This is a genomic window from Mycolicibacterium elephantis DSM 44368, from assembly GCF_004014805.1.
In the GTDB taxonomy this organism is placed as follows: domain Bacteria; phylum Actinomycetota; class Actinomycetes; order Mycobacteriales; family Mycobacteriaceae; genus Mycobacterium; species Mycobacterium elephantis.
Window position 1 is genome coordinate 1 of sequence record NZ_ATDN01000078.1, and the last position, 115343, is coordinate 115343.

Consider the following 115343-nt stretch of genomic DNA (forward strand, 5'->3'; position numbering starts at 1 on the left):
CATCGGCCCCGACAAATCCCGCACCCGCGGCAACCCCACCGCCCACCGCTCGGGTGCCTCAACCGCCATCGCCCGCGACTCCGTCCGCCGTCGTCACCGGCGAAGCCTCACGGGGCATCGCGGGTGACATCGGCCTCCACACTGTGATCAGACAGGCGGGGGTCGATGACCCCATGCCTCGAGGTGCAAGCGTCGCAGCGAATTTTGTGGCGGCACAGTGAGCGTCCCGCTTACCGGGAGCCCGGTGAGTGGGACCGCCGCTCAAGGGGCGAAGCGCGCGTGGCAGGCTGTGCACGTGACCGACCCAGCGGCTTTCCTCACCCGAGTCGAGAACGATCTGCGCGAGGCGGCGACACCCGCCGGAGTGCTGCGCTACTACGATGTCGGCGACGGTCCCGTTCTGCTGTTTCTGCACGGGTCCGGCCCTGGCGTCACCGGCTGGCGCAACTTTCGCGGCGTACTGCCCACCTTCGCCGAGCGGTTTCGCTGCTTGATCCTGGAGTTTCCCGGATTCGGGGTCAGCGACGATTACGGTGGCCATCCGATGATCGACGCGCAGGGAGCGGTGGCGCCGTTTCTGGACGCGCTGGAGATAGACCGCGTCGATATCATCGGCAACTCCATGGGCGGCGGCGTGGGGATCAACTTCGCGATCAGCGCCCCCGACCGCATCGGCAAGCTCGTCACCATCGGCGGCATCGGCACCAACATCTTCAGTCCCGGTCCCAGCGAAGGCATCCGCCTTCTGCAGGAGTTCACCGAGGATCCCACCCGTCAGCGACTGGTCGACTGGCTCAACTCGATGGTCTACGACCAGTCTCTGGTGACCGACCAACTGATCGAGGAACGCTGGGAACTAGCGACGGATCCCGAGACCCTCGCGGCTGCCCGGCGCATGTATGGCAAGAAGGCCTTCGCGCAGATGATGGCGTTCATGCGCAGCAGCGATGCGCCGCTGCCGTGGGCGCAGATGCACAAGGTCGCCGCACCCACGCTGTTGACGTGGGGACGCGACGATCGCGTGAGTCCCCTTGACATGGCGCTGATCCCGATGCGCACCATTCCCAACGCCGAGCTGCACGTGTTCCCGAACTGCGGGCACTGGGCGATGATCGAGGCCAAGGCGGCTTTCGAGAGCACCGTGCTGGCGTTCCTCGCCCGCGACGCCTAGGACGTAGCGAGCAGGCGAAAACCTTTGTAACCCGCGGCGGCCACCTCGGCGCAGATGTCGAGGTAGGTACCGAATCCTCCGATGAACAACATGAATCCGCGCGGTTTACCCGGCACGTTGGCGCCCATGTACCAGGAGTTGGCCCTCGGGAACAGCGTCGCTTCCGCGCGCCGATTGCATTCGGCGATCCAGTTGTCCACCGCTTCGCCGGTAGCTTCGATCGCGGTGTAGCCGTGCCCGTCGAGATAGGAGATCGCCTCGGCGATCCAGTTCACGTTCGCCTCGGCGTGCAGCACCATGTTGGCCAGCACCGCCGGCGCGCCGGGTCCCGAGACCAGGAACAGGTTCGGAAATCCGTCGACACCGAGCCCGAGGTAGGTGCGCGGACCGTCCGCCCAATCGTCGCGCAGCCTCTCCCCTTCGCGACCGACGATGTCGATCTTCGCCAGCGCACCGGTCATCGCGTCGAACCCGGTGGCGAGCACGATCGCGTCGACGGCGTAATGGGCGTCGGTGGTGTTGATGCCGTCGGCGTCGACGGACACGATCGGTGTCTTCCGCACGCTGACCAGGCTCACGTGCGGCTTGTTGAAGGTCTGGAAGTAGTTCGTGTCGGTGCAGATTCGCTTGGTACCGATGGGATGGTCGTTCGGGATGAGAAGCTCGGCAACCTCGGGGTCGTCGATCACCGCCCGGATCTTCTCCTCATAGAACTTGCGCGCTTCCTCGTTGGCGGCCATGTCGATCATCTGATCGCTGAACGTCTTCGAGAACAGCACGCCACCGAGTTCCCAGCGTTTCTCGAACGCCTCGCGGCGCTCCTCGGGCGTGGCCTCCATCGTCAGCTTCGGATGGGCGATGTGCGGTGAGCCGCCCCCGCTGCGCCACGACAGCCGACGGCGTTCGGCGTAGGTCGCCTTGATCCGGACCCGGTCCTCGTCAGTCAACGGCCGATTACCGGCGGGCACACTGTAATTCGGCGTCCGCTGGAACACGTAGAGACGATCGGCCTGTTCGGCGATCACCGGAATGGACTGGATGCCCGACGAACCGGTACCGATCACCGCGACCCGCTTCCCGGTGAAGTCGACGGGCTCGTGCGGCCAGTGCGCGGTGTGGTACAGCTCCCCCGCGTAACCGTCCAGGCCGGGAAAGTCCGGCGTCAGCGCCGCGGACAGCGGACCGGTCGCCATCACACAGAAGCGCGCGGTGACCACCTCATCGGTATCGGTCGTCACGGTCCAGCGCAGGTTGTCCTCGTCGAGCACCGCCGACGTGACCCGGGTGTTGAACGTGATGCCGTCGCGCAGGTCGAGCTTGTCGGCGACCCAGTTCATGTAGCGCAGGATCTCGGCCTGGGTGGCGTACTTCTCCGACCAGTCCCACTCCTGCTCGAGCTGCGGATCGAACGAGTAGCAGTAGTCGACGCTCTCGACGTCGCAGCGCGCCCCTGGATAGCGGTTGTAGTACCAGGTGCCTCCGATCTCCGGCGCCGCCTCGAACACGCGCACCGTCAAGCCCTGTGACCGCAGCTTGTGTAGCGCGTACAGACCGGCGAAGCCCGCGCCGACCACCACCGCATCCACGCTCGACCGCTGCCCGGAGATACCCACGCAGCCACGGTAGGTCGTCGTGGACCCGCCACAGCCGGAGTTTCCCGATGACCGGACAATCGAGCAGATGCCGTTCCACCCATCGGAAGGACACGTCGACCTGATCTCTGGAGACGCTTCAGGATCACCACATGCCTGGAACCGAGGCCGTCGGCGCGCGGATCGATGCCACTGTGTGCGTCGATCTGGACGGCGTTCGGCACCACCTCCGCTGGCCCCGCGACAAGACGCTGGTCGACACGATGCTCGACGCCGGGCTCGATGCTCCGCACTCGTGCCGCGAGGGCCACTGCGGCTCGTGTGTCGCGACGGTGGTGTCCGGCGAGGTCGACATGGCCGCCTGCGACATCCTCGAGCCGGCCGACCTTGCCGAGGGCCTCATCCTCGGCTGCCAGGCCCGACCGGTCACCGATGACCTTCACATCGAGTACTGACCTGGAAATGCAGCCCGCTGATTGGGAATCGGCGCCTTTCGACGGCCTTGTGCGGTAGACCATCAAGGACAAGCACAGAGTGAGGACACCAGCATGAGTGAGCGCGTACTCGACCGGGTGATGCAACTGGCCGAGCAGTTCAAGGAGCAGGCCGAGGAAGCCGAGAAAATCGGGCGGCTGACCGACACGACGGTCAAATCCATGAAGGCCGCCGGGTCCATCCGGCTGCTGCAGCCCAAGAAGCACGGTGGCTTCGAGGCCCACCCGCGCGAATTCGCCGAGACCGTGATGGCCACAGCGGCTCTGGACCCGTCGGCCGGCTGGATCAACGGCGTGGTGGGTGTGCACCCTTATCAACTCGCCTACGCCGATCCGCGAGTCGGCGAGGAAGTCTGGGGTGACGACATCGACACCTGGATGGCATCGCCCTATGCGCCGCAGGGTGTGGCGAAGCCGGTCGACGGCGGTTACATCTTCAACGGGCGTTGGCAGTTCAGCTCCGGAACCGATGCGTGTGACTGGATCATCCTGGGCGCGATGATCGGCGATGCCGACGGCAAACCGTTGATGCCCCCGCAGATGCTGCACATGATTCTTCCGCGGCCGGACTACGAGATTGTGGAGGACTCGTGGGACGTGGTCGGCTTGCGCGGCACGGGCTCCAAGGACGTCATCGTCAAGGACGCGTTCGTGCCGGAGTACCGGACGATGGACGCGATGAAGGTGATGGACGGCACCGCCCAGCGCGAGGCCGGCATGACCGAGCCGCTGTACCTGATGCCGTGGTCGACGATGTTCCCGCTCGGTATCTCCGCCGCCACGATCGGCATCGCGGAGGGTGCGCTGGCGGCACACCTGGATTACCAGCGTGAGCGTGTGAACTCCAGCGGGGTTGCGATCAAGGACGACCCGTATGTCATGTACGCCATCGGCGAGGCGGCCGCCGACATCAATGCCGCACGTCAGGAATTGCTGGCCAATGCCGAACGCATCTACGACATGGTCGCGGCGGGCAAGGACGTCAGTTTCGAGGATCGGGCCGCAGGCCGCCGCACCCAGATCCGTGCTGTGTGGCGCGCGGTGTCCGCGGTGGACGAGATCTTCGCCCGCTCGGGCGGCAACGCCGCACGCATGGACAAGCCTCTGCAGCGGTACTGGCGCGATGTGCATGTCGGTCAGTTGCACGCTATCCACGTGCCCGGCACGGTGTTTCACGCTTCGGCCCTGAGTTCGTTGGGCGTGGATCCGCAGGGTCCGCTGCGGGCGATGATCTAGAGGGGCGCGATGAGCGATCTGAAGAGTCTCGGATACGTCAAGGTTCAGGCCACCGACATCGAACGCTGGCGTCACTTCGCGTTCAAGGTGCTCGGCTTCGCCGAGGGCTCCGGTCCCGACGACGACGCGCTTTACCTGCGCATGGACGAGCGCGCGGCGCGCATCATCGTGGTTCCCGGCGATGTCGACAGGATTGTCACCGTCGGTTGGGAGGTCCGCGACCACGCGGCATTGACCCGTGTGAAGGCATCGCTCGACGCTGCGGGCGTAGCGGTCAAAGAGCTTTCGCTCGATCAGGCCGACGCCCGCCGCGTCGAAGAGGTGATCGCCTTCGACGATCCGGCGGGCACTTCCACCGAGGTGTTCCACGGTGCGGTACTCGACCACAGTCCCGTGGTGACGCCGTTCGGCGCCCGGTTCGTCACCGGGGATCAAGGACTCGGGCATGTCGTGCTGCCGGCCCTCGATGTGCCCGGGCTCTTCCGGTTTTACACCGAGGTACTCGGATTCAAGTCGCGCGGGGCGTTCCGCGTTCCGACGCCGCCGGAGTTCGGCCCGCTGCGCGTGCGGTTCCTCGGGATCAACGCACGCCACCACAGCCTGGCGATCTGTCCCGCTATGACGTTGCGTGACCCGGGCCTGGTCCACCTGATGGTGGAGGTCGACAGCCTCGACGCGGTCGGACAGGCGCTCGACCGGGTGAACAAGGACGGTTTCCAGTTGTCCTCGACGCTGGGCAGGCACACCAACGACAAGATGGTGTCGTTCTACGTCCGCGCGCCCGGGGACTGGGACATCGAGTTCGGCACGGATGGCATGCGGGTCGACGAAACCTATTACACCGCAGAGGAAATAACCGCCGACAGCTACTGGGGCCACGAGTGGGTGTCCGACCTCCCGGCGGCGATGCGTCCGTGAGCAGCGACGTCACTCCCCTGCCGGCGGCGGATGTCGCGCGATGGGACGAGGAGGCGGACGTCGTCATCGCCGGCTTCGGCATCGCCGGAGCGGCCGCGGCCGTGGAGGCCGTACGCGCCGGCGCCGACGTGCTGGTGCTCGAGCGCACCGGATCATGGGGCGGCGCCGCGTCGATGGCGGGTGGCTTCATCTACCTCGGTGGGGGCACGCCGATCCAAAAGGCCTGCGGTTTCGAGGATTCGGTGGCCAATATGGCTGCGTACCTCAATGTCGCGATGGGACCCGGCGCCGACGAGAAGCGGATCGCCGACTACTGCGAGGGCAGCCTCGAACACTTCGACTGGCTCGTCGGCTGCGGCGTGCACTTCAAGCCGGAGTTCTTCGGCGAGCCCGGCTGGGAGCCGATGGGCGATCAGGGGTTGATGTACAGCGGCGGCGAGAACTCCTATCCGTTCAACACCATCGCCGAACCGGCGCCCCGCGGACACGTCCCGCAGATGTCGGACAAGAAGCAGGGCGAGTCGAGCGCCGGCTACATGCTGATGAAACCGCTTGTGGAGACGGCTACCGCGGCGGGTGCGCGAGCGATATACGACGTTCGCGTGCAGCGGTTGATCGTCGAATCCGACGGCCGGGTGGTCGGGGTCTTTGCACGCCGGTACGGCGAGGAGATCGCGGTGCGCGCGCGCCGCGGTGTGGTGCTCGCGATGGGCAGCTTCGCCTACAACGAGGCCATGGTCGCCCAGTACGCGCCGCGCATCGCAGGCCGGCCCGCCGCCGCGATCGAGCAGCACGACGGTCAGGCGATCCGGATGGCGCAGGCACTGGGCGCCGACCTCGCCCATATGGACGCCACCGAGGTGGCCATTTTCATCGACCCGCAACAGCTGGTGCGAGGCATCCTCGTCAACGGCCGCGGCCAGCGCTACGTCCCCGAGGACACCTATCCCGGCCGGGTCGGGCAGTTGACCCTGTATCACCAGGACAACACGGCGTTCTTGATCATCGACGAGAAGGCCCAGGAGGAGGCGATGGCGTCGCTGTCGCCGCAGTTGATGATGCGACCGCCGACGTGGGTGTGCGGGACGGTGGCCGAACTCGAATCCGAGATGGGCCTGCCGACAGGGTCACTTCAAGCGACCGTGTCCGCCTACAACGCCGGCGCCGCCACGGGCGAGGATCCGCTGCTGCACAAGAAGCCGCAGTGGCTGCGACCGATCGGCTCGCCGGTGGGCGCGATCGACCTGCGCGAGAGCACCGGCGGATTCACCCTCGGGGGGCTTCTGACGTCGCTGGACGCGGAGGTTCTGCACGTCAGCGGCGAGCCCATCCCCGGTCTGTTCGCCGCGGGCCGCTGCACCGCGGGCCTGGCCGCCTGGGGCTACGCGAGCGGGATCTCGTTGGGCGACGGCAGCTTCTACGGCCGTCGGGCGGGACGCCGCGCCGCCGGCGCCTAGTTCTACTTCTCGGGTCCCGGCAGCTGCCCTAACCGGGTTGATCGCACGCACAGGGTGCATGCGATCAACCCGTCAGAGACACGCCGATGCCGCTTGGTGCGAAGCTCTGCAGCTGCCCGACCGGGCGTTCGCCGCGCCGGCGGCGTTACGCCGACGGCTAACTACAGGTCAGCAACGTGGCCGGGAGCAAATTCGCGCATTCGTGTGACACCCCACACAGCCGTATGCTACAAATAGGCATATTCCTATTAGAAATATCGCCTGCTGTCGCAGCAGCCTGCCCCCGGAGGCCTCATGACAACGACCGTCGAAACTCCCAGCGCCGTCCTCGACCGCGTATCGCTGGTTCTTGACGCCTTCGATGGGCCGGGTCGGTTGACGCTGGCGCAGATCGTGCGGCGCACCGGGCTCCCCCGTTCCTCGGCGCATCGGATGCTCGAGCGCCTCGTTCAACTGCGGTGGCTGCGACGCAGCGGACGCGACTACGAGCTGGGCATGCGGCTGATCGAACTGGGCTCGCTCGCTGTGCACCAGGACCGCCTGCACCGGGCGGCGGTGCCCCTGCTGCACGATCTGCACCGCGCGACCGGCCTCGTCGTCCATCTCGCGGTCCTCGATGGTTCCGATGTCCTGTACCTCGAGAAGATCGGGGACGGGCTCGCCGCAGCCATTCCCAGCCGGGTGGGAGCACGTCACCCCGCGCACTGTTCGGCGTTGGGTAAGGCGATGCTGGCGGCGGTGCCCGACCTGAACTACGAGACGATCGACCTGTCGCGCCGTCGCACCAAATACTCCATCGGGGCGCCGACGCAGTTGCGCGCCGAACTCGCCAAGGTGCGCTCGCACGGCATCGCGTTCGACCGCGAGGAAGCCCTGGCCGGATTCGGCTGCGTCGCAGCGCCGATCGGCGGGCAGGGTGAGGCGGTGGCCGCCGTATCAGTGTGCGGACCGATGAACCGTGTGAAGTTCGACCAGCGCCTCGTCGCGCCCGTGCGGATGACCGCGATGGCGATATGGCGCAACGCCGAGGAGGGCCGCCAGCGGGTCGCCCCGACGTTGCAGCAGGCCCGGCCGCTGCGGAACCTATCCGCGCCCCGGCCCGCGGCGGTCCGCGAGCAGGTGCTGCAGTACGCGTGAACCTCGATCCGCAGCTCGCCCCGTTGATCGAGGCGCTGGACTCCGGCTTTCCGCCCGTGCACGAAATGACCGGCGCGCAGGCGCGAGCCACGATCCGATCGCGCTTCGTGCCACCGCCAAAGCCCGAATCATTAGCGTCCGTCGACGATGTCGTCATCGCTGGGGACGACGGGCCCATCACCGCACGGGTTTACCGGCCCGCGGCCGAAGTTCCGCTGCCCCTAGTGGTGTACGCGCACGGCGGTGGGTTCGTGTTCTGCGACCTCGACAGCCACGATGCGCTCTGCCGTAACCTGGCGAATCTCACTCCTGCCGTGCTGATCTCGGTGGATTACCGGCTCGCTCCGGAGAATCGGTGGCCCGCCGCGGCGGAGGATGTCTACGCCGTGACGCGCTGGGCGGCAGAGCACGCCGCGGAGTTCGGCGGTGACCCAGGCCGCCTGGCGGTGGCGGGCGACAGCGCCGGCGGCAACCTCGCGGCGGTGACCGCGTTGATGGCGCGAGACCGCGGCGGGCCTGACCTGTCGGCACAGTTGCTGATCTATCCGATGATCGCCGCGGACTTCGAGACTGAGTCATACCGGTTGTACGGCAAGGGTTTCTACAATCCGCGCCCGGCACTGCAGTGGTATTGGGATCAGTACGTGCCCTCGTCATCGGACCGCACGCACCCGTACGCGTCACCGCTGCAGGCCCGCCTGGACGGGCTCCCGCCGGCCGTGGTGGTGGTCGCCGGCCACGATCCGCTGCGAGACGAGGCCATCGCGTACGCCGATGCGCTGGAATCCGCGGGAGTTCCCGTGGTGCGGTGCACCTTCGACGGTGGAATCCACGGGTTCATGACGATGCCGATGCTCGACATCGCCCACGAGGCACGGCGCCAGGCGACACAGGAACTCGCGAAGCTGCTGTGAGGTCGGCCCCCTAGACCGTCGGCACCGGTCCGTAGCGCTGATGCGGATCAAGGACGCAGTGGGTCCGGCCGAACACCGTGACCATGCACTTGTTGTTGTGGTTGCACCGACTGCGCGTGCCGTGATCGGCGATCATCGCGTTGACCAGATCGGGCTCGCGCAGCAACGCCCTGCCCATCGCCATGAAGTCGAAGCCCTCGCGCAGACCCGCCTGGAGGTGCTCGTAGTTCGTGACACCGCCCAGCAGAATCAGTTTCGTGTTGCGGACCACGGGCACGAACTGCCGCGCCGCGTCGAGCATGTAGAGATCGCGGTACGGGTAACTGCCCATCACCCGCTTGCCGGCGAGGCGGACTCCCGGCCGCAGAGCCGGCGGCATCACCTCGGCGAACTCCTTGACCGGGACATCACCCCCAAACAGGTACATCGGCTTGTAAACCGATGAGCCCTGGGTGAGTTCGATGGCGTCCAAGGTGTTGTCGGCGTCGAGCAATTGTGCGGTCCGCAGGGCCTCGTCGACCCAGATGCTGCCCGGCAGACCGTCGTCCATGTCGAGTTTGGCGATGACCGCGATCTGGTCCTTCACCACTTCCCGGACACGCGCCGCGATCTCGCGGACCAGCCGGGACCGATTGTCGATGCAACCGCCGTACTCGTCTTTGCGCCGATTGATGCGTGCGCTGAGGAACGAGCTCGGCAGGTAGAGATGACCGAAGTGCAGCTCGACGGCATCGAAGCCGGCGTCAACGGCCACCTGTGCCGCCGCGGCGAAGTGTTCGATGACCGTGCGGATCTCGCCACGGGTGATCTCGCGACAGTATGCGAAGGAGGTGGGATTGATGAACCGGCTGGGCGCGACAGCGGTGACGCCCGTCAGCTTCTTCGGCGCGACGACGCCGGAGTGGCCGAGTTGAGCCGAGATCGCGGCGCCCGCCGCGTGCACGGCGTCGGTGAGCCTGCGCAGTCCTGGCAGCGCCGCATCACTCATCACGATCTGGCCGGGCGCGCTGGCGCCCTCTTTCGAGACGCAGCAGTACGCGACCGTCGTCATCCCCACGCCGCCCTCGGCGAACGCGACGTGAAAATCGATGAGGTCGTCGGTGACCATGCCGTCGGGCGAGCGGCCCTCGGACGTCGCGGCCTTGATGACACGGTTGCGCAACGTGGCTGGACCGAGCCGGGTCGGCGTGAACGGGTCCAGGGTCTCGACGGTCATCGGACCACGGTGCTCCCGCCACACGGCGTGGTCAACGGTGTCGTCCCGATGGTTGGGAGCGTCGCCGTATCCGGTGCCGCCGCGACCCTACTGTCGGGTGATGGTCGACGGTGAGGTGTTCGTCATCGACCGGGTCATCACCCGGCCGGGATGCGCAAAGCGTTTCGTCGACACGTATCTGGCCGAATACGCGCCGGGTGCGCGGAATCGTGGGATGACGCTTCGCGATGTGCTCGTCAGCCCGCCGATCTGGTTCGACGACCAACCCAACGTCATCACGGTGACGTGGACGCTGCCGAGTCCTCAGGCCTGGTGGGAGATGACGTGGAAGGGCAGGCCCGACGCCACGCTCGGGGCGTGGTGGGAAGGGGTCGCCGAACTCGTCGTCGAGCGCACGCGCAGCGTTGCCGCCGCGGCGGCGGATGTGGACGGCCTGTGCGATGTATAGCGTCATCCGCCTGATCGACACGGTCGGCGCATCCGAACGCGACCGGTTGCTCGGCGAACTGCGGGAGGCGTCGGCGGCCAGCGGTGCGGCCCACGTTCTGGTGCAGCCGACACTGCCCGGGGTGCGCAACGGCGGCGACATCCTCATGCACCTGCGGTTCAACGATGCGGACGAATGGTCCTCGGTGGCAATGAGTTTCGATTCAATGCTCGATCGCCCCGAGATCGGCCGCGTCAACGGCGCCACCTACACCGGCGATCCGGTTACCGCCAGAGACCTCTCCGCCACCGTCTACCGGACACTGCTGCTTCGAGTGCAACCGGATACCGATGACGCCACGATGTCGCGCTTCGAGAACGATCTGCGGCTCCTGCCCCGCTATGTCACGTCGATCGCCACCTGGCAGCTCAGTCGCGTCGACTCCGCGGTCGGTGCTTCACCGTGGACCCACGTCTTCGAGCAGGAGTTTCGCGACCTCGACGGCCTGACCGGCCCGTACCTCATGCACCCCATTCACTGGGCGTACGTGGACCGGTGGTTCGACCCCGAGTGTCCCGAGGTCATCGTCCGCGATCGCGTCTGCCACAGCTTCTGCAGCATGGGGTGATTTCGGTGCGCAAACGATCGCCGAGCGCAGGTTTGCGCACCGAAATCACTAGAGGCCGGCGGGCAGGATGTTCGGGTTGGCCGTCGGCGGCGGTGCCAGCGGCGGCAGCTCCTCGGCACCGTCGAGCGTGCGCACGGTCAGCCCCTGTGACCAGGGATAGTGCAGGCTGAACGCGACCAGCCCGGTGCGCTCGGCGGCCGGCAGGTGACACATCGCCAGCACGGTTTCGGCCAGGTACTCCACCGGCTCGGTCGGGAAGGTATCCGGAATGAGTTGGGCCGCACCGGGGGTGCGGATGGCAGTCGACGGACCGACGCAGTTCACCGCGATGTTCGAATCGAGCAGTTCGGCGGCCACGCCCTGGGTGAAGCGGTGCAGGGCGGCCTTGCAGGAGGCGTAGACGACGTCGCCCGACGTCTTGTTGTACTCGCGGTACGGCCGCACCGGCGCGACGCCGGTCACCGACCCGATGTTCACAATCCAGCCGGCGCCCCGTTGCCGCATGTGTGGCACCGCGGCTTTCGTCAGCACGAAAGGCGTGCGCAGATAATGCTCGACGGTGCGGTCGAATGTCTCGAGGCCCATCTCTTCGACCAGGGCGTAATCCGCGAAGCCCGCGTTGTTGACCAGGATGTCCAGCCCGCCGGCGCGTTCGACGACCTCGTCGACCAGCCGACCACGCTGGTCAGCGTCCTCGAGGTCCGCGGCGATGCCAAATGCCGTGCCGCCGGCCCGCTCGATCAGCTCGATGGTCTCGCCGATCGTCCCCGGCAGGGCGGTGGCGGCGCCGCCGCGAATCGATGCCGACGGCTCGAATGACCGCGCCGTCACTACCACCGTGGCGCCCTCTGCGGAAAGACGCTGCGCCACAGCGCGTCCGATGCCCCTGCTGCTGCCGGTGACCAGTGCCGTCTTGCCGGTGAGAAGTCCGCTCATCGGATTGTGAAGTGCTCTTCGACGGGCGCACGATGCTGATGCCACATGTCGACCAAACGGTACGGAGTCGACACGACCACACGACCGGAGCCAGAACGGTAGTAGGTGTGCGCGTTCGGGGTGTGGCACCACACGGTCCGCGACATCGCGTCGTCGATCTGCGCGACATACTCGTCGTAGGCCTCCCGCGTCACTTCGATGGTGGTGGCATCGCGCAGCGCGAGCAGTTGCAGGCACTCGATGATGTAGTGGGCAAGCACCTCCATGGAGAAGTTGGCGCCCGCGCCGTGACCCGGGCTGTAGTTCGGCGCCGAGGTGATGAACAGGTTCGGGAACCCCGGCACCGTGCCGCCGCGGTAGGCGCGGGGGCTGTCACCCCATTCCTCGCGCAGTGTCCTGCCGTCGCGGCCTCGGATGTCAACCGTGGACAGGAAATCGAGGTGGTACCCGGTGGCGTAGACGATCACGTCGAGATCGATCTGCCTTCCGTCCTGAGTGACAATGCCGTTGGGGTTGACGGCGGCCGGTTCGCTGGCTTCGACGTCGACGTGATCCCGGGTCAGCGCCGCGTAATAGCCGCCCGGATCGCGGACGATTCGCTTGCCGTACGGTGCGAAATCCGGCGTGACCTTCTTCGCCAGCTCTGAGCCTTCGCCGAAGGTCTCGTGGATGTACTCCAGACACATCTGCAGCAGCACGTCGTTGGCCGGAGAGATCGACAGGTGGTCCTTCGCCCACTCCGGATCCTGCAGGATCACGGGATAGTTGTTGTCCGCTGTCGCCCAGTAGGACTTCAGCCTGTGCCAGTTCGCGTAGTACGGCAGATGCCGTCCGAGATATCGCCGGTACTCGGGAACGTCGTCGGAGAGCCGCTTGCGCGGGGCCACCCAGTGGGGCTGACGTTGAAAGACGGTGAGATGCTCCACTTCGTCCACGCACGCGTCGACGATCTGCACCGCAGTGCAGCCCGCGCCGATGACGGCGACCCGCTTGCCCGCGAGGTCCAGCGACGGATCCCACAGCGCCGAGTGAACGCTGATGCCCTCGAACGATTCTCGGCCGGGCACATCGGGCCACCGGGGCCGGTTGAGATAACCGGCCGCGGTGACGACCACCCGGGCATAGCTGACGTCACGGTTGCCGTCGCGGTCGATCGCGTGGATCTGCCACTGCTTGCGATCGTCGTCCCACCACAGGGCCTCCACCTCGGTGCTGAACCGGGTGTGCTCGCGCAGCCCATACTTATCGGCCAGGGACACCAGGTAGTTCTGGTACTCCGCGCCCTGCGGGTAGTAGCTCGACCAGTCGGGGTTGACCTCCCGCGACAGCGAGTAGTACGCCGACGGTGTGTCGACACCGATTCCGGGATACCTCGTCGTCAGCCAGGTCCCGCCGACCTCCTCGTTGCGGTCGAAGATCTGGTAGTTCACTCCCGCGTCGGCGGCGGCCAACGCGGTGATGATGCCGGCGATGCCCGCGCCGATGATCGCGACCGTCGTCGTCGACGGGATCGGCACCGTGCGCGGCAACGACGGTTGCGAGAGATGAAAGCCCCCCTGTTCGAGCAGGAGTGGGACGAACTCGTCGTCGACGTCGGAACCCAGCGCCACCGGTAGCACGCGGGTGAACAGCTCGCGATCGTCTGGGGCCAGCGCATTGTCGGCACGGGGCGCCCCCAGTGCGGCGATGAGTGCGTCGACCAGCGCTCGCATGGTGTCGTCGTCGGTAACACCTGCGCGCTCTGGCGGATCGGGCACGTGAGAGATTTTCGGTCCGAACCGGTCGACCACTGACGGATCACCTGTCAGCTGAGCCAGCACCGCGACCAGCACACCGGGGTCCGCCTGCACGAGATTCGCTTCCAGTTCATCGCGGTCGGCGGCCTGCGCAAGCGGCGCTGGTACGGCTCGGGTGTCAGCAGTCACGAGCTTGAGTATCGACGCGGTACGGCAGACCGGGCACTGCTCGGCCTACTGAGCGGGACATCCGTCGCCCACGCCATGCCGTGCTGCCTACGCTGCCGCCATGGATCTGGACGCTGTGGTCGCCCAGGCGCGCAGCCACACTCTCGGTGACATCCCTCGACGGTCGGCCCGCAGGCAACCCGACAAGACCGCGATCATCGACGGCGACGTGGTGCTGACGTTCGCCGAGTTCGATCACCTCGTGGATCGCGCCGCGGCGGCGTTGCAGGACAACGGCTTCCGGCCGGGTGATCGGGTGGCGCTGCTGGCCCGCAATTGCTGGCAGTACGCGGTGCTCGCCTTCGCCACAGCCCGCGCCGCGGTGGTGCTGGTGCCGGTCAACTTCATGCTGACGGCCGAGGAGGTCGCCTACATCCTCGGCCACAGCAAGGCCGACGGCTTCATCGTCGAAGCCGAGCTGGCGGCCGTCGCCGAGGACGCGATGCGCATCGACGGAGCGGTGCGCACCCGGGCCGCGATCGTGCGGCCCGGACAGAGCGTTCCGCCAGGCTGGGAGGACTTCGCGCAATGGCTTTCCACCACCACCCCCGCGCCGAATCCGCGCATCGAGGACGACCAGCTGCTGCGGTTGATGTACACCAGCGGCACCGAGTCGCGGCCCAAAGGCGCGATGCACACGAGCCGCAGCCTGATGTGGCAGTACGTCAGCACGATCGTCGCCGGCTCGATGGCCGGTGACGACGTCGAAATCCACTCGCTGCCGCTGTATCACTGCGCGCAGCTGGACAACTTCCTGGCCACCGACATCTATCTCGGTGCGACCAGCATCATCCTGCCCGGGCCCGACCCCGAGACGGTGCTGCGCACGATCGCCCGCTACGGGGTGACCAACTACTTCGCGCCTCCGACGGTCTGGATCAGCCTGTTGCGTTGCCCGGTGTTCGACGAGGTCGATCTGTCGAGCCTGCGCAAGGGCTACTACGGCGCTTCGGCGATGCCGATCGAGATCCTCGCCGAGATCCGCGACCGGCTGCCGAACCTGAGGTTGTGGAACTTCTACGGCCAGACCGAGTTGGCACCGCTGGCGTCCGCGCTCGGGCCCGACGAGCAGGACACCCACGCCGGTTCTGCGGGACGGCCGGTGGTCAACGTCGAGACGACGATCCTCGGCGAAGACGACGCTCCGGTCGCACCCGGTGTGGTGGGTGAGATCGCCCACCGCAGTCCACATCTGATGCTCGGCTATCTCGACGACCCGGGCAAGACGGCGGAGGCGTTCCGCGGCGGTTGGTTCCACTCCGGCGACCTCGGTTACTACGACGAACACGGGCTGCTGCACGTGGTCGACCGCAAGAAGGACATGATCAAGACCGGTGGCGAGAACGTCGCCAGCCGCGAGGTCGAGGAGGTTCTCTACCGGCACAACGGGGTTCAGGAGGTCGCGGTCTTCGGACTTCCGCATCCGACGTGGGTCGAGACCGTGGTCGCCGCGGTGGTTTCTCGCGAAGGTGCCAACCTGACCGAGGACGGCCTGATCGCGTACTGCCGGCAGCATCTGGCCGGGTTCAAGACCCCCAAGCACGTCTTCTTTGTCGACACACTGCCGAAGAATCCGAGCGGCAAACTGCTGAAACGTCAACTGCGCGAACGCTTCGCGGCCGAACCGCTGAGCCGCTGAGCCAGAAGGGAACTGACAGTTGTTCACAGGACGTATCGCGCGCTTCGACGCGCCCGGAAAGCTGTTCGAGATCGAGACCGTGAACTTGTCCGAGGTCGGCCCCGGCGAGATCCTGATCAAGGTCACCAGGACCAACATCTGTGGATCGGACCTGCACGCGTGGCACGGCACCTTCGCCACCCGCGGCCTGGGAGGACAACTTCCGACGGTGCTCGGTCACGAGATGGTGGGCGCGGTCGAGGAGCTCGGTGACGGCGTCACGGCGGACTCCAACGGCGCACCTCTACAGAAGGGCAGCCGGGTGGTGTTCCCCTACTTCTTTCCCTGCCACCACTGCCGAAACTGCCTGGCGGGCAGGCGCAACGCGTGCCTGAACCTCGCGATGGCCATGCTCGGACGCGCCGATGCGCCTCCCTATTTCGTCGGCGGCTACGCCGACTACTTTCTGCTGCCCGCCGGAGCGGTCGTGTACACCGTGCCCGACCGGGTCAGCGACGACATCGCCTCGGGCGCCAACTGTGCGCTGTCTCAGGTGATGTACGGCCTCGAGCGTGTGGACCAGCAACTCGGCGAGACCGTCGTCGTGCAGGGCGCCGGTGCGCTGGGGCTTTACACGGTCGCGGTGGCCAAGGCCCGGGGCGCGAGCCGGGTCATCGCCATCGACGGTGTGCCCGAACGGCTCGAGTTGGCAACCGCGTTCGGCGCCGACGCGGTGATCGACATCAACACGGCCGCCACGGTGAAGGACCGCGCGAAGACCGTTCGCGACCTGACCGACGGCCACGGCGCCGACGTCGTGGTGGAGGTCGTCGGCCACCCGTCCGCCATCGACGAGGGCCTCAAGATGCTGGGCCAGTTCGGCCGCTACGTCGAGATCGGCAACATCAACATCGGCAAGACCTTCGAATTCGACCCGTCACGGTTCGTCTTCGCCAACAAGACGATGATCGGGGTCTCGTTGTACGAACCGCCGGTGCTGTCGCGGGCCCTGACCTTCCTCGAACAGCACCAGGAGACCCTCCCCCTGCACCGGCTGGCTGCAGCGCAGTATCCGCTCGACGACATCAACGAGGCCTTCGCCGCCGCCGAGCACAAGCGCGACGTCCGCGCCAGCATCGTTCCCTGATCCTCCGAGGAGATCCATGCACGACTACACCCGCAAGACGTTGTTCATCGACGGGCGTTGGGTGACGCCGTCGGCGGGCGACGTGATCGACGTCGTCGACCCCGCCACCGAGAAGGTGATCGGTTGCGTGCCCAACGGGACCGTCGCCGACGTGGACGCGGCTGTGGACGCCGCCCGCAGGGCATTCGACCCGCTGATCACCCGCGCCGAACGGCGTGACCGGCTGGCCCGGGTGATCGCCGCGATGGAGAAGCGGCTGCCCGACATTGCCGAGACCATCAGCCGGGAGATGGGCGCGCCGTTGCGCATCGCACAAGGTGTCCAGACCAAGGTGCCGCTGGCCGTGGCCCGCGGTTTCGCCGACGTCCTCGAGTCCTTCGAATTCGAAGAGCGCGTGGGCAACTCGTTGGTGCTGCGCGAGCCGTACGGCGTCGTCGGCGCCATCACCCCGTGGAACTACCCGCTCTATCAGGTGGTCGCCAAGGTGCTGCCCGCCATCGCCGCGGGCTGCACCGTCGTCCTCAAGCCGAGCAACGAGGCACCGCTTTCGGTGTTCGAGTTCATCGAAGCGGTCGAGGAGGCCGGACTTCCCGACGGGGTGGTGAACCTGGTGTCGGGACGCGGATCCGTGGTGGGCGAGCGCATCGCGTCGCATCCCGACGTCGACGTGGTGTCGTTCACCGGGTCGACCGCCGTGGGCCGCCGGGTCGCCGAGCTGGCCGCCGGCTCGGTGAAGAAGGTGGCCCTCGAACTCGGCGGGAAGTCCGCCAACGTCATCCTCGACGGCGGCGACCTGACCACCGCGGTGAAGGTCGGCGTGGGCAACGCGTTTCTCAACGGCGGGCAGACCTGCATGGCGTGGACCCGGATGCTGGTGCCGCGCTCGCGCTACGACGAGGCCCTCGAACTGATCGACGCCGCCGCGGCCAAGTACACGGTCGGCGAGCCGTCCGATCCCGGCACCCGGATCGGTCCCCTGGCCTCGGCCGCGCAGTTCGAGTCCGTGCGCGGGTTCATCGACCGCGCGCGCCGCGACGGCGCCCGCCTGCTCACCGGCGGATCCGAACCGGTTCGCGACAGCGGCTACTACGTCGCCCCGACCGTGTTCGCCGACGTCGACCCCGACTCCGAGCTGGGCCAGGAGGAAGTGTTCGGGCCGGTGCTCGCGGTGATTCCGTTCCAGGACGCCGACGACGCCCTACGCATCGCCAACGGCACGCCCTACGGGCTCTCAGGCGCGGTGTGGGGACCCGACCTCGACACCGCCATTGCGTTCGCGCGGCGGGTGCAGACCGGACAGCTCGACGTCAACGGCGGCATGTACAACCCCGTCGCGCCGTTCGGCGGCTACAAGAAGTCCGGCGTCGGCCGGGAACTCGGCCGCGCGGGGTTCGAGGAATTCCTGCAGACCAAGTCCTTACAGTTGCCTTCATGAGCTCACCGCAGACGCTCCCCCGACTGGTGCCGCCCGCGGCCGTCGATCCCGCCGGGACGGCGAGCCTACGGGCCGAGGTTCGCGAATTCCTCGCCGAACAGCTCTCCGCGGGCGCGTTCACACCGTCGGTCGACGCCTGGCTCACCGGATGGGATGAGAACTTCACCAAAGCGCTTGCCGCACACGGCTATCTCGGGATGACGGTGCCCGTCGAATACGGCGGGCACGGACGCTCGTTCATCGAACGGTTCGTGGTGACCGAAGAGCTTCTGGCCGCGGGTGCGCCCGTCGCGGCCCACTGGATCGCCGATCGGCAGATTGTGCCCTCGGTACTCAAGTACGGCACGGAACACCAGAAGAAGGAGTTTCTCCCGCGCATCGTGCGTGGCGACTGCTTCTTCGGCATCGGCATGAGCGAACCCGATTCCGGATCGGATCTCGCGAGCGTCCGCACCAAAGCGGTGCCGGTTGACGGCGGCTGGCTGCTGTCCGGCACCAAAGTGTGGACCTCGGGCGCACACCGCGCGCATGCCTTCATCGCCCTGGCCCGCACCGCGCCGGTCGATCGGGACAACCGGCACGCCGGGCTGAGCCAGTTCATCGTCGACCTACGTGGGCCCGGGGTTCACATCCGGCCCGTCGTCTCGATGAACGGCGCCCACCACTTCAACGAGGTGATCCTCGACGAAGCATTCGTGCCCGACGACATGGTGTTCGGTGAGATCGGCGCGGGCTGGCGGCAGGTCACCTCGGAATTGGCCTTCGAACGCAGCGGACCCGAGCGGTTTCTGTCGACGTTCGTCCTGCTGAGGGCGTGCGGCGAAAGGATGGCCGCACAGCGCGGTGCGGCGGATCCCGACGTCGGCCGACTGGTTGCCCGCATCGCCGCCTTGCACCAGATGTCCGGCGCGGTGGCCGGTGCGCTCGAACGCCGGGATCCGGCAGACATCCCCGCCGCCGTCGTCAAGATTCTCGGCACCACCACGGAGGGCGACATCGCCGATTTCGCCGACACGCTCACGAACGACACAGCGGATCCTGAGTTCGCTCAACTGGTTTCACTCGCCGTCGACCAGCGTCCGGGCTTCACGCTGCGCGGCGGGACCAACGAAGTGCTGCGCGGTGTGGTGGCGAGAGGGCTGGGGCTGCGATGAGCACTGCCGCCACGACACCGATGGACGTCGATCCCGCGCTGGTCGAGATGATGGGCGCGGTGTTCGCCGAGTACCGCGACGCCCATCCGCCGCCGAAGACCGTCGAACGAAATGCCGAGTTGTGGCGCCGCCTCGACGAACTGGGGCTGGTTCGCCTGACCGGCGCCGAGGAGTCCGGCGGCAGCGGAGCGGGGTGGTTCGAGGCGTCCGAGTTGCTCGCCGCGGCGGCCCGCAACGCCGTGCGCATTCCGTTGGCCGAACACGACCTGCTGGCATGCTGGCTGCTCGACGAGATCACGATGCCGGTTGACGCCGCGGCGCGGACGGTGTGTGTGCTGGACGACGACGGCACAGCGCGCGGTGTCCCCTGGGCGGCGGGCAGCGACCGGGTCGTCGTGGTGTGGCGCGACGGCGACACCCACCGCGTCGCCGATGTCGACACCGGGGAACTGGAGATCACGCCGGGCGCCAACCTGATCGGCGAACCGCGCGACACCGTGGTGGCCGATGTCACCGCGCTCGGTGGGGTGCCCGTCGCCGCGGATCTGCTCGAGCAGTTGCGCCTGAAAGCGGCGCTGACGCGGGCGATCCAGGTATGCGCGGTCCTCGACGAGATCGTGCTGTCCTCGATCGACCATGCGAGTTCGCGCATCCAGTTCGGCCGTCCGCTGTCACGTTTCCAGGCGGTACAGCATTTGATCGCCGACGCTGCGGCCGAGGCGGCGCTGGCCCGCGCGGCGACCGAGGCGGCGTTGATGACGGCGGTCGGCAGCGACTGGGCGTCGACGAACCTTCGCTTCCGCGTCGCGACGGCCCGGTCGTGTGTCGGCCACGCCTGCTCCGTCGTGGTGCGAAACGCCCATCAGATCCACGGCGCCATCGGCACCACCTACGAGCACCGGCTGCACGAGTTCACCCGCGCCGCGTTGGCGTGGCGATCCGAGTTCGGGTCGGTGCGCTATTGGGACGAGCAGGTCAGCGCCGCGACGATGGCGGCGGACGCGGACATGTGGGCATTGATCACCGACTGACCGGTCCGCGGGCGCGCGATGTTCCACTGACCGGGCACCTTGACGCCATGCCGTGCGAACCGAAGGTTGACTCGATGCCATGAGCAACGAGATCACGCTGTCTGAGGTCCAGGAGTTCATCGCCGGCTTTTGGTATCACTACGACCAGGGCCATTTCACCGAATTGGGCGCCCGGCTCGGCGACGAGATGGAATACCTGAGCCGATCCGACTCCGGCGACTGCCCGTTCGAGGATCTGCTGGCCGCCGAGTTGCACGGCAAGGACGAGACGCTGGCGTGGCTGACCCAGCACCGCAACGAGAATCCCTACCCGTTGCGACACCATGCCACCAATATCTTCCGCACCGGGGTCGACGGCGACGTCACCACCGCCCGCTTCTACCTGTACGTCAACCAGGTGACCAACAACGTCCCGTTCGACGTCTCCAGCGGCGTGGTCGACGTCGGCATCCGCCGCTCTGACAACGGACTGGTCTTCACCTCGATGACCGTGATCCTCGACGCCGAGGACTCGATTCCGTTCGCCGAGCACGCCGCCAAGACCGCCGCCACGGCATCGGCCGGCTCGTAACGGGGTGGACGCACACACGGCTTTCGGCGGTGGTGTCGCCGTCATCACCGGCGCAGGCAACGGGATAGGTGCGGGTCTGGCGCGCCACGCCGCCGCGCTGGGCATGACCGTCGTGCTCGTCGACATCGACGGCGCCGCCATCGCGGCGCTGCGCGAGGAACTGCCCGGCGCCGTGGACCTGGTGTGCGACGTGCGCAACCCGGAAGCGCTCGAAGACGTTGCCGCACAGGTTTACTCCGACACCGGACCGGTACGGCTGCTGGTCAACAACGCAGGTGTCGAGCAGTTCGGCTATCTGTGGGACACCCCGGTCGCCAACTGGGACCGGCTGGTGGACATCAACGTCAGCAGCGTGTTCTACGGGATCCGCGCGTTCCTACCCCGCATGATCGCCACCGACGCCCCGGCGTGGGTATGGAACCTGTCGTCCATCGGCGGCGTCGCCGCCGTACCGCTGCAGACGCCCTACATCATGAGCAAGCACGCGGTGCTGGCACTCACCGAATGTCTGCGTCTGGAAGTGGAACTGGCCGGCCACGCCGACCGGATCCACGTGCAAGCGGTGCTGCCCGGCGCGGTGAAGTCCAACATCTTCGAAGCGGCCGGTGGGGTCGACGACGGCGACGTCGGGGCCGCCGAATCGCAGCGGGCGGCGATGCTCGACATCAAGGCCGAGGCCATGGATCCGCTCGAAGCGGCACAGGTGGTGTTCGAGCAGGCCGCCGCGGGCGAGTTCTACCTGCTCACCCAGCCCGAGTATGTGGGCAACGCGATGTCCGAGCGGGCCGCGATCCTGGCTGACCGCCGCGCACCGGTCCTGCGCACCAAGCAGCGATTCGACCCCGCACGGCACTGACCGGATCCGGCTGAAAGAAGGTCGACGTGCAGATCGCCGACAGGGTGTTCGTGGTGACCGGCGCAGGCAACGGAATGGGCCGGCAAGTCGCGCTTGGTCTTTCCCGCCGAGGCGCCCGCGTCGCGGCGGTGGACCTCGATGTTGTCGGGCTGGCCGCCACGGCTGAGCTTGCGGGCCGGACCGGCTACCCGGTGTCGACCCACGTTCTCGACGTCACCGACGACGAGGCCGTCGCGGCACTGCCGCATGTGGTGACAGAGACACACGGGCAGGTCGACGGGCTGGTCAACATCGCAGGCGTCATACACCGGTTCGCACCGTTCGCCGAACTCTCCCCGGCGGAGACCAACCACATCATGGCCATCAACTTCGAAGGCACGGTGCGCATGTGCCGCACGTTCCTGCCGACCTTGCTGGCACGTCCGGAGGCGAACATCACGAACATGTCGAGTCTTTCCGCGCTGTTGCCGTTCGCCAGCCAAACGCTGTACAGCGCGAGCAAGGGTGCGGTCAAGCAGTTCAGCGAAGGTCTCTACGCCGAACTGTGCGACACCAACGTCCATGTGGTGACGGTGTTTCCGGGCAACGTCGACACCAACCTGACCGGCAACTCCGGGGTGCAGATGCTCGATGCCGGCGGCAGGAAAGTCCGTTCCACCAGCGCCGAGGCCGCGGGCGACAAGATCGTCGACGGCATTGCCGATGACCGGTTCCGCGTCCTGATCGGCACGGATGCGCGGGCTCTCGACATCCTGACCCGGCTGTCGGCGAAGCGCGCCACCCGGTTGGTCGCCAAACAGATCAAGTCGGTCCTGTGATAGTGAACATGCCAACAACAACTGGGTACGACGTCATCGTCGTCGGGTTCGGGGCTGCCGGCGCCGCCGCGGCGATCGAGGCCGCTGACCGCGGAGCACGCGTGCTGGTGCTGGACCGCGGATACGGTGGCGGGGCCACCGCGCTGTCGGGCGGAATCATCTACGCGGGCGCGGGAACCGCCGAACAGCGGGCCGGTGGTTACGACGACAGCGTCGAGGACATGCGGGCCTACCTCGAGCAGGAGGTCGGCGACGCGGTCAGCGACGAAACGTTGCAGAGGTTCTGCGAGCAGAGCCCAGAGCTGATCGACTGGCTAAAGCGGCAAGGGGTGCAGTTCCGCGGCGGCCCGGTGCCGTCGTACAAGACGTCGTATCCGACCGACGACTTCTACCTGTACTACTCCGGAAACGAAAAGGCCTATCCCTACGCGCGTCACGCGCGACCCGTGCCGCGCGGCCACCGAGTGCTGGCGCCGGGCATGAGTTCGGGCAAGGTGCTGTTCGAGCACCTGCGCCGCTCGGCGAAAGCCAAAGGCGTCGAGTTCGTTCCGTTGTGCCGGGTACACGAACTCCTATCGGACGGCGACGGGCGGCTCTGCGGAGTCCGCTACCGCGCGATGCCCGCGAACCATCCCCACGCACGCAGGCACCGGGTTCTGACCAAACTCACCGGAAAGGCCGGCACCTGGCTACCGGGCTTGGTCAAGGGCGCTGTCGAGCACGCCGAGGCGCTGTGGGCCGCTGCCGCCGTGGACGGTGAGGCACACGCGCGCGCCGTCATCCTGGCGGCCGGCGGCTTCATCCACAACCGCGAGTGGATGGCCGAACACGCGCCGGAATTTCTGAAGATCTCCCCGCTCGGAACCCCCGGTGACGACGGCTCCGGCATCGCCCTGGGCGTCGCGGCCGGCGGTATGACCGACAAGATGGGCAACGTCACCGCGTGGCGCTTCCTGTCGCCTCCGAGCGCGTTTCTCGAGGGCCTCACGGTCGGTCGGGACGGTCGACGCATCGCCAACGAGGACCTGTACGGGGCCACGCACGGCAACGTGATGATGCGCGAATTCGGCGGCGCCGGTTGGGCGATCTATGACGCCCCGACCTGGCGAAAGGTGAAGGATCAAATCCGCGAGCAGACGCAACTCTTCCAGCGCCTGCAGCTGATCTACCTCTTCACCCTTGGGCACAAGAAGGCGTCGACGATCGAGGACATCGCGGTCAAGAACGGGATCGATCCGTCGGGGCTGCGCCGCACCGTCGACGAATACAATCACGGCATCCGCAGCGGTGCAGGCGATCCCGCTCACAAGGAGCCGGATCTGTGCCCACCGTTGGTGACCGCGCCGTTCTACTCGATCAATATCTCGGCAGACTCGTCGATGTTCTATCCGATCCCCGGGTTGACACTCGGCGGCCTCCTCGTCGACGAACGCACGGGCGAAGTCGCCCATCGGGACGGCGGGACGGTGGCCGGCCTGTATGCCGCGGGCCGAAACGCGATCGGCATCTGCTCCAACAGCTATGTCAGCGGGCTGTCCATCGCGGACTGCATCTTCAGCGGACGCCGCGCGGGTGCGCACGCGGCCGCCACCCTGCAGTCGGCATCAGGCGACCGAGATCAGCCGTGACGCAATACCCTCTGGATCCCGACGCCGCCGAGCGCGTCGCGGCCTTCGGGCCGATTCCCCCGATGCGTCAGCGCGGTCTTACTGAGGTGCGGCGGACGATCGAATCGGCGCCGCACCCCGACGACATGCCGGAGATGGCGGACATCGAGGACCGCGACGTCCCCGGCCCGGCAGGGTCTGTTCCGATCCGGATCTATCGCCCCACCCCCGCCGACGACTCCCCCGTCCTGGTCTATTTCCACGGCGGCGGAATGGTATTGGGATCCAATCACTCGTTCGAACCACTCGCCCGGACACTGGCCGCCGAAAGCGGCGCCGCGGTGATATCCGTCGACTATCGATTGGCACCCGAGGCACCCGCGCCGGCGCAGTTCGAGGATGCTTATGCAGCCACCTCGTATGTCGCGTCGAACGCCGACGCGCTCCGCGTCGACGCCAAGCGGATGGCGGTCATCGGCGACAGCGCCGGCGGCTCGTTGGCAGCGGCTGTCGCTCTTGCCGCGCGCGACCGCGGCGGCCCGTCCATCTACTGCCAGGTGCTGCTGTATCCGGGGCTGGACCGCAACATGACGTGCGAGTCGATCCGGAGCATGCCTGACGCGCCGATGCTGTGCCGCGACGACATCGACTTCATGCACGAACTCGCGGACCGGGGGGTGAGCACACCGCGGGACGAATATCGGTTCCCCGCAATGGCAACCGACCTGACCGGGCTTCCGCAGGCCATCGTCGTCACCGCCGCGTGTGATCCGATCCGCGACTGGGGCGAGCGGTATGCGCTTCGACTGCGCGACGCCGGGGTCCAGACCACGCTGACCCGCTATCCCGGCATCTACCACGGGTTCCTGATGCGCTCGGACGCGACGGCGCGGGGGCGCTTGGCGGTGGCCGAAATCGGTGCGCTGTTGCGCGCAAAGTTCGCACACCCGCTCCCGCGGTAGCGCCTTCTCGGCGGTGAGCCGGGCCCCCGCGCGAGCCGGGCCCCCGCGCGAGCCGGGCCCCCGCGCGAGCAGACGCTGCGACCCCCTGAAAGCCCCCGAAAAGGGGGTGCTCACGTCTGCTCGGCGCAAAAGCGGCGTCCCGATCACCGGACAGGTGACGATCCGGCGGGCCATCGCCGCGCCACAATCGGGGCATGCTTACCGAACAGCAGCGGATGGAGCTCTCCGACATTCTGCGGCCGGCCTCGCCGCCGCGTGAGATCGACGACGTTTATACCGACGACCAACGCGAGCGTCTCCTCGATGTGGTGCGCACACAGGGGCCGTGGCGGCTGATCATCGCCCAGCACTTCGCGTCGGCCGAGGAGCTCATGGCGACCATGAGCGGAATGTTTCCTGAGGGTTTCACCCCGTCGCTGGACTTGTTCTTGACCGCGACGTTCCGTGGCTACCTGGCGAATTACGGCACGGTGCTGTACCCGGAACTGCACGACTGCTTCTACAACCAGCGGTTCGTCGAACTCGCCAAGAGTTACTGGGGCGCCGAGTACGCCAAACCCCAGATGATGCTGTTCAACATCAACGGGCCGTGCGCCAACCGCGATCCCGGCCATCTGGATTCCCCGAGCTTTCGCGGTGTCCGCCACGAGAATGCGCCGACCTGGCTGTGCAGCGTGATGGGCAAGTCCGGGCTGTTCCAGGACTACCTGATCAAGATGGCGCAGGTGATCACCTGGTTCTCGCTCGACGAGGGCAGCGGTTTCACCTACTGGCCCGACGGTCCGCTCAAGCAGCCGCGGCGTGTCCTGCCGCCGATCTACAACCGCGGTGTGCTCGTGCAGAACGAGATGATGGTGCATCGCGGCGAGGCGAACGGGCCGCTGGAACTGCAGACGCCGCCGGGCCTTGCCTTCGACACAGTGTTCAACGGCGATCCGGCGGATCGCGACCATTGGCTGCTCAAGAACGGCGAGGATGTGATCGCCCGCCACCACACCGACGAGTTGCGGTTCCTGGTGCACTGGTCGGCCGAGGTGTTCACGGACTTCGACGAACTGAAGAAGAACATGGACGGCAGCGACGATCTCACCGTCGAGAAAGCCATCGACATGCTCGTCGACGACGTGCACAAGAAGGGCATCAAGCTCGACGTGCCCAGCGAACCGCTGCACGACCCCGAGTTCATCGCCGCGCTCAACGCGGTCTACGACCTGGGCGGTCCGACGACCTACCCCGAGGAAGCGCCGCTCAGCGCGTTCCAGCTGACCTGAGTCGTCACCGCACGATCACATCGCTGGGCGTGCGCGGTGAGCCCAGCATGTCACGGTGCGACGGCGGCTTCCTACCGCCCTCGTCGGTGATGCCGTAGCGCTCGGCGAGTTCGGCAGCGATCAGGGTATGTCCGCTGACCTCATCCAGCTTCGGATCGCGGTACAGCGCGTCGATCACATGCCCGACGAACTCGGGTGTCTCGGCGTGCTGCGCCATCGCCGCCAGACCCTCTGGGTTGCCGTCGAAAGCACTCCGCAGCTTCGCCGTCAGCAGGATTCCCATCCAGATCGATGCGGTGTGCACGGTGGTCCCGCGGAAGTCGACCGCCATATCGGCCGCCATCTTGTCGATACCGGCCTTCTGCGCCCCGTAGGCGGGCCCGTGCATGTAGCACACCGAGCCCGGCGAGGACGTGAACGCGATCAGCCCGCGCTCGCCGCCAAGCATCAGCGGAGCGGCGTAATACGATGCGACGTACGCCGATCGCAGTCCCACGTCAAGAATCTCGGCCAAGCCGATGGGCTTGTCCCAGAACGGCTTCGGGCCCGTCAGAGCGTCGTGCACCGCGGCGGCATTGTTGACCAGCAGGTCCAGCCGACCGCTTTCCTGCGCCACCCGGCTGAAAAGCGCGGCCACCGCCGCGTCGTCGCGATGGTCCAGTGCCACAGCGACGGCGCCGGCACCGGTGTCCGTCACCGTCCTGCCCGTCACGTACACGCGCCACCCGTGTGCCACCAGCGCCCCGGCGATGCCCTCACCGGCACCGCGGCTGCCGCCGGTCACCACCGCGACGCGCACCTCGCCGTCCTCAGTCACAGGTCGAGGTTACGGCGCTACGTCAACCGTTTCGTCGACGACGCGCAGCGCGCCACTCTCGACTGCCTCGTCGATCGTGTCGCGCAGGTCCGAACATGCGAGAAACACTCCGCCGGTGTGCTTGGCGAGCATCTCTGCTTCACGTCGTTGCGGACATCTGGCGGTGGCATCCGCATTCCACTGAATACTGGTCTGCTGCCAGCTGCTCTTGCGGACAAGCACTTCGGCGGCGCAGCGCCGGCAACTCACCGGCACGGGCGGTAATTCCTGCAGGCGGTTGTCGGTCCGGACAGCCATTCAGGCCTGCGCGCTGCGTGCGGAGAGGTTTTCCTCGACCTGCTGCTGCCAGGCCTCCCGGGGACGGGTGACGTCGATCTCGTACTCGAAGCGGTCCACCATGTCCGGCGTGATGTCGGCGACGTCGACGTAGAACTGCTCGTACCACCGCCGCAGCTGATACACCGGCCCGTCCTCTTCGCACAACAACGGGTTGTCGATGCGGGCCTTGTTCTTCCAGATCGCCACGTCCTGCTCGAAGCCCACCTTGACCCAGTCCCCGAGTGCGATGGCGGTCTGCATCGCCGCCTCCTCAGGCAGGTTCTCGGATTTCTTGACGATGATTCCGTACTGCAGCACAAAGGAATTGGCGTCTATCGGGTAGTGACAGTTGAGCAGTATCGTCTTCTGGTCTTCGTGCTCGAAGTGATAGGTCAGATCGTCGATCATGAACGACGGTCCGTAATACGACGCGGCTGATGTGGTACCCAGCATCCGCGGCTGGCCCTCCGGATGCGGGATGTCGTCGCGGGCACCGCTGTTCATGTACTGCGTCGCGATGTGCCCTTCGAAGATGTTCTTGAAGTAGGTCGGCATCGACCCGTGAATGTAGAAGAAGTGCGCCATGTCGACGACGTTGTCGATGATCTCGCGGCAGTTGGTGTTGACCACGGTCGTATACCAGTGCCAGTCGGTCCACTCGTCGCTCTCCGCGCCTTCGATACGGGGAATCGTCACGTCCTCCGGCGGCGGGTTGCGCTCGGGATCGTTCCACACGAACAGCATCCCGTCCTGCTCGAGCGTTATCCAGGTCGCTGTCCGGGCCAGCCGCGGCACCCGCTTGCTGTAGGGCACCTTCTTACACCGGCCGTCACCACCCCACCGCCAGTCATGGAAGGGGCACGCGATCTCGTTGCCCTTGACCTCGCCTTGCGACAGATCGCCGCCCATGTGCCGGCAGTAGGCGTCGAGCACGTTGATCCTGCCGTCACCGCTGCGGAACACCACCAGTTTCTGGCCGAAGGCATGCACAGTGTGCGGCTTACCGTCCCCGAGATCGCGGGCCAGGCCGAGGCAGTGCCAGCCGCGAGCGAACCGAGTCGGCGCCTGCTCCGTTTCAATCTGGCGGACCTCGACATCACTCTGCAACGTCATGACTTCGTTCTACCGCGGGAAACCACCAGAAATCGGCGATCGTCCCGCTGGTAGGGAGGACGAATTCGGGCCGCGGCGACCGCTATCTACTGTCGTCAGACGTGACGACTCGCGACTCGAGCACGATCCCTGCCGGATTACCCGTCCAGGACACCGCCGTCGACCTTCTGGTCGTCGGATCAGGCACTGGACTGGCCGCTGCGCTGGCGGCCAAGGAGCTCGGCATGTCCGTTCTGGTCGTCGAGAAGTCGTCCCACGTTGGGGGGTCGACCGCTCGGTCCGGCGGTGCGCTGTGGTTCCCGGCGAGCCCGATCCTCGAGGAGAACCGGGCCGGCGACACGACGGCGCGCGCGCAGGAATACCTGGACTCGGTCGTCGCCGGCACGGCCTCTCGGGAACGCTCCACAGCGTTTCTCGCCAACGTTGGTGCCACGGTGGAGATGTTGCGGCGGGCCACGCCGATGCGGCTGTTCTGGGCGAAGGACTATTCCGACTATCACCCTGAGAAGCCCGGCGGCACAGCGGCCGGACGCACCTGCGAGTGCCGGCCCCTGAACACGGCGATCCTCGGCGACTATCGGAGCCGGCTGCGTGGCGGCGTGATGGAAGTCAAGATCCCGATGCCCACGACCGGAGCCGATTACCGGTGGCTGAACCTGATGTCGCGGGTGCCGCGCAAAGGCCTGCCGACGGTCGCCAAGCGCCTCGGACAGGGGGTCGGGGGGCTGCTGCTCGGCCGCCGCTACGCCGCGGGCGGTCAAGCCTTGGCCGCCGGGTTGTTCGCCGGTGTGCTGCGGGCGGATATCCCGATCTGGACCGGCAGCGGGCTGCGCCGCCTCACCACCGAGAACGGCCGGGTCACCGGCGCCGTGGTCGGGCACGACGGACGCGAGGTGACCGTGACCGCGCGGCGCGGTGTGGTGCTGGCGGCCGGTGGTTTCGACCACAGCATGGAAATGAGGTGGAAGTTCCAGTCCGAAGCGCTCGGCGAGCATATGAGCCTGGGCGCCGACACCAACACCGGTGACGCGATTCGCTGCGCTCAAGAACTCGGCGGCGCAATCGATTTGATGGATCAGGCGTGGTGGTTCCCCGCGGTGGCGCCGCTGCCCGGCGCGGCTCCGCTGGTGATGCTGGCCGAACGGTCGCTGCCGGGTTCGCTGATCGTCGACCACACCGGCACCAGGTTCGTCAACGAGGCAACGGATTACATGTCGTTCGGACAGCGTGTGCTCGAACGAGAACGCATAGGCCATCCGGTCGAGGCGATGTGGATCGTCTTCGACCAGCAGTACCGCAACAGCTATGTCTTCGGCGCTGAACTGTTCCCGCGCATGGCGATTCCGGGTGCCTGGTATGAGGCCGGCATCGCGCATCGCTCCTCGGACCTCGCCGACCTGGCAGCCAGGATGGGAGTTCCGGCGTCGCAGTTCATCGCCACGATGACGCGGTTCAACGAAATGTCGCGCGCCGGTGTCGACACCGACTTTCACCGCGGAAATAGCGCATACGACCGCTACTACGGCGATCCGACCATCACACCCAACCCGAACCTGCGCGCCCTCGACAAGGCACCGTACTACGCGGTCAAGATGGTGCTCAGCGACCTCGGCACCTGCGGCGGTCTTCGCGCCGATGGCCGCGCCCGGGTGCTGCGCGAAGACGGCAGCGTCATCGACGGCTTGTACGCGACCGGCAACACCGCAGCCAACGCGTTCGGGGCGTCGTATCCCGGCGCGGGCGCAACCATCGCCCAGGGCCTGGTGTTCGGCTATATCGCGGCGCGGCACGCCGGCGCGGCTGGTCCGGCGTAACTAATCCGCCTCTTCCGCGTCGGCTTTCTTCTCGATCTCATACCAGTATTCCGGCTTGGGCCAAGGGATTCCGGCCTCTGTTCCACTGGCGGCCTGGGCGAAGACAGCCTGCGCCTCGTCGAGGTCCTTGATCATCTGCAACGTCAATTCGCGCTCTGCGGCGTAATGTCGCTCAGCCCACTGCAACCCGACACGGGCAAACGCCCAAGCCGGCTCCACATCGGCCCAGCGCGCATCTTTCGCCGCTTCGAGGTGCATTCTTTCCACCCATGCCAAGTGCTCTTGCAGGAGCTCTTTGAGCCTGGCCGGGTTGGTCAGATGCCCCAGCGTGACCCGCAAAATGGCACTGTGCTTGAGCACCGGCGGGTCCAGCGGGGCCTCGTTGGCCCATCGAGTGACAGCGGTCATGCCGGATTCGGTGATCTTGTACAGCCGGCGGTTGCGCCCACCCGCGCTGCTCTCCACCCGTGACGTGACAAAACCCTGCTCTTCGAGCTTCTTCAGCTCCGAGTAGATCTGACTGTAAGCCGGGCTGCCGTAGAAGAACCGCATGCTCCAGTTGATCCATTTGCGGATGTCGTAACCGGACAGCTCGGTGTCGTACGACAGCATGCCCAGCAACGCCCACGCGGTCGCTGTCAGGTTCGGCATCGCTGGAGTCGGTTCCACCGATCAAGGCTATCAATGGCCCTGACGTCCGTAATGTCAGCTGCCGCTGACCGGGATGCACGATCTTCTGCCCGGACGGCGATGTAACACTGTGTTCATCATCGAGACGCAGGGAGGCAAAGTGGCCGCGGACGACTCGGCGGCGGACGCCGCCCATCGGACCTGTCCAGCCGATGTCCACGTTTGCTCCGGAGGTCCTGTTGAGTGACTTCGATCAGGTCGTGGATGTGCTGGTGGCCGGCTCGGGCGGCGGCATCACCGGCGCCTATACCGCGGCGCGGGAAGGTCTTTCGGTGGCGCTGGTCGAAGCAACCGACAAGTTCGGCGGGACGACCGCCTATTCGGGTGGCGGCGGGATGTGGTTCCCCTGCAACCCAGTGCTCAAACGCGCTGGCAGCGACGACACGATCGAGGACGCCCTGGCCTACTTTCACGCCGTCGTCGGCGACCGCACCCCACGGCAGCTACAGGACACCTACGTCCGCGGCGGCGCCGCGCTGATCGAATACCTGGAAGCCGACCCACTTTTCGAGTTCACCGTGCTGCCGTGGCCCGACTATTTCGGTGCGGTTCCCGGCGCTCGAACCGACGGGCTACGCCACATCGTGCCCAAGCCGCTGCCGCCGAAACACCTCGGCCAGTATGAGAAGTCGGTGCGCGGACCGCTCGACAGCGAGCGGCTGGGCACGCCACAACCCGAGCTGCTGACCGGCGGACGCGCGCTGATCGGGCGGTTCATCGCTGCCCTGCGGGAAATGCCGAACGTCACATTGCACCTCAATTCACCGTTGGTGGAGCTCATTACGCACGATGGGGCCGTTGTCGGCGCAGTCGTGGAGCGCGGCGTCGAACGAACCACGATCGGCGCCCGCCGTGGGGTACTGCTGGCGGCCGGCGGATTCGAGCACAACCCCCACATGCGAAGGCGCCACGGAGTTCCCGGCCGCGCCGAAGACACCATGGGGGCTCCCGGCAACACCGGCGCCGCGCACCAGGCGGCCGTCGCCGTCGGGGCGTCCGTCGATCTGATGGACCAGGCGTGGTGGTCACCGGGGCTGACCCATCCCGGTGGACGTTCGGCGTTCGCGCTGTGGTTCACCGGCGGCATCTTCGTCAACCAAGACGGCGCCCGATTCGTCAACGAATCCGCACCTTACGACCGGCTCGGCCGGGAGATGATCCGCCAGATCGACAGTGGTGCACTTCGGTTGCCGTGCTGGATGGTCTACGACGACCGTGAGGGTGAGGTGCCGCCGGTCAAGGCGACCAACGTGTCGATGGTCGAAACCGCCCGCTACCGGGCCGAAGGTCTGTGGCAGACGGCGGACACGCTGGAAGGTCTGGCGCGGCTGATCGGCGTGCCCGCGCCGAACCTGATTCGCACCGTGCAGCGTTTCAACGACATGGTGGCCGCCGGTGAAGACCGGGATTTCGGGCGCGGCAACGAAGCCTACGACCGAGCGTTTTCCAACGGCGAGCTGCCGCTGGTCCCGATCGACAAGCCCCCGTTTCACGCCGCGGCGTTCGGTCTGTCCGACCTCGGCACCAAGGGCGGCCTGCGCACCGATGACCGGGCCCGCGTGCTCGATGCGTCGGACAACCCCATCGCGGGCCTGTACGCCGCCGGCAACACCATGGCCGCCGTCAGCGGCACCGCCTACCCCGGGGGCGGCAACCCGATCGGTGCGTCGATGCTGTTCAGCCATCTCGCAGCGCTCGACATGGTGGCCGGAAGGCGCCCCGCATGACCGGCGAGTTCGAACCTCTCACGCAATCGGTTCGGCGCCTCATCGACGTCACCATCCGCAGCGAGGTGGGCAACGCCGTCGCCGCAGAGGCCAAGGCGCACATCGACCGAGCCGTCGAACTGCTGTCCGCCGACCTGATGCCCGGCTCGTACGGAATGCGCACTGCCGACGATGGACGCCCGACCGTCTTGGGCAACGTACTGATCGGCGCCCGCAACCCCGTCGCTCCCCCGCTGGTGATCCACCACGAACCGCAGGGATCGGTGTACACGGAGTTCGAACTCGGCGCCGCCTACGAGGGTCCCGCCGGACACGTGCACGGCGGGGTCTGCGCGATGATCCTCGACCACGTCCTCGCCGCACCCGCCCACCAGCCGGGCCAGCCCGCCGTCACCGGCACGCTCACCGTCCGCTACCTACGGCCCACGCGGTTGGGGCAATTGCGCGCCGAGGCGCGGGTCGATCGCGTCGACGGGGCGAAGACCTACGTCGTCGGCCACATCGCCGACAGCGACGGCGCCACCGTGGAAGCGTCCGGCGTCTTCATCCGGCCGAGGCGCCGCTGAAATCCCAAGGATCGAGACATCCGGCTGACACGTCGTGTCCGACCGTGTTGTATTCGGCCCATGGCATCTCTTCAGCGATACGCCGACCGCCGGGTTCTGGTCACCGGCGCTGGTTCGGGCATCGGGCAGGCAACGGTCCTTCGCATCCTCGACGAGGGCGGGCGCGTGGTGGCCGCCGACATCAGCGAGGCGGGTCTGAAGGACACCGTCGCCAAGGCCGAACCGCACGGTGAGCGGCTCAGCACCGTGGCCATGGACATCAGTAGCGAACCGTCGGTGCAAGCCGGGGTCGCCGAGGCGGTGCGGACGCTGGGCGCGCTGGACACCCTCGTCAACGCGGCAGGAGTGCTGCGCTCGGCGCACTTCCTCGACACCACGCTCGCCGACTTCGAGCAGGTGCTGCGAATCAACCTCGTCGGCACCTTCCTGGTGACCCGTGCAGCCCTCCCGGCGTTGCGCAACGGCACCAAGCCGGCGGTGGTCAACTTCAGCTCGACGTCGGCGGCGTTCGCCCACCCCTACATGTCGGCCTACGCGGCCTCCAAGGGCGGTGTCCAGGCGATGACGCACGCGTTGGCCCTCGAGTTCGCCAAGGAGGGCATCCGGTTCAATTCCGTGCAGCCCGGCTCGATCTCGTCGGGCATGACCGACGGCACCGGCGAGTCCAAGCAGAGTGTCGGACCGGGCTTGCCCGCCGACGCCGACTACTCGCTGTTCGGCAAGATCCAGCCGGTGCTGGCGCTCGAAGACGGGGCGATGTTCGCCAAACCCGAGGCGGTCGCCGCCGTCGTCGCCATGCTCGGCAGCACCGACGCGTTCTTCGTGACCGGCACCGAGGTGCGCGTCGACGGCGGCACCCACATGTAACCTCCTGCAGATGAGCGCCACCCGACCACTTCGCGTCATCCAATGGACCACCGGCAACGTCGGCCGCCGGTCACTGCACGCCATCCTCGGGCGCGACGACATGGAGCTGGTCGGGGTGTACGCGCACGGCGCGGACAAGGTCGGCGTCGACGCCGCGGCGCTGGCCGGCCGGTCCGAGCCCACCGGTGTGACGGCCACCGACGACGTCGACGCGCTGCTGGCGCTCGAACCCGACGCCTGCTGTTACAACCCGCTGTGGCCGAACATCGACGAGCTGGTGCGGCTGCTGGAAGCCGGCGTCAACGTCTGCTCCAGCGCGGCCTGGATCACCGGCGGCAAGCAGACACCCGAAGACCTCGACCGCATCCGAAAGGCTTGTGAGAAGGGTAAATCCACGATCTTCGGCAGCGGGGCGCACCCCGGGATCTCCAACATGGTCGGCATGGTGCTCTCCGGCGCGTGTGAGCGGGTGGACGAGATTCGCATCACCGAGTCGGTGGACTGCTCGACCTACGAGTCCGCCGGAACCCAGACCGCGATGGGGTTTTCGCAGGATCCCGACACACCGGGTCTGGCCGAGAGCGTGCGCCGGGAAAGCGAGGTCTTCGCCGAATCGGCGGCGATGATGGCCGACGCCATCGGTGCGACGCTCGACCGGATCACGTTCGACGTGACGTTCACCTCCGCCACCGGCGACACCGATCTGGGCTTCATGCAGATCCCCAAGGGCACGGTCGCGGGAGTGCACGGATATCACCGCGGCTGGGTCGGCGACCGCAACGTCGTCAACGTGGGCTTCAACTGGATCATGGGCAGCCATGTCACCCCGCCGAAGCCGCTCGAACACGGACACGTCATCCAGGTCTTCGGCGTGCCCAACATGCGTACCGTGCTGCACTGCCTGCCGCCCAGGGACTGGACCGAACCCTTCATGAGCCTGGGCATGATCTACACGGCGATGCCGGTGACCAACGCGGTGCCCGCCGTGGTCGCCGCGAAGCCGGGCATCGTCACGCTCAAGGATCTGCCGCCGATCACCGGGCGTGCCGCGGTGTGACGTCGCGCCGCCGCTATTGCGCTCCGCCGTTGACCAGGCCGGCGTAGCGGCGCAGGTACAGCGGCCAACCGCTTTCTGCCCCAACACCTTCGGCAACCGCTTGCCAACCGTCGCCGTGCCGTTCGATGTGCCGGTGCTCGAGGTCGACGCGGGTGCGGTCGGCGGATTCGGCGGTGAACCGGACTTCGACCTCACTGCATCGGGCGCTGTCGGTCTCCAACTGCCAAGTGGGGCCGATGTTCCAGGTGAAGACGACCCGGTTCGGCGGCTCATAGGCGACGATGGTCGCCCACTTGCACAGGCTGCCGTCCTCGCCACGGTCGTAGATGTGCCCGCCGACGCGGGGCTCGAAGACGGTCTCGGCGATCGGAACACCCAACAGGTTGTGCTCGCGCGGCTTGAAATCGCCGAACTGGTCGGTGAATACGCGAAACGCCCGCTCGAGCGGCGCCGCAACGACGACATGGTGGCGGATGGTTTCGGTTCGGGCTCGCGTCATGGTTCGTCACCTACCATAGATTCGACGGTCTCCTTGAAGCCGGCCAGCGTCTGCGCCCAGAACCGGTCGAGATAGTTCCGCAACGCGATCAACCCGTCCTGATTGACACGGTAGATCCGCCGCGTGCCGGCGACCGATTCGACGACCAGATCGGCGTCTTTGAGCACGCGCAGATGCTGAGATACCGCAGGGCGGGAAATCGGCAACTGATCGGCCAACACCCCGACTGCGGCCGGCCCCTCGGCCAGCTTCTCCAAGATCGACCGCCGGGTCTTGTCACCCAGCGCGTCGAGGACAGCCGAGGCAGAAGCGGACACATCCGTAAGTCTGTGCTAACGGTAAGTCTATGTCAACCGTTCGTCATCACTTACGGATCGAGCTGCACGACGACGCCCACCGCCCCGGCGCCGACGTGGATCGACAGCACCGGTCCCATGTCGGACACGGTGAGCGACGCGATCTGCGGCAGCCGCGTGGTGAGCTCCGCGCCGACCGCGTCGGCGCCGTCATGGTTGTCGACATGCTGCACCGCGACCGCGGCCCGCTGATCGCCGACCAGTTCCACGACCCGGTCCACCATCGTCGCGTGAGCCCTGCTGACCGTGCGGATGCGCTGATCCAGCACCAGGCGTCCGTCCTCGTCCAGGCACAGCAGCGGTTTGACCGACAGCGCAGTGCCCAGCCACGACGCCGCGGCCCGGATACGCCCGCTGCGCCGCAGGTTGTCCAGGCGATGCACGACGACGAACACCCGGCCGCGGTCCACGGCCGAGCGGGCGGCGGCTTCCACCGCGTCCAGATCCGCCCCCGATGCCGCGGCGCGTGCGGCGCTCAGCGCGACGAAGCCCACGCCCATCGCGACGGATCGCGAGTTGATCACCCGCACAGCTGGACCGAACTCGCGGGCGGCCTGCACCGCAGAGCTGTATGTGCTCGACAGCGCCGCCGAAAGATGTACGGCCACAACGCCGTCGCCGCCGCTGTCCTGCAGCGCGTGCCGATACGTCTCGGTCAGCTCGGCAGGCGTCGCACCGGCGGTACTGGCGCGCGGCAACTCATGGATGTCGTAGGGCACGTCGTCGACGCCGTCGCGCAGGTCGACCGCGTCGACGAGCACGTGCAACGGAACCTGCCGGATCTGCCAGTGCTTGAGCTCGTCGGGGTGCAGCCGCGACGACGAGTCCGTCACCACGACTACGGGCATGAGACCCCCGCCTCCACCAGTGCCTTGATCATCAGTTCGGCAACGGCCTGATGTCCTTCGAAGTTCCAGTGGATGCCGTCGGGGTTGCCCTGGCCGGTCATGACGTATTCGCCGACAGCCGCCTTGAGGTCGACCAGCGGAACATCGTGCTGCTCGGCCCATTCGGTGATCGCACGGGCGGTGGCTGCGCGGCCGTGATGCGCACGTCCGTAGGTCTCGGCGATGTGCACCGACGGCAGACACGCCACCACCGGTATTCCGGGCCGGTTGAAATCGATGGCGCCGCGGGTCATTTCCAGGTACTCCGCGGACAGGTGCGCCGGCAGCGCGGAGCGGGAGACCGGCGAGAGCCGGGGCTGCAGCCACCCGTAGCCGTCGCGCACCCAGCGCCGAAGCCACGACGGACGCACATAGCGGATCAACTCCCGCAGCGCGGTCGGCAGCGGCGACGGCAGCGAATCCATCCCGCCCGTCGCGAAGATCACCGCCCCCGCCCGCGGCAGGGCCGCCCACGCCCGCGGATCCTGGGTGGCCGCCCACCAGACGTCGCGGCAGGTCCAGCCGATCCGCCCGATCAGCTCGACGTCCCAATCCAGGTGCCGGGCAACGATATTGGGCCAGATTCTGGGGTCGTCGGACGGCAGCCCTCCGGACGGCCCGTAGTAGGACAGCGAGTCGCAGAAGATGAGCAGGGTCGGGCGCTCAGAGGACATCGTTGGCAACCTGCGCCGAGGCGTTCCACACGTCGAGTCGCCAGCGGATCTCCTCGGCAGGCGCGTGCGCCTCGCTGTGCCCGGACAGCTGCACCCAGCTGGCGTTGCCCATTCCACCCAGGATCGGCCAGTTGTCGACCGGCAGCCGCAGCAGTGCCGCCGTCAACGCCGCGATCAGCCCGCCGTGCGCGACCAGCACCACCGGCCGCTCCGGCGAGTCCAGCCCCCACTCGGTCTGCTCGGCGACCAGGCCCTCGACCACCGGCATACCGCGGGCGGCGACGTCGACGCGGCTCTCTCCGCCGTGCGGCGCCCATCGGGCATCCTCCCGCCATGCCAGCCGGGCCCCGGGGGCGGCGGCGTCGACCTCAAGGTGCGTCATGCCCTGCCAGTCACCGAGGTGCGTCTCGCGCAGCCGGGTGTCGACCAGCACGGGCAGCCCGGCCCGGTCTCCCAGCGACACCGCGGTGTCCAACGCGCGGCGCAGGTCGGAGGACACGATGACCAGTGGCTGGCGCTTGGCCAGCACCTCGGCCGCCGCGACCGCCTGCTCGCGGCCCAACTCCGACAGGTCGGTGTTGAGCTGGCCCTGCATCCGGCTGCCCGCGTTGTACTCGGTCTGGCCGTGCCGCAACATGACCAGGCGACGAACCCTCACGTCTGACCGTCCAGCTCGACCGGCACCACCGGGCAGTCGCGCCAAAGCCGGTCCAGCGCATAGAAGTTGCGTTCGTCTTGGTGCTGGACGTGTACCACGACGTCGACGTAGTCGAGCAGCGTCCAGCGTCCCTCGCGGGCGCCTTCGCGGCGCGCGGGCTTGTATCCGGCCAGCCGCATCTTCTCCTCGACCTCGTCGACGATCGCGTTGACCTGACGCTCGTTGGACGCCGAGGCGATGACGAAACAGTCGGTGATCACCAGCTGCCCCGACACATCGATCACGACGACGTCGTCGGCCAGTTTGGACGCGGCGGCCCGTGCGGCCACCGTGGCCATCTTGACCGCTTCCTCGGAGGCGCTCATTGTTGCTTCCCCTGGGTTGTCAACGGTTGGGCGGCGTAGAGCTTTCGCTTGGCCACGTACTGGACCACGCCGTCAGGCACCAGATACCAGATGGGCCGGTTCTGCGCGGCGCGCAGGCGGCAGTCGGTCGAGGAGATCGCCAGCGCGGGCACCTCGACGAGGGTCAACGCGTCCTTGGGCAGTTGTCTGCCCGCGGCCGTGACGTGCTTGCCGTCCAGCACGTAGCCGGGCCTGCTGACGCCGACGAACTTCGCGATGGCGAACATCTCCTCCCAGTTCTGCCACGTCAGGATCGACGCCAGCGCGTCGGCGCCCGTGATGAAGAACAGCTCGCTGTCCGGGTTGAGGGCGTGCAGGTCGTTCAGCGTGTCCTTGGTGTAGGTCGGACCGCCGCGGTCGATGTCGACGCGGCTGACCGTGAACCGGGGGTTGGACGCGGTGGCGATCACCGTCATCAGGTAGCGGTCCTCGGCCGCGGTGACGTGGCGATCCTTCTGCCACGGCTGCCCGGTCGGCACGAACACCACCTCGTCGAGCCCGAACAGGTCGGCGACCTCGCTGGCGGCGACCAGGTGTCCGTTGTGGATGGGGTCGAACGTCCCACCCATCACCCCGAGCCTGCGTCCAGAAGCCACAAAGAGCCAGCTTACTTCTCGCGCCGAGTGTGGGCCCGTGTCACGGTTCGGGCCGCCGAGGCGTGCGGGTAACCCACGTTCGCGCCGTACTCAGACGGGGAGCAGCGCATCGATCACCGACGCCAGCTGCTTGGCCGAACGGCATTCGTGCATGGTGATGACTTCCTCGTAGCGCGGCACCGCCGAGTCACCGCTGCCCCACAGATGCTTGGGCTCCGGGTTGAGCCAGTGCGCGTGCCGGCTGGAGTTGACCATGTGGGCCAGCAGCTCGGTTTCCGGGTTGCGGTAGTTGTTGCGGCCGTCGCCGAGCACCAACAGCGAACTGCGCGGCGACAGCACGTTGGGCCACCGCTCCAGAAACGACACGAACGCGTGCCCGTAGTCGGAGTGGCCGTCGCGGGTGTACACCCCGGCCTCGCGGGTGATGCGCTGCACGGCGACCGCCAGGTCGGCGTCCGGGCCGAACAACTCCGTCACCTCGTCGGTGGTGTCTATAAAGGCAAAGACGCGAACGCGGCTGAACTGCTGGCGCAGCGCGTGCACCAGCAGCAGCGTGAAGTGGCTGAACCCGGCCACCGAACCCGACACGTCACACAGCACCACCAGCTCGGGCCGGGCCGGATGCGGTTTCTTGAGCACCACGTCGATCGGCACGCCGCCGGTGGACATGGACTTGCGCAGGGTCTTGCGCAGGTCGATCTCGCCCGCGCGCGAACGGCGCCGACGCGCGGCCAGCCGGGTGGCCAACGTGCGGGCCAGCGGCTGCACCACCCGGCGCATCTGGCGCAGCTGCTCACCGGAAGCGCGGAGGAACTCGACGTTCTCGGCCAGCTGCGGCACGCCGTACATCTGCACGTGGTCGCGGCCGAGCTGCTCGGCGGTACGACGCTTGGTCTCGGCCTCCACCATCTTGCGCAGCTGCGTGATGCGTTGGGCGGCCATCGCTTTGGCGATCTGCTCCTGCGTCGGCGTCGGCTCGTCCCCGTAGGGCGCCAAGAGCCCGGCGAGCAGCCGGCCCTCGAGGTCGTCGAGGTTCATCGCCTTGAGCGCCTGATACGACGAGTACGACGGGCCGCGGCTGGAGTTGTAGCGGCCGTAGGCCTCCACGATGCGGGCGATCATCGCCGCCATCCGCTCGTCGAGGTTGGCCAGCTCCTCGTTGTCGGCCAGCAGGTCCAGCAGCGCCGCGCGCATCGCCTCGACGTCCTCGGGCGGCAACCCTTCGATGTCCTCGAGCGGCTCGCCGTCGTCGTCGAGCAGCACGGTCTTGGCGCCCAGCGCCGCGGGGAACCACAGATCGAACATCGCGTCGTAGGTGTCGCGGTGCTCGGGGCGCCGCAGCACCGCGCACGCGATCCCTTCGCGCAGCACCTCCCGGTCGCCGAGGCCGAGCACCGAGATCACCCGCCCGGCGTCCACGGTTTCCGACGGCCCCACCGAAATCCCTTGTTTGCGCAGCGCTTCGACGAATCCGACCAGGTGACCGGGAATACCGTGCGGCGCCAGCGGCTGCGGCGGACGGGTGCGGCGAACGGCCATCGATGGGCTCCTAGTTCAGGCGGAGTTCGCCGGATGCCTTGATCTGGTCGGACTGGTGTTTGAGCACCACGCCCAGCGTGGCCGCGATCGTGGCGTCGTCGATGGTGTCCATCCCCAGAGCCAGCACCGTGCGGCCCCAGTCGATGGTCTCGGCCACCGACGGCAGCTTCTTGAGCTGCATTCCGCGCAGCACCCCGATGATGCGGACCAGTTCGGCGGCCAGATGTTCGGGCAGCTCGGGCACCCGCGACAGCAGGATGCGCCGTTCCAGCTCGGCGTCGGGGAAGTCGATGTGCAGAAACAGGCAACGCCGCTTGAGCGCCTCGGAGAGCTCCCTGGTGGCGTTGGACGTCAGCACGACGAACGGGGCGCGTTCGGCGGTGATCGTGCCCAGCTCGGGCACCGTCACCGCGAAGTCCGAAAGCACCTCCAGCAGCAGGCCCTCGATCTCGATGTCGGCCTTGTCGGTCTCGTCGATCAGCAGCACGGTCGGCTCGGTGCGCCGGATCGCGGTCAGCAGCGGACGCGAGAGCAAGAACTCCTCGCTGAACACGTCGTCGCGGGTGGCATCCCAGTCGCCGTGCCCGGCCTGGATGCGCAGGATCTGCTTTGCGTGGTTCCACTCGTAGAGGGCGCGGGCCTCGTCGACCCCCTCGTAGCACTGCAACCGCACCAGGCCCGAACCGGTGGCCTGCGCGACGGCACGGGCCAGCTCGGTCTTGCCGACCCCGGCGGGGCCTTCGACCAGCAGCGGCTTGCCCAGCTGGTCGGCGAGGAAAACCGCGGTGGCCGTTGCGGTGTCGGGCAGATAACCGGTCTCGGCCAGCCGCCGCGCGACATCGTCGATGTCGGCGAACAGCGGCGCCGGGCGTGCGGGGACAGTCAATGTAGTAACTCCTGATTCAGGCCGGGCGGGTGTGGCCGTCTCCCCACACAATCCACTTGGTTGACGTCAGTTCGGGCAACCCCATCGGGCCGCGGGCGTGCAGCTTCTGGGTCGAGATGCCGATTTCGGCGCCGAAGCCGAACTGCTCGCCGTCGGTGAACGCCGTCGACGCGTTCACCATCACCGCCGCGGCGTCGACCCGATCGGTGAAGCGTTGGGCCGCAGCAAGATCGGTCGCCACGATGGCCTCGGTGTGTCCGGTGCCGAACTCGTTGATGTGGGCGATCGCGCCGTCGACGCCGTCGACCACCGCCAGCGCGATGTCCATCGACAGGAATTCGGCGCGCAGTTCGTCTTCGGAGGGGTTCTCGTGCACGACCACGCCGGCGTCGCGAAGGGCCTTGGTGAGCCGGGGCAGCGCCTGCTCGGCGATCGCGGCGTCGATCAGCACCGACTCGGCGGCATTGCACACGCTGGGCCGCCGCGTCTTGGCGTTCAACAGGATTCGCTCGGCGACGTCGAGATCGGCCGACTTGTCAACGTAGACATGACAATTGCCGACCCCGGTCTCGATGGTCGGCACCGTCGCGTCGCGCACGACCGCGTCGATGAGGCCGGCGCCGCCGCGCGGGATGACGACGTCGACCAGGCCGCGCGCCTGGATGAGGTGGGTGACGCTGGCCCGGTCCTCACTGGGCAGCAGCTGCACGGCGTCGGCATCGAGCAGTTCGGTGGCCAACGCCGCGCGCAACGCGTCCACCAGGGCGGCGTTGGAGCGCGCCGCTGACGAACTGCCGCGCAGCAGCACCGCGTTGCCCGACTTCAGCGTCAGCCCGAACGCGTCGACGGTGACGTTGGGCCTGCCCTCGTAGACGATGCCGACCACGCCCAGCGGTACCCGCACCTGGCGCAACCGCAGCCCGTTGGGCAGGGTGCGTCCGCGAAGCACCTCGCCGAGCGGGTCGGGCAGCCCGGCGACCTGGCGCAATCCGTCGGCGATCCCTTCCACGCGGCTCGGGTTCAGCGCGAGCCTGTCGAGCATGGCTTCCGGTGTGCCTGCGGCGCGGGCGGCCTCCAGGTCCTGTTCGTTGGCCGCGAGGACATCGCCCGTGTGCATCAGCAGGTGGTCGGCGGCCGTGTTGAGCGCACGGTTCTTGGTCTCGGTGCTCAGGGTGGCCAGGGCGCGGGCCGCGACGCGGGCACGGCGGGCGGCGTCGTGGACCTGTTCGCGCAAACCGGGAAGTGAGGGGGCCTGCACACTCATTACCCCAGCGTATCGAACGGGCGTCCGGGCCGTTCGACACGTGTCGGGTAGGTGGGCTGGTCTAGCGTTGTCAGTCATGGTGGCGCGGGTCTGTGTGGTCGGCAGTGTCAACCTCGACCACACCTTCGTGGTGAATGCGCTGCCCCGGCCTGGCCAGACGGTTCTCGCGTCGGCGACGGCGACCGCACCGGGCGGTAAGGGCGGAAACCAGGCGGTGGCCGCCGCCCGCGCGGGCGCGGAGGTGCAGCTCGTCGCGGCGCTCGGCACCGATGCGGCGGCCGCGCAGTTACGGGCCCACCTGGAGGCCAACGAGGTCGGGCTGGCCGGGGTGGTGACGCTGCCCGGCCCGAGCGGGTCGGCGGTCATCGTGGTCGACAACACGGCGGAGAACACGATCGTGGTGGCGCCGGGCGCGAACGCGCATCTGAGCGTGCACGACGCCGACGTGCGTGCGGTGATCGCCGACAGCGATGTGGTGCTCATGCAGTTGGAGATCCCCGTCGGCGCCGCCGTCGACGCCGCCGAGGTGGCACGCGCGGCAGGCGCGGTCGTCATCGTCAACGCATCGCCGGCGGGCGCGCCACCGCATGCTCTCCTGGCCCTTTCCCAGTTGGCGGACGTCGTCGTCGTCAACGAATCCGAGGCCGGCCACTGGCACTGGCCGGTCCCTCATCTGGTGATCACCCGAGGCTCGCGCGGTGCCAGCTACCTGGGTGACGACGAGCGGTTCGACGTGCGCGCACCGGCCGTCGACGCGGTCGACACCACCGGCGCCGGTGACGTCTTCGCGGGTGTGCTGGCCGCGGGCTGGCAGACGGGACACGAGGACGCCATGCGCCGCGCGTGCGCGGCCGCCGCGCTGTCCACGCTGGTGCCCGGCGCCGGCGACTGCGCCCCCTACGCCGAGGCCATCGACGACGCAGTGACCAACCGGAAAGCAGGAGAACGACGCCTATGACATCTGAGACCTCAGTGCCACCCGCCGCCGGCACGCCGCGGCCCCCCGACGGCGACTGGCTGGGCACGCCGTATCTGCGCTTCAGCCGCGAGGGCGGGTTCGGGGTGTGCACGTTGGACCGGCCCGAGGCGCGCAACGCGATGACGCCCGCGATGTACTTCGGCATCCGCTACGCCGTGCGTCACGTCGACGCCGATCCGGACCTGGCGGGCCTGCTCATCACTGGCACCGGCGACGTGTTCGCCCCCGGCGGCGACATGGGCGGTGGCGACGGCAGCGACGACTGGTTGACGTTCGGGTCGGCGCTGGGCATGGATGTGACGCCGTTCGAGACGCTGCGCCAGTCGGTCAAGCCGGTGGTGTCGGCGGTCAACGGGCTGTGTCAGGGCGGCGGCCTGCAGATCGCGATGTGCAGCGACATGGCGGTGGTCAGCGACCGGGCCACCTTCCGGGTGCCCGAGTTGTTCCGCGGGATCGCCGACACCTACTACGCCCAGATGCTGACCCGGCTGATCGGGCCGGTGCGCACCCGCGACCTGATGTTCACCGGGCGCACGCTGGACGCGCAGGAGGCGCTGGACTGGGGCCTGGTGGCGCGGGTGGTGCCGCACGACGAGCTGCTCGAGCAGGCCCGCGAGGTGCTGGCCCAGTGCTGCCGCACCGCCCCGGGGGCCCGCGGGCTGGTCAAGTCGAGCATCGACAACTACCTGGGACTGTTCGATCGCATCGGGATGCAGTCCAGCCTGGCCGGGCCCGAGATCATCGAGGGGTTCCGGGCGTTCAAGGAGCGGCGTTCGCCAAACTGGGTGCACCCCGACCTACGCGTCGACGGCCGCCTCTGAGCAGCGATTTCGGCGCAGTTTGTCACGCCCACCGTGACGAACCACGCCGAAATCGCTCTTGAATAGTACAGAAATTGATGTACTGTCTGCGGCATGCAGACGGTCACCCACCGCGACGCGTTGTCGCGGTTCGGCTATGCGCTCTCCGACCCGACGCGCTGCGAGATCCTGCTGCTCCTGCGCGACGGCCCCGGCTACCCGTCTGAGCTCGCCGACAAGATCGGGGTGTCGCGCCAGATCCTGTCCAACCACCTGGCGTGCCTGCGCGGCTGCGGCCTGGTCGTCGCGCAGCCCGAAGGTCGGCGCAACCGCTACGAACTCGCCGACGCCCGGATCGCCCACGCGCTCGCCGACTTGATCGGGTTGGTGCTGACGGTCGACCCGGCGTGCTGCCCAGCCGCCGAAACCGAGGGCTGCTGCTGATGGTCGCGACGACGGCGGCCCGGCGCGACGTCCTCATCCGCCGCGTCCGACTCTTCGTGGCCGCGACCATCAGCTACAACGTGGTCGAGGCCGTCGTCGCGCTGGCCGAAGGCACTCGCGTGTCGTCGACGGCACTGATCGGCTTCGGGCTCGACTCGGCCGTCGAAGTCGCCTCCGCCGCGGCGGTCGCCTGGCAGTTCGCGGCCCGGGATCCCGAGACCCGGGAGAAGACCGCGCTGCGGTTCATCGCGTTCTCGTTCTTCGCGCTCGCGGCCTACGTCACCGCCGACGCGCTGCTGACGTTGTTCGGGGTCGGCGAGGCGCGGCCGTCGCGCATCGGCATCGCGCTCGCCGCGCTCAGCCTGGTGATCATGCCGGTGTTGTCGTGGGCGCAGCGTCACGCCGGACGCGAACTGGGCTCGCGCTCAGCTGTCGCCGACTCCAAACAGACGCTGTTGTGCACGTATCTTTCCGCGGTCTTGCTGATCGGGCTGGTCTTCAACGCCGCGCTCGGCTGGACGTGGACCGATCCGGTCGCCGCCCTGGGCATCGCCGCCATCGCCGTCCGCGAAGGCATCAACGCCTGGCGCGGAGACGCCTGCTGTTCATGAGAGGAGGCACCGTGCCTGTCGTCGCGCTGGTGCTGTTCGGCGTGTTCGCGCTGCTCGGATTCGGTTGGCGCAGTTGGGTTCAGCGGCGTCGAACCGGCTCGACCGGGTTCCGCGGGATCAGCGGCCGCATCGGCTCGGTCGAATGGCTGGCCGGTGTCGGCTTCGTGGTGGCGATGGCCGCGGCGGTGTTCGCGCCGATCCTGCAACTGTGCGGTGTGGTGGCGCCGCTGCCGGTTCTGGATCACACGTGGTTGAACGTCGTCGGGGTGGTGCTCGCGGTCCTCGGCATCGCGGGCACGGTGTACGCGCAGTTGGACATGGGTGACTCGTGGCGGATCGGCGTCGACGCCAGTGAACGGACCACGCTGGTGCGCACCGGGGTGTTCGCTCTGGTGCGTAACCCCACCTTCACCGCGATGCTGGTGTTCGGGCTCGGAATCGCGTTGGTGACACCGAATCTGGTGGCGTTGGTCGGCTTTGCGATTCTGGTCGTCACCATCGAGCTTCAGGTCCGCGTGGTCGAGGAGCCCTACCTGTTGTCGGTTCACGGCGACGAGTACCGCGGGTACACGGCGCGGGTCGGCCGCTTCGTCCCGGGGTTGGGGCGATTTCGGTGCGCCGCGTAGCGCTCACCGCCACTTAGCGCACCGAAATCGCTGATTAGACTGCCGGGCATGCCGATAGTTGGAAAGCTGCTCAGGCGGTTCCGCGCTGGCGCACACCGCAGCCCGCTCGCCGCACCCGAGTACACAGGCGCCGACACCATCGACATCACCAGCAGTGCGTTCGACGACGGCGGCCCGATCCCGCAGAGGCACGCCGGTGCCGCCGTCGGCGACAACGTCTCGCCGCCGCTGCGCTGGAGCGGGGTGCCGGCGCCGACCAAGCAACTCGCCCTGGTCATCGACGACATCGACGTGCCGGGCCCCAAACCGCTGATGCACACGATCGCGCTGATCGAGGCGGACCGCCGCAGCCTCGACGAAGGTGAACTCAAGCCCGGCGCCGCCGGCGTGCGCTTCGTCAAGGCGTTCGGCGACTCCTACGTCGGGCCCGCACCGATCCGGGGACACGGTCCCCACCACTACCGGTTTCAGCTGTTCGCGCTGGACCAGCCGGTACCCGACGACGTGACCGACCACAAGGGATTTCTCGCCGCGATCGCCGGTCACGTACTGGCGCGCGGCGTGTTGACGGGCACCTACGAACGCTGACCAGCGCAGTCGACCACCCGCGCTAGCGTGGGAGTGATGGCACGCAGACAGCTGAACACCAAGCAGGAAGCGACCTGGCTCTGGATGCCGCTGATCATCGGTCTGGTCCTCGGCGTGACCCTGGCGGCCATGACCGATCACTGGTGGTGGTCGACTGTCGGGGTGCTGGCCGGCGCGGCGGTCGGCGCGGTCAGCGCCGGCAAGCTGCGCCGAAAGCGCTAGCCGGATTCGGGGATTTCGCGCTCGATCTCGTCGAGCCACACCCGCGCCGTCATGTCCGACGGCGCCCGCCAGTCACCGCGCGGCGAGAGCGACCCGCCGTGAGACACCTTGGGGCCGTTGGGCACTGCCGAACGCTTGAACTGCGCGAACGAGTAGAAGCGCTGCGCGAACACCTGCAGCCAGTGCCGGATCTCCTTGAGCGAGTATGACGGCCGCTTGTGCTCGGGATATCCGGCCGGCCAGTCGCCGCGCTGCGCGTCGCTCCACGCATGCCACGCCAGAAACGCGACCTTCGAGGGCCGAAACCCGTATCGCAGCACCTGGAACAGCGAGAAGTCCTGCAGGACATACGGTCCGATTTTCGACTCGGTGCTCTGGATCTCCTCGTCCTCGCCGGCGGGCACCAGCTCCGGAGAGATCTCGGTGTCCAGCACCGACTGCAGCACCTCGTTGACCGCGTCGTCGAACTGCCCCGAGGCGATCACCCAGCGAATCAGGTGCTGGATCAACGTCTTCGGCACACCGCCGTTGACGTTGTAGTGCGACATCTGGTCGCCCACACCGTAGGTCGACCAGCCCAGTGCGAGCTCGGACAGGTCACCGGTGCCGAGCACGATGCCGCCGCGCTGGTTGGCCAGCCGGAACAGGTAATCGGTGCGCAGGCCGGCCTGCACGTTCTCGAATGTGACGTCATACACCGGTTCACCGCGCCCGAACGGGTGGTCGATGTTCTTGAGCATCAGTTCGGCGGTGGAGCTGATGTCAAGCTCGGCGAAGGTCACGCCCAGGGCTTCGGCGAGCCGCACCGCGTTGCCCTTGGTGCGCTCCCCTGTCGCGAAACCCGGCATGGTGAACGCGAGAATGTCGCTGCGCGGCCGTTCTTCTCGGTCCATGGCGCGGGCGGCGACGATCAGCGCATGGGTGGAGTCCAGCCCGCCGGACAGCCCGAGCACCACCTTCGGGTAGTGCAGCGCGCGCAGGCGCTGTTCCAGCCCGGACACCTGGATGCTGTAGGCCTCGTAGCAATCCTGTTCCAGCCGTTCGGGATCCGACGGCACGAATGGGAACCGTTCGACTTCCCGGCGCAGCCCGATGTCGCCCGACGGCGGGTCGAGCCGGAACTCCACCCGCCGGAACGTGTCCGCATCGATGCCGTGGTGGAGGCGGTTGTCGTCGAACGTGCCCATCCGCAGCCGCTCGTTGCGCAGCAGCTCGAGGTCGACGTCGGCGACCGAGCGTCGTTCGCCCTTCGGGAAGCGTTCGGACTGCGCCAGGCACTCCCCGTTCTCCCAGATCATCGTCTGACCGTCCCAGGCCAGGTCGGTGGTCGACTCGCCTTCTCCCGCTGCGGCGTAGACGTAGGCGGCCAGGCACCGCGCCGACGCGGAACGCGCCAGCAGGCAACGGTCCTCGGCGCGCCCGACGGTGATCGGGCTGCCGGAGAGGTTGACCAGCACCGTCGCGCCGGCCAGCGCGGCCTGTGCGCTCGGCGGGATCGGCACGAACATGTCCTCGCAGATCTCCACGTGCAGCACGAAGCCGGGCATGTCGGTGGCGATGAACAACAAGTCGGGCCCGAACGGTACGTCGGCATCCCCCATCCGGATCGCCCCGCGCACGTCGTCGCCGGGTGCCATCTGACGGCGTTCGTAGAACTCTCGGTAGGTCGGCAGATACGACTTGGGCGCGACCCCGAGCACGTGGCCGCGGTGGATCACCACCGCGGTGTTGTAGATCCGGTGCGCGTACCGCAACGGGGCGCCGACGACGAGCACCGGCATCAGGTCGGCGGATGCGGCGACGACGTCGAGCAGCGCGTCTTCGACCGCGTCCAGCAGGGCGTCCTGCATCACGATGTCCTCGATCGAGTACCCCGACAGCGTCAACTCCGGAAACACTGCGAGCGCGACGCTGTCATCGTGGCAGCCCTGCGCCAACCGCAGCACCGATTGCGCGTTGGCCTGCGGATCCGCCAGCGCCGTGTGGTGTGTGCAGGCGGCGACGCGCACGAACCCGTGCCGGTAGGCCGAGTAGAAATCCATGCCTCATTGTTGCCCGAAAGCAGAACGGGGTATGCAGAAGCCCATGAGTGACACCGCTGTGCTGGTCATCGACATGATGAACACCTACCGGCATCCCGATGCCGAGAAGCTGGCCCCCCACGTCGCCGAGATCATCGATCCGCTGGCGCAGCTGGTCGCCGAGGCGCGCGAGCGCGACGACGTCGAGCTGATCTATGTCAACGACAACTACGGCGATTTCAGCGCACAATTCGACGACATCGTGAATGCCGCGCTCGATGGTGAACGACCGGAGTTGGTGAAACCGATCGTGCCCCCCAAGGGTTGCCGGTTGATGACCAAGGTGCGCCACAGCGCCTTCTACGCCACATCGCTGGCCTACCTGCTGGGGCAGCTGGAGCCCAAACGGGTGATCCTCACCGGTCAGGTCACCGAGCAATGCATCCTCTACACCGCGCTGGATGCCTATGTCCGGCACTTCCCGGTCGTCGTCCCGCCGGATGCGGTCGCCCACATCGACCCGGAACTCAGCGACGCGGCGCTGACCATGATGCGCAGCAACATGAGCGCCGACATCATTTCCGCGGCCGATTGCCTGGGCTGACGGGAAAAGGCGAGAAGCTACGGCTGACGTCGGGCAGCAGTACACTTCAAACGTGCCGGAAACGGCGTACGCATCCTGCGGCGACCTCAACCTGGCGTATCAGGTCTTCGGCGACGGACCTATCGAGCTGGTCTTCGCCGGATCGTTCGCCAGCCACGTCGAGTTGTATTGGACCGTGCCCGAATTCGTGGCCTTCTTCGAGCGCCTCGCCACGTTCTGTCGCGTCCTTCTCTTCGATAAGGCCGGGGCGGGCCTGTCGGACCCGGTGCCCAAAGTCCGCACGCTGGAGGAGCGGGTGTCCGAGATCGAGGCCGTCATGGACGCCGTCGGCTTCCAAAGGGCCGTGCTTTTCGGGACGAGCGAGGGCGGCCCGGCCTCCATCCTCTTCGCGGCGACACGACCGCAGCGAACGCGGGCGCTGATTCTCACCGGCACCTTCGCGTACGCCTACGTCGACGGCTGGGCTGACTTGGAACGCGATCCGGCCGAGCTGCGGGACCGCTTGCTGGGCGAGCTCGATGAGCGCTACACACCCTCGGTGCAGCAGACCGCCGGCTTGCAGGCTTTTTGGCGCGCCGTCCTCACAGCATGGGGCAGCGGCGCGGCGGCCAAGGCTCTACTGCCGTCGGTGCGCTCCGTCCGCCTGCTCGCGATGGTGGAACGGATGAGCGCCAGCCCGGGGATGGCGCGCGCGGTCCTCGAAGCCGGGTTCCGGATCGACGCGCGGCCGGTCCTGCCGGCCATCACCGCACCCACCCTGGTCATCCATGCCCGAGAAGAAGTCGTTCCGGTGCAGTGCGGCCGCTACATCGCCGACCACATCCCCGGTGCGCGAATGCTCGAAGTCGACGGCAACGACCACGCGCCCTGGCTCGCCGATCCCGACACGATCCTGACCGAGGTCGAGGAGTTCCTCACCGGCAGCCATGCCGCGCCCTCTCCGGCGCGTCGTGCGCTGCGCAGCGTGCTGTTCACCGACATCGTCGCATCGACACGACACGCCGCGGCGATGGGCGACGAGCGGTGGCGTGCGGTGCTGCACCGATTCGACGAGATCACCGCTGACGTCGCACACCGGTTCGGGGGCACGGTGGTGGAAAGTACGGGCGACGGCCACTTGATCACCTTCGAGGGCCCGACGCTTGCGATCCGGTGCGCCGAGACCTTACGCGCCGAGGCGGAAACCTTGGGTATCGAGATTCGCGCCGGAATCCACACCGGCGAGTGCGAACTGCTGGAAACCGGCATCGGCGGTATCGCTGTGCACATCGCGGCGCGGATCGTCGACAAGGCGGGCAGCGGGGAGATCCTCGTCTCGCGCACCGTATGTGATCTCGTCGTCGGCTCGGGCACCGAGTTCGACGATCGCGGCTCCGTCGAGTTGCGGGGCGTGCCCGGCGCATGGCAACTGTTGGCGGTGGATCGCCGCGGCGCGCGGACCGAATCGATGGAGGCACAGCTGATATCCGCACCTACTCCAGGTCCACGGACCGGCATGCGCCGCTCGGACCGCGCCGTGGCCACGATGGCCAGGCACACACCGTGGATCCTGCGCGGAGTGGCCCGCCTCGCCCATGGGCGCTCGCAGATTCACTGAGACGGTTCAGCTGGCAGGACCGAGAGGTTTCTGTCATCTGACAGAAACCTTCGTCGCACACTGTTAACCGAACGAACGGCATCGGTTACCTCACCGCAACCATCTCCGCGCGGCGGCCGCGAAAACTGTCGATCGACAGAAAGTCCCCTACCCGCCGGAGAGTCGATGGTTCGCACCGACAGCTCACCAGCCCAGCCGTCCGACACCGCCACCACGTCCGGTGCCCGAGCGCACGCCCGGGCACAACACGGCCGAACCGCCGAGTTCATGCGCCACATTCCGGCGTCCACGTCGCCCACGACGCCACCCGACGTGGCAGCGGAGTGCCTGACGTGGTCGGAAACCGTTGCGCCGGGCGGATATACCACCGCCGTTCTGTCCCGTGGCACCCGGATCCGGCTGACCGACAAGGACGGCGACGCCTGCGCCCACCTGCTGTTGCACCGCGCGGATGCCCCGCACGAACGGCTCAACGTCGCCGACACCGTCAAGGTGCCCTGGCAGGCCTACCTCGGCGTCGGCCATCCGCTGCTCAGCGGCTTCGGGCGGGTGCTGGCCACCGTCGTCGCCGATACCTCGGGCGCGCATGACGCGCTGACCGGAACCACCACGCGTGCAGGCAATCTGACGCGTTACGGTGCCGCATCACCGGAGTCGCCGTCGCCCGCCGGACGCGAACTGTTCACCTTGGCCGCCCTCAAGCACGGACTGGACCGCCGTGACCTGCCGCCGTCGGTGTCGTTCTTCAAGGGCGTACGCGTGCAGCCCGACGGCACCTTCCGCTGGCTGGGTTCGGCGGGCGCCGGGACGGCGGTGGACCTGCTGCTACACGTCGACGCGATCGTGTTGCTGGCCAACACCGCCCACCCGCTCGATCCCCGGCCGACGTTCACCTGCTCCCCGCTGCTGGTGCACGCGTGGCCGGCCGCCGCGGACCTGGACCGGCTCGCCGCGAATCAACTGGTGGGGCCGCTGAATCCCGAACACCGCCAGGCCCTCAGCAACACCGACGCCGATCTCATCGCGAGAGGACAGTTGTGACAACCACTTCCGCTCCGAACATCGCACCTCTGGTCCCAGGAACCGTCGTCCTGGATGAGGTCGTGCCCGCACGCTCCCCGTGGTCGGCGGTAATCGCCGCCGGCGACGTCCTGACAATCGTCGACCTGGCGGGCAATCAGGCCGTGGACTGCCTGCTGTACTCGGCCGCCGACACCGGTATCCGGTACTCCGCGCCGGAAACCGTTCGGCGCCAAGGCCAGATCACGTTGACCACCGGCTCGGTGCTGCGCGCCGACACCGGTGATGCGTTGATGACCGTCGTCGCCGACGAGGTCGGGGCGCACGACACGCTGGGCGGCGCGTGCTCGAAGGAGTCCAACACGCTGCGCTACGGACAGCACACCCGCGCCCAGCACGGCTGCATGGAGAACTTCCTGCTCGAGGGCTCCCGGTGGGGGCTGACCGCGCGTGACCTGGCCTCCAACATCAACTGGTTCATGAACGTTCCGGTCGACCCCGACGGCGCACTGGGCATCGTCGACGGACTGTCCGCGCCGGGCGAGCGGGTGGCCGTGCGGGCCGATATCGACACGCTGGTGCTGGTGTCGAACTGCCCGCAGATCAACAACCCGTGCAACGCCTTTGACCCCACTCCCGTCCGCATGATCGTCACCCGCCCGGAGGGCAGCGGGTGACCGCCACGGTGCTGATCGCGAACCGGGGCGAGATCGCCGTGCGGCTGATCCGCGCCGCCCGCTCGCTCGGGCTGCGCACCGTCGCGGTGTTCTCCGACGCCGACCGCGGCGCACCGCATGTCGCGTTGGCCGACGACGCGGTGCGGATCGGCCCGCCACCACCGCGCGAGAGCTACCTGCGCGCCGGTGCGATCCTGGCCGCGGCCGCGTCGACCGGCGCCACGGTGATCCACCCGGGCTACGGGTTCCTTTCCGAGGACGCCGATTTCGCCGCTGCCGTGGAAACCGCGGGGCTGGCGTTTGCCGGGCCGAGCCCGGAGCAGCTGCGCCGGTTCGGCACCAAGCACACCGCGCGCGCCGCCGCCGAAGCCGCCGGGGTGCCGGTGTTCGCGGGCTCGGGTCTGCTCGACGACCTCGGCGCCGCGCTCGCAAGCGCAGAACGGATCGGCTATCCGGTGATGCTCAAGGCCACCGGCGGGGGCGGCGGCATCGGTATGCGGGTCTGCCGCCACGCCGACGACCTGCGCGCGGCCTATCAATCGGTCACCGCGCAGGCCGAGCGCAACTTCGCCGCGACGGGCGTGTTCGTCGAGCGCTACGTCGAGAACGCCCGCCACGTCGAGGTCCAGATCTTCGGCGACGGCGCCGGACGCGTGGTGTCGCTGGGCGACCGCGACTGTTCGCTGCAGCGCAGGCACCAGAAGGTCGTCGAGGAGGCGCCCGCCCCGGCGCTGCCCGACGAGGTGCGCGAGCGCCTGCACGCCTCGTCGCGGGCACTGGCGGCCGCGGTGGGCTACCGGTCGGCGGGCACCGTCGAGTTCGTCTACGACCCGCTCCGCCGGGAGGCGTCGTTTCTGGAGGTCAACGCGCGCCTGCAGGTCGAGCATCCGGTCACCGAGGCGGTCACCGGGGTGGATCTGGCCGCTTGGATGCTGCGCCTGGCGCTGGGCGACACCACGATGTTCGACGACTACCCCGACGCGGTGGTGCCGGTCACCGGCCATGCCGTGGAGGCGCGCATCTACGCCGAGGAGCCCAACCACGACCACCGCCCGAGCGTGGGCACGCTCAGCACCGTCCGATTTCCCGCCGACGTGCGCGTGGACACCTGGGTGTCGGACGGCACCGAGGTCACCGCGGCCTACGATCCGCTGCTGGCCAAGGTCGTCACCGTCGGCGCCGACCGTGATGACGCGTGGAACCGCCTCGGCGCCGCGGTGGCAGACACCCGGATGTACGGCATCGAGACCAACCTCGGACTGCTGTGTGCGGCAACCGATCACGACGCCGTCAGGGCAGCCCGGCACAGCACCGCGACGCTCGCCACGATCACCGACCCCCGGCCGCGGATCACCCTCGAGCGGCCGGGCCTGATGACGACCGTGCAGGACGTGCCCGGCCGGATCGGGCTGTGGCAGGTCGGGGTGCCGCCGAGCGGGCCGATGGACGACCTGTCGTTCCGGCTGGGCAACCGCGCCCTGGGCAACGACGAGGACGCGGCGGGCCTGGAATGCACGGCGTCCGGGCCGGCGCTGCGGTTCACCCGCCCGACGCGGGTGTGTGTCACCGGCGCGGAGTGTCTGGTCACCGTCGACGGCGCTCCGGCGCCGATGTGGGAACCCGTCGAGGTGCCCGCCGGGGCCCTGCTCGACATCGGTGAGGCCGCGGTGGGGCTGCGCACCTACGTGCTGTTCGCGGGCGGGCTCGACGTGCCGACCTATCTGGGCAGCGCCGCCACCTTCACCCTCGGCCGCTTCGGCGGCCACGCCGGCCGCGAGCTGATCGCCGGAGATGTGTTGCGCACCAAGGCCGCCGATCCCGACGCCGCCGCGCGTCCCGGAGCGGGACCGGTGCCGCCGGAGGTGCGTCCCGCGCTCACCGGCGCGTGGGAGCTCGCCGTCACCGAGGGCCCGCACGGCGCACCGGAGTTCTTCACCCGTGCCGACATGGACACCTTGTTCGAGGCGTCCTACCGGGTGCACTTCAACTCGGCGCGCACCGGAGTCCGCCTGGAGGGCCCCAAGCCGGCATGGGCGCGGCCGGACGGTGGTGAAGCGGGCCTGCACCCGTCGAACATCCACGACAACGCCTACTCCGTGGGCGCGCTGGACTTCACCGGCGACACCCCGATCCTGCTCGGGCCGGATGGCCCCAGTCTGGGCGGTTTCGTGTGTCCGGTCACGGTAGTCACGGCCGACCGCTGGAAACTGGGTCAGCTGCGGCCCGGCGACACGGTGCGGTTCGTGCCGGTGCGCGCGTCGCATGCGCCGTCGCGGCGCGAACTCGGCATCGCCCGCGGCGCCGCCACCGCGCTGGTGTCCCGCGCCGGTGGCGACGGTGACAACGGGGTGCTGGCGCGGCGCGACGGCGTCGACGGGGCCCTGACGGTGACCTACCGCCGCAGCGGCGACGACAACGTCCTCGTCGAATACGGCGACATCGTGCTGGATCTCGCGCTGCGCGCCCGGGTGCACGCGCTGCACACCCGCCTCGACGGCAGCACCGACGGGATTCTCGACATCACCCCCGGCATTCGCTCGCTGCAGGTGCACGTCGACCCCGACGTGCTGCCGATCCCGAAGCTGCTCGCCCTGCTGGCCGAGATCGAGGACGACCTGCCCGCGGCGTCGCAACTCGTGGTGCCCAGCCGGCTGGTGCGCCTGCCGCTGTCCTGGGACGACCCCGCCACCCGCGAAGCGATCGCCCGCTACACCTCGGGGGTGCGCGACGACGCGCCATGGTGCCCGTCGAACATCGAATTCATCCGGCGCATCAACGGATTGGCGAGCCACGACGAGGTCCGCGATATCGTGTTCGACGCGCAGTACCTCACCCTCGGCCTCGGCGACGTCTACCTCGGCGCGCCGGTGGCCACGCCGCTGGACCCGCGCCACCGCCTGGTCACCACCAAGTACAACCCGGCACGCACCTGGACGGCGGAGAACTCCGTGGGCATCGGCGGGGCGTATCTGTGCATCTACGGCATGGAGGGCCCCGGCGGATACCAGTTCGTCGGCCGCACCACCCAGGTGTGGAGCAGCCACCGGCACCGCGGCGCGTTCGACTCCGAGAATCCTTGGCTGTTGAGGTTTTTCGACCGGATCTCGTGGTATCCGGTGTCGGCCGAGGAGCTGTTGGACCTGCGCGCCGACATCGCGGCGGGCCGGGGCACGCTCGACATCACCGACGGCACGTTCTCGCTGGCCGAACACGAGCGGTTCTTGTCCGACCACGCCGATTCCATCGCGGCGTTCCGGGCCAGGCAGGCCGACGCGTTCGCCGCCGAGCGCGCGGCGTGGGCGGCCGCAGGCGAATTCGACCGCGCCGAGCGCGCCGCCTCCCACTTGGCCGCGCTACCCGTCGAGGAGCTGGTGCTCGACGACGGTGAGCAGCGCGTCGACGCGCCGTTCTCGTCGAGCGTGTGGAAGATCGACGTCGCCGTCGGCCAGCGCGTGGTGGCGGGGCAGCCGCTGCTGGCGCTGGAGGCGATGAAGATGGAGACGGTGCTGCGCGCCCCGTCCGACGGGGTGGTGACCAAGATCCTGGTCTCCGCAGGCCATCTCGTCGACGGCGGCGCGCCGCTCGTCGTCGTCGGCCCCGAGGATCGTCGATGAGCGCCGTCGAGCGGGTGCGTGCCGCCTACGCCGCGATCGACGACGCCGACCGCCCGGAGATCTGGATCGCGTTGCGCCCCTTGACCGACGCGCTGGCCGATGCGGCGGCGATCGACGCGCCCGCGCGCGCCGGGGCGGCGCTGCCGCTGGCCGGGCTGGTGGCGGCGGTGAAGAACAACATCGATGTCGCCGGCATCCCGACCACGGCGGGCTGCCCAACGTTCGCCGCAGGCCCCGCGGTCGCCGACGCCCCGGCGGTGGCGCGGCTGCGTGAGGCCGGGGCGGTGGTGATCGGCGCGACCAACCTCGACCAGTTCGCTACCGGGCTGGTCGGCACCCGAAGCCCCTACGGCGCGGTCCGCGACGCCCGCCGCCCCGAATACATCTCCGGCGGTTCGAGTTCGGGCTCCGCCGTCGCGGTGGCGCTGGGCCTGGTGGACGTCGCGCTGGGCACCGACACCGCGGGCTCCGGGCGGGTTCCCGCCGCGCTGCAGGGCATCGTCGGCATCAAACCCACGATCGGGGTGGTGTCGACCGAGGGTGTGGTGCCGGCCTGCCGGTCCTACGACTGCGTCACCGTGTTCGCCCGCGACCTCGCCACCGCCGACACCGCGATGGGTGTGCTGGCAGGCGGCGGCCGCGAGTTTCCGCCCGACGCACCGCTGGCCGCACCCCCGGACATCAGGGTGGCGGTGCCACGCGAGCTGCCCGAGCTGGCGCCGCAGTGGCGAGCGCCCTTCCGCCAAGCCTGTGAACGCTTGGCGCACAACGGTGTGCGGCTCGTCGAGATCGACCTCACTCCGTTTCTGCGCGCGGCGCGCCTGCTCTATGACGGCGCGCTGGTCGCCGAACGCCACGAAGCCGTCGGGGCGTTCGTCGGCGAGCACCTGCGGATCGGCGACCAGGCCGTGGACCCGACGGTGGGAGGGATCATCACCGCCGCGGGCGCCCTGCCCGCGACCGCGCTGCTGCGCGACCGGGTCACGCTGGCCGACCTGACCGCGGCCGCGCTGGCCGAGCTCGGGGACTGCCACGCCCTGTTGGTTCCCACCACCACCGACCACCCCACCATCGCCGAGGTGAACGCCGACCCCGTCGGGGTGAACTCCCGGCTCGGGACCTACACCAACTTCTGCAACCTGATGGACCTGTGCGGGGTCTCCGTCCCGTGCGGAACCGCCCCTGACGGAGCGCAGTTCGGCGTGACGGTGCTGGCCCGCGCTTGCGCCGACGCGCTCGCTGTCGACGTGGCGCGGCTGGTCTGCACACCGCGTGTCGCGGCGCCGACGGTTCCGTGGCCCGCACGCGCGGGCGTAGCGACCACCCGCCTCTTCGTCGTCGGTGCCCATCTGCGCGGACATCCGCTGGCGCACCAGCTCGAGCAGCGCGGCGCACGGTGGTGCGGCCCCACCGCGACCGCCCCCGCCTACCGGCTGGCGCGTTTGAACACCGACCCACCCAAACCGGGGCTTGTCCGGATGGACGACGGCGGCATGCAGATACACGGCGAGCTGTGGCTGATCGGCACCGCGATGCTTGGTGACTTCCTGGCCGCACTGCCCGCGCCCATGTCGCTGGGGCCGGTAAGCCTGTCCGACGGCACCGCGGCCGTCGGGTTTGGCTGCACCCTGCAGGCCTGGCAGGACGGCGAGGACATCAGCCATCACGGCGACTGGCCGGGCTACCTGCGCCGGGTCACCGCGGGCGTCGCGGCGACCCGTTCGGACGTGGTGCGCCGCTGCTGGCGTCGCACGGCGCTCGCGGTGCCCGGACATGCCCTCGACACCGCCACCGACGGCGAGTGGCTGCAGGGCGACGACCTCTACGTCGACCTTCGCATCCCGGCCGACATGGCGCGGATCGCGGCCCGGTCGCTGAGCGGGCTCACCCGCGCCGACCTGCATATGCTGTGCGCCGTCGAAGCGTTCGCCGGGCACCTGGTCGATGACGGCGGCGAGTGGACCTGGACGCGCGCGGTCGATCTGCATCCGGCCGAACCGCTGCCCGATCGGGGTCGGCTGCACCTCGCCGATGGCGTCCTCGTCGAAACCGGCGTCGGGCGCGACTATCACGAGGACTGGGTTTCGGCCCCACCCGCACCCGATGTGACGCATGTGGAGTTGTCGCTGCATGACCCCGGCGGGCGACGCGGCATGTTGCTGCGTGTCGGTCACCGATTCGGCTATGTGCGCGGCCGCGCACCCGACGTGGTGATCCCATCCGGGACCGCGCTGCGCGACGCCGTCGCCGCCGCGGGCCTGCCCCGCGCCCGGGCACTGCTGGACCTGGAGATCTCGCTGGGCACCGTAGACGGCGGCCGCTGGCGAATCACCCGTTCCACCTTGCCGTTCCGGGTCGGTGACGACCTGAGACCCGGGCTGACCGACGACGCGGTCAGCGTCGGCGCCCGCGACCCCGACGGCCGGCCGGTGCGGCAACGGTGGGCCGTGGCACGACATCACTCCGACCAGTTGCTGGCCCGTTAGGACTCGCTGTGACAACGACATTCACCGACGTGCCGGTGCTCGACATCGCCGCACTCTTCGACGAGACCGGATCCGGCTATCGCGACACGGTGCACGCCCTTGGTGATGCCGCCCGGCGGGTCGGTTTCGCGCAGATCGTCGGCCACGGCGTGGATCCGGCGTTGTTCGCCGCCCTGCTCGACCGCACCCGCGCGTTCTTTGCCCTGTCGGACGAGGAGAAACGCCGGGTGTACATCGGCCGGTCGGGCAACCACCGAGGCTACGTGCCGCCGGGTGAGGAGATCTTCGCCGAGGGCAGCTACGACACCAAGGAGGCGTTCGACGTGTCGTTCGAGCTGCCCGCCGACGACCCCCGCTATCTGGCCGGCCATCCCCTGCTCGGGCCCAACCAGTGGCCCCGGCTGACGGGCTTCCGCGCGGCCGTCACCGCCTGGTACGACGCGGTTTTCGCGCTCTCTCGGGCGCTGCTGCGGGCGTTCGCCGTCGCGCTCGGCGAGCCCGCGGACCGCTTCGAGCGGCACGTGACCGCACCGCCGTCGCAGCTGCGCCTGCTGCATTACCCCTACGATCCCGACGCCGCCGACCGACCCGGCATCGGCGCCCACACCGACTACGAGTGCTTCACGTTGCTGCGGCCGACCGCGCCGGGCCTGGAGGTCCTCAACGCGGCCGGCGAGTGGATCGACGTGCCGCTCATCGACGACGCATTCGTCGTCAACATCGGTGACCTGCTGGAGATCTGGACCAACGGCGAGTATGTCGCCACCACCCACCGGGTCCGCAAGGTCGCCGAAGAGCGGTACTCGTTCCCGCTGTTCGCCAATGTCGACTACGACACCGTGGTCGCGCCCCTGCCCGCGTTCGTGCGCGACGACCAACCGGCGATGTCGCCCGTGATCGCCGGAGAGCACCTGTTCGCCCAGACCGCGCAGAGCTTCCGCTATCTGCAAGAGCGCCTGGCTCGAGGGGAGGTGAACCTGCCCGACGACGCCCGCCCGCTCGCCAGCTTCGGACGAAAACCACTCAGCAGCAACTTATCCCACTGACAAACCCACCCCTCCGGCAACGGCGCCGGAACTCCCCACCCATCCCACCGTAGTTTGGAGTTCCGCCATGATCATCACCGGCGTTGCCCTCTTCCTGCTCGTCCTCACCGTCAGCGGAGTGGTCTCCGCGCGGCGGGTGCGCGGTGACACCGCCAATTATCTGGTCGCCGGGCGCACGCTACCCGCGGTCCTGGTCGCCGCGGTGCTCATCGCCCAACCCGTCGATTCCAACGCCACCATCGGCAACGCCGACCTGTCCGCGACCTTCGGCTTCTGGGCCGGCGCGGCGCTGCCGATCGGGTTGGCGCTGTGCCTGTTTCTGATGGGCTTGTTCTTCGCGAAACGGTTGCGCGCCACCAACGTGGTGACGCTGCCGGAGTACTTCCGCAACCGCTTCGGCCGCGGCATCGAAACGGTGTCGTCGTGTCTGACCGTTGGCAGCTTCGCGATCCTGTTGGCCGGCAACCTGGTCGCGCTGGGCTTTCTGCTGGAACGCTTCCTCGGCGTCTCCTACACCCTCGGCATCATGATCACCGTCCCACTGGCGCTGCTCTACACCATCACCGGCGGCATGTTCGCCAGCGTCTACACCGGTGTCGCCCAGGTGATCGTCAACGTCGTCGCGGTGTTCTCACTGGTGATCTGGGTGGCGACCACACACGGGTTCAGCGCGCCGGAGGGTCTGGGCGCCGGCGATTTCGCCCAACTCACCTCCGCAGAGTCCGGCGCGGTGATCAACTGGGCCACCATCATCGCGTTGGCGCTGGGCAACCTGGTCGCGATCGACCTGATGCAACGCGTTTTCTCGGCGCGCAGCCCCGGCGCTGCGCAGCAGGCCTGCTTCACCGCTGCCGCAGGCATTCTGGTGCTGTGCATTCCGTTGTCGTTCGTCGCGCTCGCGGCGGTCGGCATCGTCGGCGACGCCGCCGGCGACGGCCCGATCCTCTACACGCTGCTGGGCCAGTTCGCGCCGACGTGGCTGGCGATCATCGTCATCTCCGGCCTGTTGGCGGCGACTCTGACGACTGTCAGCGGGATCCTGCTGTCGACGGCATCGGTGATGGTGCGCAACGTGTTCCGCATCGATGAGCAAGCCATCGTGATGACCCGGCGGATCCTGCGGGCCACCCGCTGGTGGACCCTGCCGATGGCGGCGCTGGCAGCCGTTGTGGCGCTGCGGGTTCCGCAGACCGGGATCCTGCTCACCTTGTCGTTCGACCTGCTGCTGGCCAGCCTGGTCGTGCCGTTCATCCTCGGGCTGTACTGGTCGCGGGGCGGAGCCGCGGCGGCGACGGCGGCGATCGTGGTGGGCGGCACGGTGCGGTTGACGTATTTCGTGCTCACCCCGACCATCTACGGCGTCGACAACACGCTGCTGTACTTCCCCAACGAGTGGGTGTCGACGGCGGTCGACGGCTGGTCCACCCTGCTGGCCGGGGCCACGTCCCTGGTGGCCTACGTGGTGGTGGCGCTGATGACCACGCCCCCGGCCGCCCCGGACGAGCCGGAGACCGCGGTCGAGGCGGAACCGGCCACCCTCACGGCGGCCCGGCCCTGACCCCGGCGATCACCGTGGTTGCGCACGCGTCGAGCCTGTCCGGCTGGCAGGATCGACGCGTGCACACCACCGGGGGCGGCCGTCCCCGACTCGAGGGGCGCAAGCGGCCGGGCGACACCGCCCGCGACGAGGTGCTGGACGCCGCGGCGGAGTTGTTCACCACGTTGGGGGTGGCGGCGACGTCGACGCGCCAGATCGCCGAGGCCGTCGGCATCCGGCAGGCGTCGCTGTACCACCATTTCCGCACCAAGGACGACATCCTGGCGGCGCTGCTGCACGGCACCGTCGCGTCGTCGTTGGCCGCCGCGCAGCGACTGCTGGACCGGCAGGAGCCGGCCGCGGTGCTGCTGCACGCGTTGACCTACCTCGACGGCCGACTGCTGTGGGACAGCCCGTGGAACCTCGGCATCCTCTACCTGCTGCCCGAGGTCCGTGCCCCGCGGTTCGACGAATTCCACCGGCAGCGAAGCCAGTTGCGCCAGGCGTACCGCACGCTGGTGCATCGTGTGCTCGACGGCCGGCAGCGGTGTGACGACGAGTTCGACGTCGGCGCCGACGAGGATGTGGTGTTCCGGCTCGTCGAGTCGCTGCCGAACCTGCGTGCCGACGGGTTGGGCGAACCGGATCAGCCGCAGCGCACCGCCGACATGGCGTTGCATGTGCTGGGCTGGCGCGGGGACTGGCCCGCGCTGCGCGCGGCCTCGCGAGCCGTCACCGATGAGGTCGGCTGATCGTTTTTCCGCCAAAGGGACAGACGGGCGGGAAAGTGCGAGTAAATCCCGCCGAGACGTCGATCTCGGCGCGGGGCCGGGCCGCGCATCGCCGCAGGCGTTGATGAGCTGAGCCGTACCCTCGACACCGTGGACGCCCCGGAACTGGTCGATGTGCTGCGCGGCAGGCGTGTCGCCGTGCTGACCGGCGCGGGGATATCGACCGACTCGGGTATCCCGGACTACCGCGGACCGGACTCGCCGCCGAGCAATCCGATGACGATTCGGCAGTTCACCTCCGACCCGGCGTTTCGGCAGCGGTACTGGGCGCGCAACCACCTCGGCTGGCGGCACATGGACACCACCGCGCCCAACGCCGGTCACCGCGCGCTGGCCCGGCTCGAGCGGGCCGGCGTCGTGTGCGGGCTGATCACCCAGAACGTCGACCTGTTGCACACCAAGGCGGGCAGTCGCGCGGTGGTCAACCTGCACGGCAGCTACGCCGAGGTGATCTGCCTGGGCTGCGGCCACCGCATGTCGCGCGCGGCGCTCGCCGACCTGTTGGAGGAAGCCAACCCGGGATTCGCGCGGCGCGCCGAGGCGGTCGGTGGTATCGCCGTGGCACCGGACGCCGACGCGGTGGTCGACGACACCGCGTCGTTTCGCGTCGTCGACTGCGGGCGATGCGGCGGCATGCTCAAGCCCGACATCGTCTACTTCGGCGAGAACGTGCCCAAAGAGCGTGTGACAGAGGCATATTCGGTCGTCGATGCCGCCGACGCGCTGTTGGTGGCGGGGTCGTCGCTGACGGTGTACTCCGGTTACCGGTTCGTCCGGCACGCGGCGGCCGCCGGGATGCCGGTCGCGATCATCAACCGCGGGCCGACGCGCGGCGACGCGCTTGCCACGGTCAAGGTCGACAGCGGCTGCTCGGAGATGTTGGCCCTGCTGGTGTGTGAGTTGGGCGCGCAAACGGACGCTGTAGGGGCATAGCCGCGCCGAAATCGCCTAGACGGCGACCAGATCGTCGGCGTGCACCGCGGGCCTGCGCATGTCGGCGGGCAGGTCCGATGTCGACCGGCCCAGCATGGTCTCCAGCTCGGTGTGGTCGTAGGCCACCACGCCGCGCGCCACCATCGTGGCGTCCTGCGCACGCAACTCCACGACATCGCCGCCATAGAAGCGGCCGGACAGCGCCGTGATGCCGGCCGGCAGCAGGGACCGGCGTTGCCGCACCACCGCCCGTACGGCGCCGTCGTCCAGCGTCAACGACCCAGACGCCTCCGCCGCGTAGCGCACCCAGAACTTGCGCGCCGACATCCGTTGGGGCCGCGCGGCGAAGACGGTGCCGACCGACGCGTCGGCCAGCGCGGTGGCGGCGTCGGACGCCGCGGCCAGCAGCACCGGAACGCCGGCGTCCGCGGCCAGCAGCGCCGATGACAGCTTCGACGCCATCCCGCCGGTGCCCAGGTGAGAGCCGCGGCCGGCCACCACACCGTCGAGATCCTCGGGGCCGGACACCTCGGGGATGAAGCGCGCCTTGCCCTTGCGCGGATCCGCGTCGTAGAGGCCGTCGATGTCGGACAGCAGCACCAGCGCGTCGGCGCCGACCAGGTGAGCCACCAGCGCCGAGAGCCGGTCGTTGTCGCCGAACCGGATCTCGTTGGTGGCCACGGTGTCGTTCTCGTTGACGATCGCCACGGCGTGCAGCGCCCGCAGCCGGTCCAGTGTGCGCTGGGCGTTGGTGTGCTGCACGCGCATCGAGATGTCGTGCGCGGTCAACAGCACCTGACCGACGGTGCGTTGGTAGCGGGCGAAGGCCGTGCTCCACGCGTTGACCAGCGCCACCTGCCCCACGCTGGCGGCGGCCTGCTTGGTGGCCAGATCCGTGGGGCGCTTGGACAGCTTGAGCGGCTCGATACCGGCGGCGATCGCGCCCGACGACACGATCACCACGTCCGAGCCGGCCTTCATGCGCGCCTCGATCGCCTCGGCCAGGGTCGCCAACCGGCTCGGGTCGAACACCCCGGCCGGTGTGGTCAGCGCGGTGGTGCCGATCTTGACGACGACGCTGCGGGCGGTTCGGATGGCGTCGCGGTGGGCGCTCACGGTTCACCGCTTCCGCGGCGACGCTCGCGGCGGGCCGCCTTGCGCTCGGCCGCCGAAACCCGCTCGGTCTGCTCAAGTCTCGCGTCGGTGCCACGCCCGGACAGCGGCACGTCGACGCCGGCGGGGGTCTGCGGTTCCCAGTCGAAGGTCACGTCCCCGATGGTCACCGCGCAGCCGGGCCGCGCGCCGAGCCGAAGCAGCTCCTCCTCGACGCCGAGCCGCGCCAACCGGTCAGCCAGATAGCCGACCGCCTCGTCATTGTCGAAATTCGTTTGGTTAACCCATCTTTCGGGCCGCACACCGCGCACAATGAAGCCACCGTGGCCGTCGGGTTCGACGGTGAAGCCGGTCTCGTCCACCGGCACGGGCCGGATGACGGGCCGACGCGCGACGGGTGGCGGCTGCGACTCGCGATACTGCGCCACCATCTCGGCCAGCGCGAAAATCAACGGCCGCAAGCCCTCTCGGGTGACGGTGGACACCGCGAAGGTCGGCCAACCGAACCGCTGGGCGATTTCGTCGCGGACGAACTCGGCCAGCTCCCGCGCTTCCGGGACATCGATCTTGTTGAGCACCACCGCTCTCGGGCGTTCGGTCAGATCCCCGAGCGTCGAGTCGCCCCGCAACGTCGGCTGGTAGGCGGCGAGTTCGGCCTCGAGCGCTTCGATGTCGGAGATCGGGTCGCGGCCGGGTTCCATCGTCGCGCAGTCGACCACGTGCACCAGCACCGCGCAGCGCTCGATGTGGCGCAGGAAGTCCAGGCCCAGGCCGCGGCCCTCCGACGCGCCGGGGATGAGGCCGGGCACGTCGGCGACGGTGAAGGTGTGCTCACCGGCGGACACGACGCCGAGGTTGGGCGCCAGCGTGGTGAACGGGTAGTCGGCGATCTTGGGTTTGGCCGCCGAGATCACCGACACCAGCGACGACTTGCCCGCCGACGGAAACCCGACCAACCCGACGTCGGCGACGATCTTGAGTTCCAGCGTGAGGTCGCGCGCCTCACCCTTCTCGCCGAGCAGCGCGAAACCGGGCGCCTTGCGGGCCCGCGAGGCCAGCGCGGCGTTGCCCAGCCCACCGCGGCCGCCGGCGGCGGCCACGAACCGGGTGCCTGCGCCGACCAGGTCGGCGAGCAGATTGCCGTTCTCGTCGAGCACGACGGTGCCGTCGGGCACCTTGACTTCCAGGTCGGCACCCGCGGCGCCGTCGCGGTGGCCGCCCGCCCCCGGCTTGCCCGAAGGCGCGACGACGTGCGGGTGGAAGTGGAAGTCGAGCAGCGTGTGCACCTGCGGGTCGACGACCAGCACGACGCTGCCGCCCCGCCCGCCGTTGCCGCCGTCGGGGCCGCCGAGCGGTTTGAATTTCTCGCGATGGACCGAGGCGCAGCCGTTGCCGCCGTTGCCGGCCCGCGCGTGAATCACCACGCGGTCGACAAACCGGGCCATCGGATACTCCTCTCCTTCGCCGAAAGGGACGTTTGGGGCGCGAAAGTGCGAGTGTGCCTAACGCCCAAACGTCGATTTCGACGGCGGAGTCAGGCCTCCGCGGACGGTCGCACGACGCTGACGGTCTTGCGGCCGCGCTTGGTGCCGAATTCCACGGCACCGGGAGCCGTGGCGAACAGCGTGTCGTCGCCACCACGACCGACGTTCACGCCGGGATGGAAATGGGTGCCGCGCTGGCGGACGAGGATCTCGCCGGCCTTGACGATCTGGCCGCCGAATCGCTTGACGCCAAGCCGCTGGGCTGCGGAGTCGCGACCGTTGCGTGAGCTGGAAGCGCCCTTCTTATGTGCCATGAGATTGCCCTCGCCTCTGCTGTCTGTTCTTCGCCTGACGGCTCATCACGCGATGCCGGTGACCTTCAGGACCGTCAGTTGCTGACGGTGACCCTGACGCTTGTGGTAACCGGTCTTGTTCTTGAACTTGTGGATGCGGATCTTGGGGCCCTTGCGGTGCTCGAGCACCTCGCCGGTGACGGCGACCTTCTCCAGGGCCTTGGCGTCTGTGGTGACCTTCGCTCCGTCGACGACGAGGGCCACGGGCAGCGACACCTTGGAGCCGGGTTCGCTGTCGAGCTTCTCGACCTTGACCACGTCTCCGACGGCGACTTTGTACTGCTTGCCGCCCGTCTTGACGATTGCGTACGTGGCCTTATCGGCTGCCATCTTGCTCGTGCTCCTACGTCGTTTCTTGACACAGCGCTACTCGCGACTGTGCGGGTCTGGGTTTCCGGGTCTTCCACGATCGCCGGCCACGGCCTGGCGACAACTGCTCAAGGCTACTTGAGCAGAACCTTGAGGGTCAAATCACCGCAGGTCACGGCATCGGCTCCGGGGCTGCTCAGCGGCCGTGGCTGGGCGGGCCCGCAGGTCGCGCCGCGGCGCGACGGCGGTGCCGGCCGCCCGGCCGGGTCACCGCAACCGGCGCGGCCACCGCGGAGTCGTCCTCGTCCTCTTCGTCCTCCTCGTCGGAATCGTCCAGGTCCGAATCGTCCAGGTCCGAGTCGTCCACGTCCGAATCGTCGTCCGAGTCCTCGTCCGAGTCGTCGTCGATGACCTCGATGTCGTCGTCGAGGTCGTCCTCGTCGTCGTCGTCATCCAGATCGATCTCGTCCTCGTCGGACTCGTCGTCCTCATCCTCGTCCGGCTCATACGAGTCGTCGTCGTCCAGGTCTTCGTCCGCCGACGAGGAAACCGCCTCCCGGATGCCTTCGGTGTCGGCCTCGGCGACCTCCTCGGCGGGCTTCTTCTCCTCGTCCTCGGCCTCGTCGTCCTGGCGGGACGTCGATGCCGCCATCGCCTTGAACATCGGATGCTCGGCGGCATGAGCAGGCACCTTGGCGACCGCGACGTCGTCGGACTTGCCGCCCCGCTTGCCGCGCCTGCCCCGACGGCCCCCTTCGGACTTCCGTCCGTTCCCCGACGTCGAGTCGATCGGATCGGTGTGCAGGATGATGCCCCGTCCGGCGCAGTGCGGGCACGACGTGGAGAACGCCTCGATCAGCCCCGTGCCCAGCCGTTTCCGCGTCAACTGCACCAGGCCCAGCGAGGTGACCTCGGAAACCTGGTGCCGGGTGCGGTCACGGGCCAGCGCCTCGGTCAACCGTCGCAGCACCAGGTCGCGATTGGACTCGAGCACCATGTCGATGAAGTCGATGACCACGATGCCGCCGATGTCGCGCAACCGCAATTGGCGCACGATCTCCTCGGCGGCCTCCAGGTTGTTGCGGGTGACGGTCTGTTCGAGGTTGCCGCCCGAGCCGGTGAACTTGCCGGTGTTGACGTCGATCACCGTCATCGCCTCGGTGCGGTCGATGACCAGCGTGCCGCCCGAGGGCAGCCACACCTTGCGGTCCATCGCCTTGGTCAGCTGTTCGTCGATGCGATGGACGGCGAACACGTCCGGGCCCGGCTCGCCCTCGGAAGACACCGGGGGCTCGTACTTCGTCATCCGCGGAAGTAGCTCCGGCGCAACAGCATTCACGTACTCGGTGATGGTCTTCCACGCGTCGTCGCCGGAGACGATCAGCCCGGTGAAGTCCTCGTTGAACAGGTCGCGGATGACCTTGACCAGCACGTCGGGCTCTTCGTAGAGCGCGACGGCCGCCCCGGCCTTCTTTTCGGTGATCTCGGCGGCCTTGGCCTCGATCTCGGCCCAGCGCTTCTGCAGGCGCTCGACGTCGGCGCGGATGTCGTCTTCCTTGACGCCCTCCGAGGCGGTACGGATGATCACGCCCGCGTCGGACGGCACCACCTCGCGCAGGATCTCCTTGAGCCGCTGCCGTTCGGTGTCGGGCAGCTTGCGGCTGATCCCGGTGGACGACGCGCCCGGCACGTAGACCAGGTAGCGCCCGGCCAGCGACACCTGGGTGGTCAGGCGGGCGCCCTTGTGGCCGACGGGATCCTTGCTGACCTGCACGACGACGTAGTCGCCGGGCTTGAGGGCCTGCTCGATCTTGCGGTTCTGCCCGCCCAGGCCGGCGGCCTCCCAGTTGACCTCGCCGGCGTAGAGCACGCCGTTACGGCCGCGGCCGATGTCGACGAACGCCGCCTCCATCGACGGCAGCACGTTCTGCACGATGCCGAGGTAGATGTTGCCGACCAGCGATGCCGACGCGGCCGAGGTGACGAAGTGTTCGACGACGACGCCGTCCTCGAGCACGGCGATCTGCGTGTAGCGGGAGCCCTCGTGCGGCGGTTCGGTGCGCACCTTGTCGCGCACCACCATCATGCGTTCGACGGACTCGCGGCGGGCCAGGAACTCGGCCTCGCTGAGGATCGGCGGCCTGCGCCGGCCGGCGTCGCGGCCGTCGCGGCGGCGCTGCCGCTTGGCCTCCAGCCGGGTCGATCCGTTGATGCCCTGGATTTCGCCGTCACCGCTCGACGTGGACGACTTGGTGGCCTTCCGCGGCTCACGTTCGTGCACGACGGTGTTGGGCGGGTCATCGGGCGACAGGGCCGTGTCGGTGTCGTCACCGGAGCCGGACTTGCGCCGACGGCGGCGGCGACGGCGCCGGGTGGCGCCCTCGGTGCCGGTGTTGTCGTCGTCGCTGGTGTCCTCGTCCGAGTCCTCGGAGTCGTCGTCGGAGTCGCTGCCCTGGCTGTCGGTGTCGTCGGAGTCGTCGTCACCGCTCTGCTCGCCGCGGCCCCGTCCCCGCCCGCGGCGGCCGCGGCGCCTGCGCCGACCGGACGGCCGCTCGAACTGGTCGTCGTCGGAGTCCGTCCCGTCGTCGCCGTCGTCGTCCTCGTCGTCGGAGCTGTACTCGACGGTCACCGGCTGCGGCGCGACGAACAGTGGCAGGTAGTCGGCGGGTTCGGGGGTCTGGGGCCGGGTTTCCGCCTCGGGCTGCTCGGACCGGGTCTCCGGCTCGGTCTGCACGGCCGGCTGTTCGTCGCCGTCGGGGGTTTCGGCGAGCGCGTCACGCACCCGCTGGGCTTCGTCTTCCTCGACGACGGACTGCGGGTCTCGCGGTCTGCCGTCGAGGTCGGTCAGCACCTCGAGCACCCGCTCGCTGGTGGTGCCCAGCTCCCGAGCCAACGAATCGACACTCAGCTTGTCGGGCTGAGAGTCTTCAGTGGGCGATGTCTGTTCTGAAAGGTCTTCAGTCGGGGCTTGAGAATGGTCACTGTCGGCCACGTAGTCTCCTCCAAGCCCCCGGGCGCGTCCCGTTGGACGCGGCCACACGAGGGCTTCCGCTATTGGCTCGGTACACGGTCCCGAGCTTGTTATGGTCTCGCCCCGAGCGGTTCCCTGTGGAACCATCCCGGCGCCTATTGCGAATGATGGCTGGACGGTCGGCGCCGCACCGCGCGTGGCGATGGTCGCGCACGTCTAAGTCTTCATTCGGGTGTCCAGCCCCACTTCAGGCCAGTCACCCGAGGCCAGTATCCCACATCACGCCGCCCTGCCCGACCATGCCGCACGAGCAGGCAATATCCGGAGTCAGCTGCCGGGGAACCAGAGCGCGATCTCGCGGGCGGCCGACTCCGGGGAATCCGAGCCGTGCACGATGTTGTCCTGGGTGACCAGGGCCAGGTCGCCGCGGATCGTGCCGGGCGCGGCCTTCTCCACCGGATCGGTGCCGCCGGCGATCTGGCGGAACGCCGCGATCGCCCGTGGGCCCTCGACGACGGCCGCCACCACGGGGCCCGAGGTGATGAACTCCAGCAGCGAACCGAAGAACGGCTTGTCCTCGTGTTCGGCGTAGTGCCTGCGGGCAAGGTCGTCGCTGACGTCCTTGAGCTCCAGGGCCGCGATCGTCAGGCCCTTGCGCTCGATTCTGCTGAGTACTTCTCCGATCAGGCGCCGTTTGACGCCGTCGGGCTTGATCAACACGAGGGTCCGCTCAGTCACGGCCGACAGCCTAGTCGGGCGGCTGCTGCTGCCCGGGCAAGAGCCCGCGTTTCTGCCGGCGCAGCACCTCGGCGCGCAGGTAGGCGATCACCAGCCAAACCACCAGGAAGACCACCCCGATCAGCCCGATCGCGACGTGGACGGCGAACCCGGCGATGAACACCAGCTGCACCGCCACGTTCAGCCAGATCGCCCACGACCGGCCCTGCAGCCCGCACAACAGCACCAGCAGCACCGCGAACCCGATGAGGTAGCCGCCGCTGGCCGTGGTGAGCCCGCCGCCGATGTGTGCCACCACCGGCAGCGCCAGCAGCACGACGATGGCCTCCAGGATCAGCGTGCCGGCCATGACGCCGCGAAAGCTCCTCCACGGGTCGGGTGGTTGGCTCACTCGGGGTCCTTTCCGAACAGCGTCCGCGCCGCCCCCGCCGTCACCACCGAACCGGTGATCACGATGCCCGCACCGCCGAACGACTCGCCGTCCTGGGCCGACTCCTCCACGACCGCCGTCGCCGTCTCGATCGCGTCGGGCAGGGTGGCGGCGGTGACGACCCGTTCCGGGCCGAACCGCTCCTCGGCGCGCAGCGCCAGCCCCGCGACGTCCAGCGCGCGTGGCGAACCGTTGTGCGTCACCACGATCTGGTCGAACACCGGCTCGAGCGCGGTCAGGATGCCGTCGACGTCCTTGTCCCCCATGACCGAGACGACACCGACCAGGGTGCGGAAGTCGAATTCCTCGGTGAGCGCCTGCGCCAGCGCCGACGCCCCGGCCGGGTTGTGCGCGGCGTCGATGAACACCGTTGGCGCGCTGCGCATTCGTTCCAGCCGACCCGGGTTGGTGACCGCGGCGAAACCGGCGCGGATCGCGTCCACGTCGAGTTGGCGCTCTGCGCCCGCACCGAAGAACGCCTCGACGGCGGCGAGGGCGACCACCGCGTTGTGGGCTTGATGTTCACCGTGCAGCGGCAGGTAGATGTCGGAGTACACGCCGCCGAGGCCCTGCAGTTCCAGCAGCTGGCCGCCGACGGCGACCTGCCTGCCGAGCACGGCGAACTCGGAGTCCTCACGTGCGACGGCGGCGTCGGCCTGCACGGCTTGGCGCAGCAGCGCCTCCATCGCCTCGGGGGTCTGGCGCGCGATGACGGCCACGGTCTCGGTGGGCACCAGGTCGTCGTCCTGCTTGGTGATGATTCCCGCTTTCTCCCCGGCGATTTCGGCGACGGTGCCGCCGAGGTAGTCGACGTGGTCCACCGCGATCGGGGTGACGACGGCGACGGGCGCCTTGACGATGTTGGTGGCGTCCCAGCGGCCGCCGAGGCCGACCTCCACGATCGCCACGTCGACCGGTGCGTCGGCGAACGCGGCGAACGCCATCGCCGTGACCACCTCGAACTTGCTGAGCGCGGGCCCGCCGGTCTTCGCCGACTGCTCGTCGACGAGCTGCACGAACGGCTCGATCTCACGGTAGGTCGCCACGTACTGCGCAGGGGTGATGGGCTTGCCGTCGATCGCGATGCGCTCCACGGCCGACTGCAGGTGCGGGCTGGTGGTCCGTCCGGTACGCCGATGCAGCGCCGTCAGCAGAGCATCCACCATGCGCGCCACCGATGTCTTGCCGTTGGTGCCCGCGATATGGATCGACGGGTAGTTCAGCTGCGGCGATCCGAGCAGCTCCATCAACGCCGAGATGCGGGTGGTGCTCGGCTCGAGTTTCGTTTCGGGCCAACGCTGGTCGAGCAGGTGCTCGACTTGCAGCAGTGCCGCCACCTCGTCCGGTGTCGGATCGGGGTCCGGCTGCGGCGCTTCCGCCGGATCGGTCATTTCAGCGACTCGAGCCTCGCGGTGATGCGTTCCACTTCCTCTTCGGCCAGCCGTTGGCGTCCGCGGATCTTGTCGACCACCTCGGCGGGCGCCTTGGCGAGAAATGCCTCGTTGCCGAGTTTGCTTGTGGTGTTGGCCAATTCCTTCTGCGCGGCGGCAAGGTCCTTTTCCAGACGGCGCCGTTCGGCGGCGACGTCGACGCTGCCCGAGGTGTCCACCTCGACAGTGACGGTGCCCCTCGAGAGCCGCACCTCGATCGCGGCCGTGGGGGTGAACGCGTCGGCGGCGGCGGTCAGCCACGCCAACGCGCTGATCGCCGGCACCTGCGCGGTCAGGTCGGCCTTGTCGATGTCGGTCAGCCTTGCCGGCACCTTCTGCCGGTCGTTGAGGCCCTGGTCGCTGCGGAACCGGCGCACCTCGGTGATCAGCTTCTGCATATCGGCGATGCGCTGCGCGGCGTCGGGGTCCAACGCGAAGCCGCTGGGTTCCGGCCAGTCGGCCACCACCAGCGACTCCTCGCCGGTGAGCGTCTTCCACAGCACTTCGGTGACGAACGGCATCACCGGGTGCAGCAGCTTCAGCAACGTGTCCAAGACCTTGGCCAGCACCCCTGTCGTGTGAGCGGCGTGCTCCTTTTGTCCCAGTTGCACCTTGGCGAGCTCGACATACCAGTCGCAGAACTCATCCCACGCGAAGTGGTAGAGCGCTTCGCAGGCTCGGCTGAACTCGTAGCCGTCGAACGCGGCGTCCACTTCGGCGCGCACCGCCTCCATCCGGCCCAGAATCCAGCGGTCGGCGTCGGTCAGCTCGGAGGCATCCGGGAGGGGTGCCGGTGCGGCCCCGTTCATCAGCGCGAACCGGGTGGCGTTGAACAGCTTGGTGGCGAAGTTGCGCGACGCGCGGGCGTGGTCGTCACCGATGGACAGGTCGCCGCCGGGGCTGGCGCCGCGGGCCAGCGTGAACCGCAGCGCGTCGGCGCCGAACTTCTCCACCCAGTCCAGCGGATCGATGCCGTTGCCGCGCGATTTGCTCATCTTGCGGCCGAACTCGTCGCGGATGAGGCCGTGCAGGAAGACGTTCTTGAACGGCACCTGCGGCCCGCGTTTGCCGTAGTCCGTGATCGCGTCATCGTTGGCCACGAACATGCCGAACATCATCATCCTGGCCACCCAGAAGAACAGGATGTCGTAGCCGGTGACCAGAACGGTTGTGGGATAGAACTTCTGGAGCTCCAGCGTGTGGTCGGGCCAACCCATCGTGGAGAACGGCCACAGCGCCGAGGAGAACCAGGTGTCCAGCACGTCGGGGTCTTGTTCCCAGCCGTCGGGCGGGGTCTCATCGGGACCCACACACACCATCTCGCCGTTGGGGCCGTGCCAGATCGGGATGCGGTGCCCCCACCACAATTGGCGCGAGATGCACCAGTCGTGCATGTTGTCCACCCACGCGAACCAACGTGGCTCCAGGCTCTTGGGATGAATCACGGTGTCGCCGTTGCGCACCGCGTCACCGGCGGCCTTGGCCAGATCATGGACCTTGACCCACCACTGCAGCGACAACCGGGGTTCGATCGGCTCGCCGCTGCGTTCGGAGTGGCCGACGCTGTGCGAATAGGGCCGCTTCTCCTCGACGATGCGACCCTGGGCGGCCAGCGCCTCGCGCACCTTCACCCGGGCCTCGAACCGGTCCATGCCGTCGAACTGCGTTCCGGTGTCGGTGATCCGGGCCTTGGTGTCCATGATCGTCGGCATCGGCAACCCGTGCCGCATGCCGATCTCGAAGTCGTTGGGATCGTGGGCCGGGGTGACCTTGACCGCGCCGGTGCCGAACTCCGGGTCGACGTGTTCATCGGCCACGATGACGATTTCGCGGTCGAGGAACGGATGCGGCAACTTCTTGCCGACCAGATGGCGGTAGCGCTCGTCGTCGGGGTGCACGGCGATCGCGGTGTCGCCGAGCATGGTCTCCATCCGGGTGGTGGCCACCACGATGTGCGGCTCGTCGTCGGACAGCGACCCGTAGCGGAAGGACACCAACTCGCCCTCGACGTCCTCGTATTTCACCTCGAGATCGGAGACCGCGGTCTCCAGCACCGGTGACCAGTTGACCAGCCGTTCGGCGCGGTAGATCAGGCCCGCGTCGAAGAGCCGCTTGAAGATCGTGCGGACCGCGCGCGACAACCCCTCGTCCATGGTGAACCGGTCGCGGCTCCAGTCCACCCCGTCGCCGATGCGGCGCATCTGTGCCTGGATGGTGCCGCCGGACTCCCGCTTCCAGTCCCACACCTTGTCGATGAACAGCTCGCGGCCGAAGTCCTCTTTGGTCTTGCCTTCGGCGGCCAGCTGCTTCTCGACCACGGACTGGGTGGCGATCCCGGCGTGGTCCATCCCGGGCAGCCACAGCACCTCGTACCCCTGCATCCGCTTGCGCCGGGTGAGCGCGTCCATCAGCGTGTGATCGAGCGCGTGGCCCATGTGCAGGCTGCCGGTCACGTTCGGCGGCGGCAGCACGATCGAATAGGCGGGCTTGGTGCTGTTCACATCGGCGGTGAAGTAGCCGGCCCTGACCCAACCCTCGTAGAGGTCAGACTCCACCGCGCCCGGGTCCCACGACTTGGGCAAAGCTTCAACGCCGGGATCGGCGGCGCGACGAGGGGTTGAGGTCACCCCGCAATTCTAGGAAGAGCCGGCCGATGCGAGCCCGGTGGGCCTGACCGGCGCCGAGCGGACGCGCAAGTGCCGACCTGGGGCCTCCGCAGGCCCCGTCTGCGTCTGCTCACCGGCGAAAAGTCACTTCTTGCCGCCCAAGAGCCCGCCGAGGATGTCGCCGAGTGCGCCGCCCTGGTTGCCGCCCAGCACGCTGCCGAGGATGCTGCCCAGCGGATTGTTGCCGCCGCCACCACCGCCGGCCCCGCCCAGGATGCCGCCCAGCACGTCGGCGAGCCCGCCGCCGCCGGACTGCTGAGCCTGCGGTTCGGCGGACCCCTTCGACAGTTGCTTGCCGATATAGGCAAGCACGATCGGAGCCAGGATCGGCAACAGCTTCTGGATCAGTTCACTGTTGCCTGCGCCGCCACCGGCCAGGGCCGACGCGACCTGGGTGGTGTCGTTGCCGCCGAAGATCCGCGCGACGGCCTTTGAGCCGTCGGCCTCGTCGACCTGCTCGACGCTGACCCCGCCATCCAGCAGGCCGCTGGCCGCGTGGTTGGTGGCCGCGGACTCGATGGTGGACGCGGTCCCGGCGTCTTGCGCGTTCTGCTGCAATCCTCCGACCAGGACCGGCACCAGGGTGTGGACGGCGTTGTTCACCTCGTTCTCGTCGGCGCCCAGTCTGGCGGCGATCTCCTGGGTGGGAATCTGATTGAAGAGTTCGTCGAGGCCGGCCATCGCGTATCCACCTTCGTCCCCCGAGCGTGTGTATCTGCCGACAGTAATGCAGTTGATCGGGGTGCCGGACGCCTTTGGCGCAGCCGGCTCAGGCCAGCCGGACGGTCTCCAGCGACACCCCCGCACCGGGAAAGCGGGCCAGCAACGCATCGCCGATCGCCGCGGCCGGGGTCAGCACACCACGCAGGTCCGAGAGCCGGTCCCGATCGAGGGCGAGCGCAAGGCCGCTCTCCCCGAGCAACACCGAGGTGGCCTTGTAACCCGGGTCACCCTGCTGGGACATGGTGGCCTTGTATCGCGCGCCCGTCGTCGTGGTGGTGTACGTCTCGACCGTGTAGTGGCCCCGCTCGCGGACGCGCTCGCTCGGTCCGGTGCCGGGTTTGGGCACGACGCGCTCGACGAGCCTGCCCGGCAGCCGGTGGAAGAACCGGCTGCCCAGTGCCATCGCGGCGGCGTTGCTGCCCGCCGCCACGGCCGCGGCCACCGGTGCGGCGACCGAGCGGCCCACGCTCATCTGCTCACCGTATTCGAAGCGCCTTCCGTAGCCGTAGTCGAGTAAGGCGTTGCTGCGCCGGACAATTCGGGTGTTGACCATGGCCATGACGAACGGCCCGGTCCAGTATCCCTTCAGCTCCGGGGCGATCTCCGCGCCGCGGCGCCATCTCATGTCGGGCTGCGCGCCGAGCTCCGGTTCGGCGGAGCGGTCCTCGGTCAACGTGTACGGGTCCTCCATCAACCGCCTGGCGTCCGGGTCCGAGGACGCGGTGCGCATCACCTCCAACATCGACGCGACCGTGCCGCCGGACACTCCCCCGGCGAACTTCCGCACCACCAGGTTGGTGTCGGTGAGCTGTCCCCGCTGGTCCTGCTGCGCTCTGCGGTACAGCGCGAACACAGTGAGATCCGAAGGGACGGAGTCGAATCCGCACGAGTGCACGATGCGGGCACCGGTGTCCATGGCCTGTTTGTGGTAGAGGTCGATGCTCTGCCGGATGAACATCGGCTCACCGGTCAAGTCGGCGTAGTCGGTGCCCGCGGCCGCGCACGCCGCCACCAACGGCAACCCGTATTTGATGTAGGGCCCCACGGTGGTCACCACCACCTGGGTGCGAGCCGCCATCGCGTTCAGCGACGACGGCTGCGACGCGTCAGCGGTGATCAGTGGCCATGACCGCGCCGGCTCCGGTAGCGAGTCCCGCACCGCGAGCAGCTTGGTCTCCGATCGGCCGGCCAGCGCGATGCGGGCGTCCGCGCCCGCCGCGGCCAGATACTCGGCCGTCAGCTTGCCGACGAATCCGGTTGCCCCGTACAGAACGATGTCGAATTCTCGCTGCGCTGCGCTCATGACGGCGACGCTACCCGAGGGCTTCGGGCCGCTCGACCCCCTCGCCCAGCACGTGGCGGGCCAGGAACGCGGTGACGACCTGATACCAGAGCTTGGCGTGCTGCGGGGTCAGCACCCAGTGGTTCTCGGAGGGGAAGTACAGGAACTGGTGTGCGCTGGTGCCGTCGTCGGCGGCGGGCAGAGCGGAGTCAGTGAGCAACTCGTACCACAGCCGAAGCGCTTCGCCGATCGGCACGCGATAGTCCTTGTCACCGTGGATCACCAGCATCGGGGTGCGAATCTTCTCGACGTGTCGGTGCGGCGAGTACGTGTCCGCCATCTCACGGGTCATCTCCCGCACCCAGTAGTAGGCCGAGTCCGTGGTGGCGCCGAACTGATCGAGTGCCCACAGGCTGGCGTGGGTGACGATGGCGTCGAACCGGTCGGTGTGCCCGGCGACCCAGTTGGCCATGTACCCGCCGAACGATCCGCCCATCGCCGCTGTCCGCGAAGCGTCGACGCGCGGGTGCGCGCAGGCGGCGTCGGTGGCCGCCATCAGGTCGTCGAACGGCGCATCACCCCACGCGCCCCAGCCCCGTTGGATGAAGTCCTGGCCGTAGCCGGTGGACAGCCCGGGATCCGGCAGCAGCACCGCATAACCGCGCGCGGCGAGCAGCCATGGGTTCCACCGCCACGACCAGCAGTTCCAGCTGCTGAGCGGGCCGCCGTGAATCCACAGCAGCAGCGGTGCCTGCCCGTCACCGTCCGGCAGCACCAGCCAGGACCGCACCCTGGTGCCCTCGGGCGCGGTCGCCTCGACCTCGATCAGCTGCCCCGGCAGCCGCGGCGCGGGCACACACGGCAACTCCGTGACCGCGCCGTCGGGGTCGATGCGCACCGGATGCGGGGGCGCGGCATAGGAACTGCGCAGCGCGTAGAGCACTCCGTCGGGTGCGGCCCTGACATCGGTGTAGGCGTAGTCGTCGAACGTCAACTGGGTCACCGCACCGTCGGCGAGGCCCACGGAGAACACCGGGCAGCGCCCGTCCTGGTCGGCGGTGACGATCAACGCCGACCCGTCGCGCGACCACGTCAGCGAGGCCGGCCAACGGTCCCAGTCCGACGCGACCGTTTCATGCTGCCCACCGAAACGCAAGCAGCCCAACGTGATTCGCGGCGCCTTCTCCGGTGTCGAATACGACTCCCGAACATAGGCGACCGCCGAGCCGTCCGGGGCGATCGCAGGGCTCCACAGGTCGGCGTCGGGCTCGTCGGCGATCACGGTGCGCTCGCCGGTGTCGGTGTCGACCCGCACCAGCACCGAATGGGCCGACGCCCCGGGCGCGGGCTGCTGCCAGGTGGTCACGACGAATCGGCCGTCCGGGCTGACATCGAACTGTGCCTCGCGCAGCGCTCCCCCCGGCGCCCCGGTGAGGTCCTTCGGGTCGTCCCCGCCGGCCCCGAGGCCGAACAGATGGGGATGGTCGACCCCAATGTCTTTGTCCCAGCGGCGGATCGGATAACCGGTGTGCAGGACGGCGGAGACCTTGTTGTCCTTGCGGAGCTCGCGCAGCCGGCGGTCGTCGTCGACGGTGCGCGCCGACGGCAACATCGGTGCGCGCACCACCGCCACATCGACCTCCCGCGCGGTCGCTATCGCCTCGACCCCGCCGGGCAGCTCCAGCGCCTGGAACGCCTCGCCACCGGCGGCCGGTAACCGCCACAACGCCGCGGGCGGCTTGTCGTCGTCCTCGGTGGGCCGCACGGCGATGAACAGCAGGTCACCGTCTGCGGCGAAAGCCGGCGACGACTCGCCCTTGGCACCACGCGTCAGCCGCCGCGCGGGTTGCCTGCCCGCGGGGTCCAGCTCCCACACCGCGGAGAGATACTCGGTGCGCTTGTCGTTGAGCTCGGCGATGGTCGTCACGACGCGGGTTCCGTCGGGTGACACCGCAAGGCCGGACACGCGCGGCAGCGCGATGTAGTCGTCGAGATCCTCGAACGGCGTGGTGGACATCGCGGTCATGCCCTGTTCGTAGCACAACCCCGTCGCGAAAAGCCGTCGAGATCTGCGCCATCGTTGCGGCCTGACCGACATCACAGCCATGGCGCAGAAATGGACGAGAAGAGTCGCCGGGTCACGCGCTACGTTCATCGGGTGGCGAAACGGATCGTGGTGATCGGCGCCGGCATCGCGGGTTTGGCGACCGGCATCGCGCTCCAGCAACACGGCCACGACGTCACGCTCGTCGAGCAACGCATCGACACGTCGTCGGGCGCGGGCATCTCCATCTGGCCCAACGCGCTGGCCGCGCTCGACGAACTGAGCCTGGGCGATGCGGTGCGCGAGGCCGGCGGAAGGGTGACCGCCGGCGCGGTGCGCTGGCGTGACGGCACCTGGCTGCGCCACCCGTCGCCGCAGCGGATCGTCAAGGCACTCGGCGAACCGCTGGTGGTGATCCGCCGGTCCGCGTTGACCGCGGTGCTGACCGGCGCGCTCGCGGACGGGAGCCTGCGCACCGGCGTGTCCGCGCAAGCGCTGGTACCCACGGGCGACGGCGTGCGGGTGACGTTGTCGGACTCGGCGACGCTTCGTGCCGACGCTGTGGTGGGCGCCGACGGCACACATTCGATGGTGGCGCGCCACCTCGACGGCCCGCTGAAGAACCGTTACGTCGGATACACGGCCTGGCGCGGGGTGGCCGACTGCGCGATCGACCCGGACGTCGCCGGTGAGGTCCTCGGACCCGCCGTCGAGTTCGGCCACGTCCCGCTCGGCACCGACCGCACCTACTGGTTCGCCACCGAGCGCACACCCGAGGGCGGACAGGCACCCGACGGTGAATTGGCCTATCTGCGATCCCGGTTCGACGGCTGGGCCGACCCGATTCCGCGGGTGCTGGCCGCCACCGACCCCCGCGGCGTCCTGCGCAACGACCTCTACGACCGCGACGACGCGCGGCAGTGGTCACGCGGTCCGGTGGTGCTTGTCGGCGACGCCGCTCATCCGATGCGCCCGCATCTGGGTCAGGGCGGCTGCCAGGGGCTCGAGGACGCCGCGATCCTCGCGAGGTTCGTCGACGGCGCCGACGACGGCGTTTCGAACGCGTTCGCCAGGTTCGTGGCGTTCCGTCGCCCACGCGTGCGCTCGCTGGTGCGGGAGTCCAAACTGCTCGGCGTTGTCCTCAACATGCGTCCGGCGGTCCTGAGCACGCTGGCCAGCCGCTCCTCGGTGCTGATGCCCGAACGAATGCTGACCAAACACATGGCCGCCGTCGCGGCGCGGGCGGCGTTCCGGCTGCCCGGTGAACGGGACGTACAACCGGCGTGAGCACCGCGCTGGGCGCCCTGTCGGTGGAGGCCGCCGATCCGTGTGCCGTCGAGGCGTTCTGGGCCGACGTGCTGGGCCGCGACGCCCAGCGGGGGCTGTTGTCGTTTCGCCGTCAGCAGCGGCCCAAAACCGTGAAGAACCGCGTGCACCTGGATGTCTACGCCCGCGACGTCACCGCGCTGTTGGACTGCGGCGCGCGGCTGTTGGCCGAGCATTCCGGCTGGGTCACCCTCGCCGACGTGGAGGGCAACGAGTTCTGCGCGTTTCCCGACCCCGCGCCGGAGGGCACGGCCGCGGCCCGGGTGTTCGCCGTGTGCACCGACAGCGACCGTCCCGAGGAACTGGCCGCGTGGTGGGCGGCGGTGGTCGGCGCCGACGTCAGAGACGCGCCCGACGGCACCCCGCGCTGGCTCTACGGCTCGGCAGGCTGGGAATCGCTGATCTGGAAGTTCGTCCGGGTGACCGACGAACGGGCGGTGCCCAATCGTTGGCAGTGGACGCTTCGGACCGAACCCGCCGGCTTCGCCGCGCTGCGTGGGCCCGGCGGGCTGTTCGTCGATCCCCAGGGCAACGAGTTCAGCGTGTCACGCCCAGGGCGCCCAGCGGGTTGAGCAGGGCGGTGCACATCTGGCGCGGGTTGACGAAGCCGAGCAGGCCGCTGGTGGGCATCGCGGCGCAGCCGGTGGCGACGGGAGTGGCCGGCGCGGCCGGGACACCGGCGTTGGTCCACACCGCCGGGGTGGCGCCGCGGGGCCCGCACTTCGGCCAGGCCTTCAGCCCCTGGGTGCGCAGAACGTTCTCGGCCACCCGGATCTGTTCTGCGCGGGACGCGTGCGCGGGGTTGCCGACGCCGCCGTTGGCCGTCCAGGTCGACTGCTTGAACTGCAGTCCGCCGTAGTGACCGTTACCGGTGTTGATCGACCAGTTGCCGCCGGACTCGCACTCGGCGATGGCGTCCCAGTTGACCGACTCAGCCGCGGCGGTGGGCGTCGACACGGCCATCGGCACGACGGCCAGGCCTCCGGCGATCGCGATGGCCCACAAACCCTTGGTAACTGCCTTACGAATGTTCATCACTGCGGTCCTTCCCCGACCGTTTGACACCAGGCCCGCGTGAAGAGCTGCTCTCCGCTGCGGTTATCCCGTGTGTCGGGTGAGGAAGGTCACCTGTTACGTGAGTGTCAAAAGTTTTATTCGTTACTTAACTGATGTAAGAGGCCTCTGAGAAAGAAGAGACGGCGCCGGTCTTACACCGGCGCCGTCCCCTACGTCTGTCGTAATCAGCCGCGTCGGCCGCAGCTCGGCCACGCGCCGATGCCCTGCGACTGCAGCACGTTCTCCGCGACGCGGATCTGCTCAGACTTGCTGGCCTGGTGGGGCATGCCCGAACCGCCGTTGGACCGCCAGGTCCCCAGGCTGAACTGCAGGCCGCCGTAGTAGCCGTTACCGGTGTTGATGGACCAGTTGCCGCCCGACTCGCAGGCCGCCACGGCGTCCCAGTTCACGCTGTCCGCATTGGCAGTGCCCGCCAGCGCCATCGGAGCCACAGCGAGCGCACCGGCGATGGTGGCCAGGCCAAACGTCTTGCGGATGTTCTTCACTTCGTTCCTTTCGCCAAGCACGCACCACCAACACCCGCGGGACACGCGGGTGTAAGCGCCTCTTCAGGCGTCGAGATGGGCCGCACCGTCTCGGTCGGGTGCGACAGCGGAAGGCCGAAGCCTCGCCGGACGTGACCGCCCGGCGGCCGCCGGTGGTGTGGTCTCGTCCGGCGGCCCCACTCACGCGCAGGTTCGTGGGTTTTGAAATTATTTGCTCCATGTGAAGCCGTTTGGGACCGTACAAACCGAATCGGCGGAAGTCATATCGGTGAAGGACGTGTCGCGGAATGATCACGGACAGATCACGACGGCATTTTCCCGATGTCTGTGCAGGTAACTCACCGTGCCGACGGACATCTCAGAAGCCGGCGGTCAGCATGATTTCGTGAGCCAACTCACCATGATTTTGTGACGTGGAGCACGAGTATGTGCGCAGATTTCGGGTACGCGGGCCCTGAAATCGGCTCTCAACCGCACCACATCGCGTTTCACACCGATGCAGACCACCCAACTGGCGAAACGGGTTCGCTGGCCGTGCCCCGCAGCGGGAGCAGGCAGGTTTGGGTCCAAAGATGGTGTCATAGAGGGATTTTCGGCTCAGACGAGCCGTTCTCGCGTCCGGGCCACCTGCTGCGACGACAACCCCGGGAGACGCGACGCCACGGAATGAAAAGCCGGGGATCCCAACATGGTTCAGATCTTGCAGGTCGCGTCGAACCGCGGCGTCTGCACCCGCCGCGGCCACGTGCGCCCTGTCACCAACCAGGCGATCGGCCGATGGGATGCGTCCGTCGACACCGGAGCGTGCGGTTTCGCCGCTGTCCCAGACCGAAATTCGTGACCAATTGTGACCGAATTGAGGACCATTGTCACTTGCCGAATTCGAAACCGTATGCACCGGACCAAGTTTCGAGTCGCACCGGACAGGGGGCGGCGAAGCCCTTGTGCACACGGGTCCGCACCATCGGACGCATATTACGACGAGTTGCCGACGTAATTGCCGGCGCGGAATTCAATTCCGGCCGCTACAAATGGTTAATTGAAACTAAAGTAATTTGCTACGCAATTTGCCGAGAGCGCACCGCGGCCAAATCCGCGGGGGTGTTGACGTTGGTCAACGCGCGCTGCCGCGACATGACGACGCGCTGCGTGTCGACGGTGTTCGCCAACGCACGCATGCTGCGTTCGCCGGCCGCCACCAGCGCGTCCACCCGGTCGGCCAGCGAGGTGCGGTAGATGCCGGCCAAGTAGTGCGTGCGCCCGTCCCAGGGCAGCACCACGTCGGCGCCCAGCGCCACCGCAGGGGCGACCAGTTGGTCGATGAGCTCGACGGTCAGCAGGGGCAGGTCCACCGCCGAGACGAACGCCAGCTCGACACCGGCCTCCGCGGCGGCGCGCAGCCCGCGCCCGGTCGCCAACAGCGGACCGTAACCTCGGGCCTCGTCACGCAGCACCTCGGCGTCGAGTTCCGGAAGCGCCTGTCCCGGCGCGGCGACGACGAACACCGGCTCGCAGCGGGGTTTGACGATGCTCACCATGTGCTCGACAAGGGTGGCGCCGTCCCAGGGAAGGGTGGCTTTGTCCCGGCCCATCCGGCGAGAAGCCCCGCCCGCCAAGATGATCGCGGCCAGACCTGCGGTCGTCGTCATGGGTGAGACGTTAGTCGACTGTCCAGGTGTCTTTGCCCCGAAGCAGTGACTGAAGCGCGGCCGTGTCGTGCGCCTTCTCGCTACGGGCGACCGCGACCTGCTGGCGTGCGGCATCGTCGTAGGTCGGCTTGCTCACCTGTCGGAAGACGCCCATCACCATGTGCTCGAGGTTCTCCTCGGACAGCCGCGACAGCGCGAACGCGTACGCCGAGTCCTCCAGATGCGCGTCGTGCACCACGATCTCCTCGGCGGACACGTCGGCGGTCTTGGCGATCTCGAGCCCGTAGCCGGACTTCACCACGCAGTACTCGCCGTCGGCGCCGAAGATCACCGGCTCGCCGTGGGTGAGGTTGATCAGGCGCTCCTCGGCGCCCTCCTTGCGCAGCGCATCGAACGAGCCGTCGTTGAAGATCGGGCAGTCCTGCAGGATCTCGACCAGCGCCGCGCCGCGGTGCGCAGCGGCCGCCCGCAGCACCTCGGAGAGCCCCTTGCGGTCGGAGTCCAACGCGCGGCCGACGAACGTGGCGTCGGCGCCCAAGGCCAGCGACACCGGGTTGAACGGATAGTCCAGTGAGCCCATCGGCGTCGACTTGGTGATCTTGCCGACCTCCGACGTCGGCGAGTACTGGCCCTTGGTCAGCCCGTAGATCCGGTTGTTGAACAGCAGGATCGTGATGTTGACGTTGCGGCGCAGCGCATGGATCAGGTGATTGCCACCGATCGAGAGCGCATCGCCGTCGCCGGTGACGACCCACACCGAGAGGTCCTTGCGCGCCAGCGCCAGCCCGGTGGCGATGGTGGGCGCCCGGCCATGGATGGAGTGGAACCCGTACGTCTCCAGGTAGTACGGGAAGCGACTCGAGCAGCCGATGCCGCTGACGAACGCGATGTTCTCGCGACGCAGACCCAGTTCCGGGAGAAAGTTGCGGATGGTGTTGAGGATGACGTAGTCACCGCACCCCGGGCACCACCGGACCTCTTGGTCGCTGGTGAAATCCTTGCCCTTCTGCGGCTGGTCGGTCGTGGGCACCCCGCTGGTGCCCGACGTCAGGCCGAGATCAGCTCCAACCAGATCTGTCATGCGTTCGCTCCCACACCAGTCGCGCCAACTGCTTCGACGGTCGCCGCCGCCAGCCGCGCGAACTTGGTCTTGTCACTTTCCTTGTCGCCCAGCGTTCCTTCCAGCGCGGCATCGATGATGCCCTCCACCTCGTCGGCCAGGAACGCCATGCCTTCCACCTTGGTCACCGATTGGATGTCGACCAGATACCTGCCGCGCAGCAACAGCGCCAGCTGGCCGAGGTTCATCTCCGGCAGCACGACCTTGGAATAGCGCCGCAGCACCTCACCCAGGTTGGCCGGAAGCGGGTTGAGGTTGCGCAGGTGCGCCTGCGCGACCTTGACGCCACGGCGGCGGGCGCGTCGACACGCCTCACCGATCGGGCCGTAGCTGCTGCCCCACCCCAGCATCAGCAGCTCGGCGTCACCGGTCGGGTCGTCGACCTCGATGTCGGGCACCTTGATGCCGTCCACCTTGGCCTGCCGCAGCCGCACCATCAGGTCGTGGTTCTTCGGCTCGTAGGAGATGTTGCCCGAACCGTTGGCCGCCTCCAGGCCGCCGATGCGGTGTTCCAGCCCGGGCGTGCCGGGAACGGCGAACTGCCGCGCCAGCGTCTCCGGATCCCGGGCGTACGGCTGGAACGGCTCATCGGGTTTGGCGAAGGCGTGCGTGATGGCCGGGTACGTGCTGACGTCCGGAATGCGCCACGGCTCAGAGCCGTTGGCGATCGCGCCGTCGGACAGGATCATCACGGGCGTGTGATAGGTGACCGCGATGCGCGCGGCCTCGATGGCCACGTCGAAGCAGTCGGAGGGCGAGCGCGGCGCGACGATCGCCACCGGTGACTCGCCGTTGCGCCCGAACATCGCCTGCAGCAGGTCGGCCTGCTCGGTCTTGGTCGGCAGCCCGGTGGAGGGGCCGCCGCGCTGAACGTCGATCACGATCAGCGGCAGCTCGGTCATCACGGCCAAGCCGATGGCCTCGGACTTCAGCGAGATCCCCGGGCCCGACGTGCTGGTGACGCCCAGCGCGCCGCCGTAGGACGCGCCGATTGCCGCGCCGATGCCTGCGATCTCGTCCTCGGCCTGGAAGGTCAGCACGTTGAAGTTCTTGTGCTTGGACAGCTCGTGCAGGATGTCGGACGCCGGCGTGATCGGGTAGGTGCCCAGCACCACCTGGATGCCCGCCAGCTGGCCGGCGGTGATGATGCCGTACGCCAGCGCGGTGTTACCCGAGATCTGGCGGTACTCACCGGATTTCAGCTTCGCCGGGGCCACCTCGTAGGTGCTGGCGAACGCCTCGGTGGTTTCGCCGTAGTTCCAGCCCGCCTTCAGCGCCAGCACGTTGGCTTCGGCGATGTCGGGCTTGCGGGCGAACTTCTCGCGGATGAACGCCTCGCTGTGGTCGAGTTCGCGGCCGTACATCCACGACAGCAGGCCGAGGGCGAACATGTTCTTGGCGCGCTGCCCGTCCTTCTTCGACGCGCCGATGGGCTCGACCGCACCCAGTGTCAGCGTGGTCATCGGGACGGCCTGCACGACGTAGTCGGACAGCTCATCGCTTTCCAGCGGGTTGGACTCGTAGCCGACCTTGGCCAGGTTGCGCTTGGTGAACTCGTCGGAGTTGGCGATGATCAGCCCGCCGCGGGGCAGGTCCGAAACGTTTGCTTTGAGGGCGGCCGGGTTCATTGCGACCAGCACGTCCGGGCGGTCGCCCGCGGTGAGGATGTCGTAGTCCGCGATCTGGATCTGGAACGACGAAACACCGGGCAGCGTGCCTTGGGGGGCGCGGATCTCGGCAGGGTAATTCGGTTGCGTGGCAAGGTCATTACCGAACAGCGCGGCCTCGGAGGTGAACCGGTCACCGGTGAGCTGCATACCGTCGCCGGAGTCGCCGGCGAACCGGATGACGACCTTCTCCAGCTTCTGCCGATTTCCTGCACTTGCGCCGTTGCCGTTGGCCCCCACTCCCCTGCCTCTCTAGTTTGTGGGTCGATACCGACGAACGTCGTTCGCGTCGCCGCCGGCGTGACCCGGCGCTGTCAGACGTCCACCCAAATTTTTTATGTCACTGCCAGTACCGATTATTGCACTTTCCTTAGGTATGCCTTTACCGGACCCGCCCACGACACGTGGACCAGAGTAGCCCAAACGCCCAGCTCACATGTGTGCGGGGCCGCGGGATGAGACAAAACTGTGCTTTTCGTCACCCCGAGGCGGCCACGTTTTCTAAGAAAATGGTTACTCGGCAGTAAGCGACGGGCCGGCACGCCGGTCGTGGGTAGGCGATCGTCGCAGCGCGTGGGCTAATTGAGCCGGTCGGCCGTGGCCGCGGCGCGCCGCTCGTGCCAGCGCAACCGGAGCAGCAGCAGGCTCTGATGCGCGCGGAATCCGGCCGAGAGCGGATCACGCCACACGCGAACTCGTGCCTTCGTTGCGGTTTCAGAATCCACGTCGACCATTGTGCCGCGTCGTCGCGACCGCGGCGAGTTCGACGCGCGTGACCTTCGTCCTAGGCTGGGCACATGCCCTCGAGCCACCTGCGACCGGAGAATGCCTGATGGGACGGGTCACCGCCCGGCGCCGGGTGCAACACATCACCGCGGCGGACACGGTCGCCCGGCCGGACACGCTGGTGGTCGAGGAGCCGCTGGAAATCCGGGTCAACGGCACGCCCGTCACCGTCACCATGCGGACACCCGGATCAGATATCGAATTGGCGCAAGGATTTCTGCTCACCGAAGGGGTGATCGGCTACCGCGACGACGTGCTGACCGTGCGGTACTGCAAAGGCGCCACGCCCGACGGTTCGGGCGTGGCGGCCAACACCTACAACGTGCTCGACGTCACGTTGGCGCCCGACGTCGCGATGCCCGACGTCGACGTGACCCGCAACTTCTACACCACGTCGTCGTGTGGCGTGTGCGGCAAGGCCTCGCTGGAAGCGGTGCAGTTGAGCAGCCGACACTGTCCAGGCGACGACCCGTCGACCGTCAGCGCGGAAACCCTGACCAAGCTGCCCGCCCTGCTGCGCGACGCGCAGAAGGTCTTCGCCAGCACCGGCGGGCTCCATGGTGCGGCGCTGTTTGACACCGACGGCGCCACGCTCGCGGTGCGTGAGGACATCGGCAGGCACAACGCCGTCGACAAGGTGATCGGATGGGCCTTGGAGCAGGACCGGATTCCGCTGGGCGGCACGGTGCTGCTGGTCAGCGGTCGCGCGTCGTTCGAACTGACGCAGAAGGCGGTGATGGCCGGTGTCCCGGTGCTGGCCGCGGTGTCGGCGCCGTCGTCGCTGGCCGTCGACCTCGCCAGCCAGTCGGGTCTGACGCTGGTGGCGTTCCTGCGCGGTGATTCGATGAACGTCTACACCAGGCCGGACCGGGTGGTGCGCTAGCGGAGCCGCCCCGCTCTAGGCGCTCTTGTCGCGGCGTTCGGTACGAGAAGGCTTGCGCGGCACGATGGTCGGCAGCACGTTGTCCTGCACGGTCTCCTTGGTGACGACCACCTTGGCGACGTCGTCGCGGCTGGGGATGTCGTACATCACCGGCAGCAGGACTTCCTCCATGATGGCGCGCAGACCACGGGCACCCGTGCCGCGGTGGATGGCCTGATCGGCGATCGCCTCCAGCGCCTCGTCGGTGAACTCGAGCTCGACGCCGTCCATCTCGAACAGGCGCGTGTACTGCTTCACCAGCGCGTTCTTGGGCTTGGACAGGATCTGCACGAGCGAGTCCTTGTCCAGGTTCGTCACCGACGCCACGACCGGCAGGCGGCCGATGAACTCCGGTATCAGCCCGAACTTGATCAGGTCCTCGGGCATGACCTCGGCGAAGTGGTCCTGGGTGTCGATCTCGGCCTTCGAATGCACCTCGGCGCCGAAGCCCAGGCCGCGCTTGCCCACGCGGTCGGAGACGATCTTCTCCAAGCCCGCGAACGCACCCGCGACGATGAACAGCACGTTGGTGGTGTCGATCTGGATGAACTCCTGGTGCGGATGCTTGCGCCCGCCCTGCGGGGGCACCGACGCCTGCGTGCCTTCCAGGATCTTCAGCAACGCCTGCTGCACACCCTCGCCGGAGACGTCGCGGGTGATCGACGGGTTCTCGCTCTTGCGGGCGATCTTGTCGACCTCGTCGATGTAGATGATGCCGGTCTCGGCCCGCTTGACGTCGTAGTCGGCGGCCTGGATCAGCTTGAGCAGAATGTTCTCGACGTCCTCACCGACGTAGCCGGCCTCGGTCAGCGCGGTGGCGTCGGCGATCGCGAACGGCACGTTGAGCATCTTGGCCAACGTCTGCGCCAAATAGGTCTTGCCGCAGCCGGTCGGCCCGAGCATCAGGATGTTGGACTTGGCCAGCTCGACCGGCTCGGAACGCGAATCGCGGGTCTTCTCCCCCGCCTGAATCCGTTTGTAGTGGTTGTACACCGCGACCGCCAGCGTGCGCTTGGCGTTGTCCTGACCGATGACATAGCCCTCGAGGAATTCCCGGATCTCGGCCGGTTTGGGCAGCTCGTCGAGTTTTACGTCGTCGGCGTCGGCGAGTTCCTCTTCGATGATCTCGTTGCAGAGGTCAATGCACTCGTCGCAGATGTAGACCCCTGGGCCCGCAATGAGTTTCTTGACCTGCTTTTGACTCTTGCCACAAAACGAGCACTTCAGCAGGTCACCGCCGTCTCCAATGCGCGCCATGGTGGTGGGGTCCTACTTTCCTCGCAGTCGGTACTGATTCTTCTCTTATGGGGTTCGTATCGGGTTTCCCGGGGGAATGGACCCGACGCTACCCGTTTGTTCCCGTACGGGGCGACTGATAATGCCGAATCGCGTCCGTGGTATTTGCCTGTCGCGCCAACATATCGTCTGACCACCCGGATAACTGTGTGGAACGCGCACTGTGTCCCTGGCGTGTCGCCGCCGTTACCTCTTCGGAGCCGTCCGCAACCAAAGTACCCGTCGCCGAGCGAATCTCCACCGCGAGCTACGTCACCCACACAACAAGCGTTCGGCTCAGCGCCGACCCGGACCGACCGGGCCCGGCCCCGCCGGACCGGGACCGACCGGACCCACCACCCCGCCGACACCGACGGGGCCCGCGGGACCCACCACCGGGTTCGGGCCCAGGATCGGGGTCGGGTTCAGGTACACGTCGACGGCGGAATACGGAATGCACTGGTTGGTGTAGACGTCCCAATACGTTCCCTCCGGACACACCTCATCTGCGTGGCTCAGCGCCGGCGACGCCAGCTGGACCACCATCCCCGTCGCGCACGCGGCCACGACGGCACCAAGTCGTTTTCCCGCCAACATCACGGCCCCCCTGCCGTCTGACCCCCCGAATGGCTGCCGTAAAAGAGTGCCATACGCGGGGTTTGCGGCAGCGTCAATCGGCGCGATTCATCCGCGCCGGGCTCAGGCGGTCTGCGCCGAGAGCTTGCGGTACTCCAGGACGGTGTCGATGATCCCGTACTCCTTGGCGCCCTCGGCGGTCAGGATCTTGTCGCGGTCGGTGTCCTTGCGGATCTGCTCGGGCGTCTTGCCGGTGTGGTGGGCCAGCGTCGCCTCCATCAGGGTGCGCATCCGCTCCACCTCGGCGGCCTGGATCTCCAGATCGGAGAACTGGCCCTGGATGACCCCGGCCAGCGCCGGCTGGTGGATCAGCACACGGGCGTTGGGCAGCGCGAGGCGCTTGCCCGGCGTACCGGCCGCCAGCAGCACCGCCGCCGCCGACGCCGCCTGGCCCAGACACACCGTCTGAATGTCGGCGCGCACGTACTGCATGGTGTCGTAGATCGCCATCAGCGACGTGAACGAGCCACCCGGCGAGTTGATGTACATGGTGATGTCGCGGTCGGGATCCAGCGACTCCAGCACCAGCAACTGGGCCATGATGTCGTTGGCCGACGCGTCGTCGACCTGCACGCCGAGGAAGATGATGCGTTCCTCGAAGAGCTTGTTGTACGGGTTGGATTCCTTGACGCCGAAGCTGGAATGCTCGATGAACGACGGCAGGATGTAGCGGGCCTGCGGGCGTAGGCGGGGATCGGTCTGGCTCATGATGGCGACACTCCGTTGATGCTGGCGCGGGTGATGATGTGGTCGACGAACCCGTACTCGAGCGCTTCCTGTGCGGTGAACCAGCGGTCGCGATCGGAGTCCGCTTCGATGCGTTCGATGGTTTGGCCGGTGAACTCGGCGTTGAGCCGGAACATTTCCTTCTTGATGACCGCGAACTGCTCGGCCTGGATGGCGATGTCCGCGGCGCTGCCCGTCACACCGCCGAGTGGCTGGTGCATCAGGATCCGGGCGTGCGGCAGCGCGTACCGCTTGCCCTTGGTCCCGGCGGCGAGCAGGAACTGCGCCATCGACGCGGCCATGCCCATGCCATAGGTGGCGATGTCGCACGGCGCCAGCACCATCGTGTCGTAGACCGCCATGCCGGCACTGATCGAGCCACCGGGTGAGTTGATGTACAGGTGGATGTCCGTGGTGGGGTCCTCGGCGGCGAGCAGCAGAATCTGCGCGCACAGCTTGTTCGCGATGTCGTCGTCCACCTGCGACCCCAGGAAGATGATCCGCTCGGACAGCAACCGCTCATACACCGAGTCGACGAGGTTGAGCCCGTGGCCGTTCGACCGCATGTCAGTCACGACTGGTACCTGCTTTCTGTCAAAGTCTCGTTCCCACGACACTAACGAACCAGGGGCGTCGCGCAGTCCCCAGAGGGGCCGCGTTCGCTCACAGCGTCACTTGGCGTCGGCGGGTTCCTCGTCGGCTTTCTCGTCGGCTTTCTCGTCGGCTTTCTCGTCGGCTTTCTCGTCGGCTGGGGCTTCCCCTTCCGTCGCGGCCTCGTCCTCGGCGCCGTCACCCGGGCGGCCGAAGAACTCCGTGGTGTCGATGACGGTGCCCTCGGTGTCGGTGACGGTGGCGCGTTGCACGACGGCGGCCACGGCCAGGCCACGACGCACGTCAGCGAACATCGCCGGCAGCTGGTTGTTCTGCTGCAGGGCCTGCAGCAGCTGCTGCGGCTCCATGCCGTACTGCTGAGACATCAGCACCAGGCGCTCGGTGAGGTCGTTCTGGCCGACCTGGACGTCGAGCTTGTCGGCGATCGTGTCCACCAGCAGCTGGGTCTTGATCGCCTTCTCGGCGTTGCTGCGGTTGTCGGCGTCGAACTCCTCGCGGCTGCTGCCCTGGCTCTCGAGCATCTCGGCGAAGCGCGCCTCGTCGTGGTCGAGGCTGTGGATCGCGCTGTGCAGGGTGTCGTCGATTTGGGCCTGCACGATCTTCTCCGGCAGCGGCACCTCGACCTGCTCGAGCAGGGTCTCCAACACCTTGTCGCGGATCTGCTCGGCCTGCTGGACGCGCTTGCTGCGCCGCACCTGTTCCCGAAGGTTGTTGAGCAGCTCGTCGATGGTGTCGAATTCGCTTGCCAGTTGCGCGAATTCGTCGTCGGGCTCGGGCAGTTCCCGTTCCTTCACCGACTTGACGGTGACGGTGACCTGAGCCTCCTTGCCCGCGTGCTCGCCGGCGGCCAGCTTGGTGGTGAAGACGCGGCTCTCGCCTTCCTTGAGCCCGACGATCGCCTCGTCGAGACCCTCGACCAGCTGTCCCGAACCGACCTCGTGCGACAGACCTTCAGTCGCGGCCTCGGGCAGTTCCTTGCCGTCGATCGAAGCGGACAGATCGATGGAGACGAAGTCGCCGGTCTGCGCGGCGCGGTCGACGCCCTTGAGCGTGCCGAAGCGCGCGCGCAGCGACTGCAGTTCGGCGTCGACCTCCTCGTCGGTCACCTCGATCGGGTCCACGGTGATCGTCAGGCTGTCGAGATCGGGCAGCTCGATGTCGGGCCGCACGTCCACCTCGGCGGTGAACACCAGGTTCTCGCCGTACTCCTTCTTGGTGATCTCGATGTCGGGTTGCCCGAGCGGGCTCACGTCCGATGACGTCACCGCTTCGGAGTAGCGGCCCGGCAGGGCTTCGCTGACCACCTGGTCCAGCATCGCCTCACGGCCGACGCGGGCCTCCAGCAGCTTGCGCGGCGCCTTGCCGGGGCGGAAGCCGGGCAGCCGCACCTGCTTGGCCAACTGCTTGAACGCGCGGTCGAACTCCGGCTCGAGCTCGGTGAAGGGCACCTCCACGTTGATGCGAACCCGCGTCGGGCTCAACTTCTCGACGGTGCTCTTCACTTTCCTGCTCCTTCAAGTTTGGTCCGGTTCACGTTGCAGTCGGGGTGACAGGATTTGAACCTGCGACCTTCCGCTCCCAAAGCGGATGCGCTACCAAGCTGCGCTACACCCCGCGCCCATCGGCCGTCCTCTGAAAACACAGAACGACCACGCGAGATACTACGGGCTGGACACGCGATGCCTTTAATTGGATTTGATTCCGGTGCCGCCGGTACAGTCTTGTGCTGCACATGCGGGCGTAGCTCAATGGTAGAGCCCTAGTCTTCCAAACTAGCGACGCGGGTTCGATTCCCGTCGCCCGCTCCAAACCCGGCCCGGGCGCGCTCCGCTGAGAGCGCGATTCGGGCCGGTCGACCGGCCCCTTCCGTCGGTAGGGTGAATGCCATGAACGGCGTGCTGCTGGTGCTGGTCGTGCTCGTCATCGTCGCGTTCGGCGTGCTGGTGTACGCGGCGATGAAGGCCTCGGACAGGCGCAACGCGACCGCGCTGGAGGACGCCAAGGCCGACGCGCGTCGGGTCATCGAACGCCTCGGCGGCCAGGTCATCAGCCTCACCGGCACCGTTGAGGCGTCCAAGCAGGCGCTGGCCGACGCCTCGGAGCGATACACCGCCGCCGGCTCGCAGATCGAACAGGCCACCACCGTGCGGCAGGCCGCGCTCGCCAAGGAGAGCGCGCTGGAAGGCATGTACTACGTGCGCGCCGCGCGCATCGCGATGGGCATGGACCCGGGACCGGAGTTGGAGACGCTGGCGGGGCAACGCTCGGCGGGCGTCGTGACCGAAACCCGTCGCGTCAACTTCCAGGGCCGCGAGATCGAGGCGTCGCCGACGCCCTCGGAGCGCACCCCGAACTACTACCCCGGCGGTCAGGTCGCCGGCCGTCCCGTGCCCGCCGGCTGGTACTCCGAACCGTGGTGGAAGCCGGCCCTGGTGGCCGGCGCGTGGGGCCTCGGCTCGGTGCTGTTGTTCGACGCGCTGTTCTCGGGCATGCACGGCACCGGGTATGAGCAGGGCTTCGCGCAGGGCTACGACCAAGGCTTCGATCAGGGGCAAGGTGACTTCGCCAGCGACGGCGGCGACGGTGGCGGCTGGGATTTCGGCGGCGACTTCGGCGACTTCGGCGGCTTCTAGTTCGGGGGCCGGTTTTTCCCGCGAGCAGACGTGAAATCCCCCAAATAAGGGCGAATACGGGGGTTTTCGCGTCTGCTCGCCGGAGGGGAACCTACGTCTGGCAGGTCGGGCACCAGAACACGTTGCGGCCCTCCATCATCGCGGTACGAATCTCGGTCCCGCAGATCCGGCACGGCTCGCCCGCACGCCGGTAGACGTAGGTGCGGGGCCGGTCGGGACCGTACGCGGGCGCGCCGTGATCGTCTTCGGGGCGGATCACGATGATCTTGCCGCGCCGGAAGCCGACCTTCATCAACGCGACGAGATCGGTCCACATCGCCTTGAACTCCGACTCGTCGATCTGCGTGCCCGGGCGGTAGGGGTCGATCAGATGGCGGTACAGCAGCTCGTTGCGGTACACGTTGCCCACGCCCGCGATCACCGTCTGGTCCATCAACAGCGAACCGATCGCCCTGCGCGACTTACGGATTCGCTCCCATGCCGGCGAACCGTCGGCGTCGCGGCGCAGCGGGTCGGGGCCCAGCCGGGCGATCACGTCGTCGATCTCGGCCTCTTCGATCACCTCGCACACCGTCGGCCCGCGCAGGTCGGTGCCGTACTCCGCGCCGATCATCCGCATCCGCACCTGGCCGACCGGCAGCGGCATCGGAAGCGGCATCTCGGTGAAGGTCCCGTACAAGCCGAGGTGCACGTGCACCACGCGGCCGCCCTCGTAGTGGTGGAACAGGTGCTTGCCCCACGCGCTGGCCTTCCGCAGCACCCGGCCGCTGACCGCGGCGGCGCCGTCGGCGAACCTGCCCTGCGGACTGGACACCAGCACCGGCGCGCGGGCGAACCGGCGCTGATGCAGCCGGGCCAGCCGGTGCAGGGTATGACCTTCTGGCATTCCTAGGCGCCGGGCACGGGCGGCGCGACGTGGGTGCGCTCGTATTCGGAGAGGATGTCGATACGGCGTTGGTGCCGTTCGGCATTCGACCACGGCGTGTTGATGAACGCGTCGACGATGGCCAACGCTTCTTCGACCGTGTGCATGCGCCCGCCGATGCCGATCAGCTGCGCGTTGTTGTGCTGACGCGCCAACTCGGCGGTCTCCACGCTCCAGCCCAGTGCGCACCGCGCGCCCGGCACCTTGTTCGCCGCGATCTGCTCGCCGTTGCCCGACCCGCCGAGCACGATGCCGAGGCTGCCTGGGTCGGCGACCGTCTTCTCGGCGGCCGCGATGCAGAACGCCGGATAGTCGTCGTCGGGGTCGTTGACGAACGCGCCGCAGTCGACCGGCTCGTGCCCGTTGTTGCGCAGGTGCTCGATGATGGCCTGCTTGAGTTCGAAGCCGGCATGGTCGGCTCCCAGGTAGACGCGCATGGCGGTCACCCTACTTCGGCGTTCGCGAAATCGACATGAGGGTCGTGATCTTGGGCGTCTCAACGACCCTGGTGTACGTCTCGCGAAGCGCCGGAGCCCGCGATCAGTCGAAGGTCGGCGGCTCGGTACGGGTGCGCTTGAGTTCCCAGAAGTGCGGATACGACGCGAACGTCACCGAGGCGTCCCACAGCTTGCCGGCTTCCTCGCCGCGCGGGATCTTCGACAGCACCGGGCCGAAGAACGCGACCCCGTTGACGTGGATGGTGGGGGTGCCGACGTCATCGCCGACGGCGTCCATGCCCTCGTGGTGGCTCTTGCGCAGCGCCTCGTCGTACTTGTCCGTGTCGGCGGCTTCGGCCAGTTCGGCAGGCAGACCCACCTCGGCCAGCGACTCCTTGATCACCGCATCGAAGTCCTTGTTGTCCTGGTTGTGGATGCGGGTGCCCATCGCGGTGTACAGCGGTCCCAGAATCTCGCGGCCCTTGGCCTGCTCGGCGGCGATGGCGACCCGCACCGGTCCCCACGCCTTCTTCATCGCCTCGCGGTACTCGTCGGGCACATCGCGGCCTTCGTTGAGTATCGCCAAGCTCATGACGCGGAAGTTCACCTCAACGTCGCGGACCTTCTCGACCTCCAGAATCCACCGCGAGGTGATCCAGCACCAGGGGCAGAGGGGATCGAACCAGAAACCGGCGACGGACTTTTCGGCCATAACGAATCCTTCCGGGCGCGAGATGAGCAGGGTCCCATCCTGACAACCGTGCCGTCGTGCGATGTGTTCCCCCCTCGGAGAGGGCGCCGCATAGCGTTGCCGCCGAGATCAGCGAAATAAGAAACGCCTAAGTGTGCGAACGGTGACCCAATCGTGGTACTCCTGTGACCAAAGTGGTCGATCGTTACCAAAGTGAACACACACCTTGATCTTCGATTACGCGTCGTAGCAGTGGGAGCCGGTCTCGCCGCGGCTGCGACGGCACTCGCCGCGCCGGCTCAAGCCGACCCCGCCGATGAGTCGTTCCTGGCCGCGCTGCGCGGCGCGGGTATGACGATCGACAACCCGGTGGACATGGTCGCCCTCGGCGAGTCGGTGTGCCCGATGCTCGTCGAACCCGGCAAGAACATCGCGAAGGTGTACACGCAGGTGACCGACAGCGGCATCCCGCCGGACATCGCGGCGTTCTTCACCGGCATCGCGATCTCGTCGTACTGCCCGCAGATGCTGGCGTCGGTCGGCAACGGCACGGTGCTGGACTGGCTGCCGGCGGCGCGGGCGATCCCGGGCCTCTAGGACTGCGGGTCGACGGGCCGCGACCACTAAGTTGGAGCCGTGGCATTACCGAACCTGACCCGCGACCAAGCCGTTGAGCGCGCCGCGCTCGTCACCGTCGACAGCTACCGCATCGACATCGACGTCACCGACGGCGGCGGCCAGCCGGGCGAGCGCACGTTCCGCTCCACCACCACCGTCGAGTTCGACGCGCTGCCCGGCGCGGACACCTACATCGACATCGCGGCCGACACCGTCCACAGCGCCGTCCTCAACGACCGTCCCATCGACGTGAGCGGATACGACGAATCCACCGGCATCCCGCTCGTCGGACTGGCCAAGCGCAACGTGCTCGTCGTCGAGGCCGACTGCCGCTACTCCAACACCGGCGAGGGCCTGCACCGCTTCGTCGACCCCGTCGACGGCGAGGTGTACCTCTATTCACAGTTCGAAACCGCGGACGCCAAGCGCATGTTCGCGTGTTTCGACCAGCCCGACCTCAAGGCCGTGTTCGACATCTCCGTGACGGCGCCGGCGCACTGGGAGGTGGTGTCCAACGGCGCCACCCTGAGCGTCGAGGACGACGGAAAAGCCAAGCGGCACCGCTTCACTGCGACTCCTCGACTCAGCACCTACCTCGTCGCGCTGATCGCCGGACCGTATGCCCGCTGGGACGACACCTATTCCGACGAGCACGGCGACATCCCGCTCGGTCTGCTCTGCCGCAGATCGCTTGCCGAGTTCATGGACGCCGAACGGCTCTTCACCGAGACCAAGCAGGGGTTCTCCTTCTACCACAACAATTTCGGCATCCCCTACGCGTTCGGCAAGTACGACCAGCTGTTCGTCCCGGAGTTCAACGCCGGAGCGATGGAGAACGCCGGCGCCGTGACCTTCCTGGAGGACTACGTCTTTCGCAGCAAGGTGACCCGGGCATCGTATGAACGTCGCGCAGAAACCCTTCTGCACGAGATGGCGCACATGTGGTTCGGCGACCTGGTCACCATGAAATGGTGGGATGACCTGTGGCTCAACGAGTCCTTCGCCACCTTCGCGTCGGTGCTCTGCCAGGCCGAGGCCACCGAGTACACCGAGGCGTGGACCACCTTCGCGAACGCCGAGAAGTCGTGGGCATACCGCCAGGACCAGCTGCCCTCGACCCACCCGGTCGCCGCCGACATCCCCGACCTGGCCGCGGTCGAGGTCAACTTCGACGGCATCACCTATGCCAAGGGCGCCAGCGTGCTCAAGCAGCTCGTCGCCTACGTCGGGCTGGAACAGTTCCTGGCCGGGCTGCGGAATTACTTCCGCGACCACGCCTTCGGCAACGCGACGTTCTCCGACCTGCTCGGTGCGCTGGAGAAGGCGTCGGGCCGCGACCTGTCCGGTTGGGGACAGCAGTGGCTCAAGACCACGGGTCTGAACACGCTGCGGCCGGACTTCGACCTGGACGCCGACGGCCGGTTCACCCGTTTCGCGATCACCCAGAGCGGTGCACAGCCGGGTGCGGGTGAGACACGGGTGCACCGCCTGGCGGTCGGGGTGTACGACGACGACGGCTCCGGCAAGCTGGTGCGCGTGCACCGCAAGGAACTCGACGTCGAAGGGTCGATCACCGAAGTTCCTGCGCTGCAGGGTATTTCGCGTGGCAAGTTCATCCTGGTCAACGACGACGATCTGACGTACTGCTCGTTGCGCCTGGACCCCGAGTCGTTGCAGACCGTGCTCACCCGCATCGCCGACATCGCCGAACCGCTGCCCCGCACGCTGGCCTGGTCGGCGGCCTGGGAGATGACGCGGGACGCGGAGCTGACCGCCCGCGACTTCGTGGCGCTGGTCCGCGGTGGAGTGCAGGCCGAGACCGAAGTCGGTGTGGCGCAACGGCTGCTGCTGCAGGCCCAGACGGCGCTGAACTCCTACGCGGACCCGGACTGGGCAAATGGACAGGGTTGGCCCGAGTTCGCGGACCGGCTGCTGGAGTTGGCCCGCGAGGCGGCGCCGGGCTCCGACCACCAGTTGGCCTACGTCAACGCGCTGTGCGGGTCGGTGCTGAGCCCGCGTCACGTCGAGGTGCTGTCGGAGCTGCTGGACAACGATCCCGCCGTCAAGGGTCTGCCCGGCCTCGACGTCGACACCGACCTGCGCTGGCGCATCGTCACCGCGCTGGCCGCCGCCGGCGCTGTGGACACCGACGGCATGCCGACACCGTTCATCGACGCCGAGGCGAAACGGGACCCCACCGCGGCCGGACAACGGCACGCACTGGCCGCGGCGGCGGCGCGTCCGCAGCTGGCCGTCAAGGAAGCGGCCTGGGAGCAGGTGATCGAGGACGACACGCTGCCCAACATCACCGCGCGGTCGATCATCGGCGGATTGGTCCGACCGGGTCAGCAGGAGCTGTTGAAGCCGTTCCGGGACAAGTACTTCGGCGCGATCTCCGGGGTGTGGCGGCGACGCTCCAGCGAGGTCGCGCAGACCGTCGTCGTCGGGCTGTACCCGTCCTGGGACGTCAGCCAGGAGGGCCTCGACGCGGCCGACCGGTTCCTGGCCGACCCCGACGTGCCGCCTCCGCTGCGCCGTCTCGTGCTCGAGGGCCGCGCGGGCGTGGAGCGCGCCCTGCGGGCCCGCAAATTCGACGCCGCCGGGTAGGGGCCCGCCAACACGCCCGCGAGCGTGCGTGTCTGCGGGCGACACGCCGTCGTTTCAGGCGAGCTTGCGCACGCTCGCGCGGCATCCTGTCGAGGTGGCGGTCAATCGAAGTCGCCGGGCTCGGGCTGCCCGCAAGCGCAAACGCCGGCTGAACGCGGTCGACAACGACCTCACGGCCGAACAGTGGGCAGCGATCAAGCTCGCATGGAGCGGCTGCGCCTATTGCGGCGCGACCGACGGCCCGCTACAGCGTGACTGCGTCATGGCGATCTCGCGCGGCGGGCGCTATACCGTCGACAACGTGGTGCCGGCCTGCGCGTCGTGCAACACCAGCAAGTGCAACGAGGAAGTCACCATCTGGATGCGCCGCAAGCGCCTCGACGAGCGCGCGTTCCTGGCGCGCTATGTCGAGATCCGCGCCGCGCTCAGCCGCGAACGTGCACAAACTCGCGACAGTTGACGGCGTGTCGACCGCAGACACGCACGCTCGCACGCCACCCAGAGGCCAGAGGAGAGCGTCAGCGCGGCGAGACGCCCGCGCTCATCACCTCGACGGCCTTGATCAGGCCCTCCATGAGCTTGCCGTCCTTGAACGCCTCCGCGGCGGTCGAGATCCCCAGAGGCGCGGACTCCTCGATGCCGCGGCCCTTGACGTCGTTGCCGTAGACCACCTCGATCGCACGCTGGTTCGGCGAGACGGCGAGCAGCACCGCGTTGTTGGGCGTGGGCACCTTGGCCAGGATCTCGCGGGCACCGGCGGCGGTGTCGGCACCGAGGTCGCCGATGTAGACGGCGAACCGTGCCTTGGCCCTGCGGGAGCCGTACTTGAGCGCGTCGTCGAGAAAGACCAGGTCCTTGACCGGGAACGGATAGGTCAGCGGCGGCTCGTCGGGTTCTTTGACCCCGGAGATCCGCCCGCTGGCCGTGACGACCCAGCCGACCGGCAGCTTGTCCTGCGCAACGGTCGTGACTTCACCACTTGCCACTGGCGCCGCCTCCTACGGTGAATGGGTGCGCAGCATGACCGTGGCCATGCTCGGCAGGTTCCTCGGACGCCCACAGGATCGGTTCGTGCGTCCACTTCTCGGACAACTGGTAGGGCGCCGGGTGCGGCCCTTTGCCACGCCAGATGAGCGCGGCCAGTATGGCGGTCAGTCCCAACGGCACCAGGATCACTAGCGCGTGTGAAAGTGTGCTGCTCACGTCGCAAACCGTATACCAGCCGCGGTCACGCCGCGCCTTCGCCTAGGTATCGCACCCATGACGGGTCGAGTTCCTTCACCGTCGACAGCAGCCGCCAGTGCTGTCCCTTCGGCGGCACCGGGACCGAACGCAGCGTCCAGCCCAGCTCGACGAGCAACCGGTCGGCCTTGCGGTGATTGCACGTCGAGCAGGCCGCCACGCAGTTCTCCCAGGAGTGGTCGCCGCCGCGGCTGCGCGGCACCACGTGGTCGACGGTGTCGGCCTTGCCCCCGCAGTAGGCGCAGCGAAACCGGTCGCGATGCATCAGCGCCGCTCGGGTCATGGGGATGCGGGCCCGGTAAGGCACCCGCACGTACACCGTCAGCCGGATCACCGATGGCACGACGATCGAGCGGGTCGCCGAATGGATGACCGGCCCGTTCGGGTCGTCGTGCACGACGTCGGCTTTTCCGCACATCAACATGATGACCGCCCGCCGCATGGGCAGAGCGGTCAACGGTTCATAGGTGGAGTTCAGCAGAAGGACTCGGCGCCGACCCCAGAAAGAGCCGTCGCTGCTACTTGGCGGATGGGTTTCGACGCTGTGCAAAGCCCGCGATTGGGCGCGCGATGCCGCGGCCCCGGACAAGCCCGCTCGTCTGGACGGGCCTTTCTTGCGATGCCCCATACGTCCTCCGACGCACAGTAAACCTTGGTTTCGGGCCGATCGCACGGTCTTTCTTGCCGTGTTCGCAGGTGGACCGGCGAACAACCGGTGACTGACCGCCTGACCAGCCACATCCGGCGACAAGACACAATGGTGGCGTGATACAGCCCCAACGATCGTTCTACGACGAGGTCGGTGGCCACGACACGTTCCGCGCGATCGTGTCGCGGTTCTACCAGCTGGTGCGCGAGGACGAGATCCTGTACCCGCTCTATCCCGAAGGCGACCTGGACGGCGCCGAGGAGCGGCTGAGGATGTTCCTCGAGCAGTACTGGGGCGGGCCGCAGACCTACTCCGAGCGGCGCGGCCACCCCAGGCTGCGGATGCGCCATGTGCCGTTCCGCATCGGCTACCTGGAGCGCGACGCCTGGCTGCGCTGCATGCACACCGCCATCGCGGAGATCGACGCCGAGACGCTCGACGACGCCCACCGCAAGCAGCTGCTGGGGTACCTGGAGATGGCGGCGAACTCGCTGGTGAACTCCCCGTTCTGATGCCCGCACCGTGGTGGTCCCAGGCCGTCTTCTACCAGGTGTACCCCCGTTCGTTTCGCGACAGCGACGGCGACGGCGTCGGTGACCTCGACGGCGTCACGGCCCGGCTGGACTACCTGCAGCGACTCGGCGTCGATGCGATCTGGCTGAACCCGGTGATGGTGTCGCCGATGGTCGACCACGGCTACGACGTGGCCGACGCGCGCGACGTGGATTCGCTGTTCGGTGGCCTCGCCGCGCTGGACCGGCTGATCGAGGCCGCGCACGGGCGCGGCATCAAGATCACCATGGACCTGGTCCCGAACCACACCAGCTCGCACCATCCGTGGTTCCAGGCGGCGTTGCGCGCCGGGCCGGGCAGCGTCGAACGTGAGCGATACATCTTTCGCGACGGCACCGGCCGCGACGGCGGCCGGCCGCCGAACAACTGGCTGTCGATCTTCGGCGGCCCCGCGTGGACCCGCGTCGTCGAGCCCGACGGCCGGCCGGGCCAGTGGTACCTGCACCTGTTCGACGCCGAACAGCCCGACCTCAACTGGGACAACCCGGAGGTGTTCGAGGACCTCGAGAAGACGCTGCGGTTCTGGCTGGAGCGAGGCGTGGACGGGTTCCGCATCGACGTCGCCCACGGCATGGCCAAACCGCCGGGGCTGCCGGACATGAAGGTGGCCAAGGCAGAGATGGTGTTGTCCGACATGGACGACGACCCACGGTTCAACAACGACGGCGTGCACGAGATCCACCGCCAGATCCGCCGGGTGTTCGACGATTACGCCCATGCCGTCGCGATCGGCGAGGTGTGGGTCTATGACAACGAACAGTTCTCCCGCTATGTGCGCCCGGACGAACTGCACCTGGGGTTCAACTTCCGGCTGGTGCGAACCCGCTTCGACGCGGCCGAGGTCCGGGCGGCCATCGAGAACGCCATGGCCGCTGCGGATCTGGTCGACGCCACACCCACCTGGACCCTGTCGAATCACGACGTCGACCGCGCCCCGACGCGCTACGGCGGCGGGCAGCGCGGGCTGTCCCGGGCGCTGGCGATGACGCTGGTGATGCTGGCGCTGCCGGGCGCGGTGTTCGTCTACAACGGCGAAGAACTCGGCCTGCCGAACGTCGACCTGCCCGACGAGGCGCTTCGTGACCCGATCTGGGAGCGGTCGGGCCACACCCTGCGCGGACGCGACGCGTGCCGGGTGCCGATCCCGTGGGACGGCGACGCTCCCCCGTTCGGGTTTTCCACCAATCCCCAGACGTGGCTGCCGATCCCGTCCGAGTGGGCCGCGCTGACCGTCGAAAAGCAGGTTGGCGACCCGAATTCCACGCTGTCGTTCTATCGTCGCGCCATCGACCTGCGGCGCAACCGTCCCGAATTCGATGGCCGTTCGGTCGAGTGGCTCGACTCTCCCGACGATTGTCTGGTGTTCCGGCGCGACGGCGGCCTGGTTTGCGTGCTCAACGCGGGTTCCGCGGCGGTGGCGCTGCCTGAGGGCGAGGTGGTGCACGCCAGTGCCCCACTGGTCGAAGGCAACCTACCGCCTGACGCCGCCGCCTGGCTGGCCTAGTCCCTCTCGCGCGTCAAGACAGCACCACGGCGGGGGCCCCTCGGCGCCGGTACACCGAACCGAAACGCGCATCGATGCGCAGCCACGTCGGATGCACCCGCACCCGGACGATCTCCTCATCCGTGACGGTCGTCGGCACGAAACCCATTGCGGTCAACGCGAATACACAGCGCATCGGAATGTCCACGGTCTCGTCGCCCGAGCTGACCGCCATGACATCCTGATCCAGCAGCGATACAGGAGGTCCGTGGGCGCCGGAGTGTTGTTTGGCCAGCGCGCCGCCCCGCTCGGCCAACTCCTGCACGACGCGGGCAGGGACGTCGTCGAGGTGCACGAAGCCGGTCTCCGGGGGCAGTGCGCCGCGCCAAGCGGAGTCCATCGCGAAGCCGGGTTCGACGTGACCGTCGGGCGTCATCGCGGCGAGGCCTGCTGCCAGCGCATCTGCCGCAACAGCCAGGTCGGCAGGCTTGACCCGTCCGCCGACCACGCGGCCGGCCAGCACATCGAATCCTGTGGCGGCCCAGGCGAGCAGCCGTTCATCCGAGCGCTGCCGAAGCCGGATCACCGCGGCCTGATCGAGTCGCAGGACGCGTTCGGTGAAGGTGGCGAGGTCGTCGCGATGTGTCGTGCCGTCGAGCCAGATCCCGCGTTCGGCTGCGGTCATCGGGACCAACGCCGCAAATACTCCCGCTGGGCGGGCGAAAGGCGTTGCAGTCGCTGCTCTTTGATGTGCACGGCGGCCAGCTGGGTGTCGGCGATCACCGCCGGCTTCGAGTCGGCAGGGGCGTTGACCGGTCGCACCTCGTAGCCGATGGTGAAGTCCACGGCGCGCACCCGCTTCGACCACATGGTCACCTGAAGCGGCGAATCCACCAGCCGCAGCTGGGCTTTGTAAGCGATGTTCACTTCTGCGATCAGCAGCCCGACGGTTTCGATCTCGGGTCCGAACGGCTCACGCAGGAACGGGATACGGGCCTCTTCGAGGATGGTCACCATGGTGGCGTGGTTGATGTGTTGATACATGTCGATGTCCGACCACCGGACATGCACCGGCGCCACAAAGCCGTTCACCCAGAGGTCCCCGTTCCGCTCGTTCGTGTCATGCTGCGAATCTGACGTGCCGCCACCGACAGGGTCGCAAGGTCGTGTTGACCGCTTTCATAGATCTCGGCAAGGGTGCGGCGCGCGCGGGCCACCCGGGAACTGTTCGTCATCTCCCACTCCGCGATCTTTTCCTCGCCGCTCTCATCGGGCTCGCCGACCGCGAGCACGTCGAAGCATAGTGCACGCAACGATCCGTAGACGTCGTCGCGAATCGCCAACCGGGCCAACGAATGCCAACGGTCGTCGCGCGGCAGCCGCGACACCGCGGTCAGCAGGCCGTCGGTGCCGAGGCGGTCCATCAGCGCGAAGTAGGTCTCGGCCACCTCGGCCGGCTCCCGGTCGATGATGTCGGCGATGTCGATGACGTCGAGCAGGCTGTACTGGTACAGGCCCGCGGCGGCGAGGTAGGCCATGTCCTCGGGCACGCCCGCCGATGTCAGCTCGCCGGCGTTCTTGTTGACAATGGCCTTGTCGTCGCCACGCAACCATTCCGACATTCGCGGGGTCAGCGCTTCGACTTTCGCGGCGAACCGGTGCGTCTCCGCGCCGACCGCCAACGGCTGAGGCCGGTAGTTCAGCAACCACCGGCCGGCCCGGTCGACGAGCCTGCGCAGGTCCAGTGTCATCCGGTCGGTGACCGCGACCGACACCCCGTCGTCGGCGAGCGCGCGGATCGACCTCCACCTCTTGCTGATTCCGAAGATGGCGTTGGCAGCGGCATAGGTGCGGACGGCATCGACCGTTCCGACACCGACGTCCTCGGTGATCCGGAACACGTAGGTGATGCCGCTGACGTCGACGACGTCGTTGACGAGCATGGTGGTGACCATTTCGCGGCGCAGCTGATGCGTGCGGATCTCCTCGCTGAACTTCTCTCGAAGCTTCTCCGGGAAGTACCAGGGCAGCCGCGAGGCGAATGCCTCCTGATCGGGCAGGTCACTGGCGAGCACGTCGTCCTTGAGCGCCAGCTTGACGTGTGCCATCAGCGTCGCGAGTTCCGGCGACGTCAGCCCGAGACCGGCTTCGGCGCGTCGGTGGATCTCCTTCTCCGACGGCAACGCCTCCAGTTCCCGGTTCAGACCGCGCTCGACGACGAAGTCCTTGATCATGCGGGCGTGCACCGACAGCAGGCTTGCCGCGTTGGCCCGGCTGGTGCCCATCAGATCGTTCTGGTCTTTGTTGTCCTCGAGCACCATTCGGCCGACTTCGTCGGTCATCGACAACAGGAGGTCGGCGCGGCCCTCCGGCTTGACCTTGCCGGCGCTGACCAGTGAATCGATCAGGATCTTGATGTTCACCTCGTGGTCGGAACAGTCCACGCCGGCGGAGTTGTCCAGCGCGTCGGTGTTGATCCTGCCGCCCGCGAGGTCGAACTCGATGCGGCCCAGCGGCGTCACCCCGAGGTTGCCACCCTCGCCGATAACCTTGGCGCGCACCTGGTTTCCGTTCACGCGCACTGGATCGTTGGCGCGGTCGCCGACGTCGGAGTCCGACTCGGTCTCGGCCTTGATGTAGGTGCCGATCCCCCCGTTGAACAACAGGTCGGCGGGCGCTTTGAGGATCGCCTTGATGAGGTTGGGCGGGGTGAGTTCCTCGACGCCGTCATCGATACCGAGAGCGGCGCGCGCCTGCGGGCTGATCGCGATGGACTTCTGCTCGCGGCTGTACACGCCGCCGCCCTCGCTGATCAACGAGGTGTCGTAATCCGCCCAGCTGGACCGCGGACGGTCGAACAGGCGCTTGCGCTCCTCCCAGGAACTGGCGGCGTCGGGGTTGGGGTCGATGAAGATGTGCCGATGGTCGAACGCGGCGAGCAGGCGAATGTGCTTGGACAGCAACATCCCGTTGCCGAACACGTCCCCGCTCATGTCGCCGATCCCGACAACGGTGAAGTCCTCGGCCTGGGTGTCCACGCCCATTTCGCGGAAGTGCCGCTTGACGCTTTCCCACGCGCCCCGTGCGGTGATGCCCATCGCCTTGTGGTCGTATCCGACCGATCCGCCGGAGGCGAACGCATCGCCGAGCCAGAACCCGTACGAGTTGGCCGCTTCGTTGGCGATGTCGGAAAATGTCGCGGTCCCCTTGTCGGCCGCGACCACCAGGTACGCGTCGTCGCCGTCGCGCCGGACCACGTCGGGCGGGGGCACGATAGCGCCGGTGCTCTTATCGACGTTGTCGGTGACGTCGAGCAGACCCGAGATGAACAGCTTGTAGCAGGCGATGCCCTCGTTGCGCTGGGCTTCGCGGTCGGCCGCCTCGTCGCCGGTGGCCAACGGCGGTCGCTTGACGACGAAGCCGCCCTTGGCGCCCACCGGGACGATGACTGCGTTCTTCACCGCCTGCGCCTTGACCAGCCCGAGGATTTCGGTGCGGAAGTCCTCACGACGGTCCGACCAGCGCAGCCCACCACGCGCGACGTGCCCGAACCTCAGGTGCACGCCTTCCACCCGTGGCGAGTACACGAAGATCTCGAACTTCGGCCGCGGCAGCGGCAGTTCGTCGATCAGACCGGCATCCAGCTTGAACGACAGCACGTCGTGCCCACGTGCGGAGTCGGGCCGTGAGACGAAGTAGTTGGTGCGCAGCGTGGCCTGGATCAACGACGCGAACGCGCGCAGCACCCGGTCGGTGTCCAGGCTCACCAGCGCATCGATATCGGCGGCGACCGCAGCGGCGGCGGCCTGCGCGATACGCCGTCTCGATGCGCCATCGTCGGATTCGTCGGCCGGCGAGAACAGCGCCTCGAACAGTTCGATGAGCGAACGCGCGGTGCCCGCGTTGTCGTTGAGCACCGACTCGATATGCGCCTGGCTGTAGAGGAATCCCGCCTGGCGCAGGTATTTCGCGTAGCTGCGCAGCACCGCCACCTGCTGCCATGTGAGGCCTGCGCGAAGCACCAGTTCGTTGAACCGGTCGACCTCGACGCGGCCGTGCCAGATCGCGGTGACGGCATCGGCGAACCGTTCCGCGATGGTGTCCCGGGCCGGGCCGGGCGCGGGCATCGAGATCGACATGTGCGGGACGATCTTGAACTGGTAGATCCAGACCTGTAGGCCGTCGGGGCGCTCCACCGTGAAGGGCCGCTCCTCGAGGACGACGACGCCCATCGACTGAAGTATCGGCAGCAGGTCGCTCAGCGATGCCGACCGGCCGCCGAGGTACAGGGTGAGCTGGGCGGCACCGTCCTCCGACAGGTCGATCAGCACCGGTTTGATCGAATTGCGTTCCAGGTCTTCGATGATCGAGATGTCGTCGATCGCGTCGGGCGGATCGACGGCCTCTTTGTAGAAGTCGGTGAACGCGGTGGCGTAGTGCTCGGCGCTGACATGGTCGATCGAACCGGTCTTGACCGCGCCGATCAGCCGGTCCCCCCAGGTTCTGGCCGCCTCGGTGAGCAGGCCCTGGATCCGGTTCTTGTTGTCGGTCGAGGTGTCGATGTCCTGCGGCTGCGTGTTGTCGGGCATGCGCACCGTGAAATGCACCAGCGCCCACGGTGATTCACTGACCCGGGCGGTGTATTCGATGCTGACGCCGCCGAGTTCGCGGACCAGGATGTCCTGCATTTCCAGTCGGACCGCGGTGGTGTAGCGATCACGCGGCAGGTACACCAGACACGACACGAAGTGGGCGAGTGAATCGACGCGCATGAACAGCAGGGTGCGTCGCCGCGAGCCCAGGTCGACGACTTCCTTGACCATGTCCAGCAAATCCTGCGCCGACAGCGCGAAAAGCTCTGAGCGGGGGATGGTCTGGATGATGTCGAGGAGCAGATGGCCCGGATGGTTGGGATCGCGGTGCGCCAGCGCCAACGCATCTCGGACGCGACGGGAGATCAGTGGGATCTCGAGCACGTTGGCGTTCATCGCCGCCACACTGAACAACCCGACGAAGCGGTGCTCGATCGCGGTTTGACCCGATTGCTCGCGGACCACCACGATGTAGGGGTAGGCGCCGAAACGCAGGTAGCTCGGAATGGTGGCCTGGGCGAGCACCAGCAATTCGCCGGGTTTGGTCAGTGCGGGAAGTACGTCACGGCGCGAGCGCAGCACGCCGAGACGACTCGACGGGTCGACCGACGTCTGCCCGTCGTGCACCGGGCACCGCTGGTAACCCAGCAGCACGAAGTATCCGTCTCCCAGCCAACGCAACAGCGCGGCAACGTCTTCGCGGTCCGAGCCGGCAAATCGGGCGGCGTCGGTCTCGACTTGGCGGGCAAGGTCGGTGAGCGTGGCAGCAAGCGCGTCAGCATCCAGCTCGACTTGCCGCGCATCATCGAGCACCGCCGGCAGCGCCTGCGCCATGGCCGCCACCGCCTTGTCGTCCGCGGTCGGTGCCAGTTGGATGTGGATCCACACCTCCGAGACGCCGTCGCGCATGTCACCGGCCTCGGCGGCGGGGCGCAACTCGAGCAGGTCACCGGCCGGGGTGCGGTCGGCCAGGAAAACCGGGTTCATCACCGCGGTGTAGGGCACGCCGAACCGGTGCAGCAACACGGTCACCGAATCCATCACCATCGCGGTGTCGTCGGTGACGATCTGCAGCGCAGGGCCGAACCCGCCGGCGTCATCGCTGCTGTACACCGCCACCCGGGTGCTCCCGACCGGCCGCTGACGGCCGAGGCGGTGATGGGCGGCCAGCAGCTCGGGTGTCACGAGTTTGTGGTCCGCGACGTTCACCGGCTCCGTGATGCTGACGGACTCCGGCGCGTCGGCATGCGGACCGCGATAGGTCGCGACATAGGCGTTGGCCAATCCTGCGGCGGCCTGCTGACTGGGCGCCGGCGACGGCGACGGCCCCGCATCACCGGATCTCGGCTTCAGCGACATATGTGCTCCTGCCTTCGACGACACGACTTCGTGGTCCGCAGGTGCGACACTATCGTCCCGCGCAGCCCTCGCTAGCCCGATCCGACCGCGAGGTTTGCCGGATCAGTCGCGGGTCAGTCGCCGGTGCGTCACCCGGTGCGGTCGGGCCGCTTCAGCGCCGAGTCGCTCCACCTTGTTCTCTTCGTAGGCGGCGAAGTTGCCTTCGAACCAGAACCATTTGGCCTCGTTGTCCTCGTCGCCTTCCCACGCCAGGATGTGCGTGCAGGTGCGGTCCAGGAACCAGCGGTCGTGGGAGATCACCACCGCGCAGCCGGGGAAGTTCTCGAGCGCGTTCTCCAGGGACGACAGCGTTTCCACGTCGAGGTCGTTGGTCGGCTCGTCGAGCAGGATCAGGTTGCCGCCCTCTTTGAGGGTGAGCGCAAGGTTGAGCCGGTTGCGCTCACCGCCGGACAGCACACCGGCCGGCTTCTGCTGATCGGGCCCCTTGAACCCGAACGCCGATACGTAGGCCCGCGACGGGATTTCGTTCTGCCCGACCTCGATGTAGTCCAGCCCGTCGGATACGACCTCCCACACCGTCTTGTTCGGGTCGATCCGCGACCTGCTCTGGTCGACGTAGCTGAGCTTGACCGTTTCGCCGATCCTGACCGTGCCGCTGTCGGGCTGCTCGAGTCCGACGATGGTCTTGAACAGCGTGGTCTTGCCGACGCCGTTGGGCCCGATCACGCCGACGATGCCGTTACGCGGCAGCGTGAACGACAGGTCCTTGATCAGCGGGCGGCCGTCGAAGCCCTTGTCGAGATGCTCGACCTCGACCACCACGTTGCCGAGCCGCGGCCCGACCGGGATCTGGATCTCCTCGAAGTCGAGCTTGCGTGACTTCTCGGCCTCCGCGGCCATCTCCTCGTACCGCTGCAGGCGGGCCTTGCCCTTGGCCTGACGGGCCTTGGCGCCCGAACGCACCCACGCCAGCTCTTCCTTGAGCCGCTTCTGCAGCTTGGCGTCCTTGCGCCCCTGCACCGCGATGCGCTCGGCCTTCTTCTCCAGGTACGTCGAGTAGTTGCCCTCATACGGGTAGGCGCGGCCGCGGTCGAGTTCGAGGATCCACTCGGCGACGTTGTCCAGGAAGTACCGGTCGTGGGTGACCGCCAGGATCGCGCCCTTGTACTCGGCGAGGTGCTGTTCGAGCCACTGCACGCTCTCGGCGTCCAGGTGGTTGGTGGGTTCGTCGAGAAGCAGCAGGTCGGGTTTGGACAGCAGCAGCTTGCACAACGCCACCCGGCGCCGCTCACCACCGGAGAGATGGGTGACGGGCTCGTCGGGCGGCGGGCAGCGAAGCGCGTCCATCGCCTGCTCGAGCTGGGAGTCGATGTCCCATGCGTCGGCTGCGTCGAGTTCCTCCTGCAGCCGGCCCATCTCGTCCATGAGCTCGTCGGAGTAGTCGGTGGCCATCAGCTCAGCCACCTCGTTGTAGCGGTTGAGCTTCTTCTTGATTGCCACGCCCTCTTCGACGTTCTCCCGAACCGTCTTCTCCTCGTTCAGCGGCGGTTCCTGCTGCAGGATGCCGACAGTGGCGCCCGGCTGCAGGAATGCGTCGCCGTTGTTGGGGGTGTCCAGCCCGGCCATGATCCGCAAGACGCTCGACTTCCCGGCCCCGTTCGGGCCGACGACGCCGATTTTCGCGCCGGGAAGGAAGTTCAGGCTGACGTCGTCAAGGATGACCTTGTCGCCGTGCGCCTTGCGGACCTTCCGCATCGAATAGATGAATTCGGCCATGCCGTGGTCTTGCCTCCTGAGTCTTTCGCTATCTGCGCTATCTGCGCGGTTCGCTCGGGCCCCATCCTAGGCGTGGCCTGAGCTGACTAAGCCGACAGAGTCAGCCCCTCCTCGGAGCCGACCGCGTCGGTGGGCTCGTCCGCGCTGGCGCCCGAACCCGCCGCGTCGTGGTCCGTCGACCGCTGGTCTTGGTCTTCCTGCTGTTTGGCCCGGTCGATCCGCGCGCCGCAGCGCGCCAGATCAGGCCCGACCGACGTCGCACGCACCTCGACCGACGAGCGCCGGTTGCCGTCGCGGTCGTCGTACTCGCTGGTGTAGACGTGTCCGACGACGATCACCGGATCGCCCTTCACAAGGGCGGCGCTGACACCTGCCACCACCTTGCCCCAGCAGTTAACTGTCACGAACAACGAGTTTCCGGGCTCCCATGTTCCCTCGGCCGTGCGGCGGCGCGAGTTGCTGGCCACGCGGAACCGGACCATCTCGTGCTCGCCGACGCGGCGGTGGATCGGGTCGGTGATGATGGTGCCCACGATGTGAAACGGTGTCTCAAACATATTTCCTCCAACTTGTTGCGGAACGACGACTAAGCGCGTCGGTGACACCGCTATTGACCGTCGGCGCACCGACACGGTGGGCGGGAACCACCACCGCCAGTTGGCCCCTGTGGATGAATCAGCCGTTGGGGATGGCTCGCGGCGCTTACCCGTCGAGACCGGCGCTTTGGCTGGTTTTGGGGCCGCCAGATCGACCATTGCGTCGGTCTCGAGCGCCGAGCGCACCCTACGGACGCCAGCCTCGCGCCAGCAGCGCGGCGCGCGCCTGCTCGACGATGTCGGCGCCGCGGTCCTCCTTGACGACGTGGATGACGTGCCAGTCGAGCCGCTGCAGCACGCGATTGACCTGAATGTCGGAAACGTATTGTCGCCGGCTGGTCAGGTGTTGGTCGCCGTCGTACTCGGCGCCGACTTTGAAGTCTTCCCAACACATGTCGATGCGCCGGACGTAGCGGCCCATCTCGTCGCAGATCACCAATTGCGTTGTGAGGCGGGGTAGCCCGGCGTCGATGAAGAGCAGCCGCAGCCAGGTTTCCCTCGGCGACTCGGCGCCGCCGTCGACGAGCGGCAACACCGCCCGGAGCCGCCGCAGACCCCGCACACCGCGATGACGTTTGGCTAACAGCGCGACGTCCTCGACAGCGAACGGGCGGGCGTTCATCAACGCGTCCAAGCGCGCGATGGCGCTGTTGCGTGGCTGATGCCGGCCGAGGTCGAACGCGGTGCGCGCCGGCACGGTCACCCGGATGCCCGCGACCGTGGTGACCTCGTCGTCGTCGAGCGTCTCGTTGCGAAGCATCAGTCCGCGCTGGGGTCGGGCCGCCGAGACCACTTCGATGGGGATGTCGTCATCGACCCATTTCGCGCCGTGCAGCGCGGACGCGGCCACCCCGGCGATCACCGCATTCGGCGAGGCGAGAGACACGCCGACGATCCGCTCGCGCAGCGACGCCCGGTGGCCACGCGGGACGTAGATGTCGCGGTACAGCGGCCGGTAGTGACTGCGCAGGTGGGCCCTCGTGACCCGGCCGGCGGCGATGGCGTCGCTGCCGATGAAGGGAATCCGCACACCCGTTGGACGCACACGGCGCCGGTATGGCTCCCTTTATCGCCGAGACCGACGCTTTGGTCGATTCCGCGGCCGCAAACCAGCCAAAGCGTCGGTCCCGGCGCACAAGAAACGCGCTAACGAGTCTGGGCGTCGCGACGGGCCAGTTCGGCCAGCATGTTGTTGTAGGCGGCCAATTCCTCGTCGTGATCGCGCTCGGCGGCCCGGTCGAGCCGCTTGGCGGTGCGCTGATCGCTGCGCCGCCACTGGATCAGCAGCGCGATCATCACCAACACCAGTGGGAATTCGCCTGCCGCCCAGGCGATTCCACCGCCTGTCCGCTGGTCGCTGAGCAGATCGGTGTGCCAATCCAGCTGAAGGGAACGGTAGAACGACTCGCCGAGCACCGTCTTCGAGCCCATCAGCACCACGCCGAAGAACGCGTGCAGCGGCAGCGACGCGAACACCATCGCGACCTTGCCCAACTGCGGCAACGGCCTGGGCGTCGGGTCGATGCCGATGACCACCCAGTAGAAGAGATAGCCGCTGAGCAGGAAGTGCACGTTCATCAGCACATGGGCCGCGTGCTCGTCGACGGCGGCGTCGAACAGGCCGCCGAAGTACAGGCCGTAGAACCCTGCGACGAAGATCACCGTCGCGATGATCGGATTCGTGTAGAACTGCGACAGCCGCGAGTGCAATGCGGCCAGCAGCCATTCCCGCGGACCCGGCGGTTCTCCGCGCCCGGCTGTCGGGAGCGCGCGCAGCGCCAACGTCACCGCGCCGCCCAACGCGAGCAGGACCGGTACCAGCATCGACAGCACCATGTGGGCCACCATGTGCATGGAGAACATCGCGGTCATGTAGCGGCCGAGGCCGGAGGACGTCGCGAACAACAGGGCCGCGCAGCCCAGCAGCCAGGCCGCGGTCCGGCCTGCGGGCCAAGCGTCGCCGCGGCGGTGCAGGCGGCGAACCCCGAGCAGGTAGACCACCGCCATGACGATCGCCGCGGTGCCGAAGATCAGGTCGAACCGCCAGTCGAACAGCACCCGCAGCAGCGTGGGCGGCCCCGCCAGGTCGTAGCCGATCGCCACTTCGACCGGGCTCGGCTGTTCCCGCAGCGGCGGTGGCGGCGTGCGTCCCAAGCCGACGGCGATACCGAACGTCGCGCCGAACACGACCGCTTCCACCAGCGCGAGGCGGACCAGCGGCCGGCGCTCGTCCGGGTTCTCCTGCAACGCCGCCACACCGCTGCGGCGCTGCTGCCAGCCGATCACGCCGAGCAGGCCGAGTGCGACGATCTTGGCCATGATCAGCAAGCCGTACCGCGAGGTCAGCAGGTCGGAGGGTTCGATGCGGACAAACGCGTTGATCACGCCGCTGATCGCCATCACGACGAAACACCAGAACGCCAGCGCCGAGAACCGTCGCGCGGCGAGGTCGGCGTGCGCACCGCCCCGCAACGCGTGAACCAGCAGCGCAAGAACCCCACCGGCCCAGAGCGCGCCCGCGCCGAGGTGCAGAAGCAGGCTGTTGGTGGCCATGTCGTGCGCGCCGCCGGTCGACGAATGCCCGGTGAACCCGAGCGGGATCAGGGTGAGCAACGCGCCGGCCAGCAGGATCGGCGTCCACGTCCACCTCAACACCGGCAGGCTCACCACCGTGACCACCGCGGCGATGAAGGCCGTCCACCGCCAGGCGCCGGCGATGTCGACCAGGCTGGCGGCCGACCAGATGCTGGCCGGATCCAGCTTGCGCAGCGGCTGCCCCGACACGTCGGAGACCGTCAGCGGCACCAACAGCGCCGCACACACCGTCCACACCGCCGACGCCGCGGTGCCCAGCCTCAGTGCCCGGTAGCCGTCGGCGTCGAGCACGCCGTTGCTTTGGGGCGGCGTCAGAAACGCCGCGAACAGAAATGCGCCGACGGCGATCACCGCGGCGATCTCCCCCGATGCCCGCACGAACGGCAGCCCGTAGGTGGTCACCGGACCCGGGTTGGGCAGCCCGGTGGCGGTCAGCGCGTCCGCCAGCGACAGGCCCCCGATGCCCGCGGCGACGGCACCGGCCAGCAGGGCGACGCCGACGAGCACGGGCCACACCGCGCTGCTGCGCACGCCGGCCGCTACCAGCCGGCTGGGGGAAGTCATCCCCCCAGCTTATGGTGCGGCTAGGCGGGCTTGCGCAGTGCCCGCCGCTGCATCTCCCGCGCGTAGAACTGCTCGCGGGAGATCTGCTCCACCGTGTCCATGTCGCGCAGGATGTCGCGCAGCTCGTCGCGGAACGCGGTGCGCCGCTCGGCGAGGTCGGCGGCCGCCGACAGCAGGTCCTGATCGACGGCGACCTGCCGGGCGGTGCTGAACAACAGGGCCGACGCCGACTCGTTGCTGCGCACCCGCCCCTGCGCGACGTACTGGTTGCCCAGCCCGAGCGCCTTCTTC

The 115343-nt window shown here is 68.1% G+C and carries 107 protein-coding genes and 2 tRNA genes (1 of these 109 running past the window's edge); 52 read left to right on the forward strand and 57 right to left on the reverse strand.

Annotated features, from left to right (window positions below; all coding sequences use genetic code 11):
* Positions 1-295 precede the first annotated feature (295 nt).
* Positions 296-1171 (forward strand): alpha/beta fold hydrolase, encoded by an 876-nt coding sequence (locus tag MELE44368_RS24825; RefSeq protein ID WP_082948499.1) that lies wholly within the window; start codon positions 296-298, stop codon positions 1169-1171.
* On the opposite strand, the gene MELE44368_RS24830 is transcribed toward MELE44368_RS24825, so the two are convergent.
* Complete coding sequence (locus tag MELE44368_RS24830) at positions 1168-2784, reverse strand: flavin-containing monooxygenase (RefSeq protein ID WP_046751359.1); 1617 nt, start codon at positions 2782-2784, stop codon at positions 1168-1170. The genes MELE44368_RS24825 and MELE44368_RS24830 overlap by 4 nt on opposite strands.
* A gap of 131 nt (positions 2785-2915) precedes the next feature.
* On the opposite strand from MELE44368_RS24830, the gene MELE44368_RS24835 reads away from it, so the two are divergent.
* The 6 genes from MELE44368_RS24835 (at position 2916) to MELE44368_RS24860 (ending at position 8919) form a co-directional block, all read left to right on the forward strand.
* On the forward strand, positions 2916-3218 hold the full coding sequence (locus tag MELE44368_RS24835) for a 2Fe-2S iron-sulfur cluster-binding protein (RefSeq protein WP_046751360.1): 303 nt from the start codon (positions 2916-2918) through the stop codon (positions 3216-3218).
* Between the two features lie 93 nt (positions 3219-3311).
* Complete coding sequence (locus MELE44368_RS24840) at positions 3312-4493, forward strand: acyl-CoA dehydrogenase family protein (RefSeq protein ID WP_046751361.1); 1182 nt, start codon at positions 3312-3314, stop codon at positions 4491-4493.
* A gap of 9 nt (positions 4494-4502) precedes the next feature.
* On the forward strand, positions 4503-5411 hold the full coding sequence (gene bphC / locus MELE44368_RS24845) for a biphenyl-2,3-diol 1,2-dioxygenase (RefSeq protein ID WP_046751362.1): 909 nt from the start codon (positions 4503-4505) through the stop codon (positions 5409-5411).
* Positions 5408-6868, forward strand: a complete 1461-nt coding sequence (locus MELE44368_RS24850) for an FAD-dependent oxidoreductase (RefSeq protein ID WP_046751363.1) — start codon at positions 5408-5410, stop codon at positions 6866-6868. Before bphC ends, MELE44368_RS24850 begins: the two co-directional genes overlap by 4 nt.
* A gap of 294 nt (positions 6869-7162) precedes the next feature.
* A complete protein-coding gene (locus MELE44368_RS24855; RefSeq protein ID WP_128110911.1) occupies positions 7163-8005 on the forward strand; it encodes an IclR family transcriptional regulator in 843 nt (280 codons plus the stop codon).
* On the forward strand, positions 8002-8919 hold the full coding sequence (locus MELE44368_RS24860) for a LipP1 family hormone-sensitive lipase (RefSeq protein WP_046751365.1): 918 nt from the start codon (positions 8002-8004) through the stop codon (positions 8917-8919). The genes MELE44368_RS24855 and MELE44368_RS24860 overlap by 4 nt, the downstream gene beginning before the upstream one ends.
* 10 nt (positions 8920-8929) lie before the next feature.
* Here the strand turns inward: MELE44368_RS24860 and MELE44368_RS24865 are convergent, their stop codons facing one another.
* Complete coding sequence (locus tag MELE44368_RS24865; protein ID WP_128110912.1) at positions 8930-10135, reverse strand: NADH:flavin oxidoreductase; 1206 nt, start codon at positions 10133-10135, stop codon at positions 8930-8932.
* Positions 10136-10235: 100 nt separating this feature from the next.
* On the opposite strand from MELE44368_RS24865, the gene MELE44368_RS24870 reads away from it, so the two are divergent.
* Together MELE44368_RS24870 and MELE44368_RS24875 are read left to right on the forward strand one after the other, a co-directional pair.
* Positions 10236-10583, forward strand: coding sequence for a hypothetical protein (locus tag MELE44368_RS24870; protein ID WP_128110913.1), 348 nt, complete (start codon positions 10236-10238; stop codon positions 10581-10583).
* The gene (locus tag MELE44368_RS24875) at positions 10576-11190 is read left to right on the forward strand and encodes a Dabb family protein (protein ID WP_046751368.1); all 615 of its coding nucleotides are present in this window, start codon (positions 10576-10578) and stop codon (positions 11188-11190) included. Before MELE44368_RS24870 ends, MELE44368_RS24875 begins: the two co-directional genes overlap by 8 nt.
* 48 nt (positions 11191-11238) lie before the next feature.
* Here MELE44368_RS24875 and MELE44368_RS24880 read toward each other — a convergent pair whose 3' ends face one another.
* Both MELE44368_RS24880 and MELE44368_RS24885 read right to left on the reverse strand, forming a co-directional pair.
* Complete coding sequence (locus MELE44368_RS24880; protein WP_046751369.1) at positions 11239-12126, reverse strand: SDR family NAD(P)-dependent oxidoreductase; 888 nt, start codon at positions 12124-12126, stop codon at positions 11239-11241.
* Positions 12123-14051: a flavin-containing monooxygenase gene (locus MELE44368_RS24885; RefSeq protein WP_046751370.1), complete on the reverse strand. Its 1929-nt coding sequence runs from the start codon at positions 14049-14051 to the stop codon at positions 12123-12125. The genes MELE44368_RS24880 and MELE44368_RS24885 overlap by 4 nt, the downstream gene beginning before the upstream one ends.
* Positions 14052-14151: 100 nt before the next feature.
* Here MELE44368_RS24885 and MELE44368_RS24890 point away from each other — a divergent pair, with 100 nt between their 5' ends.
* From MELE44368_RS24890 to MELE44368_RS24940, 11 genes are all read left to right on the forward strand, one after another.
* Positions 14152-15729, forward strand: a complete 1578-nt coding sequence (locus tag MELE44368_RS24890) for an acyl-CoA synthetase (protein ID WP_064918916.1) — start codon at positions 14152-14154, stop codon at positions 15727-15729.
* A gap of 19 nt (positions 15730-15748) precedes the next feature.
* A complete protein-coding gene (locus MELE44368_RS24895; protein WP_128110914.1) occupies positions 15749-16855 on the forward strand; it encodes a zinc-binding dehydrogenase in 1107 nt (368 codons plus the stop codon).
* A gap of 16 nt (positions 16856-16871) precedes the next feature.
* Positions 16872-18290: an aldehyde dehydrogenase family protein gene (locus MELE44368_RS24900; protein WP_064918914.1), complete on the forward strand. Its 1419-nt coding sequence runs from the start codon at positions 16872-16874 to the stop codon at positions 18288-18290.
* A complete protein-coding gene (locus MELE44368_RS24905; RefSeq protein ID WP_128110915.1) occupies positions 18287-19444 on the forward strand; it encodes an acyl-CoA dehydrogenase family protein in 1158 nt (385 codons plus the stop codon). The genes MELE44368_RS24900 and MELE44368_RS24905 overlap by 4 nt, the downstream gene beginning before the upstream one ends.
* Positions 19441-20475: an acyl-CoA dehydrogenase family protein gene (locus tag MELE44368_RS24910; RefSeq protein ID WP_241566760.1), complete on the forward strand. Its 1035-nt coding sequence runs from the start codon at positions 19441-19443 to the stop codon at positions 20473-20475. The genes MELE44368_RS24905 and MELE44368_RS24910 overlap by 4 nt, the downstream gene beginning before the upstream one ends.
* A gap of 79 nt (positions 20476-20554) precedes the next feature.
* Entirely contained in the window at positions 20555-21046 is a 492-nt protein-coding gene (locus MELE44368_RS24915) for a nuclear transport factor 2 family protein (protein WP_064928060.1), read from the forward strand.
* A gap of 4 nt (positions 21047-21050) precedes the next feature.
* Positions 21051-21902: an SDR family oxidoreductase gene (locus MELE44368_RS24920; RefSeq protein WP_128110916.1), complete on the forward strand. Its 852-nt coding sequence runs from the start codon at positions 21051-21053 to the stop codon at positions 21900-21902.
* Positions 21903-21928: 26 nt separating this feature from the next.
* Entirely contained in the window at positions 21929-22720 is a 792-nt protein-coding gene (locus tag MELE44368_RS24925; protein ID WP_083042778.1) for an SDR family NAD(P)-dependent oxidoreductase, read from the forward strand.
* 8 nt (positions 22721-22728) lie between these two features.
* Positions 22729-24348: an FAD-binding protein gene (locus MELE44368_RS24930; protein WP_128110917.1), complete on the forward strand. Its 1620-nt coding sequence runs from the start codon at positions 22729-22731 to the stop codon at positions 24346-24348.
* The gene (locus MELE44368_RS24935; RefSeq protein ID WP_128110918.1) at positions 24345-25289 is read left to right on the forward strand and encodes an alpha/beta hydrolase; all 945 of its coding nucleotides are present in this window, start codon (positions 24345-24347) and stop codon (positions 25287-25289) included. The genes MELE44368_RS24930 and MELE44368_RS24935 overlap by 4 nt, the downstream gene beginning before the upstream one ends.
* A 194-nt stretch (positions 25290-25483) precedes the next feature.
* Positions 25484-26560, forward strand: coding sequence for a hypothetical protein (locus MELE44368_RS24940; RefSeq protein ID WP_128110919.1), 1077 nt, complete (start codon positions 25484-25486; stop codon positions 26558-26560).
* A 4-nt stretch (positions 26561-26564) separates the two neighbouring features.
* On the opposite strand, the gene MELE44368_RS24945 is transcribed toward MELE44368_RS24940, so the two are convergent.
* From MELE44368_RS24945 to MELE44368_RS24955, 3 genes are read right to left on the reverse strand one after another with little or no spacing between them, the layout of a single operon-like run.
* Positions 26565-27377, reverse strand: a complete 813-nt coding sequence (locus MELE44368_RS24945) for an SDR family NAD(P)-dependent oxidoreductase (protein WP_128110920.1) — start codon at positions 27375-27377, stop codon at positions 26565-26567.
* Between the two features lie 9 nt (positions 27378-27386).
* Positions 27387-27674: a hypothetical protein gene (locus MELE44368_RS24950; RefSeq protein WP_064892610.1), complete on the reverse strand. Its 288-nt coding sequence runs from the start codon at positions 27672-27674 to the stop codon at positions 27387-27389.
* A complete protein-coding gene (locus tag MELE44368_RS24955) occupies positions 27675-28808 on the reverse strand; it encodes a 3-ketosteroid-9-alpha-monooxygenase, oxygenase component (protein ID WP_128110921.1) in 1134 nt (377 codons plus the stop codon).
* 101 nt (positions 28809-28909) lie between these two features.
* Between MELE44368_RS24955 and MELE44368_RS24960 the strand changes: the two genes are divergently transcribed.
* Positions 28910-30622: a 3-ketosteroid-delta-1-dehydrogenase gene (locus tag MELE44368_RS24960; protein WP_128110922.1), complete on the forward strand. Its 1713-nt coding sequence runs from the start codon at positions 28910-28912 to the stop codon at positions 30620-30622.
* On the opposite strand, the gene MELE44368_RS24965 is transcribed toward MELE44368_RS24960, so the two are convergent.
* A complete protein-coding gene (locus tag MELE44368_RS24965; protein ID WP_046751385.1) occupies positions 30623-31273 on the reverse strand; it encodes a PadR family transcriptional regulator in 651 nt (216 codons plus the stop codon).
* Between the two features lie 218 nt (positions 31274-31491).
* Here MELE44368_RS24965 and MELE44368_RS24970 point away from each other — a divergent pair, with 218 nt between their 5' ends.
* Genes MELE44368_RS24970 through MELE44368_RS24985 form a run of 4 tightly spaced genes read left to right on the forward strand, consistent with a single transcriptional unit; the run spans position 31492 to position 35529 of the window.
* A complete protein-coding gene (locus MELE44368_RS24970) occupies positions 31492-33039 on the forward strand; it encodes an FAD-binding protein (RefSeq protein ID WP_241566761.1) in 1548 nt (515 codons plus the stop codon).
* Entirely contained in the window at positions 33036-33605 is a 570-nt protein-coding gene (locus MELE44368_RS24975) for a PaaI family thioesterase (protein ID WP_064892607.1), read from the forward strand. Before MELE44368_RS24970 ends, MELE44368_RS24975 begins: the two co-directional genes overlap by 4 nt.
* 60 nt (positions 33606-33665) lie before the next feature.
* Complete coding sequence (locus tag MELE44368_RS24980) at positions 33666-34472, forward strand: SDR family NAD(P)-dependent oxidoreductase (RefSeq protein ID WP_064918908.1); 807 nt, start codon at positions 33666-33668, stop codon at positions 34470-34472.
* A 10-nt stretch (positions 34473-34482) separates the two neighbouring features.
* Positions 34483-35529 carry an NAD(P)H-dependent amine dehydrogenase family protein gene (locus MELE44368_RS24985; RefSeq protein ID WP_128110924.1) on the forward strand — a complete coding sequence of 349 codons (1047 nt, stop codon included), beginning with the start codon at positions 34483-34485 and terminating at the stop codon, positions 35527-35529.
* A gap of 13 nt (positions 35530-35542) precedes the next feature.
* On the opposite strand, the gene MELE44368_RS24990 is transcribed toward MELE44368_RS24985, so the two are convergent.
* The 10 genes from MELE44368_RS24990 to MELE44368_RS25035 form a co-directional block, all read right to left on the reverse strand.
* Positions 35543-36028, reverse strand: coding sequence for an SRPBCC family protein (locus MELE44368_RS24990; protein ID WP_128110925.1), 486 nt, complete (start codon positions 36026-36028; stop codon positions 35543-35545).
* Complete coding sequence (locus MELE44368_RS24995; RefSeq protein ID WP_128110926.1) at positions 36025-36345, reverse strand: ArsR/SmtB family transcription factor; 321 nt, start codon at positions 36343-36345, stop codon at positions 36025-36027. The genes MELE44368_RS24990 and MELE44368_RS24995 overlap by 4 nt, the downstream gene beginning before the upstream one ends.
* A 50-nt stretch (positions 36346-36395) precedes the next feature.
* On the reverse strand, positions 36396-37232 hold the full coding sequence (locus MELE44368_RS25000; RefSeq protein ID WP_128110927.1) for a DegV family protein: 837 nt from the start codon (positions 37230-37232) through the stop codon (positions 36396-36398).
* Positions 37223-37945: a diglucosylglycerate octanoyltransferase gene (octT, locus tag MELE44368_RS25005; protein WP_128110928.1), complete on the reverse strand. Its 723-nt coding sequence runs from the start codon at positions 37943-37945 to the stop codon at positions 37223-37225. The genes MELE44368_RS25000 and octT overlap by 10 nt, the downstream gene beginning before the upstream one ends.
* Entirely contained in the window at positions 37935-38603 is a 669-nt protein-coding gene (gpgP, locus tag MELE44368_RS25010) for a glucosyl-3-phosphoglycerate phosphatase (RefSeq protein WP_128110929.1), read from the reverse strand. The genes octT and gpgP overlap by 11 nt, the downstream gene beginning before the upstream one ends.
* Positions 38600-38968: a ribosome silencing factor gene (gene rsfS, locus MELE44368_RS25015; RefSeq protein WP_128110930.1), complete on the reverse strand. Its 369-nt coding sequence runs from the start codon at positions 38966-38968 to the stop codon at positions 38600-38602. Before rsfS ends, gpgP begins: the two co-directional genes overlap by 4 nt.
* Positions 38965-39603, reverse strand: a complete 639-nt coding sequence (gene nadD / locus MELE44368_RS25020; protein ID WP_128110931.1) for a nicotinate-nucleotide adenylyltransferase — start codon at positions 39601-39603, stop codon at positions 38965-38967. The genes rsfS and nadD overlap by 4 nt, the downstream gene beginning before the upstream one ends.
* Positions 39604-39693: 90 nt before the next feature.
* Positions 39694-41142, reverse strand: coding sequence for a vWA domain-containing protein (locus MELE44368_RS25025; protein ID WP_128110932.1), 1449 nt, complete (start codon positions 41140-41142; stop codon positions 39694-39696).
* Between the two features lie 10 nt (positions 41143-41152).
* Positions 41153-42028, reverse strand: coding sequence for an AAA family ATPase (locus MELE44368_RS25030; protein ID WP_064918905.1), 876 nt, complete (start codon positions 42026-42028; stop codon positions 41153-41155).
* Between the two features lie 16 nt (positions 42029-42044).
* Positions 42045-43292: a glutamate-5-semialdehyde dehydrogenase gene (locus tag MELE44368_RS25035; RefSeq protein WP_128110933.1), complete on the reverse strand. Its 1248-nt coding sequence runs from the start codon at positions 43290-43292 to the stop codon at positions 42045-42047.
* Positions 43293-43368: 76 nt separating this feature from the next.
* Between MELE44368_RS25035 and MELE44368_RS25040 the strand changes: the two genes are divergently transcribed.
* The 7 genes from MELE44368_RS25040 (at position 43369) to MELE44368_RS25070 (ending at position 47562) form a co-directional block, all read left to right on the forward strand.
* Entirely contained in the window at positions 43369-44250 is an 882-nt protein-coding gene (locus tag MELE44368_RS25040; protein WP_128110934.1) for a PfkB family carbohydrate kinase, read from the forward strand.
* Positions 44247-45092, forward strand: coding sequence for an enoyl-CoA hydratase/isomerase family protein (locus MELE44368_RS25045; protein WP_128110935.1), 846 nt, complete (start codon positions 44247-44249; stop codon positions 45090-45092). Before MELE44368_RS25040 ends, MELE44368_RS25045 begins: the two co-directional genes overlap by 4 nt.
* A 93-nt stretch (positions 45093-45185) precedes the next feature.
* On the forward strand, positions 45186-45515 hold the full coding sequence (locus MELE44368_RS25050) for an ArsR/SmtB family transcription factor (RefSeq protein WP_064892593.1): 330 nt from the start codon (positions 45186-45188) through the stop codon (positions 45513-45515).
* Positions 45515-46126, forward strand: coding sequence for a cation efflux transmembrane domain-containing protein (locus MELE44368_RS25055; protein ID WP_128110936.1), 612 nt, complete (start codon positions 45515-45517; stop codon positions 46124-46126). Before MELE44368_RS25050 ends, MELE44368_RS25055 begins: the two co-directional genes overlap by 1 nt.
* A gap of 11 nt (positions 46127-46137) precedes the next feature.
* A complete protein-coding gene (locus tag MELE44368_RS25060) occupies positions 46138-46752 on the forward strand; it encodes a methyltransferase family protein (RefSeq protein ID WP_128110937.1) in 615 nt (204 codons plus the stop codon).
* 48 nt (positions 46753-46800) lie between these two features.
* On the forward strand, positions 46801-47340 hold the full coding sequence (locus tag MELE44368_RS25065; RefSeq protein WP_128110938.1) for a YbhB/YbcL family Raf kinase inhibitor-like protein: 540 nt from the start codon (positions 46801-46803) through the stop codon (positions 47338-47340).
* 36 nt (positions 47341-47376) lie between these two features.
* On the forward strand, positions 47377-47562 hold the full coding sequence (locus MELE44368_RS25070; protein WP_128110939.1) for a hypothetical protein: 186 nt from the start codon (positions 47377-47379) through the stop codon (positions 47560-47562).
* Here MELE44368_RS25070 and MELE44368_RS25075 read toward each other — a convergent pair.
* Positions 47559-49604 carry an NAD(+) synthase gene (locus tag MELE44368_RS25075; RefSeq protein ID WP_128110940.1) on the reverse strand — a complete coding sequence of 682 codons (2046 nt, stop codon included), beginning with the start codon at positions 49602-49604 and terminating at the stop codon, positions 47559-47561. The two genes, MELE44368_RS25070 and MELE44368_RS25075, sit on opposite strands and share 4 nt — an antisense overlap.
* 43 nt (positions 49605-49647) lie before the next feature.
* On the opposite strand from MELE44368_RS25075, the gene MELE44368_RS25080 reads away from it, so the two are divergent.
* From MELE44368_RS25080 to MELE44368_RS25125, 10 genes are all read left to right on the forward strand, one after another.
* Complete coding sequence (locus tag MELE44368_RS25080) at positions 49648-50187, forward strand: cysteine hydrolase family protein (RefSeq protein WP_128110941.1); 540 nt, start codon at positions 49648-49650, stop codon at positions 50185-50187.
* Positions 50188-50239: 52 nt separating this feature from the next.
* A complete protein-coding gene (locus MELE44368_RS25085) occupies positions 50240-51784 on the forward strand; it encodes an adenylate/guanylate cyclase domain-containing protein (protein ID WP_128110942.1) in 1545 nt (514 codons plus the stop codon).
* A gap of 165 nt (positions 51785-51949) precedes the next feature.
* Positions 51950-52825, forward strand: coding sequence for an urea amidolyase associated protein UAAP1 (locus tag MELE44368_RS25090; RefSeq protein WP_128110943.1), 876 nt, complete (start codon positions 51950-51952; stop codon positions 52823-52825).
* On the forward strand, positions 52822-53481 hold the full coding sequence (locus tag MELE44368_RS25095; RefSeq protein ID WP_128110944.1) for an urea amidolyase associated protein UAAP2: 660 nt from the start codon (positions 52822-52824) through the stop codon (positions 53479-53481). Before MELE44368_RS25090 ends, MELE44368_RS25095 begins: the two co-directional genes overlap by 4 nt.
* Positions 53478-57095 carry an urea carboxylase gene (gene uca, locus MELE44368_RS25100; protein ID WP_128110945.1) on the forward strand — a complete coding sequence of 1206 codons (3618 nt, stop codon included), beginning with the start codon at positions 53478-53480 and terminating at the stop codon, positions 57093-57095. The genes MELE44368_RS25095 and uca overlap by 4 nt, the downstream gene beginning before the upstream one ends.
* Positions 57092-59581 (forward strand): allophanate hydrolase, encoded by a 2490-nt coding sequence (gene atzF, locus MELE44368_RS25105; protein WP_128110946.1) that lies wholly within the window; start codon positions 57092-57094, stop codon positions 59579-59581. The genes uca and atzF overlap by 4 nt, the downstream gene beginning before the upstream one ends.
* Positions 59582-59589: 8 nt before the next feature.
* Positions 59590-60627, forward strand: a complete 1038-nt coding sequence (locus MELE44368_RS25110; protein WP_128110947.1) for an isopenicillin N synthase family dioxygenase — start codon at positions 59590-59592, stop codon at positions 60625-60627.
* A gap of 67 nt (positions 60628-60694) precedes the next feature.
* The gene (locus MELE44368_RS25115; RefSeq protein ID WP_128110948.1) at positions 60695-62185 is read left to right on the forward strand and encodes a high affinity choline transporter 1; all 1491 of its coding nucleotides are present in this window, start codon (positions 60695-60697) and stop codon (positions 62183-62185) included.
* A gap of 59 nt (positions 62186-62244) precedes the next feature.
* A complete protein-coding gene (locus tag MELE44368_RS25120; RefSeq protein WP_164890225.1) occupies positions 62245-62916 on the forward strand; it encodes a TetR/AcrR family transcriptional regulator in 672 nt (223 codons plus the stop codon).
* Positions 62917-63045: 129 nt separating this feature from the next.
* A complete protein-coding gene (locus MELE44368_RS25125) occupies positions 63046-63888 on the forward strand; it encodes an NAD-dependent protein deacetylase (protein ID WP_128110949.1) in 843 nt (280 codons plus the stop codon).
* A 15-nt stretch (positions 63889-63903) separates the two neighbouring features.
* Here MELE44368_RS25125 and proB read toward each other — a convergent pair whose 3' ends face one another.
* The 12 genes from proB to MELE44368_RS25185 form a co-directional block, all read right to left on the reverse strand.
* On the reverse strand, positions 63904-65004 hold the full coding sequence (gene proB / locus MELE44368_RS25130; protein WP_128110950.1) for a glutamate 5-kinase: 1101 nt from the start codon (positions 65002-65004) through the stop codon (positions 63904-63906).
* Complete coding sequence (gene obgE / locus MELE44368_RS25135) at positions 65001-66446, reverse strand: GTPase ObgE (protein WP_128110951.1); 1446 nt, start codon at positions 66444-66446, stop codon at positions 65001-65003. The genes proB and obgE overlap by 4 nt, the downstream gene beginning before the upstream one ends.
* 89 nt (positions 66447-66535) lie before the next feature.
* Complete coding sequence (rpmA, locus tag MELE44368_RS25140; protein ID WP_046754772.1) at positions 66536-66799, reverse strand: 50S ribosomal protein L27; 264 nt, start codon at positions 66797-66799, stop codon at positions 66536-66538.
* Positions 66800-66844: 45 nt separating this feature from the next.
* The gene (rplU, locus tag MELE44368_RS25145; protein ID WP_128110952.1) at positions 66845-67168 is read right to left on the reverse strand and encodes a 50S ribosomal protein L21; all 324 of its coding nucleotides are present in this window, start codon (positions 67166-67168) and stop codon (positions 66845-66847) included.
* Between the two features lie 175 nt (positions 67169-67343).
* Positions 67344-70139: a ribonuclease E gene (locus MELE44368_RS25150; RefSeq protein ID WP_241566762.1), complete on the reverse strand. Its 2796-nt coding sequence runs from the start codon at positions 70137-70139 to the stop codon at positions 67344-67346.
* Between the two features lie 306 nt (positions 70140-70445).
* Positions 70446-70856, reverse strand: a complete 411-nt coding sequence (ndk, locus tag MELE44368_RS25155; protein ID WP_128110954.1) for a nucleoside-diphosphate kinase — start codon at positions 70854-70856, stop codon at positions 70446-70448.
* A gap of 10 nt (positions 70857-70866) precedes the next feature.
* Entirely contained in the window at positions 70867-71205 is a 339-nt protein-coding gene (locus tag MELE44368_RS25160; protein ID WP_128111035.1) for a DUF4233 domain-containing protein, read from the reverse strand.
* 38 nt (positions 71206-71243) lie between these two features.
* Positions 71244-72677 (reverse strand): bifunctional tetrahydrofolate synthase/dihydrofolate synthase, encoded by a 1434-nt coding sequence (folC, locus tag MELE44368_RS25165; protein ID WP_128110955.1) that lies wholly within the window; start codon positions 72675-72677, stop codon positions 71244-71246.
* Positions 72674-75343: a valine--tRNA ligase gene (locus tag MELE44368_RS25170; protein ID WP_128110956.1), complete on the reverse strand. Its 2670-nt coding sequence runs from the start codon at positions 75341-75343 to the stop codon at positions 72674-72676. The genes folC and MELE44368_RS25170 overlap by 4 nt, the downstream gene beginning before the upstream one ends.
* Positions 75344-75466: 123 nt before the next feature.
* Positions 75467-76063, reverse strand: coding sequence for a DUF937 domain-containing protein (locus tag MELE44368_RS25175; RefSeq protein ID WP_128110957.1), 597 nt, complete (start codon positions 76061-76063; stop codon positions 75467-75469).
* An 88-nt stretch (positions 76064-76151) separates the two neighbouring features.
* Positions 76152-77408, reverse strand: a complete 1257-nt coding sequence (locus MELE44368_RS25180) for a saccharopine dehydrogenase family protein (protein ID WP_128110958.1) — start codon at positions 77406-77408, stop codon at positions 76152-76154.
* Positions 77409-77418: 10 nt separating this feature from the next.
* Positions 77419-79404, reverse strand: a complete 1986-nt coding sequence (locus MELE44368_RS25185) for a S9 family peptidase (protein WP_128111036.1) — start codon at positions 79402-79404, stop codon at positions 77419-77421.
* Positions 79405-79545: 141 nt separating this feature from the next.
* On the opposite strand from MELE44368_RS25185, the gene MELE44368_RS25190 reads away from it, so the two are divergent.
* Together MELE44368_RS25190 and MELE44368_RS25195 are read left to right on the forward strand one after the other, a co-directional pair.
* Positions 79546-80718, forward strand: a complete 1173-nt coding sequence (locus MELE44368_RS25190) for an FAD-dependent oxidoreductase (RefSeq protein ID WP_128110959.1) — start codon at positions 79546-79548, stop codon at positions 80716-80718.
* Positions 80715-81329 carry a VOC family protein gene (locus MELE44368_RS25195; RefSeq protein WP_128110960.1) on the forward strand — a complete coding sequence of 205 codons (615 nt, stop codon included), beginning with the start codon at positions 80715-80717 and terminating at the stop codon, positions 81327-81329. Before MELE44368_RS25190 ends, MELE44368_RS25195 begins: the two co-directional genes overlap by 4 nt.
* On the opposite strand, the gene MELE44368_RS25200 is transcribed toward MELE44368_RS25195, so the two are convergent.
* The 6 genes from MELE44368_RS25200 to MELE44368_RS26805 form a co-directional block, all read right to left on the reverse strand.
* Positions 81295-81792, reverse strand: a complete 498-nt coding sequence (locus MELE44368_RS25200; RefSeq protein WP_128110961.1) for a transglycosylase family protein — start codon at positions 81790-81792, stop codon at positions 81295-81297. The genes MELE44368_RS25195 and MELE44368_RS25200 overlap by 35 nt on opposite strands.
* A gap of 206 nt (positions 81793-81998) precedes the next feature.
* Positions 81999-82319 (reverse strand): transglycosylase family protein, encoded by a 321-nt coding sequence (locus MELE44368_RS25205; protein WP_128110962.1) that lies wholly within the window; start codon positions 82317-82319, stop codon positions 81999-82001.
* Between the two features lie 1058 nt (positions 82320-83377).
* Positions 83378-83968: a molybdenum cofactor guanylyltransferase gene (gene mobA, locus MELE44368_RS25210; RefSeq protein ID WP_128110963.1), complete on the reverse strand. Its 591-nt coding sequence runs from the start codon at positions 83966-83968 to the stop codon at positions 83378-83380.
* 10 nt (positions 83969-83978) lie between these two features.
* Entirely contained in the window at positions 83979-85049 is a 1071-nt protein-coding gene (locus tag MELE44368_RS25215; RefSeq protein WP_128110964.1) for a 2-oxoacid:ferredoxin oxidoreductase subunit beta, read from the reverse strand.
* Positions 85046-86995 (reverse strand): 2-oxoacid:acceptor oxidoreductase subunit alpha, encoded by a 1950-nt coding sequence (locus MELE44368_RS25220; protein ID WP_128110965.1) that lies wholly within the window; start codon positions 86993-86995, stop codon positions 85046-85048. Before MELE44368_RS25220 ends, MELE44368_RS25215 begins: the two co-directional genes overlap by 4 nt.
* 338 nt (positions 86996-87333) lie before the next feature.
* A complete protein-coding gene (locus MELE44368_RS26805; RefSeq protein WP_164890226.1) occupies positions 87334-87480 on the reverse strand; it encodes a hypothetical protein in 147 nt (48 codons plus the stop codon).
* Positions 87481-87587: 107 nt separating this feature from the next.
* Here MELE44368_RS26805 and fdhD point away from each other — a divergent pair, with 107 nt between their 5' ends.
* Positions 87588-88424, forward strand: coding sequence for a formate dehydrogenase accessory sulfurtransferase FdhD (gene fdhD / locus MELE44368_RS25225; RefSeq protein ID WP_128110966.1), 837 nt, complete (start codon positions 87588-87590; stop codon positions 88422-88424).
* A 15-nt stretch (positions 88425-88439) separates the two neighbouring features.
* On the opposite strand, the gene clpX is transcribed toward fdhD, so the two are convergent.
* The 6 genes from clpX to MELE44368_RS25250 form a co-directional block, all read right to left on the reverse strand.
* Positions 88440-89720, reverse strand: coding sequence for an ATP-dependent Clp protease ATP-binding subunit ClpX (clpX, locus tag MELE44368_RS25230; protein WP_128110967.1), 1281 nt, complete (start codon positions 89718-89720; stop codon positions 88440-88442).
* 315 nt (positions 89721-90035) lie between these two features.
* On the reverse strand, positions 90036-90335 hold the full coding sequence (locus MELE44368_RS26810) for a hypothetical protein (RefSeq protein WP_164890224.1): 300 nt from the start codon (positions 90333-90335) through the stop codon (positions 90036-90038).
* 102 nt (positions 90336-90437) lie between these two features.
* Positions 90438-91082, reverse strand: a complete 645-nt coding sequence (locus MELE44368_RS25235) for an ATP-dependent Clp protease proteolytic subunit (protein WP_128110968.1) — start codon at positions 91080-91082, stop codon at positions 90438-90440.
* Positions 91079-91741 (reverse strand): ATP-dependent Clp protease proteolytic subunit, encoded by a 663-nt coding sequence (locus MELE44368_RS25240; protein ID WP_276051193.1) that lies wholly within the window; start codon positions 91739-91741, stop codon positions 91079-91081. Before MELE44368_RS25240 ends, MELE44368_RS25235 begins: the two co-directional genes overlap by 4 nt.
* A 30-nt stretch (positions 91742-91771) precedes the next feature.
* The gene (gene tig, locus MELE44368_RS25245) at positions 91772-93214 is read right to left on the reverse strand and encodes a trigger factor (RefSeq protein WP_128110970.1); all 1443 of its coding nucleotides are present in this window, start codon (positions 93212-93214) and stop codon (positions 91772-91774) included.
* 39 nt (positions 93215-93253) lie between these two features.
* Positions 93254-93327 (reverse strand) — tRNA-Pro (locus tag MELE44368_RS25250).
* Positions 93328-93446: 119 nt separating this feature from the next.
* Here MELE44368_RS25250 and MELE44368_RS25255 point away from each other — a divergent pair.
* Positions 93447-93520: transfer RNA gene (locus tag MELE44368_RS25255), tRNA-Gly, on the forward strand.
* Positions 93521-93598: 78 nt separating this feature from the next.
* Positions 93599-94345, forward strand: a complete 747-nt coding sequence (locus tag MELE44368_RS25260) for a DUF1542 domain-containing protein (protein WP_128110971.1) — start codon at positions 93599-93601, stop codon at positions 94343-94345.
* 91 nt (positions 94346-94436) lie between these two features.
* Here MELE44368_RS25260 and MELE44368_RS25265 read toward each other — a convergent pair whose 3' ends face one another.
* The 3 genes from MELE44368_RS25265 to MELE44368_RS25275 all read right to left on the reverse strand — a co-directional run bounded on the left by MELE44368_RS25265 (position 94437) and on the right by MELE44368_RS25275 (position 96419).
* On the reverse strand, positions 94437-95231 hold the full coding sequence (locus MELE44368_RS25265; RefSeq protein ID WP_128110972.1) for an Fpg/Nei family DNA glycosylase: 795 nt from the start codon (positions 95229-95231) through the stop codon (positions 94437-94439).
* A 2-nt stretch (positions 95232-95233) separates the two neighbouring features.
* Positions 95234-95707, reverse strand: a complete 474-nt coding sequence (locus MELE44368_RS25270; protein WP_164890227.1) for a ribose-5-phosphate isomerase — start codon at positions 95705-95707, stop codon at positions 95234-95236.
* 103 nt (positions 95708-95810) lie between these two features.
* The gene (locus MELE44368_RS25275; RefSeq protein WP_128110974.1) at positions 95811-96419 is read right to left on the reverse strand and encodes a mycothiol-dependent nitroreductase Rv2466c family protein; all 609 of its coding nucleotides are present in this window, start codon (positions 96417-96419) and stop codon (positions 95811-95813) included.
* Positions 96420-96650: 231 nt separating this feature from the next.
* Here MELE44368_RS25275 and MELE44368_RS25280 point away from each other — a divergent pair, with 231 nt between their 5' ends.
* From MELE44368_RS25280 to MELE44368_RS25290, 3 genes are all read left to right on the forward strand, one after another.
* Positions 96651-96995, forward strand: a complete 345-nt coding sequence (locus MELE44368_RS25280; RefSeq protein ID WP_241566763.1) for a DUF732 domain-containing protein — start codon at positions 96651-96653, stop codon at positions 96993-96995.
* Between the two features lie 39 nt (positions 96996-97034).
* Positions 97035-99623 (forward strand): aminopeptidase N, encoded by a 2589-nt coding sequence (pepN, locus tag MELE44368_RS25285; protein WP_128110976.1) that lies wholly within the window; start codon positions 97035-97037, stop codon positions 99621-99623.
* 64 nt (positions 99624-99687) lie between these two features.
* A complete protein-coding gene (locus MELE44368_RS25290; RefSeq protein ID WP_164890230.1) occupies positions 99688-100083 on the forward strand; it encodes an HNH endonuclease in 396 nt (131 codons plus the stop codon).
* Positions 100084-100141: 58 nt separating this feature from the next.
* Here MELE44368_RS25290 and MELE44368_RS25295 read toward each other — a convergent pair whose 3' ends face one another.
* Genes MELE44368_RS25295 through MELE44368_RS25305 form a run of 3 tightly spaced genes read right to left on the reverse strand, consistent with a single transcriptional unit; the run spans position 100142 to position 101493 of the window.
* Entirely contained in the window at positions 100142-100609 is a 468-nt protein-coding gene (locus MELE44368_RS25295) for a DUF5130 domain-containing protein (protein WP_128110977.1), read from the reverse strand.
* Positions 100596-100826 carry an aa3-type cytochrome oxidase subunit CtaJ gene (ctaJ, locus tag MELE44368_RS25300; RefSeq protein WP_128110978.1) on the reverse strand — a complete coding sequence of 77 codons (231 nt, stop codon included), beginning with the start codon at positions 100824-100826 and terminating at the stop codon, positions 100596-100598. Before ctaJ ends, MELE44368_RS25295 begins: the two co-directional genes overlap by 14 nt.
* Positions 100827-100851: 25 nt before the next feature.
* Complete coding sequence (locus tag MELE44368_RS25305) at positions 100852-101493, reverse strand: HNH endonuclease (RefSeq protein ID WP_128110979.1); 642 nt, start codon at positions 101491-101493, stop codon at positions 100852-100854.
* Positions 101494-101630: 137 nt separating this feature from the next.
* Between MELE44368_RS25305 and MELE44368_RS25310 the strand changes: the two genes are divergently transcribed.
* Positions 101631-102026, forward strand: coding sequence for a globin (locus MELE44368_RS25310; RefSeq protein WP_128110980.1), 396 nt, complete (start codon positions 101631-101633; stop codon positions 102024-102026).
* The gene (locus MELE44368_RS25315; RefSeq protein ID WP_128110981.1) at positions 102026-103591 is read left to right on the forward strand and encodes a glycoside hydrolase family 13 protein; all 1566 of its coding nucleotides are present in this window, start codon (positions 102026-102028) and stop codon (positions 103589-103591) included. Before MELE44368_RS25310 ends, MELE44368_RS25315 begins: the two co-directional genes overlap by 1 nt.
* Positions 103592-103604: 13 nt before the next feature.
* On the opposite strand, the gene MELE44368_RS25320 is transcribed toward MELE44368_RS25315, so the two are convergent.
* The 8 genes from MELE44368_RS25320 to MELE44368_RS25355 form a co-directional block, all read right to left on the reverse strand.
* Positions 103605-104255, reverse strand: a complete 651-nt coding sequence (locus MELE44368_RS25320; RefSeq protein WP_128110982.1) for a DUF8185 domain-containing protein — start codon at positions 104253-104255, stop codon at positions 103605-103607.
* On the reverse strand, positions 104252-104614 hold the full coding sequence (locus MELE44368_RS25325; protein ID WP_128111038.1) for an acyl-CoA thioesterase: 363 nt from the start codon (positions 104612-104614) through the stop codon (positions 104252-104254). The genes MELE44368_RS25320 and MELE44368_RS25325 overlap by 4 nt, the downstream gene beginning before the upstream one ends.
* A 44-nt stretch (positions 104615-104658) precedes the next feature.
* Complete coding sequence (locus MELE44368_RS25330; protein WP_128110983.1) at positions 104659-109521, reverse strand: NAD-glutamate dehydrogenase; 4863 nt, start codon at positions 109519-109521, stop codon at positions 104659-104661.
* A gap of 102 nt (positions 109522-109623) precedes the next feature.
* Positions 109624-111297, reverse strand: coding sequence for an energy-dependent translational throttle protein EttA (gene ettA, locus MELE44368_RS25335; RefSeq protein ID WP_128110984.1), 1674 nt, complete (start codon positions 111295-111297; stop codon positions 109624-109626).
* 86 nt (positions 111298-111383) lie between these two features.
* On the reverse strand, positions 111384-111854 hold the full coding sequence (locus MELE44368_RS25340) for a single-stranded DNA-binding protein (protein ID WP_128110985.1): 471 nt from the start codon (positions 111852-111854) through the stop codon (positions 111384-111386).
* Between the two features lie 226 nt (positions 111855-112080).
* Positions 112081-112938 carry a type IV toxin-antitoxin system AbiEi family antitoxin gene (locus MELE44368_RS25345; RefSeq protein ID WP_241566764.1) on the reverse strand — a complete coding sequence of 286 codons (858 nt, stop codon included), beginning with the start codon at positions 112936-112938 and terminating at the stop codon, positions 112081-112083.
* 101 nt (positions 112939-113039) lie between these two features.
* A complete protein-coding gene (locus tag MELE44368_RS25350; RefSeq protein WP_128110986.1) occupies positions 113040-115052 on the reverse strand; it encodes a bifunctional copper resistance protein CopD/cytochrome c oxidase assembly protein in 2013 nt (670 codons plus the stop codon).
* A 20-nt stretch (positions 115053-115072) separates the two neighbouring features.
* On the reverse strand, positions 115073-115343 hold the final stretch of the coding sequence (locus MELE44368_RS25355; protein WP_128110987.1) for a glycerol-3-phosphate 1-O-acyltransferase. It continues 2075 nt past the right edge of the window; the window shows 271 of its 2346 coding nt (coding positions 2076-2346); the start codon falls outside the window, past its right edge; the stop codon is at positions 115073-115075.

Excerpts from the sequence above, each read along its gene's own strand:
- MELE44368_RS24835 (WP_046751360.1), top strand. The coding sequence starts at position 2,916 with ATGCCTGGAACCGAGGCCGTCGGCGCGCGGATCGATGCCACTGTGTGC.
- MELE44368_RS24840 (WP_046751361.1), top strand. The coding sequence starts at position 3,312 with ATGAGTGAGCGCGTACTCGACCGGGTGATGCAACTGGCCGAGCAGTTC.
- bphC (WP_046751362.1), top strand. The coding sequence starts at position 4,503 with ATGAGCGATCTGAAGAGTCTCGGATACGTCAAGGTTCAGGCCACCGAC.
- MELE44368_RS24855 (WP_128110911.1), top strand. The coding sequence starts at position 7,163 with ATGACAACGACCGTCGAAACTCCCAGCGCCGTCCTCGACCGCGTATCG.
- MELE44368_RS24865 (WP_128110912.1), bottom strand. The coding sequence starts at position 10,135 with ATGACCGTCGAGACCCTGGACCCGTTCACGCCGACCCGGCTCGGTCCA.
- MELE44368_RS24870 (WP_128110913.1), top strand. The coding sequence starts at position 10,236 with ATGGTCGACGGTGAGGTGTTCGTCATCGACCGGGTCATCACCCGGCCG.
- MELE44368_RS24875 (WP_046751368.1), top strand. The coding sequence starts at position 10,576 with ATGTATAGCGTCATCCGCCTGATCGACACGGTCGGCGCATCCGAACGC.
- MELE44368_RS24880 (WP_046751369.1), bottom strand. The coding sequence starts at position 12,126 with ATGAGCGGACTTCTCACCGGCAAGACGGCACTGGTCACCGGCAGCAGC.
- MELE44368_RS24890 (WP_064918916.1), top strand. The coding sequence starts at position 14,152 with ATGGATCTGGACGCTGTGGTCGCCCAGGCGCGCAGCCACACTCTCGGT.
- MELE44368_RS24900 (WP_064918914.1), top strand. The coding sequence starts at position 16,872 with ATGCACGACTACACCCGCAAGACGTTGTTCATCGACGGGCGTTGGGTG.
- MELE44368_RS24905 (WP_128110915.1), top strand. The coding sequence starts at position 18,287 with ATGAGCTCACCGCAGACGCTCCCCCGACTGGTGCCGCCCGCGGCCGTC.
- MELE44368_RS24910 (WP_241566760.1), top strand. The coding sequence starts at position 19,441 with ATGAGCACTGCCGCCACGACACCGATGGACGTCGATCCCGCGCTGGTC.
- MELE44368_RS24915 (WP_064928060.1), top strand. The coding sequence starts at position 20,555 with ATGAGCAACGAGATCACGCTGTCTGAGGTCCAGGAGTTCATCGCCGGC.
- MELE44368_RS24930 (WP_128110917.1), top strand. The coding sequence starts at position 22,729 with ATGCCAACAACAACTGGGTACGACGTCATCGTCGTCGGGTTCGGGGCT.
- MELE44368_RS24940 (WP_128110919.1), top strand. The coding sequence starts at position 25,484 with ATGCTTACCGAACAGCAGCGGATGGAGCTCTCCGACATTCTGCGGCCG.
- MELE44368_RS24950 (WP_064892610.1), bottom strand. The coding sequence starts at position 27,674 with ATGGCTGTCCGGACCGACAACCGCCTGCAGGAATTACCGCCCGTGCCG.
- MELE44368_RS24955 (WP_128110921.1), bottom strand. The coding sequence starts at position 28,808 with ATGACGTTGCAGAGTGATGTCGAGGTCCGCCAGATTGAAACGGAGCAG.
- MELE44368_RS24965 (WP_046751385.1), bottom strand. The coding sequence starts at position 31,273 with ATGCCGAACCTGACAGCGACCGCGTGGGCGTTGCTGGGCATGCTGTCG.
- MELE44368_RS24975 (WP_064892607.1), top strand. The coding sequence starts at position 33,036 with ATGACCGGCGAGTTCGAACCTCTCACGCAATCGGTTCGGCGCCTCATC.
- MELE44368_RS24980 (WP_064918908.1), top strand. The coding sequence starts at position 33,666 with ATGGCATCTCTTCAGCGATACGCCGACCGCCGGGTTCTGGTCACCGGC.
- MELE44368_RS24985 (WP_128110924.1), top strand. The coding sequence starts at position 34,483 with ATGAGCGCCACCCGACCACTTCGCGTCATCCAATGGACCACCGGCAAC.
- MELE44368_RS24990 (WP_128110925.1), bottom strand. The coding sequence starts at position 36,028 with ATGACGCGAGCCCGAACCGAAACCATCCGCCACCATGTCGTCGTTGCG.
- MELE44368_RS25000 (WP_128110927.1), bottom strand. The coding sequence starts at position 37,232 with ATGCCCGTAGTCGTGGTGACGGACTCGTCGTCGCGGCTGCACCCCGAC.
- octT (WP_128110928.1), bottom strand. The coding sequence starts at position 37,945 with ATGTCCTCTGAGCGCCCGACCCTGCTCATCTTCTGCGACTCGCTGTCC.
- rsfS (WP_128110930.1), bottom strand. The coding sequence starts at position 38,968 with ATGAGCGCCTCCGAGGAAGCGGTCAAGATGGCCACGGTGGCCGCACGG.
- MELE44368_RS25025 (WP_128110932.1), bottom strand. The coding sequence starts at position 41,142 with ATGGCCGTTCGCCGCACCCGTCCGCCGCAGCCGCTGGCGCCGCACGGT.
- MELE44368_RS25035 (WP_128110933.1), bottom strand. The coding sequence starts at position 43,292 with ATGAGTGTGCAGGCCCCCTCACTTCCCGGTTTGCGCGAACAGGTCCAC.
- MELE44368_RS25040 (WP_128110934.1), top strand. The coding sequence starts at position 43,369 with ATGGTGGCGCGGGTCTGTGTGGTCGGCAGTGTCAACCTCGACCACACC.
- MELE44368_RS25045 (WP_128110935.1), top strand. The coding sequence starts at position 44,247 with ATGACATCTGAGACCTCAGTGCCACCCGCCGCCGGCACGCCGCGGCCC.
- MELE44368_RS25050 (WP_064892593.1), top strand. The coding sequence starts at position 45,186 with ATGCAGACGGTCACCCACCGCGACGCGTTGTCGCGGTTCGGCTATGCG.
- MELE44368_RS25055 (WP_128110936.1), top strand. The coding sequence starts at position 45,515 with ATGGTCGCGACGACGGCGGCCCGGCGCGACGTCCTCATCCGCCGCGTC.
- MELE44368_RS25065 (WP_128110938.1), top strand. The coding sequence starts at position 46,801 with ATGCCGATAGTTGGAAAGCTGCTCAGGCGGTTCCGCGCTGGCGCACAC.
- MELE44368_RS25070 (WP_128110939.1), top strand. The coding sequence starts at position 47,377 with ATGGCACGCAGACAGCTGAACACCAAGCAGGAAGCGACCTGGCTCTGG.
- MELE44368_RS25075 (WP_128110940.1), bottom strand. The coding sequence starts at position 49,604 with ATGGATTTCTACTCGGCCTACCGGCACGGGTTCGTGCGCGTCGCCGCC.
- MELE44368_RS25080 (WP_128110941.1), top strand. The coding sequence starts at position 49,648 with ATGAGTGACACCGCTGTGCTGGTCATCGACATGATGAACACCTACCGG.
- MELE44368_RS25090 (WP_128110943.1), top strand. The coding sequence starts at position 51,950 with ATGGTTCGCACCGACAGCTCACCAGCCCAGCCGTCCGACACCGCCACC.
- atzF (WP_128110946.1), top strand. The coding sequence starts at position 57,092 with ATGAGCGCCGTCGAGCGGGTGCGTGCCGCCTACGCCGCGATCGACGAC.
- MELE44368_RS25115 (WP_128110948.1), top strand. The coding sequence starts at position 60,695 with ATGATCATCACCGGCGTTGCCCTCTTCCTGCTCGTCCTCACCGTCAGC.
- obgE (WP_128110951.1), bottom strand. The coding sequence starts at position 66,446 with ATGGCCCGGTTTGTCGACCGCGTGGTGATTCACGCGCGGGCCGGCAAC.
- rpmA (WP_046754772.1), bottom strand. The coding sequence starts at position 66,799 with ATGGCACATAAGAAGGGCGCTTCCAGCTCACGCAACGGTCGCGACTCC.
- rplU (WP_128110952.1), bottom strand. The coding sequence starts at position 67,168 with ATGGCAGCCGATAAGGCCACGTACGCAATCGTCAAGACGGGCGGCAAG.
- MELE44368_RS25160 (WP_128111035.1), bottom strand. The coding sequence starts at position 71,205 with ATGGCCGGCACGCTGATCCTGGAGGCCATCGTCGTGCTGCTGGCGCTG.
- folC (WP_128110955.1), bottom strand. The coding sequence starts at position 72,677 with ATGACCGATCCGGCGGAAGCGCCGCAGCCGGACCCCGATCCGACACCG.
- MELE44368_RS25175 (WP_128110957.1), bottom strand. The coding sequence starts at position 76,063 with ATGGCCGGCCTCGACGAACTCTTCAATCAGATTCCCACCCAGGAGATC.
- MELE44368_RS25180 (WP_128110958.1), bottom strand. The coding sequence starts at position 77,408 with ATGAGCGCAGCGCAGCGAGAATTCGACATCGTTCTGTACGGGGCAACC.
- MELE44368_RS25185 (WP_128111036.1), bottom strand. The coding sequence starts at position 79,404 with ATGTCCACCACGCCGTTCGAGGATCTCGACGACTACATCGCGCTGCCG.
- MELE44368_RS25200 (WP_128110961.1), bottom strand. The coding sequence starts at position 81,792 with ATGAACATTCGTAAGGCAGTTACCAAGGGTTTGTGGGCCATCGCGATC.
- mobA (WP_128110963.1), bottom strand. The coding sequence starts at position 83,968 with ATGACGACGACCGCAGGTCTGGCCGCGATCATCTTGGCGGGCGGGGCT.
- MELE44368_RS25215 (WP_128110964.1), bottom strand. The coding sequence starts at position 85,049 with ATGACAGATCTGGTTGGAGCTGATCTCGGCCTGACGTCGGGCACCAGC.
- fdhD (WP_128110966.1), top strand. The coding sequence starts at position 87,588 with ATGGGACGGGTCACCGCCCGGCGCCGGGTGCAACACATCACCGCGGCG.
- clpX (WP_128110967.1), bottom strand. The coding sequence starts at position 89,720 with ATGGCGCGCATTGGAGACGGCGGTGACCTGCTGAAGTGCTCGTTTTGT.
- MELE44368_RS26810 (WP_164890224.1), bottom strand. The coding sequence starts at position 90,335 with ATGTTGGCGGGAAAACGACTTGGTGCCGTCGTGGCCGCGTGCGCGACG.
- MELE44368_RS25235 (WP_128110968.1), bottom strand. The coding sequence starts at position 91,082 with ATGAGCCAGACCGATCCCCGCCTACGCCCGCAGGCCCGCTACATCCTG.
- MELE44368_RS25260 (WP_128110971.1), top strand. The coding sequence starts at position 93,599 with ATGAACGGCGTGCTGCTGGTGCTGGTCGTGCTCGTCATCGTCGCGTTC.
- MELE44368_RS25265 (WP_128110972.1), bottom strand. The coding sequence starts at position 95,231 with ATGCCAGAAGGTCATACCCTGCACCGGCTGGCCCGGCTGCATCAGCGC.
- MELE44368_RS25270 (WP_164890227.1), bottom strand. The coding sequence starts at position 95,707 with ATGCGCGTCTACCTGGGAGCCGACCATGCCGGCTTCGAACTCAAGCAG.
- MELE44368_RS25275 (WP_128110974.1), bottom strand. The coding sequence starts at position 96,419 with ATGGCCGAAAAGTCCGTCGCCGGTTTCTGGTTCGATCCCCTCTGCCCC.
- MELE44368_RS25305 (WP_128110979.1), bottom strand. The coding sequence starts at position 101,493 with ATGGGGCATCGCAAGAAAGGCCCGTCCAGACGAGCGGGCTTGTCCGGG.
- MELE44368_RS25315 (WP_128110981.1), top strand. The coding sequence starts at position 102,026 with ATGCCCGCACCGTGGTGGTCCCAGGCCGTCTTCTACCAGGTGTACCCC.
- MELE44368_RS25320 (WP_128110982.1), bottom strand. The coding sequence starts at position 104,255 with ATGACCGCAGCCGAACGCGGGATCTGGCTCGACGGCACGACACATCGC.
- MELE44368_RS25325 (WP_128111038.1), bottom strand. The coding sequence starts at position 104,614 with ATGTATCAACACATCAACCACGCCACCATGGTGACCATCCTCGAAGAG.
- MELE44368_RS25330 (WP_128110983.1), bottom strand. The coding sequence starts at position 109,521 with ATGTCGCTGAAGCCGAGATCCGGTGATGCGGGGCCGTCGCCGTCGCCG.
- ettA (WP_128110984.1), bottom strand. The coding sequence starts at position 111,297 with ATGGCCGAATTCATCTATTCGATGCGGAAGGTCCGCAAGGCGCACGGC.
- MELE44368_RS25340 (WP_128110985.1), bottom strand. The coding sequence starts at position 111,854 with ATGTTTGAGACACCGTTTCACATCGTGGGCACCATCATCACCGACCCG.
- MELE44368_RS25350 (WP_128110986.1), bottom strand. The coding sequence starts at position 115,052 with ATGACTTCCCCCAGCCGGCTGGTAGCGGCCGGCGTGCGCAGCAGCGCG.